The organism is Pandoraea sp. SD6-2 (assembly GCF_000389825.1).
Lineage (GTDB): Bacteria > Pseudomonadota > Gammaproteobacteria > Burkholderiales > Burkholderiaceae > Pandoraea > Pandoraea communis.
Genome location: NZ_KB944424.1, coordinates 115343 through 200798, shown reverse-complemented (window position 1 = coordinate 200798; position 85456 = coordinate 115343). Strand labels below are relative to the sequence as shown.

Genomic DNA, 85456 nt, shown 5'->3' with positions numbered 1-85456 from the left:
GAACTGCGGCTCTCGACAAACAACTCGTGCACGCGGCTGCGTAGTGCTATTCGCGCCATGTCAACCCGTTCCCGACGATGTCTGTATGCGTAAAAGCACGACCGGGGTATGTCGAACAACTCACACAACATTGCTACCGATACGCCGTCGCCGAACTGGTCGATTATTTCGTACGTTCTATCCCTTCCGACATCAGCAGCGCAGTAGCTTTTTTTAAAATGGTCTTCTCCCTCTCGAGGCGTTCAACCCGCGCTTCCAGCTCCTGGATGCGCTGCTGCTCTGGCGTCATTGCAGGACTCTGAGGCGTGATGCCGTGGCGTTCCTGATGCAATTGTTGAACCCAGCGACGCAGAACCGATTCCGCAACGCCGACCGACCGGCTGGCATCGACGTGGCTATAGCTCTGGTCGAGGACCAGCGACGCAGCACTGCGCTTGAACTCAGGGGAAAACGTACGACGTTGCTTGCTCATCAGACACCTCTTCATGGCGAGTATTCTCGCCTAAATTGGTGTCCGGGGAAATTAGACCACTACAGTTCAATCGCGAACTGTTTAAGTTCACATGATCTTCGAGGAAGGTTTTGAAGAGGTCGTGCAGTTTCATTGATGCCCCTCGACCATCAATTTTCTTTGAGCCTCAGCTACTAGCGTTTCCGTTGCATGTTGAGCAACGTCTTCGTTCCGCGCCCTAAGACGGTTGTACAGCCAGTCAAACACCAGAGGATTAGATGCTCGATGCCTGTAAATTGCATCCTGCAGCGCCCGAGAACCCGCGGTGAGTTCGTCGGATGATGCTCCGTTGAGCGCCCTATCCCACAACTTATCAACTTCGCCCTTAAGTGTTGTCAACGTCTCAACGGTATCGCCTTGCTTACGGTGCTCCCGCAGAACGAAAGCAGCAAAAGGCAGCACAGGCAAGTACCAAGTCGAAATAAACTCGTTCAAGGTCAATTCGAGACAAAGGCCCACCAACGTCAAGATCACAACGAGAACAATTGCAGAAGCCAGCAGAGTGCCTGCGTACATCCTACGCACGCGCATGTCATAGGTGACATTGGTGCGCTGGCAAATCAGTCGCCCCACCGCCAACGGCAGACGAGAAATGGCGGGTTCATACCAGTTCAACAGACGTTTTCGCTCTGCATCCTGCAGGGGCTTCGACGCAATAGCACGGATGTCTTCCGCATCGACTTTCCCGCCAGCCACCAGCCGATTCCAATCAAGCATCAGCACCTCGGTGTCGAATTGCTCCTGCACCTTGGCACCGCGCCGGCAGTCATCTCGTTGCTTACGAGCAATAATCCCCACCTCTAACAACAATACCAAAATGGACCCAAACCCAAGGAAGGGGCGAATACCAGGAAACCTCGCCCCGAATATCGCGCCGACTACCGGCAGCAAGAAAGCAATCACAGCAAACGAATTCTGATATCGCTTCGCGCGAGCATAGAAGAGCCGCTGTGCCTGCAGCAGTTCAATCCTTTCCGGCTTATTTTGCTCGGCATCAATCCGATGCGGGGGAACAGCAGCATGGCTTTCAGGCTGTAATGCGCCGCTGCTATGTGTGCGCAGCCGACGTGCTCGTTGGGCGTCATTCATTGATGCGTGCCTCCTTAGCTCGTACAGCCCAGCGTCGCTTTCGTGGTGTGGGGTGGTCTCCCCCGCCGCTCCATATGCCTGACGCAAGCCAATCTTCGAAGTACCACAACCATTGCGCCGTCCAAGCAAGGTACGTTTCAGAAAGTCGCATCTGAGGCGACCACTCCCGCTTCTTCGGGTGCCATAGGCACAGATGAATACCTGGCCCCTCACTGGGATAGATGTGGGGTATCTGTGCACTGCCAGCCAGTGCAGACAGATCCGGCTTCAGCACGTAGATTTTCGGCGCGATAGCGCCCGGCTTCATGCGCAACTCACATTCATACGTCCGACCGAATTCACTAGGCATCAAACGAAACCTATAGTGCAACCCGCGTCCCGATAGGAATGTCAGGTGTGCGCCCTCGAGTTGGAGGTGGCGAAGCTCTAAGGCTCTTTCCGCCAGTGTTGGAATCGAAACAGCCGGATGCGCGCGCATGATGCTAGCCCCCAAAAAAAGTGTGCGAACGAGCTGCGACGCTAATAGGCACGGCTGCCGGAGCCGCAAGCAATATGGTCCGTCCGACCTGTCGGCTCCTTTCCTGCCGACCAGTCTCCATTTGCTGAACAGCCGTGAAGCCTCGGGAACCGAACGCGACTTGAACCGCCTTGAGCAAGACATCCATCCCGCCGTGGTCTTCGATCACATCAAGAATGCGTTTGAGATCGCTCAACAAACGACGATGCCACGCGAAGAATGCAGCTTGTCTCGCCGCATCGTTCATGCTTTCCGCAAGGTTGTCAGTCGGGGCAGACGGATTGGGCAATTCCCACTCCTCAGACCCATCGGGCAACTTATGGCGAACGAAATGCGAAGGCATGCGTTCCACGATGTCAAAAAGCAGTTCCAGCGGGCTAGCATGCGGTAGAGGCGCCTCGACGGCATAAGCTATGGCAGCCAGAGTGGTTAGAAATACCGATGCCGGCGCCAGGTCCTGGTCCTTCGCACTTCCGAAAGCGACGTTACGGTGAAGCTTCAGGAGCTGGACCAGCCGACACAGCAACCTGTCGAAAACCTCCTGTGCATCAGGCAACGGCGCGACATCCGCTCGTCGTGCAGAATCCATAGCTTCGACGGCGAAATCTGTAGTCCGAAAGTTCGGGGAAATTGCAGCAGCAAGATCGAAGTGTTTCGCGTACCCACGTGGATTCGTGGAATTGAAGGCCCTCAACTCACGGTCGGGGATCAAACCGTGGGTTTCCCCATACGGGCCGGAAAGCAGCGGAGCGTCGATCACCGGCGCAATGTCTGCACACATTCCCCCCGCGTATTCCAGAGTGGCACATCGCTCCCAACGATGTAACTGCAGTCCGTGCGCGCTTGCATATCGAGAGAGAGCACCATGCAGATGGTCAAGTAGAAGGGCAGCCCCCCTGCCTCCCTCGTATTTGTATCGCGCGGCCGGAGCAAGGCGTGCGATCAGATCAATATCGAAACCATCTCGTGGCCGGACAATCGTGCCTAGACGACGCGAACCGTGCGAATGAATCTGAACCAACAAACCGTTGAACTCGGGACACTCAGAAAGAAAGTCCCCTGTGCTGTTATAGGAGCGCTCAAGGTCGGCCAACTGCGTCGGCGTGGGTTCGTGCGCCCGGGCAATCGCATCCACCAGATGAAAGAAGCGGGCAGACGATCGTGTCGAAGCACGGCGCTGAGGGACGAGCGTAACTGGTTCGCGGATCATTGCGGTTCCTTTCAAAGTAGTCGCCTCGACGTTGTAGCCGAGACCCCTAATATCTTGTTGAGTCGCCGTCCCAGGGCACGTCGATCAATTTCGATCAGTATACATCATCATTTTGATGATGTGTTGCAATGATTTTCAATCCAATACATTTTGATTTCGAGTATCATCTGCGCATGAATACCTCAGCCATTGTTCAGGGCGAAGCCCTTCTGGCGTTGCCTCAAGCCCAGCGCGAGCGACTCGCTTATATTGACTTCAGGCTTTATTTCTTAGGGGAGCTCCGACGGGCTGACGTTGCGGACCGTTTCGGCACGGGGCCAGCGGCCGCGACCCGTGACATCTCCGAATATCGGCGCATAGCACCCGGCAATCTCGATCTCGACAATTCGGACAAGGTGTACCGCCCAACGGAAGAATTTGTGCCGTTGTTCGATCACTCGCCACAGCGAGTGCTAACGGCCCTGTCCCGCGGATTTGGTGAAGGCATTAGCGAAGAACTGAAGCCCATGGTTCGCTGTGAGTTCCCTATCGCGCTAACAGTGCCTCAGATGTCGATTCTCGCCCCCATCACTCGAGCTATTAATCGCGAAAAAGCCGTGCGCATGACATATACGTCAGTAGAAAGCGGACGTACTGAGCGGGAAATCGTTCCTGTCGCGCTTGTGAACAATGGCAGTCGCTGGCACGTTCGGGCCTACGATCGCCGACGTAGTGCATTTCGTGACTTCGTCCTGACCCGGATGGAGAGTCCGGCTCTCATCGAGAACGGTGAAATAAAGAATGAAGAAAGGGCTGATCAGGACGTTCAGTGGAACCGCATTATCGAGTTGGAACTCGTTCCTCATCCCAAACATCCACGGCACGAGGTCGTGATGATGGATTATGGGATGACTGACGGGACTCTCCGAGTCAAGGTGCGCGCAGCAAACGCTGGATACATGCTGCGTCGCTGGACCATAGATTGCTCGCCAGACCATCGTCTTGAAGGTCTTGAATATGCGTTATGGCTAAGGGATCCGCTTGCGCTCTACGGTGCAAGCAATGCCAATCTAGCTCCGGGATACGTGGATCCTAGGAGCGTTACCGAAACCAAGCCAATCAAGGCTATGTAGCAATACGGCTACTGCGATGCTAATGATTCAACAGTTGGCCCTGCGGCCGTTGGATTCATCAGCGGCGCACATTGATCAAGGGTCTGGTCGCCTACCTACAATCTTCAGCCCAACCCTCGGCATGATTGTTCAAGGCGTATCACGCGTTGCGCACGACGGCTAAGCACCACAGACAATTCCGTTTCGACGTCGTCTCGATGTCACTGCACGATGCTAGTACCACTACGGTGCGACTCAACGATCAGGCGCATAAGATCTCTCTCGATTTTGGTGCGTCGTCAGTAAACAGGCGTTAGATCGCTCGCCGATGTTGACAAGACACACGTATCGCCATGACCGTCGAAACCAAAAAATCAATACGAAAATACACAACCGAAGGCGCAGTCCATCTGTATTCGAGCCAACCGTCGGTGCTCACGCCAGCCGATCTATACACTGTCCGCGATAACGTGTCTGCTCAACACGCACTCGCTCAATGCAACATATACGTTGTCGCCACACGGCAAAGGATACTGATCGATCCATGGGATTTTTCCGTCGATGGGAGCGTGATGTCTGGCCATTTCGTCGTGCAAAGCCCAACCGGCGTGACTGCCCATGTTCCATTTGATTACGCCTTACCCGTGGCCGAATTCACTGATCTATCAGTAGCGCTATCAGGCACACATCTCGCGATATCAACGCGACAAGGAAATATCATCCAAGCCTCGCATATTGTTGTCGCGGGTGCGCATGCGGAGTTCCCGATGGAAGCGCGCGATCTCTGCGTTCTCTACGTGGGCCAGGGCATTGGCAGAACTCAGAAACGAACGGCACTCGACCGGCTCACGCGCCATTCGACACTACAACGGATACTGGCAGAGACCCAGACGTTTCATCCGGATCATGAAATTCTGCTTCTCCTATATAGATTTGAGCATGGGAATGTGTTCGCGAGCAACGGGGGCGATATGACTGTCGACGCAAGCGCAACTCATGAAGAGGATCTTCAGCATCTAAGTCAACTGAGCAACGTCCACTTGGGTCGCGGCTCTATCGTCTCACTGGCAGAAGCCGGATTAATTCGCTACTTTCAGCCGCAATATAACGTGCAGCTAAAATCTGCCGATTTTACGGCGAAGAAAAAAATCACCGTTTTGACGAAAGTCCTGAACCAAGGCATCACAGGACTCATCGTCGAGATCGGGTCCGGCAATCTCAATTCGCGACTTTTTACTCCCAGCGCTCCCCCATTCAACATGGAGACATTACTTAGCCCCGAGGCATTACGAGGTGATCGCCTTGAAACGAACGAGCTGAAACAGCAATGGGCAGAAGAGATTCATGCTATGGCACACACCCACATCGCCAAGTTTCCGCTAACTAGCCCTGACGAGCGGGACACATTTTTGCATGGCACGAAGTGGGTTGGTGAAGAAGAACGCACACCGATCTAAGTTACTGTCTTTCCGGGGAAGAGTACGTTATTGACAAGCGTGGGCAAAGATTATTCCACGTTCTCGCTCAACCCCATGCGGGAATACTCGCCAAGTAGCGTTCAAGGTGTTGCGCAAGAACCTGATTTGTCGCGCAACAACTTGATTGCCCTTCCTTACACAACGGAAGAAACGCAGCACAACAATAAAATATTTTAAATAACAACAACTTAACATCCGCAACAGACAAATTAGGTACCAAGTTTGTGCGTTATAGACACCTAACATGAACTCAAATTCCGGCAGATCTCCGGCCGCTGCCCTGAGCGTCCGAAAGATCTCGATCAAGGCACCGTCGAGGCATATGGGCTTTCCCTCGTATGGCTTTCGATAACCACGATGCGCAGCGGCGTCGCCAGATCATCCGCCGGTTCCTTGACCGCTAACATCTGTCTGGCGACTACCTTGTGCGCCTGTGCGAATTGGCGCGAGGCGCTCCTTCGTTACTTGGCAAAGGTCAGCTGTTTCAGCTTCTTGGAAGCCGTTCCGAACTGACCCAGTTGGTAGACAGCCGCGCCGGCGGGCGAGAACGAAAACACGTCGAAGGGTTCAGCCAACATCTTGTCAAGGTCCGCTTTGGGGGCAACACCCGTCGTAACGTGCGGAGTGAACTTCTCACCGGACGAGTTCGGCGCGAAGGTCGAAACATACGTAATCAAGACTGGATCAATGACAGGATCATCGGGTGTCGTGACGAACGCCGCCGAATCCCCGGTTTCAACCGTGTAAGGCGCCACAGCGGCAAGCAGGTTCGCTTGCAGTTTAAGCAGCGCCGGCGTCGGTTTGGCGAGAATGCCGGCCAAACCGACCTCCCCAGTCGGAATGTAAAAATACTTGAACGCTTCAAGCCGCATAGCCTTCACGTCGGATTGAGCAAGCACCTTGTTGGCAGCCGCATACACTTTGTCGAGATCGGCAGTGCGGACGAAACGCTGAATGACCGTGATATGCGCCCGATGTGTTTCGTCAAGCGCAAAACCTGTCGGAAAAACCTTGCGCAAACGTGCGTTGGTCGCTTCCGCCTTTTTGAGCATTGGTGCATCCGGCTCAAGAAGAATGTCAATCGCGGTTACGCTGTCAGCGCCGGCGGTCTCCCGACTGAACCCAATGCCCGACCACATAATCGTTGTCAGTCCAGCGGCACACACTAAACTGAACAATCGGCGACGACGAAGCATGTTGCTCATCTTGAAACTCCTTGGTTGCTGAATTCTTCTAAGAATTGTCCCTGCATTGCCCTACTCTCTCCGGAGACTGATTTTCTTGAGTCACGCATCGAAGCACGCTCCAGCGCACTGCTGGTGATAACGGCTTCTGACTCGGCCGGCGGGATACTGCCAATGGGGTGATGCAGGCGGCGATGGTGAACCAGTCTACCCACTCGAACGTGACTTTCTCGAGCGGCAGGGTGAGCGCATGTTAGCAGATCCACCGTGCAGCAATGGTGCGCTGCATCCATCGCAGAACTGACCACCGAGTAGAATCTGTTCTAAATATTTCACTCTTCCATTATCGGAGGCGGATGTGCCCGGACTACTTCCCGATGTCGATCACGAGGGACTCCTCGAATATTCGGTCGTGTATACCGATCGATCCGTCAATCACATGTCGCAACGCTTTCAAGGCGTCATGCGCGATATTTCCGATGTCCTGAAAAGGGTTTACAGCGCAAAGTCAGTGGCCATCGTTCCAGGTAGCGGAACTTTCGGCATGGAAGCCGTTGCCCGGCAGTTCGCGACGAACAAGAAATGTCTGGTCATTCGTAATGGCTGGTTCAGCTTCCGCTGGTCGCAGATTTTCGACATGGGCAGCATTCCGTCCGAGTCGATCGTATTGAAAGCGCGTCCGGTCGAACCCGGAAGGCAAGCCGCCTATGCACCGGCACCGATCGAAGAGGTCGTCGCAGCGATCAGGGAACACAAGCCGGATCTGGTCTTTGCCCCGCATGTCGAAACCGCCTCCGGAATGATGTTGCCCGACACCTATTTGCGCGCGGTGGCCGACGCGGTTCACGACGTCGGCGGCATGTTTGTCCTCGATTGCATCGCCTCCGGTACGGTCTGGGTCGACATGCAGGCCTGCGGCATCGATGTCCTGATTAGCGCACCGCAAAAAGGATGGAGTGCGTCACCCTGCTGTGCAATGGTCATGCTCAGCTCGCTCGCACGCGAGAGAATCGAGTCCACGACGAGTACCAGTTTCGCTTGCGATCTCCGTCAATGGCTTCAGATCATGGAGGCCTACGAGAAGGGAGGGTTCGCGTACCACGCCACGATGCCGACAGACAGTCTCACGACATTGCGCGACGTCATGAAGGAAACCGAGGCGTACGGCTTCGACAAAGTGCGGGCGGAACAGCTTGCACTCGGGCAGCGCGTTCGCTCGCTGCTGGCTGGCAAGGGCTTCAAGAGCCTGGCGGCTGAAGGGTTCGAGGCGGCCGGCGTCGTGGTCTGCTACACCGATGACGACGGCATACGCTCCGGAAAGAAATTCGCCGATGTCGGCTTGCAGATCGCGGCCGGCGTTCCGCTTCGCGTCGATGAGCCCGCCGATTTCAAGACCTTCCGCATCGGGTTGTTCGGCCTGGACAAACTGCATGACATCGAAGGCGCAGTGAACCGGCTCTCCAAGGCGCTGAACAGCATTTCGTAATGCGCTTTCCCGGCAAATTGGGGGCATGGCGCGCCCCGGCGGAGCGTGGCGGAGGCCTATTGCAGTCACCCTCGCCACGCCCTCACCCTTGAAAATCATGCGACTCGAGATAGACGAAGCCAAGGCACTCGTTCGGCAAGCGGCTCTGGCTGCCGGTGCGAACGAGCAGACCGCCACATCGCTGGCAAATGCCACCGTTGCCGCAGAACGCTCGGGCCACCGATCGGTGGGATTTGCGCATTTGCCGGATTATCTGGAGGGCTTCACGTCAGGCCGCATTGCCGGTGCTGTTCAGCCCGACATCCACTTTCCGACGCCTGCGACCATTCGCGTCGACGCAAACGCTGGCATTGCCCAACTTGGCTTCGAGGTTGAAGTCCTGTCGGCAGGCATGACCGGTGCAAATTGGTCTCTGGACACCCCCCTCGTTCCAACAAGGCGAACGGTCTCCCGGTGTCGGGCTGTTCATCGTCGCGATCGATCCGGCTGCCCTCGCCCCCGACCTGCCCGACCGGCTCGCGGCTCAGGCCGAGCGCCTGTGCGATAAGGGCATCTACGTTGCTGGCCGCGGCGAGACGCTCGATCACGTCACCCTCTCCTCCTCCGTGCTTTCCGCTATCGAACGCTACGCCCGCGTCCCAATCGGCACGGCCAGATAATTCCCGGCAAATCCTCACAAAAAGCGTCCGTCCCATTTGCGCATCGAATGGCAAGGCAGACAGGGTTACCAGCAAGTTTCAGGCCGGGCCGGCCCCTTTTCGGTAAACTGCCGGTATTCGGGACACATTGCCTCCCGCCGCTTACTTAGTCTCACATGTCGAATACCCACGAAATCCGTCCTGGCCAGTCCGTCGAACTGCTCAAGGAACTGCATATCCTGACGCGCGACGGCAAGATGAATCAGGACAGCCGCCGCAAGCTCAAGCAGGTCTATCACCTGTTCCAGTTCATTGAGCCCCTGCTGCAGGAAGTCAAGACCGAAAGCGGCCGCGTGACGCTGGCGGACCATGGTGCCGGCAAGTCGTATCTCGGCTTCATCCTCTACGATCTGTTCTTCAAGGCACTGGCCGACAACTCGCACATCTTCGGCATCGAAACACGCGAAGAACTGGTCACGTCGTCTCAAGCGCTGGCCGCACGGTTGGGCTTTCCCGGCATGTCGTTCCTGAACCTGTCTGTCGCGGACTCGATTACGTCACCTGCGCTGCCCGAGACGATCGATGTCGTCACGGCCCTGCACGCCTGCAATACCGCCACCGACGACGCCATTCGCTTCGCGCTGGCCAAGAAGGCACGCCATATCGTGCTGGTGCCTTGCTGTCAGGCCGAAGTGGCGGGCGTGCTGCGCAAGCACAAAGGCAAGCTGCTGGCAGGCAATCCGCTGACGGAAATCTGGCGCCATCCCCTGCATACCCGCGAGTTCGGCAGTCAGGTCACCAACGTGCTGCGCTGCCTGCAACTGGAAGCCCACGGCTACCACGTCACCGTCACCGAGTTGGTGGGCTGGGAGCACTCGATGAAGAACGAGCTGATCATCGCGCAGTACAAGAACCTGCCGCGCCGTCGCCCCGCCGAGCGACTCGAAACGGTGCTCGAATCACTCGGACTGGAAGAGCTGCGCGAGCGCTTTTCCACCGCGCCGATGCCTCAGGCGTAAGGCCGCGCGACGCGCCTGCATCGCCAGCGCAGTACAAGAGGCCGCCCTCTCGGGCGGCTTCTTTCATTTCAACGGCCCTGGGAAGCGGCTAGACACGAGATCGCGTCTGGCCAACGAGTCGAATCGCTCTCGTGCCGAGTGAAGCATATGCAACTTGATCTGCTTGACTTGGGCCTGACTCCGCTTGATATGCGCCTCGATTCTCGCCTGCGCCAGACCCACGTCGCGGGTGTGAATGGCGTCAAGAATCGCGGCGTGCTCTTCGTACGTCGCCACCACACGAGGCGCCTTGGTGAAGGCTAGCCGCCGGATGATTCGGATTCGCTCGGTCACGTCGCGATGGACACACGTCATTTCATGGTTGCCGGATGCCCCTTTCAGCCCGCCCGGAAATTGACCTCGACAAAGCCCTCCTGCTTCAACCGAAACAACGCTTGCCGGACGGGCGTCCGTGAAACGCCCTACCGCTCGCAGACTTCGGCTTCGGTGAAACGGTCGCCCGGGACCGGTCGGAAATCGGCGATATCGCACTTGAGTAGCGCGTAGACATCATCAGCGCGCGAGGTACGCGCCCCCTCCGACCGACTCATCGGGATCGCGCCCGTTCGCCGAATGGACGTCGGCATCGCCTTGAGGGGTGCGCCGCCGGCGCGCAGAACCATTGGGATGTCGCATCGTATTCGTTGAATTGGGGCCCCGCAGGCCTTGACCTGCGGGGACTGAAGCCCGCGCTGGGACAATTATGCGCCCAGCGCGGGGAAGCACGATAGGGGATGGTCAGCGACGGACCTCGCGTTGGAATATCTCGAGACTCTGGCGCTTGGCCTCGACAAAACTCGCCTGCGAGAGCGTCTCCACGGTACGCGGGCGGGCGTCACCGTAGTCGAGAATCTCCGCCACCCGTGTCGGGCGCTTGGTAAGTAGCAGGATCTTGTCGGCCAGATACACCGCTTCCTCGAGGTCATGTGAGACCAGCAGCATCGTGGTGCCGGTCTGCATAAAGACTTCCTGGAGCTTTTCGCGGATGAAGAGCGTCATCTCAAAGTCGAGCGCAGAGAAGGGCTCGTCCAGGAACAGCACTTCGGGACGAGGCGCCAGGGCACGCATGATCGACGCGGTCTGTTGCTGGCCGCCCGAGAGTTCGTACGGATACCGGTTGAGGTCGAACTTGACGTCAAACGATGCCACCAGTTCGGCCATCCGTCTGTCTACCTCGGCCTTGCTTTGACCAGCGAGCAGCAGCGGATAGGCAATGTTGTCGATGGTCCGCATCCAAGGAAATAGCGCCTCGCGATAGTTCTGGAAGACGTACCCTATGCGGGTGTCTTTCAGTGACTTGCCGTCAAACAGGATTTCGCCAAAGTCCACCGGGATCAGGCCCGCGATCATATTGATCAACGTGCTCTTGCCGCAGCCGTTCGGACCGAACACCGAGACGATCTTGCCTTTCGGGATGTCGAGGTCGAAGTTCTCGTACAGAGGCCAGCCCGCGAAAAACTTGGTCAGTCCACGAATGGTGATGTGCGTGCCTGGCGGCCCCGGCCGGAAAGGCGTTGCGGGAACGTCCGCATGGCGTGCAGGGGACAGGATGGTGCTCATGATTACCTTCCACTCCAATGGATAATACGGCGCTCGAACATGAGGAACGCTATGTTGAGCAGGTAGCCAAGCGCGCCCGCGGCAAGGATGGCTGCGTACATGGTCTTGACGTTTAGTACCTGCTGGGCATCGATGATGGCGTGGCCCAGGCCGCTCTCCGAACCAATGAACATTTCGGCCACAATGACGATCACCAGCGCCATCGATACGGCGGAGCGCAGACCGACAAAGCTCGGTTGCAAGCTCTCCCATACCAGCACGTCGCGGAAGATGTGCCAGCGTGAGGCACCCATCACCCGCGCGGCCATCACGCGTTGCTTGCGCGCATTCATGACACCGTAGGCGCTGTTGAACACCACGATCAGCAAGGCGCCGAACGCCGCGATGGCCACCTTGTTGATATCGGAGGTACCGAAGATCAGCAGGAAGAGCGGAATCAGCGCCGACGAGGGGGTGGAGCGAAAGAAGTCGATCAGGAACTCGACACTCCGATAGGCCCGTTCATTGCTTCCTAGCAGCACGCCAAGCGGCATGCCGATGGCGGCAGCAATGGCAAACGCCTGAAGCGTGCGGGCGACCGTCACGGCAAAATCCGCGAGCAGCGCACCACCGGCGAGCCCCGATACGAGCGCCGTCACCGTGTCGGCGGGGCTTGGCAGGAGGATCGGCTTGACCAGATGGAGACGCACCACGAGATCCCAGATGAAGAACAGCACCAGTGGGCCGACGGCGGGAAGGAAACGTTCAAAAATGGACGAGCGGGGAGTTGCGTCCCGCGAGGCCGGTGGTGCCCATGGCTGGCTGGAGGTGCCGGGTCCTGGTGGGGCGTTTTGCGCTGGCGCGGTGTTGGAGCGCTCGGACATGATGATCAGGCCTTGTAGAGCAATGTGTTGACGTCCACCTTGCGCGAAAAGATGCCCTTCTCGGCGAACAGATCATAGAACTTCTGAAAATAGGCCACGTCGGCCGGTTTGAACTCCTCGAAGAAGACGTAGTTCGACATCGGCACCTCGGCAGTCAGTGCGCCTTCGATGGCGGTGTACCCCTTGAGGTGCGGGCGTGCTTCGGCCGGGTTCTGGCGAACCAGATCTACACCGCGCTTGTAGGCCGTCATGTAGGTCTTTGCCACATCCTTGTGCTTCGCGAGGACTTCCACAGTCAGACTTGCGGCGCCGCCATGCCATGGCGCCATTGCGTCGCCGAGGATATAGCGGGCGACAACGCCCGCCTCCAGTGTGCGCGTGGCGCCGTTGAGGCGGCCGATGGTGCCGGTCGGCTCAAGTGAATAGACACCGTCGATCTGCCCCGCAGCGAGCGCTGCAACGTGTTGGCCGATAGGCAACTCGGTGACGTTCATCTTGCCCGCGCCTGCGCGCTCGAGCATCGTCTTGGCCAGGACCACGTTTTGCACGCCGGGGCCACACGCCACACGCTTGCCCTTGAGTTCGGCCACAGACTTGATGGGGCTGTCTTTGGCGACGATGAATTCATCCAGCACGAACTTTGCGTTGGTGGGGTTCGTGCAGAATATCTTCAGAAGCCCGGGTTGGGCGATATCGCCTATCGCGAGCGCTGCCGAGGCCGTGCCGTTGGCGCTGCCGTCGCAGCGACCGGCGAGGATCGCTTCGATCACCTGTTGTGGGCTCGCAAACTTGAGAGGTTCGACCGTAACACCGGCATCCTTGAAGTATCCCTTATCGAGGGCTGCAAAAAATGGCAGGCCGGAAGCGACGGGCCAGTAGCCGATGCGCAGTTTGGGCGTGCCTTGCGCACGGACGATGGCGGGGGCAGCCAGCGTGGCAGCGCCTGCAACGCCTGCTTTCAGGACGAGACGGCGAGTCAGATGGGGCATGATTGGTTCCTAGTCTGATAGTGATGGGTATTTGAACAAAGACGTCTGTCAGTCGGTCGTCGATCGCATGTAAGCGCGCCAGCCGCCATAGGCGCTGACATCTGGCGCGTGCGTGAGTGCGTGGCCCTCGCAGACAAAGCCATGGAGCCAACGACCGTCGGCCAGTTCTATGCTGCCAAGCGCCAAGGGCGGTGGCACCCGCGCGAGGAAACCGCCAACGGCGGCCAGCGGTAGCTGCCACACCTCGACCTCGATCGGCTCGCCGGACTCGCCGATGCTCACCCGACGTAAACCGGGCTTAGGCGGGGTAGTGCCAGCCAGGGCGTGGAGCCGATACGTGGGCGCGGTAGTGGTGGTAGCTTCGAGCGTGGCGCCACAGGATGTCAGCTGGCTGTTCAACGGCATGCCAGACAAATGCGCGCCCACCACGACCAGAGGTAGATGGGTCGCGGGCGATGGCGTGAGCGCCGTGATTGGTACGGGGGGCGGCAGTGGACGGCTTGTCGCGCCCTGGGGCAGGCCAGTGGCGTGGTGAAAACGTTGGCCCAGATCGGCAAGCTGCCAGTCGCTACCAGCCTTGCCGATCAGCGTGATGCCGAAAGGCAGGCCGTCCGGCCGCATGCTCGCAGGCACTGACAGTGCGGCATAGTCGAGCAGGTTGACGAAGTTGGTGTAGTAGCCCAGTTCGCGGTTACGAACCACCGGATCGGCCTGCATCGCTTCGATCGTGCAGTGCGTGGGAGTTGTGGGGACAATCAGCAGGTCGATCGCTGCCCACATGACGCTCGCGCACTGGGCCAGCGATTGCAGCTTGTGTTGGGCATCGTAAACGTCGGCAGCGCCATAGCGGCTGCCAGTTGCGAGGATGGAGCGAACCGGCTCGATGACGGCTTCCGGCGATCGGTCGAAGAAGCCACGCACGGCGGCATAGCGCTCGGCTACCAGGGCACTGTCATAGAGCAATGCGGCGGCTTCAGCCAGCGGTGTATAGTCAATTTCGACGGATTGGCCGCCGAGGGCCTGCAGCGCGGCTACTGCGTCGGAGAAGGCGCGGCGCGCAAGATCGTCATCAAAGAACTCGGGGTCCTTCGGCACGCCAAAGCGAAACGCCGCGGGAAAAGGTGTGCGATCGAGAGACAGGGCACGCGAGTACGGATCCTGGATATCATGGCCTGCGGCGACCTCAAGCACGCGCACGGCCGTTGCCACCGTTGTCGCGAGGATCGACACGCAGTCCACGCTCTGCGCGGCCGGGAATACGCCGTGCGCAGAAATCAATCCTTTGCTCGGTTTCAGACCGACGATGTTGTTGAGGCCCGCAGGAACGCGCCCTGAGCCTGCCGTGTCCGTGCCCAGTGCGAAATCGACTTCACCCATGGCGACAGCCCGGGCCGAACCGGAACTCGATCCGCCACTGACATAGGCGGCATTGAATGCGTTTTGCACGACACCATAGGGTGAGCGTGTACCGTTGAGCCCGCAGGCAAGCTGGTCCAGGTTGGTCTTTCCCGTCAGCGTCGCGCCCGCGTTGAGTAGCCGTTCAATTACCGTCGCGTGCTGGTCCGGGATATAGGCGAATGCCGGGCACGCTGCCGTGGTGGCCACGCCGGCGACGTCAATGTTGTCCTTGGCAGCGAAACTCAGGCCGGCCAGGGGCGCGGAATCCGAGGGAGATAGCGCCACGACCGGTGGCTCGAAACGGGAGATCCACGCGGTGTCATGGTCGGGGAGTTCGGGCATTGCGATTTGTGAGTGCATAGTGCTCCGCATAAATCCAAACTTGGATACAAGATAAAAAGCAAAGAGCGTGCCAACATCGCGGCTCAAGATCCAAGCAAGTGGAAAAATGCGACAATATTTTTATAAATCAAATATTTGAATGACAGTTAACAGTCATCGGGGGCCAGTTCGAGTTGCCATGCTCGTTTGTGGCCACGCGCGATTTCGGGGCAAACAGGAAGGGAGCAGCGTGCTTTGCTTTGGTGCATTGCAGCGCTGCGCCCTTTCATGGTGAGGGGCAATGAATGCTGCTTATGAAGGGGCGGGGTTGAGCTCGGGGCTGTAGCTGGGCAGGTAGGACACCTAGGCAAGCGCTTTGTTGGACGCCAGCCGCGCCTTGACCGGCTTGGTGTGATGCAGGCACAGGTTGTCCATCACGAGAATGACCTCGCCTCGTTTTCAAGTACAGCGACTCATGCGGCGATCAATCATGTCCCAGACCATAAGGCCATGGCATCGCCAGCGCCGTACCAGAAGCCACCCTCTCGGGCAGCTTCTTTCATTTCAACGGTCTTGGGAAGCGGCCAGACACGAGATCGCGTCTGGCCAACGAGTCGAATCGCTCTCGTGCCGAGTGAAGCATATGCAACGTGATCTGCTGGACTTCGGCCTGACTCTGCTTGATATGTGCCTCGATTCTCGCCTGCGCCAGACCCACGTCTCGGGTGTGAATGGCGTCAAGAATCGCGGCGTGCTCTTCGTACGTCGCCACCACGCGAGGCGCCTTGGTGAAGTCCAGCCGCCGGATGATGCGGATTCGCTCGGTGACATCGAAATGCATCCTGACCATCTCCAGATTTCCGGTCGCCGCAATCAACCCCGCGTGAAATGCTTCATCGAAGGCCGCGACCTTCGCGGGCTCAGACTCGCGCTGCGCCGGCGCCACACACCATATCTCGCGTAACGGCATCAGCGCATCGACGGCGTCCTCGCTGACCAGACGGACGATGGCCGCCGACTCCATCATGATGCGGATTTCATAAAGGTCTTCGAAGTACTTGAAGTCGAATTCACGCACCTGCCAGCCGCTCTTGAAGTGAACTTCGACATAGCCCTCGCGTTGCAGCCAGAACAACGCCTGCCGAACGGGCGTACGGCTGACCTGCATTCGGGTCGCCACGTCACCCTCGCTGAAGCGGTCTCCCGGCAGCAGACGAAAGTCAAAGATGTCGGCCTTGAGTCTGGCGTAAATCTGGGCGGCCAGCGAACCGGCGCTACTCGCCGGGCCAAGTTCCGGCGAATGCGTGCCGGCCGGTTCGACAACGTCGATAGCGGCAGTCTTCATACCAGCGATACCAGCGGATCTCCCGCACTGATCATCATGCCCGGACGGCAATGGAACGATCCGGCCACGCCGTCATGAGGTGCTGCTATCTGAAATTCCATCTTCATCGCTTCCAGTATTAACAAGGGATCCCCCGCACTGACCTTCTCGCCCTGCTGCGCAAGCAGCTTCCAGACGTTCCCCGTGATATCCGCCGTACGCCTTCTTGTGTACAAGCGTGCGTGGATCGATTCAAGTTTCGTGCCAACGCCCGTGGCCAAAGGCGCCACCTCGGTATTGCGCCGAAAGCGTGCACGACCGGGCGTCGAGCGTGCCATTCCCATGGGGCACGTTTCGCACCAATGCAAGGCCTGCGCACCATTCACAGGCGCCCGCCGATGAAAGTCCCTACCCTCTCAAAGGGTGGCTTGCGTGTCATTCAAATATTCCATATTATTGGAAATATCAAAACAAAAATCTGGAACCTTCGTGCCTGCCGTCTCGCCGCAACCCACCCTCCCTGCCGTGAAGCCCCGGTATTTCGACGCCTGCATTGCATCCCGGCTCGGCATGGCCGACGCGGCACCCGCTCGCATCCTGCTTCTATATGGCTCGCTGCGCGAGCGCTCCTACTCCCGGTTGCTGACCGAGGAAGCGGCGCGACTGCTGGAGCGGATGGGGGCCGAAGTGCGCATCTTCGACCCTCGCGGCCTGCCGATGCCTGATGAAATCGATGGCGACGCGCACCCAAAGGTCAAGGCGCTGCGCGAGTTGTCGCTGTGGTCCGAGGGGCAGGTCTGGTGCAGTCCCGAGCGGCACGGAACGATTTCTGCCGTCATGAAGACGCAGATCGATCATCTTCCTCTCTCGATGGGCGGCATCCGTCCGACGCAAGGCCGCACGCTTGCGGTCATGCAGGTCAGCGGCGGTTCTCAATCCTTCAATTCGGTGAATCAGTTACGTCAGCTTGGCCGATGGATGCGGATGTTCACGATCCCGAACCAGTCATCGGTCGCGAAGGCCTTTCAGGAATTCGACGAGGCCGGCCGGATGAAGCCGTCCGCTTATTACGACCGCGTCGTGGATGTGATGGAAGAGTTGATCAAGTTCACATTGTTGCTGCGCGGGAAGAGCGACTATCTGGTCGACCGCTACAGCGAACGCGCCGAGGCCGATACGCCACTCTACGCCGCGACCGACGACTTGTCCGCCATTGCTATCGGCGCAGCGTCAGACGTGAAATCGCGGCAGACAAACCCGGCGACTCAGCACTTCCGAGACGCCGCCGGATTGCACAGCCCGGGCACGCCCTGACAGCAGTTTTCGGTGAGAAAACCGATCAGCGCATTCATCTTGTCGATGGCCGCCGCGTAGTAGATGTACCGCCCTTCCTGTCGGGACGAGATCAAGCCCGCGTTGGCGAGTTCCTTCAGATGGAAAGACAGGGTGGCGTTAGCAAGCCCGAGCGTCTCGGCGATGTTGCCGACGCTAAGCCCTTCGGGGCCGGTGACAACCAGCAACCGGAACACGGCAAGTCGATTGCCTTGTGCCAATGCGGCTAGGGCCTTGACGGCGTCGGTATCGTTCAGGGTGGTTTGCATGTCGTCGATTGCCCCGTGATCAACACGGACTCGTTATTTCGATATTTCTGGAATCTTTGCGCCATGATACAAGCAGATACCGCCAAGCGCCATGTGCTGTTCCTTTGCACACACAACTCGGCCCGCTCTCTCCTCGCCGAAGCCATTCTCAATGACCTGGGTGCAAACCGGTTCGTCGCCTTCAGCGCGGGCAGCCAGCCGTCCGGTCACCCCAACCCTTATGCACTCGAATTGCTGGCGTCGCGCGGAACAGACGCGTCGGCGCTTCGCAGCAAGTCGTGGGACGAATTCGCGCAGCCCGGTGCACCGCGTATCGATTTCATCTTCACCGTTTGCGACAACGCGGCCGGCGAGACGTGCCCCATCTGGCCCGGCCATCCGGCCAAAGCCCATTGGGGTGTGCCCGACCCTTCGCAAACGCAGGGAACGCCCGACGACATTCGCAAAGCGTTTGTCCAGACCTATCTGCAACTTCGCGCGCGCATCGAGTTGTTTCTGGATCTTCCCTTGGAAAAGCTCGACCCGGTTGCGGCACAGCAGCAACTTCAGGAAATCGGCAACCGGCTTCGCGCCAAGGAGGCATGATGACCCGCTCGCTTCCCGACGCCGATCCGTCAACGGCGAGGTCCGAAAAGGCAGCGATCATGGGCACTTTCGAGCGGTACTTATCCATCTGGGTACTGCTCTGTATGGTCGCCGGGGTGCTCGTCGGACACGTCGCGCCGACCTACATCGGGCTTGTCTCACGGTTCGAAGTCGCTCGCGTCAATATCGTCGTCGCCGTGCTGATATGGGCCATGATCGTCCCGATGCTCGTGAAGATCGATTTCGGCGCCCTGGGCCGTGTCGCCGAACATTGGCGTGGTGTTGGCGTGACCCTTGTGGTGAACTGGCTGGTCAAGCCGTTCTCGATGGCATTGCTGGCGTGGCTGTTCGTGCGCCATTGGTTTGCCGGATGGCTGCCCGCAGCGCAGTTGGACAGCTACATTGCAGGACTGATTCTGCTCGCCGCTGCACCGTGTACGGCGATGGTGTTCGTATGGTCTCAACTGTGCAAGGGCGATGCTTATTTCACGCTCTCGCAAGTCGCGCTGAACGACGCCATCATGGTGGTCGCCTTCGCCCCCATCGTGGCGCTTTTGCTCGGCGTTTCGGCCATCAGCGTGCCGTGGGAAACGCTGCTTGTGTCGGTCGTCGTCTACATCCTCATTCCCGTTGCGATTGCACAAGGCCTGCGCCGCGTACTACTCGGGCGCGGCCAGAGTGCGCTTGCCAGGGCAGCCGCAGCCGCTTCGCCCTACTCCATGGGCGCCTTGCTTGCCACGCTGGTGCTGCTTTTCGCCTTTCAGGCAGATGTGATGATCGAACAGCCTCTCGTCATCGGACTGCTCGCCATTCCTATCGTCGTACAGGTGACGATCAACGCCGGGCTCGCGTACGCGTTGAATCGAAGACTCGGCGTTGCGCATTGTGTGGCCGGACCGTCGAGCCTGATTGCCGCGAGCAACTTCTTCGAATTGGCGGTCGCCACAGCCATCAGCGTCTTCGGCCTGCGCTCGGGCGCCGCACTCGCCACCGTTGTGGGGGTGCTGGTCGAAGTCCCGTTAATGCTCGTCGTTGTCCGTGTCGTCAATCGAACGAAAGGATGGTACGAGGCTAGAGACGTTTCGTAATGACAGAATCCGCTTATTGCGCCAGAATTTCCCGGCCCACCCGGTTTGGCGGGCGAACGCTCGATGGCACCGTCCAACTCAGTTGAAGGCTCAAGAAATGTCACATCCGGTCTTCCTCGAGAGTCCGCCCTGGCCACGCATGCCGGAGGGCCGTAAGGGCGAATTGAAGACGTACTTTTCCGCCGATGGCCCCTCGTTGGAGGCGAACGCCCATATCCCGCTCTTCTGGCGCGCATTATTTGCTGCGGACGATATTCACTTCGCCTACGTCATCGACGATTTCGATCCCGACGACGCGGCGCTGGCGCGCGAAGCGTTTCTGAAAACCGCCACGCAAGCCGAAAGGGACGCGAAATATCCCTATCTGGTGACGACAAAAGCGCTCGCGCTCGCACGCACGACCCGGCGGCGCGATCACCTGATCGAACTCGTCGGCGAACGTTTTCGCCCGATCTATGACGCGTTCGTCGACTACATCTCGACGGCCTACGGCCCCTTCATTCTCGTTCGTACCAGCGGACTGCCCGATGTCACAGACGCCACCGAGAGGTTGGTGACGGAGCTTGAGCAGATCACCGCGCTGGATCACGGCACACGCGTACATGCCGACCTGTCGGAAGAAATCGAGCGTCTGAAACGAGCGGCCGACACCGATACCGTCTGGCGGACTACCGGCATGGGTGCCCCCGGCGCCGAAGTCAATCCGTGGCCCAGCCAATCCCTGGTGGAAGCATTTCCCGCCTGTGCGCCACATGCGCCACGCAATCGATACGCTGTAGCCACATCGCCCGACTCGGAACACCCCGCCGAAGCCCATCGCTATCACGATCCGAACCGGCTCGACAAGGTGCTCGAATGGGTCACGATTTTCGTGTTTGCGGGCGCATTCGTCGGGACATGGGCCGCCACACACGCCATCTGGCAGTCGATGCTCGCGACGGCCATTGCCACGGCGGCGATGGTCTGGCTGCGGGTTCGCGTGCGCCGCGTCGAGTGAGCGCTCGATGCGGCGAGCGTGTGGTCGCAGTGACGCTGGCCGTTCAGCGCATATCAGAGCGTAACCACTTCCAGAATGGCATCGGCGAACGCCTTCGGCGCTTCCTGCGGCAGGTTGTGGCCGACGCCACCACCGATATCGCGATGCAGATACTTCCCGGTGAACTTCTTCGCGTATGCCGCCGGTGCGGGATGCGGCGCGCCATTCGCGTCACCTTCCATCGTGATCGTCGGTACGGAGATGGTCGGCGCGGCAGCCAGACGCTGCTCGAGCGCATCGAAGCGCGACTCGCCTTGCGCCAGCCCCAGACGCCAACGGTAGTTGTGAATCACGATGGCCACGTGATCGGGGTTGTGGAACGCCGCTGCCGAACGCGCATAAGTCGCGTCGTCGAAATGCCACTGCGGCGAAGCAAGCTGCCAGATGAGCTTGTTGAACGCATCGGTGTTGGCCGCGTAGCCTTTCGCGCCACGCTCCGTCGCAAAGTAGTACTGATACCACCATTGCAACTCCGCCGGCGGTGGCAGCGGCTGACGGTTCGCTTCCTGACTGCCGATGAGATAGCCGCTCACGGACACCAACGCCTTTACGCGCTCCGGCCAGATAGCGGCCAGGATGTTCGCCGTTCGCGCGCCCCAGTCGTAGCCGCCAAGAATCGCCTGATCGATCTTCAGCGCGTCCATGAGCGCGATGATGTCGGCGGCCACCACGGCCTGCTGACCGTTACGCGGTGTCGCGGCCGAGAGCAACCGCGTCGTGCCGTAACCGCGCAGATACGGAACGATCACGCGGTAGCCGGCCCCAGCCAGTTGCGGCGCTACGTCGACGTAGCTGTAGATGTCGTACGGCCAGCCGTGCAGCAGAATGACCACCTTGCCGTCCTTCGGCCCGGCCTGCACATACCCGACGTTCAGGTCGCCCGCCTCGATCTGACGAAGGGTTTCGAACGACGTATATCCGCCAACGGACGGCGATGCGGCATGCGCCAGTGGCGGCAGCCCGAGTTCGGCGAGGGTGACACCCGCGAGCGTGGTGCCAAGAAGGCGACGACGGCGAAGATTGACCGGTTCCGACATGACTGTTGTCCTCTGTGAGTGACGTACCGGCGGATGTACCGGGACGTTGTGCCAAGACGCCAGGGGCCAATTCAATGCCGACCGGACGCTTGCCCACCGTTATATCTGCGCGAGCGCCGTCATTGATGTCTGAATGTATCTGTCCCGAGAAGTGACACATACGGATTCAAAAAACCCTCATCCCGAAGGACGGGCAGCCGCCTGCCCTGCGTTGGTTCCCCGTCAACACCCGTCGCGCGCGCTCGCGTTGAGGGCCGCGTGATAGCATTCCGGCTTCTCTCGCGCGACAACCGCTCCTGACGCATGTCTTTCACCGCACGCAAACGCCTATTCGCATGGCTCGGCCTCGCCGCCATGTGGCTTGCGATTTGCATGCCCGCCGTCAGTCAGGTGCTAGCCGCACACCGCGCGGAACAAGCACGAATGCTGAACGCCGCGTTTTGTACGGTCGACGGGATGGCGCCCGCGATGGCGCTTGCCCCGACGACACGCGCGCACGACGGCGAAGGGATGCACGGCGCATCCATGTCTCACGGGTCATACGACAATCGGGGCGACGTTTGCGGCTACTGTTCGCTGCTTGCCAATCACCCGCCGCTCGCCATGCCCGCACTCACCGGCGCGGTATCGTTCGCATGGATTGCCCGAGCGGGGCCGGCCGCCCACACGCGCCCGGCCAACGCTCAACTCGCCTACACGCCGCCTGCGCGCGCGCCACCTGCCGCTTCCTGATCTCGCGTTCAGTCCGATGCCTCGCCGCTACCGGTGACGGCGTCGTTCATTACTCGCGCCGCATGTCCGCCGCACTTCACGATGTCGGCCGGCGCGCGCCGCTGCTGCGAGCCAACGCGCCCCGCAGCGGCGACACGAGACGGAATCGTTGCCCTATGCAGATCCCCTATTCCCAGACGCCCCGGACGCGCGAAGCGCAATCGGCCACCAGCGCCGGGCAGTACCGAACCCTCTGGCGCTGGCATTTCTACGCGGGGCTGTTCGTCATGCCCTGGCTCATGGTGCTCGCAATCACCGGAACCCTCTACGTCTTTCAGCCCCAAATCGAGCCGTGGCTGTATCACGACCGGATGGTCGTGGCAGCGTCCACGTCCCCCCGGCTGAGCGAACAGGCATTGATGGATCGCGCGGCGGCATCGCTGCCCGCCGGCTCGAAGATCAGTTCCGTCGAAGTCAATCGTGACCCGAAGCGCAGTGCCGAATTCATCTTTCGCCTGCCCAATGGCGAACGGGAAAGTGTCTACGTGAACCCGTACACGGGCACGGTGCTTGGCACGCTGAGCGTCGAGCGTCGGCTGATGAAGCAGGCTCGCGCGCTCCACCGATCGCTCATGCTGGGCAAGCCGGGCGAATGGCTCATGGAACTGGCAGGTTGCTGGACGCTGGTTATGCTCGCGACCGGGCTCGCATTGTGGTGGCCACGTGCCGGCGCGACGTGGGCGACTGCATTGCGCCCGCGTCTGCCATTGCGTGGACGCGCGCTGCTGCGCAATCTGCACGGTGTGGCCGGCTTCTGGCTGGCGGCCGGCGGACTCGCCTTCGTGCTGACCGGGCTGCCGTGGTCCGGCTCGTGGGGCGCACAGTTCAAGGCGCTGGCGACGAAAGCCGGCATGGGCTCTCCGGCGGGTGCCTGGGGCGAAGCGCTGGTGCGCTCGCAACTCCCGGCCAAGCCGATGAAGATGGATGACCTGCCCATCGCGCAAATTCCGTGGGCGGTCGGCAATACAACGGTCCCCGTTTCCGCGCTACCGCCTGCGTCGAAAACCTCGTCGGCGCCAGGGATGAACGACATGGCGTCAATGACCGGAATGACGCACGGCGATGCCAACGAACACACCGGGCATGAAGGCCACGAAGGCATGGGCAGCATGGGCATGTCGCCCGCCAGCCTGTACGCCCAAGGGGCGTTGCCGGTCGACGACATCATGGCCATTGCGGCACGGCATGGCGTTCAGAGCGGCTACAGTCTTGTCGTGCCGTCGCGCCCGGACGGCGTCTACACCGTGTCCTACTTCCCGGCAGACCCGCGAGACGAACGGACGTTGCACATCGATCAGTACAGCGGCAAGGTCTTGCAGGACATCGACTACACCGCCTACGGCGCCGTTGCGCAAGCGATCTCGTATGGAACCTCGCTGCACATGGGCAAGTACTTCGGCGTTGCCAATCAATGGCTGTGTGCGTTGATTTCCATGGGATTGTTCGCGATGGCCGCCACTGGCGCCGTCATGTGGTGGATGCGTCGCCCCGCCCGTTCGCTCGGCGCACCGTCTCGCCCGCAAGCACGACCGCCCATGCGCGGATGGACGATCGGCATGTTCGCGCTCGGCGGCCTCTTCCCGCTGATGGGGGCCACGATGGTGCTTGTCTGGGCTGGCGACCGCCTTGTCTTCGGACGCCGCACGCGCGGATAACCCGTGCCGCGCATCCGGGCGTTCATGCCGGTGGGAATGCCGTCGGCCTCACGCCGACATACGCCGCACGCGGTCGAATCAGTTGCGTATTCTCGCGCTGCTCCATTGCATGCGCGATCCAGCCGATGGTGCGGCCCAGTGCAAACAAGCCGAACGCCGCACCTACCGGCAGATTGAGGTGACGCCGCACCGCCACGAGCGCAAAGTCGAGCGACGGACGTTGCCCGACGAGCGCATCGGCGGCGTCGATCATCGTCTGCCAGGCCGGATGCGCAGGCAACACCCGATCAAGCATCGCGCTCGCACGAACATCGCCCGCCGGATACAGGTGGTGTCCGAAGCCCGGCAGCTTTTCGCCGCGAGCGAGCCGCTCGCGCATGCGTGCGGCCACGTCCGTTTCACCGACTTCGTCCCACATCGCCTCATTGCGGGCGGTCGTGCCACCATGACGGCCACCCGTCAGCGCCGACAACCCTGCAATAACCGCCGCACGCAAACTCGCGCCGGTCGACGCGACGCAACGTGCCGTGAAACTCGAAGCGTTCAACTCATGGTCGGCACACAGCACCAGCGCCATGCGGATGAGGTCGGCACCCTCGGCATCTTGCACCTCCCACGCCTGGGCACATTGTTGGTGAATGGGGGCATCGCTGGGTAAGGTGCCCAGCAGACAGGCGGTCATCAGACGCAACAGGGCGGCATTTCCCTGTGCGACGCGTACCGGATCACGCTGCCAGATGGCGGTCGATGCGTCATCGCTCGCCACGGCAAACGTGGGCAACAACGCCTCCTCCGCGCGCCGCGCGCGATAGCGCTCAAGAAGCAGCACCGGCCAATCGCCGAGGTGGCGTTGGCGATCGTCGTCTGCCACGAAGGCCGACGCCTCGTCGCATTGCCACAGCCACGCCGCCGTCGCTTCGACCGACGCCGTTTCGGCCATCGCCAGGGCGTCGCGCCCCCGGTAGTAGCAGCGGCCGTCTTCGATCAACGTAATCGAAGACTCCAACACCGGCATCCCCCAATCCAGTGCCGCCTTGGCCACCTCTTTCGGTTTGCGCCCTCGCGTGCGCTGCGCGGCCAGCCGCTCGACGTCGGCTACCCGATAGCGGCGTTCGCGATGCGTCTTTCCCGGTTCCGCATGCAGCAATCCGCGGCTCACGTAAGCGTAGAGCGTTTGCAGCGACACGCCGAGACGCTCGGCGGCCTGCGTGGCAGTGAAGTAATTCATGGCGTTCGACATGTGTGACCAAGGGGGGATGAACCAACAACTTGATTAAGTTAATCAATATTGACAATAAAATCCATCGGCATAAGCTTCAACGCGCCGGCAGTCTCGCATCGCGACTCAGTGCGATGTCACGTATCGAATCGTTCAAGGACTTCCTATGCACTCCACTGTTTCCGGGCGTGCAGTGCCGCTCGCCGACGCCCCCCATTTCGTCACGTCCTATCTGGACGACATGCGTTTGGCGATCGCTGCACACGCCACCACGTCCCTCGCTGCCCCCGACAACCTGACGATCAGCGGCAGTGGCGCGTTGCCGTGCGCCTTTCCGTATACCGATTTCGCCACGGCAGCCATCGCCAGTGCGACGCTCGCCGTCGCAGGCCTCACGACCGGCACGGCGGGCGATTACGGGCTCGCGGCTCACGCAGCGATACCGGCGGTCAACGTCGACCGGCGACTGGCGTCGTTCTGGTTTCAAACGTCACTGCGTGCGCAGGGATGGTCGTCGCCACCGATGTGGGACCCGATTGCGGGCGACTACCGCACGTCCGATGGCTGGATTCGTCTGCACACCAATGCACCTCATCACCGAGCCGCCGCCCTTGCCGTGCTTGGAGTCGAGGCAGATCGCGACACGGTGGCACGTGAAGTGGCCGGCTGGCAGGCCGATGCCCTGGAGACCGCCGTTGTGGCGCAAGGAGGATGTGCCGCTGCCATGCGCACGATCGCGCAGTGGGACACCCATCCCCAAGGCGAAGCCGTGGCCCGTGAACCCTTATTGCATTGGCAGACGTTCGACGCGGGATCGGCGGCTGGCACACCACGCGACACCGCCGGATGGAAGCCGATGGCGGAACGCCCGCTCAGCGGTATCCGCGTGCTAGATCTCACGCGCATTCTCGCGGGGCCGACGGCAACGCGCTTTCTCGCAGGGTTCGGCGCGCAGGTATTGCGCATCGATCCGCCCGGTTGGGACGAGCCCGGCACCGTGCCGGAAGTGGTGCTCGGCAAGCGCTGCGCGCGTCTCGACCTGAGACAAGCCGACGGCCGCGCGGTGCTCGAAACCCTGCTGCGTGAGGCGGACATCGTCGTTCACGGCTATCGCCCCAATGCGCTCGACTCTCTCGGCCTCGGGGCGGTTCGGCGTCGCGAACTCAATCCGATGCTGATCGATGTCTCGCTCGATGCCTACGGTTGGCAAGGCCCCTGGCAGGCAAGACGCGGTTTCGACAGTCTGGTGCAGATGAGCACCGGGATCGCTGACGCAGGGATGCGGGTAACAGGTATGCCGAGGCCGGTGCCGTTGCCGGGGCAAGGCATCGACTACGCCACGGGGTATCTCATGGCGGCAGCGGCAGTTCATGCCCTGGCGCTTCGCCAGACGCAACACGTCGGCAGCACCGTGCGTGCCTCGCTGGCCCGGACCGCGCGTTTGCTCGTGACGCATCGCACGCCCGACCCCGCGCCCTCGCCGCTCGCTGCGGAAACGCCGGACGATCTGTCCGCCCGCATCGAAGATACGTCGTGGGGACCGGTGCGGCGTGTGGCGACGCCAATGTCGATCGCGGGCACGCCTGTCGACTGGGCCCTACCGGCGATGGCGCTGGGCACGGCCTCGCCGCAGTGGCCTTGATCGCGGCTTACTCGATGACGTGACGCCGCGCTTGCCGCGCGGCGTTGAGCTGACGCTCCGCCTGACTCAGGAGGGCCGAGACGTTGATCGGCTCGCCGGTCGGCACGCCATTCGCATCGAACGTAACCCCGTTGTCCATTGCAATACCGAAGCTCGCCGTCAACGGCAGGACTTCGCCATTCGGCAAGGTCAATGCCGTGGCTTCGATGCGCCCGCGCAGCAGTTCGGCGAATTGCTGCGCGCGCGAGCCGTCGAGCACGCGAGCGAGGATCACGAAGGCATCCGCACCCAACCGCCCGACCACGTCGCCGGGCTGGGACGTATTCAGGCAGACAGCGCCGACGCGGCACAGCACTTCGTCGCCCACGGCGTGCCCCCAGGTCGCGTTGATCTGTGAAAAGTTGTCGACATCGAACTTGATCAACGCCACCCGCCCCGGCGACGGCATCGCACACAGCGCCCGCGCCTGCCGCTCGAACGCCCGCCAGTTCATCAGGCGCGTCAGCGGATCGGTGTCGGTATACATCTCCAGTTCGCCCGCCAGACGTGCATGCTCGCGACGCAACTGCACCAACTCAATGGTGTTCTGCTTCAAGACGCGCAACGTATCGAACACGGCGCGCACCTGCGGGTGGCGCATCGGCATGCCTTCGTCAGGCAAAGGCGCCTTGAGATCGCCTTGGGCAAGCGCATCGACAAAGCGTGTCGCCTCCTCGAACGGTTGCACCACGCCGCGACGAAAATCGCGCCACGCAAAGTACATCAGGAGCACCAGCGCGACCTCGGCCAGTGCGATGACGATAAGCCACTTGAGCGCGCTCGAGCGGCGCGCCTCGACTTGCTGCGCGGCCAAGTTCAGCATGCTGTCACGAAAATCGGTGATCGCACGCATCGTCGGCACATAGTTGCGCGCAAACTCCGCCGTCGTAATCGAGGGCGGCCGAGGCTGACTGGTCAGCGTGCGCACGAGCGCCACGTAATGCAACCCCGTCGCAAAATACTGCGCGTTCAGTGCTTTGAGCGTCTCGGGGCCGAGCTCCGGGGGCGTGACCATCCGCGAGGCGATCATCTCGCGCAGTTGGTCGATGCGGCCGAGCGTTCTCTCGATCGTGCGCTGATCCGCTTCGGTGAGGGTCTCGCCAGTGGTGAGCGTAGCGGTAAAGTCCGAGCCCAGTTGGCCGGCATATTCACGTAAATCCGCTGCCAGACGGGCAAGGATGATGTAGTTCAGCGCACTGGGCGCACCTCGCGAAATCACGTCGATCCGCGACGATGCCACGGGGCTGAAATCCGCGATGACTCGCATCATGCGGTCGACGGCGTCGCGCACGGCTGCGTCGCTGCGCATTTCGCGCGGGCGCTGTACCAACAGATCGACGTTGGCACTGGCTGCGGCGAGATCGAGCCGGGCGCGCTCGACGGCATGCAAACCGCCGGCACATTGATCGCACGCGTCAGAGGAGAGCGCGGAAAGCAACTCCTGCAGACGCGCGTTGGTCGCCTCGCGTGCATTGCGCAGCGCGATGACGGATTCGTTCGGCAGCGGAAGATCGGCGCCCAGCACGGCATTGGCCGGGCCGCGCTCGGCAGACGCTTTCTCCATCGCCTGTAACGTGGCGCGCAGCGCATCCAGCGCAACCGAGGCATCAGCGGCGCCCCGGTAACTTCCCCAGGCCCAGATGAGCAGGCTGCTGCATAGAATAACGACGACCGAGACGACGGAAAGGTTCTGCAACTGCAGGCGGCCGTTGAGCGAGATGGCCGAAAGTAACTTGTGCTTCATTGACAATGGCACCGTCGGCCACACGGTACAGGCTCCTACTGCGACCGCGACGGATGCCACCGTAATGGCAGCACACCGCAGCGCACCACGGACACGTTGTGCCTGGCACAAGGCACATACGCTTTGGCTTCGCTTCGGCGCGGACAGACCGTCCGGGCCAAAGCGGTGCCATTGTCGCACACCGGCTACCCCTTCCGGACCTCGCTCACGGGCTCACAGGTCGATCGCCAACTCGGTGCCCTGCTTGATCGCGCGTTTGGCGTCGAGTTCGGCCGCCACATCTGCCCCGCCAATGACATGCACGCGTGCGCCCGCCGCCTGAAGACCCTCGGCCAATTCCCGCAACGGCTCCTGCCCGGTGCACAAAACAACGTTGTCAACCGGCAACACCATCGGCTTATCGTCGAGGGTGACATGCAGGCCATCGTCGTCGATCCGCCGATACGTCACGCCGGGGATCATTTCCACGCCGCGGTGCTTGAGCGATGTCCGGTGAATCCAGCCCGTGGTCTTGCCCAGCCCGTCGCCCACCTTGGAGGCCTTGCGCTGCATCAGGTACACCTTGCGCGGCGAAGTCTCGGGCACCGGTGCGCGCAGGCCACCCGCATGGGCGTACGCCGGGTCGATACCCCATTCGGCGTAGAACTTCTCGGGCACCAGCGTCGCGCTCTCGCCCGCCTGCGTGAGGAATTCGGCCACATCGAAGCCGATCCCGCCCGCACCGATCACGGCCACGGTTTTTCCCACTGACGCACCATTGCGCAATACATCGATATAGCTGAGCACCTTCGGGTGATCGATGCCGTCGATGGCTGGCGTGCGCGGCACCACACCGGTGGCCAGCACGATATCGTCGTACGCGCCCTCGATCAGCGATGCCACCGAGGCACGCGTATTGAGTCGCACCTTCACCCCCGTCGCTTCCAGTTCGTGACGGAAGTAGCGCAGGGTCTCGACGAACTCTTCCTTGCCCGGAACGCGTTTGGCCATGTTGAACTGACCGCCGATCTCGGTATCGGCCTCGATGAGCGTGACATCATGCCCCCGGCGCGCCGCCATGGTTGCCGCGGCCAGACCGGCCGGACCCGCGCCGACAACGGCCACGCGACGCACGCGTCCTGCCGCCTCGACACGCAGTTCCGTTTCATGACACGCAAGCGGATTGACCAGACAGGACGTGATCTTGCCGCTGAACGTATGGTCGAGGCACGCCTGATTGCAGCCGATGCATGTGTTGATGGCCTCGGCATGCCCGGCGGCGGCCTTGTTCACGAATTCGGGATCGGCCAGCAGCGGACGGGCCATCGACACCATGTCGGCCTCGCCATCGGCAAGAATTCGTTCAGCAACGTCCGGCATGTTGATGCGGTTCGTCGTGATGAGCGGGATGCCGACATGCCCTTTGAGTTTGCCGGTGACCCAGGCGAATGCCGCACGCGGCACGCTGGTCGCAATCGTCGGGATGCGGGCTTCGTGCCAGCCGATACCGGTATTGATGAGCGTTGCGCCAGCGGCCTCGATGGCGCGGGCCAGTTGCACCACCTCGTCGAAGGTGGAGCCGCCTTCGACCAGATCGAGCATCGAGAGCCGGTAGATGATGATGAACTCGCGCCCCACGCGCTGACGCACGCGGCGCACGATCTCCACAGGAAAACGCATGCGGTTCTCGTAACCGCCGCCCCACGTGTCGGTGCGATGGTTGGTTCGGGCCGCGATGAACTCGTTGATGAGATAGCCCTCGGAGCCCATGATCTCGACGCCGTCGTAACCGGCATGCTGCGCCAGCGCGGCACAGTTCACGAAGTCGTCGATGGTTGCCTCGACCTCGGCACTGGTCAATTCGCGCGGTTTGGCGGGCGTAATGGGCGCCTGCAAGGCGCTTGGGGCCACCAGATCGGGATGATAGGCGTAGCGGCCGAAGTGCAGGATCTGCATGGCGATCTTGCCACCAGCGGCATGCACGGCCTGCGTCACCACGCGGTGCTTCTCGGCCTCCTCCTCGGTGCTGAGCTTCGCCCCTCCGGCATAAGGCCGGCCAGCGTCGTTCGGCGCAATACCGCCCGTCACCATCAGCGCCACACCGCCGCGCGCGCGTTCCGCATAAAACGCCGCCATGCGGGCAAAGCCATTGCGCGCTTCTTCAAGCCCAACGTGCATCGAGCCCATCAGCACACGGTTGCGCAACGTCGTAAAACCCAGATTCAGGGGCTGCATCAGGTGGGGATAGCCGCTCATCGTTGTTTCTCTCATCGTTCGGCGCAAGCCGTGGGGTTTCGGGGGACGTTCCGGCAAAGCATAGGACACATCGTTCGCGCGTCTTGGCGTTATGCAACCGGTTGCATAGTTTGTTGGCGATTTTATGCGGGCACCACGAACTATGCAACGGGTTGCATAGTGGAATTAGAGTCCCTAGACTACCGGTCATGCCGCTCGCCCACGCCTTGATGACCTCGCTGCTGGAGAAATCCTCTTCGGGGTATGACCTTGCCCGCCGCTTCGACAAATCGATCGGCTTTTTCTGGCACGCCACGCATCAACAGATCTACCGCGAGCTGGCGCGTATGGAGGCAGCTGGCTGGATCGACTCCATGGCCGCCCCCGATGGGGGACGCACCCGCAAACGTGTTTATCGCGTGCTCGACGCCGGCCGTGACGAACTGCTCGCCTGGGCGGCCACCCCAACGGCGCCCTCCGACCTTCGCGACGACCTCATGGTTCGGCTGCGTGCAGACGCCGCCATCGGGCCGCTCGGTCTGCAACCCGAACTGCGGCGCCGGGCGGCGCTTCACGCGCAAAAGCTTGCGGCCTACCGGGCCATAGAGGCCCGCGATTTTCCGCAGGGCGAAACGCCCACGCGCGACGCCGCGCTGCAACGGCACATCCTCCTGCTGGGGGTGCGCTATGAACAGGGGTGGCTGGACTGGACACGAGACGCGCTGGCCCTGCTGGAACACTGGGACGGCACGGCTGCCGGAGACGGCACACCGGCCCAAAACGCCGTCTGACGGCCGAACGCCCGACACACGTCGCGCATATCGGCCTGACGGTCATTTCGTCCCACTTTTTGTCAACGGACGAGGCATGTGGCGCGTTTAACGAGAGAATCGGCGTACGGCTTACCGGCATGCGTCACCGTCTTTCGCCCCACCCTAGGCATTCATGGTGTTTTCTTCCAAGCTCTCCCGACTTTCCTGGCTGACCGGCCGTGTTCGCACCCTTGCAACGCTGTCCGCGCTGGTCGCCGGTGTCCTCCCGTTTTCCACCGCCCATGCGGGCACCGTGATCGTGCTCGATTCCGGCGCCGCTCAGCTTTCGCTCATCGATCAGGCAACGCACAAGGTTGTTGGCACGATGCCGACGGGCAAAGAGCCACATCACCTGATGATTACGCCCGACAAGCGCTCGCTGATCGTGGCGAACTCGGTGTCGAACAGTCTGATGTTCCTCGATCCCAACACCGGCAAGCTGCAACGTCAGGTCGCCGACATCGAGGACCCCTACCAACTCGGCTTCTCGCCCGATCGCAAATGGTTCGTGACGGCGGCGCTGCGTCTGGACCGGGTCGACGTCTATCGTTACGACGGTGAAAACGTTGTGGTCGCCAAGCGTATTCCGCTGGCCAAAACGCCCAGCCACATGACGTTCTCGTCCGACAGCAAGACGGTATTCGTCACGCTGCAGGATTCAGGCGAACTTGCGGCCATCGACCTCGCGACGCAAACGATCAAATGGCGCATGCCGGTTGGCAAGACCCCTGCGGGTCTGTGGATGACGCCGGGCGACAAGTATCTGCTGGTCGGCATGACCGGCGAAGACGACGTCGCCGTGGTCGACTGGCGCGCGCAGAAGGTCGTCAAGCGTATCCAGACCGGCCGCGGCGCACACAACTTCCGTTCGCTCTCCGATGGCCGTCACATTGCGGTGAGCAACCGCGTCGAGAGCACGATCAGCATTCTGGATTACGAGTCGCTCACCAAGGTGGCCGACATCACCGGTCTGATGCCGGGGCCGGATGACATGGAATTGTCCGCCGACAAGCGCTATCTTTGGGTGACGTTCCGGTTTGCACGGCACGTTGGCGTGATCGACCTGACGACGCGTCAACTGGTCGACCGTATCACCGTCAACCGGTCGCCGCACGGCATCTTCTTTGCCGACCGAGCCCCCATACTCTCGCCGAATCCGGATTGACAAGGCCACCAGATGATTCAGGAAATCCTCAATTTCGTCGACAGCGGTATCTCCGCCGCACAAACGCTCATCTACGTGGATGTGGTGCAGCCGCTGCTGTTCCATTTCGGCCTGATGGGCTATGCCGACGACATCTATGACGCCCTGTACTGGGTGCTCATCGGCGTCGTGCAGATTGGCGTGACGTACGCGCTGCTGCGCCCGCTTGAGGCGCTGCGCCCGGTCGAACGGTGGCAGGACCGCCGTCAGGTTCGCGCCGACGTGATCTACACCTGGATCGCCAAGCTTGGCATCCTGAATCTCCTGTTCTTTGTGGTGTTGCAACCGGTCTTCAGCGCGTTGCAGAGTCAGATGGTGATTCACGGTCTGCCGAGCATCGATCTCGACGGACTGTACCCGGGCGTGACGGATCAGCCGCTGGTGTCGTTCCTGATGTATCTGATCGTGCTCGACTTTGCCGGCTACTGGTATCACCGCTGGCAGCACCGCTTCGGCGTGTGGTGGGAATTGCACGCGGTGCATCACAGCCAGCAGCAGATGTCGCTGTGGTGCGATGACCGCAACCACTTCCTCGACAACATCATGCAGGCCGGGTTCTTCGCCGCCATTGCGCTCTTCATCGGCGTACAGCCCGCGCAGTACGTCGTGCTCGTGGCCGTGAGCAACTTCCTGCAAAGCGTGCAGCACGTCAACGCTCGCCTGCCGTTCGGCCCGGTACTTGAACGCCTGATCGTGAGCCCGAACTTCCACCGCCGCCATCACGCGATCGGCTACGGACACGAAGGCACCCGCTACGGCTGCAACTTCGGTGTGCTGGTCCCATGGTGGGACATCCTGTTCCGCACGGCGTCGTGGGAACGCGCCGTGGAGCCGACCGGCATTCGCGACCAGCTCCCGGCGCCGGAAGGCCGTTCGCGCCGGTATGGCCAGGGCATCGTCGCACAACAAGTGCGCGCATTCGGGCGCATCGCCCGCCGTCTTGCACCTCGCCGTCCGGCGCTTTGACCCCGCCCGGGGCAGCACCGAACCGTGCCGCTCGGCCCTATCCTGCACGCTCGGGCAACACGATGTAACAGGGGGGACGTCCGTCGTCCCCTCTACCCGCCAAGCCCCTTCCAGTCAATAACGTCTCCTTCGATTTTCCGTGTCGCGGCCAACCTTCACATGCGTCTGCACCGCGTCTACACGCCCAAAAACAGGCAACACGCCATAGCTTTCCGCTCCGCTTATACAACGCACGGTCGGCTACGCACCATTGAACTCGCCCGAGTGGCGCGAGTGATGAGAAGTCCTGGGGGCCGGTCTGCTGGTATTCTTCGGCGCTGAACTTAAAAAAATGGGGAGTCGACCGAGGCAATATGGACGACGTCCCGCTGCCCTGCGCATCGCAGCGCACGGCGTCTGAATTCTGCGGATCATGGAGCAACTGCAATCTCACGCTGGCGACGCGCTCGCCGGCCCTCACTTCGCGTGGTACGTCTATGCGCTGCGCGCGTTTCTCGCCGTCGTCGTGCTGGGAGCGTGCGCCTGGGGTGGCATGGCCCTCGCCTATCGCTGCCCGGGCCCGGTGCTTGTCAGGTATCTCGTCGTCGCCCTGTGGGCCGCACTCGGCATCGCGGCGATCGTCGCATTGCTGCGCGTGCAGGCCGGTGTCCCGCTCAGGGGGTGGCCGCTTGGTTTCCTCGTGGCGATGGTGCTTCTGCTCGGCTGGTGGCAGTCGATCAAGCCATCCAACGAACGCGACTGGGCAGCCGATGTCGCCCAATTGCTCGACGCGCAGCAGGACGGCTCGCGCATCACGCTGCACAACGTGCGCAATTTCGAATGGCGCACCGAGACCGACTTCACCCCTCGCTGGGAGACGCGCGAATACGACCTCGACAAGCTCGTGAGTGCCGATCTCGTGTTGTCCTACTGGATGGGCCCCGCGATCGCCCACACGCTGGTGTCGTTCGGTTTTTCGGATGGCAAGCGCGTTGTGTTCTCCATCGAGATTCGCAAGAAGCGAGGCCAGAAGTTCTCGGCGGTCGGCGGCTTCTTCAAGGACTTCGAGGCCACACTGGTCGCCGCCGACGAGCGCGACATTCTGCGCGTGCGTAGCAACGTGCGTGGCGAAACGGTCTATCTGTACCGCATGAATATCCCGCCCAAACAGTTGCGCGAGGTATTTCTCGGTTATCTGGAACGGGCGCGCGAGCTGCACCGCGAACCGGCCTGGTACAACACGCTCACGAGCAATTGCACGACCATTGTGTTCGAACTGGCACGCATCATCTCGCCGGGGCTTCCCCTCGACTACCGCCTGCTGCTGTCCGGCTATTTCGCGGAATATGCCTACGATCAGGGCGGTCTCACACCGGGATTCACCTATGCGCAACTGTATGAGCACGGCAATTTCGTCGCCCGTGCGCTGGCTGCCGGCGACTCGCCCGACTTCTCGACATTGATCCGCCAAGGCGTGCCCGGCGACGATCCGAAGGTGACGCCATGATGCGCCCGGCAATGTGTGCGTCTGCGCAAGGCGCGTGGCAACGCCGAATCCGGCAAGCGGCAATGCTCGCTGCCGCCGTATGGCTGACGGGCCTGTCGGGCTGCGCGATGGTCGAAGTCCGTTCGCTCGGCCCGGAACAGTACATCGCCATGAAGCGCGGCGACATTCTGTCCACGGGCAAGCTCAGTACATCGACCGACGATGTGATTCGTGTCGCGGGCCTCGATGAAACGATCTGCACCAAGCCGTCGCTCGACTGTATCGACGCGCTGGGCCGTGCCAAGGAAATCGACGTCGACCGGCGTTTGGCAGCCATGGCCGAGATGTCGATGCAACTCGCCATTGCGCAAACGCCCGCCGGCGAAAAACAGTGGAACGACGCCCAGTTCGATCTCTGGCTGCGCACGGCCCGCTATGCGTATGCCTACCTCTTCTATGGGGACCAGCCGTCGAGCGAGCGAGCCTTCGAGGACCGTCAGACACAGGTACGCGACTACTACAACTACGCGGTACAGACATTCTCCGTCGCCCTCTTCCGCCGCGTACAGCAAACAGGCAAGGACCAAATCGCCGGATGGACACTGCCGGTCGACGTCAGCAGCGTGCGCTTTGCCAACGAGCGAATCCGGCCGCGCGAGGTCTTGCCTGCGTCCACCCTGTCGTTCGCGGGCCTGCGTAGCCCATATCGGCGTGACGGCTTCGGCGCAGAACTGGTCGCCGTGCTCGACGACAAATCGGCCGCGGACGCCCTGTCTTCGGTCGGCCGCACCCCGGCACCGCGTGGCGACGCGTCGACAGGCCCCGATAACGACAACGTCTATTTGCCTTCTGACGAGCAAAGCAGCGGTGCCCGCAACGAGCGCGAGAGCCGTGCATCGCGTGACTTTCGCCGTGCCGTCGATCCCAATGCGGGACCGGTGTTCAGCGAAATGCCATCGCCGTCGCTCACGCTGCTGCTGCGCTTCGACGGCACCTCGCTCGACGAAGTCCTGACCACGCGCGTCGCCACACTCGTCGTCTATGACCCGTACCGGCAGTCGTCTGTCGAGTTGAACGCTCAAACGGTGCCGCTTGCGGGCAACTTCACCGCTGGGTATGGGCTGTGGCTGGCGCGCTCGGGATTTGCAAAGCAATCGTTACTGACGTTGTTCGGCCGTGAGCGGGGGATTGTGCGTCCGCATATCTACCTGATGCAGCCGTTCGATCCGGGGCGCCGCGTCATTCTGATGCTGCACGGGCTGGCAAGCAGTCCGGAGGCCTGGGTGAATCTGGCCAACGAGATTCAGGGCGACGCCACGCTGCGCGAGCGCTTTCAGATCTGGCAGGTGTACTACCCGACGAACTCGCCGATTCTCGTGAATGCGATGGCGATCCGTAACGCCTTCCTAGCCACGCTGAAGCATTTCGATCCGGACAGCCAGTCTGCCGCGTCGCACGATGCCGTGGTCGTCGGCCACAGCATGGGCGGCGTGATCGCCCGGTTGATGGTGTCGAGCGCAGACGACGAGCTGTGGTCGACGTTCCAGAGCGATTACCACCTCGACGAAGATCAGCTTGAACGAGCCCGAAACCGGCTCGATCCGCTGTTCCAGTTCAAACCCGTGCCGCAATTCGAGCGCGCCATTTTCATCGCCGCGCCGCATCGCGGCACGCCCTTCGCGCGCAACCGGCTGGGACGCTGGATTTCCAACCTCATCAAGCTGCCTGTCACACTACTCTCGGGCCTCGACGACGTGCTGCACTTCGCGACCGGCTCCGAGGACAGCCCATCCGAGGGCGCGACGCGTTACGTGCCGAACAGCGTCGATCAGTTGCGGGATAACGATCCGTATGTGGTCGCGGCCGCCGGGCTGAAGATATCGCCGTCAGTGCAATATCACTCGATCATTGCGCGACGTAACCCCACAGGGCCTCTGGACGAATCGAGCGACGGCGTGGTGCCCTATACGAGCGCTCATTTGGCGGGTGCGCAGTCGGAACGTGTGATCGTCGCGGGGCATAGCGTGCAGGAAACGCCGCAAGCGATTCTCGAGATCCGGCGCATCCTGCATGAAGACGTCGACGAACTCGATCCGATCAAACTGCCCGGCCGTGCGGGACCGTTTCAGGCCATCGCCCGGCCACCCCTGGCTATTCCGGCCAAACCGGGGACACCACAGAAGCCCACGGCCGGGCGCGCGACGCCGCGCTGAACGCTCTCCCCTCGCAAGGCTCGGCTGAAAAAAGCAACCGACGAACGAGCACTGCAAGACTGGGCGTTAACGCGCAAGCTGCTGCTGACACAAGCATCACGGCAAACAGATGCGCAATAGCGAAACGAAGCCGGGTCATGCGACTTCCCCATCGGGAAGGGCGTGCAGCAACGGCTTGGCCAAGTGCACGACTTCATACGCGACAGGATGATTCGTTACGCTCGACGTGACATTCAACAACGACCGCCGGTTCAGGACACGGCGTTGACCTGAATGTAATAAACGCCCCACGGGCAAAGGGTGAACTGCTCCTTGAGCGCCTTGCCCGCGAGCGCCGGAATCTGCGCCGGCTCATAGACTGCCCACAATGGCCCAAGGCCGCCGAGCGGGAGCGGCTTGTCGTCAAGATGCGTCGCAAGCAAGAACCGATACTCCCGAATCTGCCCGAGCGTGGTGGCAACCACATACCCGTCGATGGCACGCAACAGCACCTGTGTCAGCGGATTGCCAGGCACTCCCGCCTGTATGAGCACATCGATCAGACGCGGCCCGCGCAGCGTGTGCGGCCGTGCGTCGTATTCCAGCGTGGGACGGATCGTCTGCGCCGGCATTCGCGCCAGCATGCCGTAATCGAACGCATACGCGGCGTCGAACTGCACCAGTTGTTTATGGAAAAGCTGGTCAAGTGCCGGATCGACGGGCCCGCGATTGTGCTGCCGGATGGCACCGCTGATCGTGACGAGCGGCGTGGTGGCGAGCGATCCCGCAGCACTCGCCGTCTTGGCAAACACCGGCACCGACGCGCCGAGTGCAGCCGCACCGGCGAGGAATTCTCTTTTTTTCATGGATATTGACGAGGGCGATTGGGCTGGCGGACACGTGCGCCGCAGTGTCGCATGAGCGTATCACGACGGCTGCAGACTTCATCACTTGCCTGTCGGCCGCCCGTCTTCATGAATAAAATTAACGTTAATCGCAAATAAGACCATTTTCATTCATGAATCGAAGTCTCTATGATCGTTGTCACTGTTTCATTCATCTGGCGGCAAGCGTCATTAGAGAACATGGCAAAGACACATAACCTGGGATTCCCGCGCGTCGGCGCGAAGCGTGAGTTGAAGTTCGGTCAGGAAGCGTACTGGAAGGGACAAACGTCGCGCGACGAGTTGAAAGCGCTCGGCGCCTCGCTGCGTCTGCGTCACTGGCAGGATCAGGCAGCACTGGATCTGGTCCCGGCCGGCGATTTCGCCTACTACGATCAAGTCCTCGACATGAGCTTCACGCTGGGCAACCTGCCCGAGCGCGTGCAGGGTTTCCATGGCGACGGGCTAGACAACTACTTCCGCGTGGCCCGTGGCCGTTCGGCGCAAAGCGCTGAAGCGCACGCCGGCTGCTGCGGCGGTGTAGCTGCCGGTGAGATGACCAAGTGGTTCGATACCAACTACCACTACATCGTCCCGGAGTTCTCAGCGGCAACAGCCTTTTCGCTCGACGCTTCGCGTCTGGTCGAGCAACTCGCCGAAGCCCGCGCTGCCGGCGTGAAAGCCAAGCCGGTCATCATCGGCCCGGTCACGTATCTGTGGCTCGGCAAGGCCAAGGACGACAGCGACAAGCTCGCCCTCCTGCCGCGTCTGCTGCCGGTCTACGTGAAGCTGCTCGAAACCCTCGCCGCACAGGGCGTGGAATGGGTGCAGATCGACGAGCCGATCCTCGTCACCGAACTCGGCACCGAATGGCAAAAGGCCTTCGAGACGGCCTACGCCGCCCTCGCCGCCGTGCCGGTCAAACGTCTGCTCGCCACATACTTCGGTGAACTGCAAGACAACCTGCTGCTGGCCTGCCATCTGCCGGTCGACGGGCTGCATCTGGATGCCGTCAATGCCCAGACGGAAGTCGCGAAGGTCATCGCCGCACTGCCGGCCGACCGCGTAGTGTCGCTGGGCGTAGTCAACGGCCGCAACATCTGGAAAGCGGATCTGGCCGCGGTGCTCGACTGGCTCGAACCGATTGCCAGGACGCTGGGCGATCGCCTGTGGATTGCACCGTCGTGCTCGCTGCTGCATGTGCCGGTCGATCTGGACAACGAGCAGAAGCTCGACGCCGAAATCAAGTCCTGGCTGGCCTTCGCCAAGCAAAAGCTGGCCGAAGTGAACGTGGTGGCCCGTGCCCTCAACGAAGGGCGTGAGGCGGTCGGCGCCGAGTTGGCGGCCAACGCCGCCGCCATCGCCAGCCGCCGTGCGTCGCCGCGCGTGCACAACCCGGCCGTCAAGGCTGCCGTGGCAAAAATCGAAGCCTCGCTGGGCCGCCGTCAGGCCCCGTACGCGGCGCGTGCCGAGAAGCAAGCCGCTGCACTGAACCTGCCGCGCTACCCGACCACGACAATCGGCTCGTTCCCGCAAACCGCCGAAATCCGCACCGCCCGCAGCCAGTTCAAGGCCGGCGAGCTGGATCAGGCCGGTTACGTCGCCGCCATGCAAGCCGAAATCGCTCGCAGCGTGCGTGAACAGGAAGCGCTGGGGCTGGACGTGCTCGTGCACGGCGAAGCCGAGCGCAACGACATGGTCGAATACTTCGGCGAGCAGCTCGAAGGTTACGCCTTCAGCCAGTTCGGTTGGGTGCAATCGTACGGTTCGCGTTGCGTGAAGCCGCCGATCATGTTCGGCGACATCAGCCGCCCGAAGGCCATGACCGTCGAGTGGATCAAGTACGCGCAGTCGCTGACCCGCAAACCGATGAAAGGTATGCTGACCGGCCCGGTCACGATCCTGAACTGGTCGTTCGTGCGCGACGATCAACCCCGCTCGGTGTCGTGCTTCCAACTCGCGTTGGCGATTCGCGAAGAAGTGCTGGATCTGGAACGTGCCGGTGTGCGGGTCATTCAGATCGACGAAGCGGCCCTGCGCGAAGGGCTGCCGCTGCGCCGCGCCCAATGGCAGACGTATCTGGACTGGGCTGTCGAGTCGTTTCGTATCACCGCGAACGGCGTGCAGGACGACACGCAGATCCATACGCACATGTGCTATTCGGAGTTCAACGACATCATCGCGGCTATCGCCGGCATGGATGCCGACGTGATCACCATCGAAACCTCGCGCTCCGATATGGAATTGCTCGATGCGTTCGACTCGTTCCAGTACCCGAACGAGATCGGACCGGGTGTGTACGACATTCACTCGCCGAACATTCCGACGCAAGCGCACATCGTGTCGCTCATGCAGAAGGCCGCCGAACGCATTCCGGCCAAGCGTCTATGGGTCAACCCGGACTGCGGCCTGAAAACGCGTCAGTGGGCCGAAGTCATCCCGGCGCTGCAGAATATGGTCGCCGCCGCGAAAACGCTGCGCGCCCAGTAAGCCTGCGAGCGGCGCGCGGTGCCGGCAGGTCCGCCGCCAAGTCATCGTGAAAGTGGATGGGCCGGCAATTGCCGGCCCGTTTGCGTTGCGTCGCCTCATTTGGCTTCACATCCCACGCTCAGGCGCCGCCACTGGTGTCAGCCGACGCCCAAATGGCATCAGGCACCTATTTTTCGCGCCACATGAAAAAACTTTGCTAAGTCGTTGATTCACAGCGGCTTTCCATGGCATAGTCGCGCGGGCACACATCGTCGCAAGCTAAGTTTCTCCTAAGTTTCGCGCGCTATCGTGCGCCCGTGCCATCCTCTGTGACTGGCAGGGTATTGGGCGGGCGCCTTTGCGGCCACGCCGGAGAACGTTTGGAAAACCATGCGGATATTGCTCGTAGAAGACGACACCATGATTGGCGAGGCCATGATGCAGGCGCTCAAGGACGCCTCGTATGCAGCCGACTGGTGCCGTGACGGCGACGCCGCACTAGCGGCACTCGCCGCTCACGCCTACGACCTCATGCTGCTCGACCTCGGCCTGCCGGGAAGAGACGGCTGGGAGGTGCTGCGTGCCCACCGCGGTGCTGGCGGGCGCACACCGATCATCGTCGTGACGGCCCGCGATGGGGCCGAAGACATTATTCAGGGTCTCGATCTCGGGGCCGACGACTTCGTCGTCAAGCCTTTTGAAGTCGGTGAACTACTTGCACGCATGCGCGCGGTGATCCGCAGACAGGCGGGCGTGGCGGTACCGGTGCTGACCAATGGCGCGCTCTCGCTCGATCCCGCCACCCATCAGGCGACCTACGGTGAGAACAGTTGCGTGCTCTCGGCGCGCGAATACGCCCTGCTGCATGCGCTGATGCTGCGCCCCGGCACGATCCTCTCGCGCGATGCGCTGGAACATCGTCTGTACGGCTGGGGCGAAGAGATCGAGAGCAATATGATCGACTTCCTGATCCACTCGATTCGCAAGAAGCTCGGCGCGGACGTCATCCGCAATATCCGTGGCGCAGGCTGGCTGGTGCCGAAGGCATGATGCGCTCGCTTCAGTCCCGGCTGGTGGTTACGCTCTCGGCCTGCGCGCTGGGATTGGCCATCGTCGCGGGCTTCGTTTCCTACTGGGCGGCCTTTCGCGAGGCCTACCGCTTTCAGGACGACCAACTGCTGCAACTCGCGGCACTCGTGGATACACGCAATCTGGCCGCCGCCGACAGCGCCATGCACGGCCTGCCGATTCAGGATCACGACTACCGCCTCACGGTTCAGCGCCTGGGCGGCACCTTTCCGGTCACGCTGGCGGACGGCTTTCACACGCTCAGCACAGGCGAGCACACATGGCGCGCGTTCGTGCGCACCATTGCCCCGGAACTTCGCATCGTCGTCGCCCAGCCGACGGAAGGCCGCAACGAGATCGCCCGTAACAGCGGGCTGCGCACCGCACTGCCCTTCGTCGGCTTCGTACCGCTGTTGATCGGCGCCATCGTCGTGACAGTGCGTCGGGCATGGCGGCCGGTGCAGCGGCTTGCCGACGAGATCGACACCCGGCGCGATACCGATTTGCATGCCCTCGATACCCAAGGAGCGCCCACGGAAATCGAACCGTTCATCATATCGATCAACCGTTTGCTGGCCAGACTGGCCAAGGCGCTCGACGAGCAGCGCCGGTTCGTCGCCGACGCGGCCCATGAATTGCGCTCGCCCGTGACAGCATTGGTGATTCAATCCGAGAACCTCGATCGGGCGCTCGCCCCGGCAGACCTGGATACCGAAACACGGAATCGCTTCACCAAGCTCAAGAGCGGCTTGCAACGCACGCGCACGCTGATCGAACAGTTGCTGACCCTCGCCAGAGCGCAGAGCGCGCCGACAGTGGCGGCAACGCCGCTCACGCTGCTGCCCGCCGTGCATGAAGCCCTAGAAGATGTGTTCGTACTGGCCGATCGCAAACAGATCGTGCTCGATCTGGTCGATGCGTCCTCGAGCGTCCCCGGTCGCTCCGGCTTGCGCGTGACGGGATCGAAACGCGATATCGTCACGCTGTTGAGTAATATTGTCGGCAACGCCGTGCGTTATACGCCTGCGGGCGGCACCGTGTCAGTACGCGTGTCGGCCACTGGCGCCGACGTGGCTATCGATGTGATCGACTCGGGCCCAGGGATCGACGCCGACAAGCGCGAGCGAGTGTTCGACGCGTTTTACCGGGCGAGCGAGCAACGCGAATCCCGAGAACATGGCGGCGAAGGCACCGGACTGGGTCTGGCCATCGTCCGGGCGATCGTCGACCGCCTCGGCGGCCAGGTCACCCTGAAGGATGCTAGCCTGACACCGCCACGCGGCCTTCACGTCCGCGTCACGCTGCCCAACCCCGATGCCAGACCTGACACCAGCGCCTGACCGTCCTTCGCCAGATTCATCACTCTTACCCTATTCATCAAGACCGGAAGCCTCGCATTCATGTCCACACGCCCTCAACGTGACGCCGAGTTGGAACCCTGGCCGATCTCTCCCGCCGCCCTGCTGTGGCTGCTTGCCGTGTTCGCCCTGGTTTGGTTTGGCGTATTGAACCTGCGCCATCTGATCCCGAGCGACGAAGGCCGCTACGCCGAGATGGCGCGCGAAATGCTGGCCACAGGCGACTGGGTCACGCCGCGCTACAACGGCTATTTGTACTTCGAGAAACCCCCGCTTCAGACGTGGATGAACGCGCTGACGTTCATGATCTTCGGTCTCGGCGACTGGCAGGCACGCCTGTGGACAGCGCTGACCGGTTTCGGCGGCGTGCTGCTCGTCGGGTACACCGGGCGGCGCGTGTTCGGCGCGCGCGCGGGCTTCTTCGCCGCGTTGACGCTGGCAAGCGCCCCGCTGTGGAGCCTGCTCGGTCATTTCAACGTGCTCGACATGGGCCTGTCGTTCATGATGACGCTCGTGCTGTGCTCGCTGCTGCTCGCACAACGTCCTGGCCTGACCGACACGCAAACCCGCAACTGGATGTGGCTGTGCTGGGCAGCGATGGGCCTGTCGATTCTGAGCAAAGGGCTGATCGGCGTGGTGTTGCCCGGTGCCGTGCTCGTGATCTACACGCTGATTTCGCGCGACTGGGCATTGTGGAAGCGCCTGCACATCGCGAGCGGGCTGATCGTGCTGCTCGCCGTGACGGTGCCGTGGTTCGCTGCCGTGATGGCACGTAACCCGTCGTTCTTCGATTTCTTTTTCATCAACGAACACTTCAACCGCTTCCTGAAACCGGATCATCATCGCCCCGGCGCACTCTGGTATTTCGTGCCGGTGCTGATTGTCGGTTTCCTGCCGTGGCTGTCGATGATCCCGCGCGCCTTTTCTGCCGTGCGTGCCGTCCCCCGTCAGGCCAACGGCTTCCGGCCGGTGCTGATGACCACGGTCTGGGCCGTCTTCATCTTCTGCTTCTTCTCCCTGTCGCACTCGAAGCTCATTTCGTACGTGCTGCCGATCGTGCCTGCCATCGCGCTGCTCATCGGGCTGGGCATTGCGAGCCTCTCGCGCGAGTCGCTGCGCAAGCATCTCATCGTGTCCGCCGTATTGTTCGTCGCGACGATCGTTACCTGCCTGGTCTTCCTGTCGCATCACTCGGATAGCCGTAATCCGGTGGAAGCCTACCGCGCGTTCTCGTACTACCTGTACGCGGCGAGCTTCGTCGGGCTGATCGGCATCGGTATCACCCGCTGGCTGAGCCAGCGCAGCACGAAACAGGCGCTCATCGCGTTTGCAGGCACGTGGCTGGCCTTCACGATGATCGGCGGCACGGGACACGAAGCCTTCGGACGCGCGAGTTCAGGGATCGATCTGGTGCCGGCGGTACGCGCGGAAATGGATCGTCTCGGACCGGACACGCCGTTCTACTCGGTCGGCACGCTCGATCACACGATGCCCTACTACCTGCGTCAGCCCATGACGATGGTGGCGGTGCAGGACGAACTGGAGTTCGGCATCTCGCAAGCGCCCGATAGCTGGATCCCGACGCTCGATAAGTTCGCCGACGTCTGGGTTGCCGCCCCCAAGGCGCTTGCGCTGGTCGATCCGGAAAAGTTCACGGTGCTCGAAACGCTCGGCCTGCCGATGAAGGTCATCGCCCGCGACGACCGTCGCGTCATCATCGAGAAGCCGACGGCCGGACCGTCTCCCGCCGCCAACTGACGCGGCAGCATCCATGAAAAAACGGCTGGTGGCAATGTCTTGCCCTCAGCCGTTTTTCTTTTCCCGTCAGGGACTTGTACGACTTACTTCGACTTCTTCTTGCCGTCTGCCGGCTTGGCCGGACCGACCGAAACACCCGCTTCGGCGGTCAGCATCAGGAAGGTGAAGGTCTCTTCGAGGTACAGACGAACCGTAGTCGCCGTGTGGTCGAGGTAGCCGATCGAGACGTCCTGACCGATATGCATCTCGTAGTCGCCGCCGCGAGTGGAGAGGATGCAGCCACCGTCGATGGCAGGCGCCCAGATGATCTCGCCGCTCACAATGTGCCCGATGTGCTCGAGAATCGGATAGCCCTGGTCGTTCGCCTCGGTCACCGCCGTGTAGGCGTCGGCGCCCAGCAGCACGCTGTACGGACCGTCGACCCCCTCAAGGCGCAATTGCTCCAGTGCCTTGGCAATGACGGTCGGGTAATCGGCGATGTTGGCAGGCAGCGGTAACACCGGATTCGAGGTGCCTTCGCGCACGCCCGTGATGTGCGCCGCCTTGTAGCCATCGAAAATCGCGCGATCTTCTGCATAGGCCAGCTTGATGGCGGCATCCTTGGCGGGTTGCCAGTCGGAGTCGTTGGCGCCGCGTTCGACATCGTCGATCGCCTCACGCGACAGCTCGAACGGCACACGCAGCGCTACGAGCGGCATCACTTCACGCTGACGAGCCCCCACGCCGTCGAACGGCGCGTCGATCGCCTTCTGATGACCGGTGCCAACACCGGCGAGCGCCAGACCACCCGGTCCCTTGACGTCGACCACACGACGGCCGGCAACCGTACGCTTGAACGTGCGGGCCACCTCTTCTTCGATTTGCGCCCACGCGGCGCTCGAAATGGGGGCCAGTTCGCGATGCAGGTTATTCATGCCTGAGAAACTCCTTTAAGCGATCCGATTTGCAGCGAGCCCTCTGCGGGGGCAGCACTGGGTGAGGTGAGAGACGATACCGTGGCATCGACAACCGGCGTGGCCGCCGACGTCGCATCGATCAGGGTCTTGATCGCCGCCGCCCCGGCGGCGGCCACCGGCGCCTCGCGCTCGGCGAGCGCTTCGAGCAGCGGTGCCGACGGCACGAAGAACAGTCCGCCGGTCACGGCGCGGCTGTAGTCGAGCAGACGATCGTAGTTACCGGGCGGACGCCCCACAAACATGTTCTCGAGCATCTGCTCGATCGGTGCCGGGGAGCGGGCATAGCCGATGAAGTAGGTGCCGAACTCGGCCGAACCGGGGCGGCCGAACGGCATGTTGTCACGCAGAATCTTGATTTCCTTGCCGTCTTCCTCGAGCGTGGTCAGCGCGCTGTGCGACCAACTGGGCTTCACGCCCTCGTCGAGTTCGACGTCGGAGAGCTTGGTGCGACCGATGATGCGCTCCTGCGCCTCGACCGGCAACGCGTTCCAGCCCGTCATGTCATGCAGATACTTCTGCACGAGCACGTAGCTGCCGCCTGCAAATTCGGGGTCTTCGTCGCCCATCACGGTGAACTCGAGCGCCTCGTCGCCCTCCGGGTTCTCGGTGCCGTCGACGAAGCCGACCATGCTGCGCATGTCGAAATAGCGGAAGCCATGGACCTCGTCGACGACGCTTACGGCGTCGCCCAGCTTACCCAGCATGAGCGTCGCGAGATCGAAGCACAGATCCATCTGCTCGGCGCGGATGTGCAACAGCAGATCGCCGGGCGTGGCCGGGGCATGTCGCTTGCCCGAGCCGAACTCACGGAACGGATGCAGTTCAGCCGGACGCGGGCCGCCGAACAGGCGATCCCATGCGTTGTCGCTGAAGCCGACTACACACGACAAATTGCCGGACGGCACACGCTTGCCGACCGAGCGGACATAGGCGGCAGCATCGGCGCACCAGTCGCGCACGCGCGCGTGCGCGGCTTCGTCATCCCGCACGGTAGCCACGAGAAAAATAGCGCTTCGGGTAACGGTGCCCGAGACGGGCTGAGGTTCTGGGGGAGACGTCGGACGTTCGGTCATTGCTTTCCTGCGTGGGGCTGAGGTTCTCGACGTCGCTGACCTCAACCTCGGCGGGAACGGCAGGCCATAGGCTATCGGGCGGCGACTTTTGGTGTGTCAACTTTATAACGCAACACGCCGTAATATGCCACTCCCGTCGCCGAACGGGCGAGCAAAGCCTTATACGGTGCGGCTTTGCGGCGAATTTCACCGATTATGGCAATTCCGCCATTTTGGCGTCATTTTGGCGTTGGGCGTGCGCCCCTACCATGGCGGCGTTCCTTCCGATACCAGTACCGCACGGTGGTGCGCGTGCCGGACGGCCTCCTCTCCGTACGCCTGCGATTGCGCCCGAGCGCGTCTGAATCATGTGGATTGTCAACGTTGCGCTCAAGCGGCCATACACGTTCATCGTGATGGCCATTCTGATCCTGCTCGCCACGCCGCTCGCGCTCATGCGCACGCCGGTCGACGTGCTGCCGGAAATCAATATCCCGGTGATCAGCGTCATCTGGACTTACAACGGTCTGTCCGCACAGGACATTGCCGACCGGATGATCTCCGGTAACGAACGCGGGCTGACGACGACCGTCAACAACATCGAGCACATCGAGTCGCAATCGTTGCCGGGCATCGGCATCATCAAGATTTTCCTGCAGCCCACGGCCAACATCCAGACCGCCATCGCTCAGGTCGTTGCGGTCGAACAGGCGCAGGTCAAGCAGATGCCGCCGGGGGCGACGCCGCCGCTCGTCATCAGCTACTCGGCCTCGTCGATCCCGGTGATGCAGCTCGGTCTGTCGAGCCCGAGTCTGTCGGAGCCGGCGCTCAACGACACGGCGCTCAACTTCCTGCGCCCGCAACTGGTCACGATCCCCGGTGCTGCCGTGCCCTATCCGTATGGCGGCAAGACGCGACTGATTTCGGTGGATATCGATACGCGCGCCCTGCTCGCCAAGGGATTGACGGCGCAGGACGTCGTCGCCGCCGTCAACGCCCAGAACCTGATCTTGCCGACCGGTACGGCGAAGATCGGCCCGCGCGAGTACACAGTCGACATGAATGGTTCTCCCCCGACGGTCGAGGGGCTGAACAGCATCCCGGTGCGCACTGTCGGCGGCGCCACCACCTATTTGCGTGAAGTCGCACACGTGCGCACGGGCTTCTCGCCGCAGACCAACATCGTGCGTCAGAACGGCCAGCGCGGCGTGCTGATGTCGATCATGAAGACGGGCGACGCCTCCACGCTGTCTGTGGTCGACTCGCTCAAAGCGATACTGCCCGAGGCACGTGCCGCGCTACCGCCGGATCTGCATATCTCGGCGCTGTTCGATCAGTCGGTCTTCGTGAAGGCCGCCGTGCAAGGCGTGATTCACGAGGCGTTGATCGCTGCTGCGCTCACGGCGGCCATGATTTTGCTGTTCCTCGGCAATTGGCGCAGCACCTGCATCATCGCCATCTCGATTCCGCTCTCGATCCTCTCGTCGCTGCTCGCGCTGCACGCGTTGGGCCAGACGATCAACATCATGACGCTCGGCGGGCTAGCGCTCGCGGTGGGTATTCTGGTCGACGACGCGACCGTAACCATCGAGAACATCGAGCGCCATCTGCACATGGGAACCCCGTTGCACGAGGCGATTCTCGACGGCGCAGGCGAAATCGCCGTCCCCGCACTCGTCTCGACGCTGTGTATCTGTATCGTGTTCGTGCCAATGTTCTTCCTGACGGGCGTGGCGCGTTACCTGTTCGTACCGCTCGCCGAGGCGGTCGTGTTCGCGATGCTGGCGTCGTACATCCTCTCGCGCACGCTGGTGCCCACGCTCGCCATGCTGCTCATGGGCCATGCCCATCAGGCCGACCCGAATGCGAAGCCCGGTGCGTTGCGCCGCATCTACCTGCGCTTCGACGCCGGCTTCGAGCGCATGCGCGCCGCCTACATCGTCGTGCTCTCGATGTTGCTCGTACGCCGGCGCGTCTTCGCCACCGGCTTCCTGGCCTTCTGCGTACTGTCGATGGGGCTGGTGTTCGCCCTGGGCGCAGACTTCTTCCCGACAGTGGACGCGGGCGACATCCGCATGCACATGCGCGCGCCCACCGGAACGCGCATCGAGGAAACGGCGCGTCTGGCCGATGAAGTCGAGAAGGTCGTGCGCGAGGCGGTGCCCGCCAACGAACTCGAGACGATACTCGACAACCTCGGCCTGCCTTACAGCGGCATCAACCTGTCGTACAGCAATGCCGGCACCATCGGCACGCTCGACGGCGAGATTCAAATCGCCCTGAGCCCGGATCATCATCCCAGCGCGAGTTACGTCGACAAACTGCGCGCCGTGCTGCCGCAGCGCTTCCCCGGCGTGGAGTTCTTCTTCCAGCCCGCTGACATCGTCACGCAGATTCTCAACTTTGGCCTGCCTGCCGCTATCGACATCCAGATCAGCGGCAACCAGCAACTGGCGAACTTCGATGTCGCCACGAAGCTGCTCAAACAGGTGCGGCAAGTGCCAGGCACTGTCGACACGCATATCCAGCAACGGGTGAACGCCCCAACGCTGCACCTGAACATGGATCGCACGCGTTTGCAGCAATTGAATCTGAACGCCAACGCGGTCGCCCAGAACGTGCTGATTTCGCTCTCGGGCAGTTCGCAAACGTCGCCGGGCTTCTGGTTCAACAACCAGAACGGCGTGGAGTACAGCCTGTCGGTGCAATCGCCGCAGTACCGCATCAGTTCCATCGACGACCTGCTGCGCCTGCCGGTGGCAGGCACCGCCAACAACGGTCAACCGCAACTGCTTGCCAACTTCGTGAAGGTCGAGCCGAAGCAACAGTTCGCCGTGGTCAGTCACTACAACATCCGCCCGGTGATCGACATCTTCGTGAGCGTGGAAGGCCGGGATCTGGCCAGCGTGGCAGGCGACATCGACAAGCTCGTCGCGCAAGCCCGCAAGGATTTGCCGCGTGGCAGCCAGATCACCGTGCGCGGTCAGGTCAGCACGATGCAAAGCTCCTACCTCGGGCTGGGCGTCGGCGTGGCGATGGCCATCGTGCTGGTCTATCTGCTGATCGTCGTGAACTTCCAGTCGTGGGTCGACCCGCTCATCATTGTGAGCGCCCTGCCCGCCGCACTCGCGGGCATCGTCTGGATGCTCTTCCTCTCCGGTACACGGCTCTCGGTGCCTGCGCTCACGGGGGCCATCATGACGATGGGCGTAGCGACGGCCAACAGCATTCTTGTGGTGGCGTTTGCACGGCAACGTATGGAAGCCGGCATGGCGCCGCTCAAGGCCGCGCTCGAAGCGGGCGCGAGCCGGATTCGTCCGGTGTTGATGACCGCGCTCGCGATGATTATCGGCATGGTGCCAATGGCACTCGGATTGGGCGAAGGCGCCGAGCAGAACGCGCCGCTGGGCCGCGCGGTGATCGGCGGGCTGCTGTTCGCCACGGTCTCGACGCTGTTCTTCGTGCCACTGGTTTTCGCCGGCATCCACACACGGCTCGCGCAGAGACAGGCACGCAGGGCCGAACAGGATGCCACCCGGCGTGAGCGCCCGGCTGGGCATTCGCCGGCCCCCCCCATTCCGAAGGACAACGACGGCGACGGCGGCAATGGCAACGCATGACACGCCGCGACCGGCTTTCCCCCACACCAGATACCAAGTCTTGACGGGTTGAACGACATGACCGAGAAACATCACGCCGAACTGGCCATTCCCGAGCACGATCCCGCCAACGGCCGGCAGTTGCCGCCGCGCCGCGGCGAATTCCGGCGCGCAAAGCTCATGCTGATCGTGGTGGCCGTACTGCTGGTCGCGGGCGCGGCGCGCACGACCCTTTCCAACGCACTCCAACGCCGCGAAGTCGCCAGCGCAACGGCCGAGAACGCCCTGCAGTATGTGAGTGTCGTCATGCCGCAGGTCACCCAAGCGAGCGAAACCCTGCTGCCCGCCACGTTGCGCGGCGCGGTCGAGTCGCCCATCTACGCGCGGGCGACCGGCTATCTGCTGCATCGCTATGTCGACATCGGTGCCCGCGTGAAGCAAGGTCAGTTACTGGCCGATCTCGATACCCCGGAAATCGATCAGGAACTCGCACAGGCCGTTGCGCAGCGCAACCAGATCAGCGCAAGCCTGGGCCTCGCCAAATCGTCGCTCGAACGCTGGCAGCAACTGCGTCAGCGCGACGCCGTCTCTCAGCAAGAACTCGACGAGCGTCAGAGTACCTACACGCAGGGCATCGCCAATCTGGCGGCGGCCGATGCCAATGTCAAACGACTTCAGCAACTCGAATCGTTCAAGCGGATCGTCGCGCCCTTCGACGGCGTGATCACGCAGCGCAATGTCGACGTCGGCGACCTGATCGATGCGGGCAGCGGGAACAGCCGTGCGCTGTTCTCGCTCGCGCAGACGGACCCGCTGCGCGTATACGTTCAGGTGCCGCAGGCTTACGCACAAGGCGTGAACGTGGGGCAGCCCGTCGTGGTGACACAGGCCGAACTGCCCGGCGAGCACTTCCAGGGCAAGATCACGCACGTATCCGGCGCAATCGACGTGGCAACCCGCTCGCTGCAAATCGAAGCCGCCCTGCCGAATCCAGACGACAAGCTGCGCCCGGGCGCCTACGTGCAACTGGCGCTGCCCAGCGCCGTACAGGCGCATCTGAGCGTGCCGTCCAATGCGCTGCTGTTCCGTGCAGAAGGCCCCCGCGTGGCGGTCGTGGACGATCAGGGCGTCGTTCATCTTCATAAGATCGTCATCGCGCAGGATCTCGGACAGGCGCTGGAACTGGCCGATGGGGTGTCGGCAACCGACCGCGTCATCGTCAACCCGAGCGACTCGATCGACGACGGCGACCATGTGCTGGCCAAGGCTCTCGAGATCAAGGGCGGCGCCAAGGCGGGCGGCAAGCCGCAAGGAGCCCAGTCGTGAACACGTCCGTGCGCAACGCGCGTCTCGGCGCAACGCTGCTCGCCGTCACCGCACTGCTCGGGGCCTGCGCCGTCGGCCCGGACTATCGCCGCCCCGAAGTCTCGACCCCGCCCGACTGGAAGACCGACGGATACTGGCGGCTCGCGCAACCGTCGCACGCGTCATTGCAGCCCGATTGGTGGAAGGGGTTCCAGGCGCCCGCGCTCGACGCGCTTGAAACGCAGGCGCTCGCACAGAACCAGACACTTGCTGCTGCCGTAGCGCATTACGATCAGGCGCAAGCGACGCTGTCCGGCATCTCGGCCCAACGGCTTCCGGAAGTCGATGCGTCGTTCGGTCTGGCCCGTCAGCGCATCTCGGCAAACCGTCCGGTCACGAGCTACTCGTCGTCCAGCATGTCCACCGTGCAGAACAACGTGCAGGCCGGCCTCGGCGTGAGCTACGACACCGACCTGTTCGGCCGCATCCGCCGTCAGGTCGAAGGCGCACGCGCCTCTGCCGAACAGGCCGCCGACGATCTGGCCAACGCTCGCCTGGTGCTCACGACACAACTCGCCACCGCCTATTTCCAGTTGTGCGCCCTCGACGCCGAAATCCGGGTGCTCGATGAATCGGTCACGCTGCAACAGAAGGCACTCGACTACGTGAGCGCACAGCATGATCTCGGCGCCGTTTCGGGTCTGGATGTTCTCCAGCAACAATCGGAACTCGACACCACCCGAGTGCAGGCGCGCCTGCTGCATCAACAACGCGACCAATACGAGCATGCGATTGCCGCGCTCGTCGGGATGCCCGCCCCCGCGTTCTCGGTGCCGGCCGGTGCGTTGCCGGGCACGCTGCCGCCGATTCCGCTCGGCGTGCCGAGCGATATCCTGCAACGCCGTCCGGATGTGGCGTCGGCCGAGCGCGGCATGGCGGCCGCGAATGCACAGATCGGGGTGGCCAAGGCCGCATTCTTCCCCAGTCTGACGCTCAACCCCGGCATTGGCTGGCAAAGCACGGAATTCGCCAACTTGCTGTCTGCGCCGAGTCTGCTGTGGACCGTGGGCACGCTCGCGACGCAAGCGATCTTCGATGGCGGACGGCGTCAAGCCGGCGTCGACTTCGCGAGTGCGGGATACCGTGCCGTGGAAGCAAACTACCGGCAGACGGTGCTCACCGCGTTCCAGCAGGTGCAAGACGGCGTAGCCGGTTTGTCGGTGCTCGACGCGGCCGCGCGCGAATCGCATGCGGCGGTCGTCGACGGCCAGCGGCTCCTGAGTCTGGCCAACGACCGCTATTCGGGGGGACTCACGGCGTACCTGAGTGTCATCACGGCGCAGCAAGGGCTGCTGGCGAGCGAGCGGCAGGACGTTCAGATTCGCGGCCAGCAACTCGTCTTGTCGGTCGCACTGGTGAAGGCGCTGGGCGGCGGCTGGCTACCGCCATCGGACACATCCTCTGACTCGTATAATGCGCAAAGATGAGGTGGCGACATGAAAGTACTGATCGTTGAAGACGAACACAAGGTAGTGGACTATCTGCGCGCCGGGCTGACCGAGCAAGGCTGGGTGGTCGACGTAGCGCTCGACGGCGAGGAAGGCACGCATCTGGCGCTGGAGTTCGACTACGACGTGATCGTGCTCGACGTCATGCTGCCCAAGCGTGACGGTTTCGCCGTGCTCGGCTCGCTGCGCGAGCGCAAGTCGACACCCGTCATCATGCTCACGGCCCGCGATCATGTGAACGACCGCGTGCGCGGCCTGCGCGAGGGCGCAGACGACTATCTGACCAAGCCCTTTTCGTTCATTGAGCTCGTGGAGCGTCTGCACGCCCTCGCCCGCCGCACGCGCGTACAGGAATCGACGCTGATTTCGGTCGGCGGCCTGTACGTCGACCTGATCGGCCGCCGGGCCACGCGCGACGGTCAGCGGCTCGACCTCACCGCCAAGGAATTCCAGTTGCTCTCGGTGCTTGCTCGCCGGCAGGGCGACATCCTGTCCAAGACCGCCATCACCGAGCTGGTCTGGGACGTCAATTTCGACAGCCACACGAACGTTGTAGAGACCGCCATCAAGCGGCTGCGCGCCAAGCTCGACGGGCCGTTCCATACCAAGCTGCTGCACACGGTGCGCGGCATGGGCTATGTGCTTGAGGTGCGCGAGGCCTGAGCGCCGCGCGTGAGCGTCGTCATGACACATTCGATCTCACGCCGCCTCGCCGCCATGTTCGCCGTTGTGGCGCTGTCGGTGTTCGCGCTGGTAGGCGCCGCCCTTTACCTGATGCTGCGCGTGCAACTGGAGCGGCATCTGCGCGAATCGCTCGACGACCGCGCGCAGATCGCCCACATCATCGTCTATCACGGCGGCACACCGGAGAAGTGGCAGATCGCTCGCGAAAAGCTCAGCGACATGACGCCGCGCGACGGCACCACAACCTACGCCGTGACAAGCGACGACCCGAAATACACGTTCGGCACGCCGGTGAGCGGCATGTTCGTCAAACGCCTGTCCAACGGCTACGTGCGGTTAACACCCGACAGCGGCGGCGACGACATGCTGACCACACGCGAAATCCTGCCGCCCTATGGCTCGCGGCCGGCCGTCGCCCTGCAGGTTGCCGCCAGCTATTCGCCGAACGAACGCACGCTGCGCGCCTTCGGCCTGGGCCTCGCGGCGCTCTCCGCCCTCGGCAGTCTTGGCGTGCTGCTGCTTAGCTATTCCGTAACGCGTCTGGGCCTGGCGCCACTCACGCGGCTCACACGAGAAGCCTCCGAAATCAGCCCCGACAACCGATCGCAGCGGCTCGATACGCGCTCGTTGCCTGTCGAACTCGACGATCTGACGCACTCGTTCAATGGCGCGCTGGCCCGGCTCGACAGCGCGTATGAGCGGCTGGAGTCGTTCAATGCCGACGTGGCGCACGAGCTGCGTACACCGGTAACCATCCTGATCGGGCAAACGGAGGTGGCGCTCACGCGCGAGCGACCCGTTGAGGATTTGCGCGCGTTACTGCAATCGAATCTGGAAGAGTTGGGCCGCATGCGCACGATCATCAACGACATGCTGTTCCTCTCGCGCGCCGATCAGGGTGAGCGCGCGACAGGGCTCACGGCCGTATCGCTCTCCAGTGAAGCTGTGCACACGCTGGAGTTTCTGGAGATTCCGCTGGAAGAAGCCCATGCGACGGCCCGTCTGCATGGCAGCGCCGTCGCGCACGTGAACAAGGCGCTGTTCGGGCGCGCGCTGGCCAATCTGGTGATGAACGCCGTCGAGCATTGTGCGTCAGGCGCCAATATCGACGTCCGGATCTCGTCCAAAGCGGATGACGCCCGTCAGGTGAACATCGAAGTCACCAACCCCGGCAGGCCAATTTCGCCCGACGTGCTGCGGCACTTGTTCGATCGCTTCTACCGGGCAGAGCCGTCGCGCACGAACAGCCGCGAGAATCATGGATTGGGGCTGGCCATCGTCAAGGCGATTGCCGAAATGCACGGCGGCACCGTCTGGGCCCGCAGCAAAGATGGACTCAACACATTCGGTTTCTCGGTGTCCACCGGCCGGAAAGCCGGCACACCCCCCTTCGATGCCGAACCGTCTCAGAGCCACGACGGCGCAACGGCACCGTCGTCTTCCTTCGTGCGTCAGACGCCCTGACGCCCTTGAGCCCCGACAACTTGCTGAATGGCTTGGGGCGCGAAAACCGTCAGCGCTTCGCGCGCATACGCCGCCGCGACGGTCATCTGTGCAAGACGTGCACGCAGCTCGAGATTCTCACGCTCGAGATCCTGCACTCGCCGCATGGCGTCTGCAGCATCGGTCACGGCATCGGTGGCCGGATTGTGAGCCCCCGGTATCGTGTGGAACAACGTCAAGGCACTCGCCAGATTCTGTTCAAGCTTCTGTGCCCACGCAGACTGGCCGGCTGACAGCAGTGATCCAAGCGACGGGACGGCCGGCACTTCGTACACCGCCCGGGCACGTACGATGGCTTTCTGCACCGTACTGGCACTAGGGCGACGTATGACACCCGCCTGCGCAATGAAGCGCAGGTATGTCTGCGCGCCATAAATGCGGTGTGTGACTTTCCATGCCTCTACGAAAAATGCATCGAGAAAGGCGGGATTGTCGTGAGGATGAGCCGCGTCGGCATCCCGTGCAGCCGCGAGCAAGGCAGCGTAGGTTGCATCGTCGAACTTCAAGGCGGAACGTGCCATCGCGATCTCCGGTTGCTTGCCGTATCCGGCGGGCGGCGCGTGCCGACGCGCCATGACTGGCGACGTCGGCAACGCTGCGGTCAAGGCGACAGCGGACGCATCGTGCGTCAGACAATCCCCTTGTTCAACTCAGGGCTTCGGTGCCGGCGCAGGAACCGGCGGCACCCACTTACGCTTGGCAGCCGGATCCTGCGTGACGGCGATCGCAACTGCCTCGGTGTAGTTCACCGTGACGGAATCGCCGACCTTCACGCCTTCGAGCAACTTCGGATCGCTGACAGCAATGTCGACGGTGCGCGACGGTCCACGCAGCGTCACGACATTTGAATTGCGGTCGATACGCTGGACGGTAGCGACGACTTTCAGGTTTCGTGCGGCGTCGGCCGCCGGGCGCTGTCCCAGTGCGGCACGATCGGCCGCTTCCGTGACAACCCGGCTGCGAATGCCGTCGCCCGGTGCGACGGAAATGGCCACAGAACGCTCATACGCCACAACTACCTTGTCGCCCTTGCGCATCTGATCGAAGTTGCGCACCTCCGGCCCGACCACTAAAGTCACAGGCTTGCCGTGGTCGTCGGCCACTTGAATAGTGCGGTTCTTGGCGTCGACGCCGAGCAGCGTCGTACCGAATTCGACTATGCCACCCTTCACGATCGGCGCCGGTCGCGCCGCATCCTGCGCATGCGCCACCGTACCAAGCGACAACAGTCCGGCAAGAATCATGGCTTGCGTAAGCTTCATGGTGAATCCCTTTGTTATCGACGAATGCGATTCCTGCATCAGGATCGCAATTAGTTAATTATCCAAAGAAACACGTCGGTCCCGACATGGCTCGGTAAAAACCCGAATGTTTCGGGTTGGATAGTAACAAAATATTTCAAATTGCAATGTAATTATGAGTTACATATCAGGCGTCGGCGTCGTCATACACGATTCAAATGCGCCTTGAGAATTTCCTTATGACACCTCTGATTGCCCTATCCATGGGAAAGAAAAGCCGCGTGTCTTGATGTAGATCAACCATTTTCCCGGCTCGACGCTGAAATAGAATCGCCTCATCGCCAAAGGACGACACAAGTTGTTACGAAATTACTCAGGATATTCAAGTAATTCTTAATCCGTTCGGATGAGGCGTATGCAAATCGACGATTTGCATTCCGAATCACTATCCGGCTACCGATGGGACGTGGGTCTGATGGCGTCGGACGCGCCTTCCGGCGCCCTGGATCGGGCGCGCTTGTAGGCTGGACGGCGAGAACGTTATCCTTGTCGCATGAACCGTCGCATTCTTATCGCCCCCGAAGACATCGAACTCACCGCCATGCGCGCGCAGGGTGCCGGTGGTCAGAACGTCAACAAAGTTTCCAGCGCCATCCATCTCCGCTTCGATGTGATGCGCTCGTCGTTGCCTGACGATGTCAAATTCCGCCTGCTCTCCCGGCCGGATCACCGCATCACTCAGGACGGCATCGTCGTCATCAAGGCACAGCAACATCGGTCACAGGAACTCAACCGGGCCGATGCACTTGCGCGCCTGCAAGCGCTGGTCGATGCTGCAGCCGTCCCGCCTCGCCGCCGCGTTCCGACCCGCCCCACCCTCGGCAGCCAGATGCGCCGCCGGGATGCCAAGCAGGGCCGCTCTCGCGTCAAGGCGTCACGAGGGAAGATCTTCTCCGGTCGCGAAGATTAGAGATAAGTACAATTATCTTTTTTTCACAAAAGCTAATTTTCATTAGCTTTTCATGGAAAATTGCCTGGCGAGATGCTAAGATAAAGCATCATTTTCCGATAAAAGCACATCATTATGAGCTTCATGGAATCGCTGGTGGCGGCACGCAAGGAAGCCGCCATGACGCAAGCGGAGCTGGCCGATCGCGCCGGGCTGTCTCGCATGACGGTACAAAAAATGGAGTCCGGCGCACTCGACCCGCGCATGTCGACCGTGCTGGAAACAGCGCGCGCCCTCGGACTCGAGCCCATGCTCGTGCCGGCCAGTTTGCGGCAGGAAGTCGAGTCGTTTCTTCGCTCCGGCGGTAAATACCTCGCGCAACCCAGCGGTGTTTCCGCCCCGCCCTCCATCGTCGAGACGCTCGCCCGCTAAACCGCCCAGGCCCTCGGATCTCTGTCCATGAACATCAAATATCTGCGCGCCTATCTGCACATGCCCGACGGGACGCGTCGCGCCATCGGCTATCTCTCGCAATACGGTGACATTCTCCGCATGTCGTTCGACGAGGATTACATCGCCGATGCCCGGCGTCCGGTGCTCTCGCTGGCCTATCGCGGCGCCAACGAGGCCGCGACACGGGAGATTCTCGCGTCGCCGCAAGATGCTCGTCTGGTGCGCACCGACGGCCGCTGGCCGGTCTATTTCGAGAATCTGCTGCCGGAAGGCCATAACCGCGAACGCCTCGCCGCCGAGCGCCGTTGCAGCCCGGACGACGAGTTCGAGCTGCTCGCCGCGGCCGGTCACGATCTGATGGGCGCGCTCGAAGTCGAACCCGTGCCGGCACGAGAAGGCGTTCCGGACGTTGTCCACCGCTGGCACACGGCCCTTGGTCTCGAAATGGTGGAGCCGGGTTTCGTCGACACACCGGTGGAAGACGCTGCCTCGCTGCCCGGCGTGGTCACCAAGTTCTCCGCCATTCGTGACGGCCGGCGCTATATCGTCAAACGCCAGGGACGCGCGGGCTCGGTCATTCTCAAGCTGCCGACCACACGTCACCCGGATCTGGTCGAAAACGAATTCACGGGCTATCGGCTATGCGAAGCCCTCGATCTGGATTGCGCGAAGGCAGAGATCATCTCGCGACGCGATGCCGACTTGCCTGAGCAGGTGCCGTTCGAACATATCCTCGCCGTCCCCCGCTTCGACCGTCTGCCCAACGGACGCCGCGTGCACATGGAGGAATTCGCACAAGTGCTGCAATACCCACCGCGCAGCAAGTACGGGCGCGGGCTCGATACCGACTACACGACGATGCTGCGAGTGCTCGACCAACTGTCCGGCGAGCCGGTGCGCGACGTGCGCGAGTTCCTGCGCCGCCTGATCGCCTTCATCCTGCTCGGCAATACCGACGCCCACCTCAAGAACTGGGCGCTGACCTATCCCGACGCCCATACGCCGCAATTGGCGCCGGTGTACGACCCGGTGTGCGTCGCCGCCTTCTTCCTCGATGTCCCCGAATCGCACTACGGGGTGAACCGGGCCATCGACAAAACACTGCGCGCCTTCGACTGGAACGCCCTGGAAGGTTTGCTCCGGGGCGCCGGACTCCTTCGCGTCAGCCGGTTGACGACCATCGCACGGGAGACCGTCCGCGAGGCGCAGGCCAAGTGGCCTGCGCTGCTCGGCGAAGCACCGAAAGCCGTGCGCGCCACCGTGCTTGAACGCCTGAACGGCGGTGTCGCCCTCACAGCCTGAATTCCACCCGCACCTGGCGCGCCTCTCCACAGAAAATATTACCCGGATAATATTGAAATTCGAATAACATCCGGGTAATATTCGCCGGTACCGACATGTGCCTATCGCTACCGGAGTCTGCTGTGCTTGCCAATTCCTTTGGATATACCGTCTTTCGCGACATGCGTCGCATCGCGTCGGGCTCGCTCGCCGACGCGGCCATCGCCTATCAGCAGGCGATGATTGCCGACCCGCACGCCTCGGTGCTGATTTTCGACAACCTGACCGGAGACACGCGCGACGTCGATGTGCGCGGCTCGGCCGCCGACATACGGGCGAGATACCCCGCATCGGCCTCAGCCGTCGCTGCATCCGATGTGCCTGCCGTCAAAGGACGAGGCCGCCCCAAGCTAGGCGTCGTGGCGCGTGAAGTCACCTTGTTGCCGCGTCATTGGGATTGGCTGGCCGCGCAGCCTGGCGGCGCATCCGTCGTCTTGCGCAAGCTGGTGGACGAAGCACGCCGCAAGCATGCCGGACGGGATCTGCTGCGCCGCGCACAGGAGCGGGCCTATCACTTCATGTCGACTATTGCAGGTGATCTGCCCGACTTCGAAGAAGCGTCGCGTGCCCTCTTTGCGCAGGATCTCGACGCGCTTGGCGCACGAATTGCCGGTTGGCCCGAAGACGTACGCACGCATTTGCTGCGACTGACCTCCACGGACGATCTGGCCGACGACGCCGCATAAGGCAACGATGGGACCGTTTAAGACCCGCTAAACAGGGGCGCGCGCAGCGCCCCGACTCCCTGATTTCCATGCTCACCGGGCGGACCGCCGCACCGGACGGGCACCGCTTTGCCTGTTGCTTTTGCCGCAGCTTCGCATATGCCCCGTTCACAACCCGACCAAGAACTTCACACCATGACGCAACCCACTTCCGCTCCACCCGCTCCACCCGCGCCGCGCCGCCCGCTCTGGCGCACATGGCTCATGATTGCCGGGCCGATGATGCTGACCAACGCGCTTCAGTCCATTGCGGGCACGGTCGACGGCATATATCTCGGCCATCTCATCGGCACCGACGCTATCGCTGCGGTCTCGGCATTCTTTCCCGTTTTCTTCTTTCTGCTCGCTGTCGTGATCGGGCTGTCTGCTGGCGCGACGGTGATGATCGGGCAGGCATGGGGCGCGCGGGATCTGATCCGGGTGCGGAACATCGCAGGCACGGCCCTCATGATGATGTTCGTGGCAGGTGTCGTCATCAGCGTGCTCGGCGGTCTGTTCGCCGAGCCGCTCATGCGCGGGCTCGGTACACCCGCGAGCGTGTTCGACGCCGCAACCCTTTACGCGCGCTGGATGCTTGTCGGCATGCCGATCGTGTTCCTGCTCTGGCTGACGACATCCATGAGCCGTGGTACGGGCGACGCCGTCTCACCGCTCTTCACCCTGCTGATTGCCACGTTGCTTTCGCTTGGTTTCACGCCGGCGTTCATCTTTGGCTGGGGACCGTTTCCCCGGCTCGGCGTAGCCAGCGCCGCCGCCTCGACACTGCTCGCATTCAGCATTGCGCTGTTGTGGATGGCGGCCTGCTGGCGTCGTCAAGGACACCCGCTCGCGCCCGATCAAGCGTTGTGGCGTGCCGTTCGCTGGAACCCGGCGCTGGCGCGTGGCATTCTGCGCATCGGCGTCCCGGCTGCTATGCAGATGCTTACGATGGCCATCGCCGAGATGGCATTGCTCGGCATGGTCAATCGCCACGGCGCGAACGCCACGGCAGCCTACGGGGCGGTCACGCAAGTGATGAGCTGGTTGCAGCTTCCCGTGATGACGCTTGGCGTCACCGCATCGATTCTGTGTGCACACGCCATCGGCGCGGGCCGCAGCGAACGCGTCGGCGCCATCGTACGTACCGGCTTTCTCTGCAATCTGGGATTGACGGGGAGTCTGATCGTCCTGGTGTGTCTGGCGGCTCCGACGATCATGCGCGGGTTTCTGACCGACCCGGACGTGCTGACGCTTGCCACCCATCTGCTCTATATCGTGGCCTGGAGCACACTGTTCATGGGGATGACAGCGATCATGGTCGGCGCCATGCGCGCGAGCGGAAAGGTATGGATACCCATGCTTCTGGGCGTTGCCGGACTACTGGGCATCGAAGTGCCCGCTGCATGGGGCTTCGAGCGGATCGCCGGACTCACTGGAATCTGGTGGGCGTATCCGCTCGCGTTCCTCGCCATGTGGGCAATGCAGGGCCTGTGTTACCGGGCCTTTCGACGGGCGTCGCGCCGCGCCCAGAGGAACATCGCCATACCGGCGCAGGACAGCAGAACACCGACCCAACCGGTCGACGTCCAGCCGTAGCCTGCGGAAATCGCCACGCCGCCGAGCCAGGCGCCAGCGGCGTTGGCCATATTGAACGCCGAATGATTGAGCGCCGCCGCCAGTGTCTGCGCTTCCCCTGCGACGTCCATCAGTCGAATCTGCAAAGCCGGGCCGATGATGATGATGGTGCCGATGGCAAGCACGTTAATGCCGGCCAGCCACGGGTTCGACGCCGTGAGCGTGAACGCCCCGAGCAGGAACGCCGACCAGATCAGCGTGCCGCCGATAGCCCGCATGAGCGAGGCGGCCGCCACCAGACGCGGCCCCACGATGGTGCCTGCCACCATGCCAACGCCAAACAGCGCAAGGTAGAACGGCACCCAGGCTTCGGGAACACCGGCCACTTGCATAAGCGTCGGCTTGATATAGCTGAACACCGCGAACATGCCACCGAAGCCGATCGCACCGATACCCAACGTAAGCCACACCTGCGAGTTGCGCAGCGCATTCAATTCGCGCAACGGGCTTGCACCGTGAGGTGCCGGGGCATTCGGCACCCAGCGCCACACCATGACAGCCGTGATCGCACCAATGATGCCGACGAGCACAAACGCCGCACGCCAGCCAAGCCACTGACCAAGACCCGCGGCCAATGGCACACCGAAAAGCGTGGCGAGCGTCAGACCCAGCATGACCTGCCCCACGGCATGCACGCGGCGATGTGGCGGCACAAGCGACGCCCCGACCAGCGCGGCGACACCGAAATAGGTGCCGTGCGGCAAACCGCTCAGGAAACGCAACACAATCAGTGCAATGTAGCTCGGGGCAAGCGCGCTCGCCAGATTACCAATGGCAAACATCGCCATGAGCGCGATCAGAAAGGCGCGACGCGGCAGACGCACGCCAAGCACGGCGAGCAACGGTGCACCGATCACGACACCCAGTGCATAGGTGCTGATCGCATGGCCAGCTTGCGGAATCGTGATGTTCAGACCATGGGCAACATCGGGTAGCAAACCCATGATGACGAACTCACCCGTTCCGATACCGAAGCCGCCCATGGCAAGCGCCACGAACGAGAGCCAGACGGGAATGGACGACTGAGGCAAGGCTTCGGCAGCCTCAGCAGGCAGGACTTGGGGGGCACTCATCGGAATTCGGAATGACAGCCGGTGCGGGACTGGAGGTATACGCAACGACCAGCGACAAAGGAAAACGGCATCGGGCGCTGCATATTCTGGCGACGTCGATCCATCGAGGCAGCCCCGTTCAAGGATGGCGATTTTACGCCAACCCGATTACTCCTGCAGCGCATGCGCCGCAACGCAACATCATCAAAACCTCACCATTGCGTAAGATTTCACTCGAAACGGCAGTTCGTGCCTTGCGTTGCAATATGTCTGCAACGACAACGCCGGGCGCACCTTTCCAACGCGCCCATAAAAAAAACCGGCCCAAGTAGGTGGGCCGGTAATCTACGGTTGCACTCCGGACGCGGGGACCGGCGGCAACTGTATTGAGGGTCGGTGGTGAACGGCGTCTTTCCTGTGCACTGCTGACAATGGATATCGCCTTCGCATCCGCGCCGTTCCCCGAATTGTCGATCAGTGGTGCGACTTCTTCGTGTCCCATTGACCGGACTTTTCATCCTTTTCGTAGGTCTTCTTCACGGCGGCCCAGGCAACTTTGTGTGCAGTCTCTTCCCGCGATTCATGACCACGACGTTCGCCGGGATCGCGGTACTCATCCCAGGCAGAATTGAACGCCTCGAGGTAAATCTCCTGTGCATGCGCCGGCAAGTGATCCTTGACGCTTGCCGGTAGATCGTGAGTCTGACGATAAGGCATGGTGGTGTCTCCTTGCACACGGCCCGCCCGATGTCAGGTGGGAACCGTTGGTAAAACTTCGGTCATACCGGCGGATTGCGCCAGGCACAGCGCCGCCGGCGTCAGATACGCCCCAAGAGCAAAAGTACCAGCACGATTATCACCACCAGTCCGATGCCACCGGACGGGTAGTAGCCCCATCCGCGACTATGCGGCCACGCGGGTATCGCGCCGATCAACAACAGAATCAAAACAATCAACAAGATGGTGCCAAGCATGACTCTCCTCCCTTGCCGATCCGGCCGCTAATCGTGCGAGCACGCCTGAACGGTCATGATCCGCACATTGCCACTTACAGCGGCAACGTAAGCGGCAGTTCTTCCACTGGAGGGTCCAGTGGTTTGTCAGGCGGGGGAACCGGCGTCGGTTCGTCCTCATCGGGAGGCGGCAACTTCGGCGGCGGTATCCCAGGCGGCTTGCCTGGGTCGTAAGGCTCAGGCAGGTGCGCATACAGGCGAGGAGCCCGCGTCAGCCGGCAGATTTCAATTGGGCTCGGCATGAACGAGGTCTCTCGCGGCTCAATGCCAATACGGGTCGACGGTGTAATACGTATGCACCTGCTCGGCCCAATGCAGGTCGGCCATACTCGGCCAGCAATCTTTGTCGAATCCTGGCGCCTTTCTGAGCGCATCCTTTTCGATGCCCATCATGATGGTCTCCTTCGTCCAGTGACGTCGAGGCGTGAGAACACACGCCCTCGACATGACGAAATCCGAGTTACTTCATTACCTTGATGTCGTCCTTGACGTCGACCACACCGTCAACGCCCTTGACCGTATCCACAATGAGGGTTCGTTGCGCCGACTGCGGTACCGAGCCGGTCAGATGCACCACACCATGACGCGTAGTCACGTGGATCTTGGTCGACGGCACGTCCTTCTTGGCGAGTAGCTCAGCCTTGATCTTGGCGGTAAGCGCCGAATCGTCGATCTTGCGGCCGGCATCGCTCATGACGCCGCTGGCGCTTGCGTTATCGGCGATCTTGATGATCCCGCCCTGATCGAGGGCGTGTGCGGCAAGGCCCGTCGTTGCAAGTGCACCGGCCATGACAAGTTTGAGCAGATTCGATTGTTTCATTGTTGATCTCCCGAGAATTAGCCGTCACATCGGCGGCATTGCCGCCTTGGACATCACCTCTCGCACGCCTCACGTGCGGTGCCCCTGCGACGACCGGGTCATTGGCGACACATCTCCTCGCTGGGAGATGCCCGATCCTGCCTTTTTCGCCAGCCCCCGAAGCGTGTGTCTTTCGACAACACGGGCCGGGTGGTCGGATGTCCCGTACCGCAGTGTTACCCGTCAGATCTTGTGACCTTCCTGACTTTCGCCCGGACGGCTCATCGCCTTATCGCGACGCTCGTGTAACCGGTTGTCCACGCCGCTCACACCGGGGACTTTCGAGACGACCGTCTGCACCACATGCTTCATCCAGCGCTCGGGAACATAACCCGTGAGCAACACCAGTCCCGAAGCCACCGTGACGTCGACATGCGATACCTCGAGGTCGCGTGCTTCGGACAACGCCTCGCGGACATCGTTACGAACCGCGACGTCGGCAGACGACGGGCCACGCGAGCGGGCATGGACGGTGGCGTTTGCCGTCTCTTGCGGCCTGCCCCGCACGCCTGCATTCGCGTGACCTTGCTCGTCGCCATCGCGGCCCCGGCTCCCTGTGGCCCACTCGGCCTCGCCTGACATCGTTTTGCCTTCGGTGTCTCGGGGGTTCCGTACCGTCTCAACCCCTTCCGTGCCTTCCGGCCAATCGACCCGCAAAGACTGCGACGGACGCTCCGGGTCAGAGGCACCAAGCCATGCCGGGTCGCTCTGCTTTTGCGCATGCAACGTCTGTGCACCACGGGTGGCCGACTGCCGGGCTGCATGCTTTTGGGCATCCGCATCGCCTTCCGAGGCGGGCGGCGGCTGCGCGCCAATCGTCTCGGCGTCACCGTCTTCATGCGTCAGTGCGTGCTGCTCGTACTGCTCCCCTGTGTCCGCCGTCTGGTCCTGCGACGACTTCCGCGTTGGGGGGATGCGCTTCGCCATGCCAACCTCCTCGACTGCCGTCCGTGCTGTTGCGACTGGCACCGGTCTTGTTGAAATTGATTGTAGATAGCCGGTTTCATCCGGCGAATCGGCGAAATCTGAAAGATGTGTAGGCGGACGCTGGCAAACGGCACAACGTCGATTCGATGTCGATTCCCACGTTAAGAATTCACATGAAAATCAATGCCTTGCAGTGAATTTCGAAAGCAATCTGCGAGGATGAAACGTGGCATCTGCACGAGGCTTACGTACATATGCCGCCTAATACATCGGACAATTCCTACGAATTACCCATTTAGCACCGTGTCGCGGCACCAATGCGGCGTGTGCTCGCCACCGATGCATTGGCATGCGCCAAAGCCCTCCTCTCAGTCCTCGGAGTGCCTTGGCGGGATGACCCCTTCATGCCATGAAATCGGCGGCCATGTCGGCATCGGTGCGAGCTTCGAGCCGCCCGTCGCGGCACGCCTTGCGAAACACCTCGTAATCGCGCTCGACCTGATCGGCGTAATCCGTCGCGTAACGGGTCAACGCCTCACCCAGACGGACGCCCTTGCCCACGTAACCGACCAGCTCCGCGGCGCACCCGCCGGCTTTGGCGTGGGCACGCGCCAGCACCCACCCGCAAAGGCCCGCATATTCCCGGAAACCGTCGGCCCGGAACAGCTCGAACTGTGCGGATATCTTCATATCGCGTAGTTGGCGTCCGTAAATGCAGCGGCCGAACGGGCCGGAACCCCAGCCGAGAAAGGCGTCGGACGCCGCCTGCATGAGTCGCTGGCCTTCGACCACGCGGCGTCCGTCATGCTTGGGCGTGACGTTCCTGAAGAAACGCGAGACGACCGACCTGGACGCCTCCTTGAATTGCAGAAACAGCGGTTGCTCATGGGTATCCATCATGAGCAACACCAGACACCGTGTGCCGACGCTGCCAACGCCCACGACCTTGAACGCCAGATCCTCCTGCGTATAGTTCGCCAGCATACGGGCGCGATCGGGTGACAGCGAATCCACATAGCTCTTGTACACGGGGGCGAACAGCTTGCGCCAGTCACCCAGCCCGAGCCAGTCGTCCTCCGGACCGAACAGCGTCGTCGCCCCGTGGACGTGGAAGACCGTGGGCGGCGCGTCGCGAATCTGCCAGTGATCGCCGACGTGCTGAGCGAACTTGGGCAACACGTTTTCATGCGTGCGCCCGCTTGCTCGTGCAATGCCGCGTTTGACGCCCTCGCGCACGCGCTCGGTCTGGGCAAGGCCGAGCATGCGCTCGAACGTGACTTGCTCATGCCATAGCGCGATGGTCGGCATGTGAGCGTACTCGTCCAGACGCCGCGCATAGGAGCTCACGGCAGTACGCACCATCTCGACACCCAGGGTGTCGCCAAAGCCGAACTGCCGGGCGGCGAGCACCAGGCTCGCGCATAGACGCTTCAGATCCCACTCCCAGGGGCCGGGTGCGGTCTCGTCGAAATCGTTCAGATCGAAGATCAGCGTGCGCTCCGGCGTGGCGAACCCGCCGAAGTTGGCCAGATGGCAGTCTCCGCAAATCTGCATGGTCAGGCCGGTATTCGGGGTGCCCGCAAGATCGTGCGCCTGCACGATGGCACTGCCCCGGTAGAACGCAAAGGGTGAGGCCAGCATGCGCCCATAGCGCAATGGAACAAGCGCGCCAACGCGCCCATCGCTGCTCGTGCGCAGCAGTTCGATGATGTCCCGATCGGTATTCCCGAGGCGGGCATGACTGCCCCGAGGCGTTTTCTCTCGCAGCTTTCGTCCAACGGCGACACGGGTTTCAAACGGCACCACCGGCACGGGCAGCGTATCGGCATCGAGCGACGGCGTGGAAGCAGAAGACGCAGTGGCACTCACTTTGGACGACGCAGACGCAGGCAACGATTTAGCGGGCATGACCAGCTCCTTGTTCTTGCGATGCAGCAGGTGACACAGACGCCGGTGGACGCTCGCCTGCCGGAGCGCGAGCAGGTGCCGGATACCAGTGTTCCGGAGGGATGGTGAGCGACGAATCCGGTTGCTTTTGGAAGTGCGGCGACATGATCTGAACGCCGTAACGGTTGAAGACGTCCTGAATGTTCTCGTGCAGCGCCGAGAGCGCGGCAAAGTGTGTTGACGGGTCTCGCAACGTGGCGAAGATCTCATACTCGGCGTAGAAGTCCGACAAGGCGCGTTGCAGGACATACGGCGCCGGCTGGGGGGCGACCTGCGGCGTGTGTCCTGCGGCTTCGATCAGCATGGCATGAACCTGCCGCCACGGAGTGTCGTAGCCGATGGTGAGCGTCGTGCTGAGGGCGACGGCTCGCTCGTGGCCCTGCGCCGAGAAATTACGCACCGTCGACGCGACAACCACCGCGTTCGGAATGGTCAGCGACTGCTCCGCCAGATTGACGATCTTCACCGAGAGCGCATCGACGCTCACAACCACACCCGTCGCATCGCCGATCGAAACAAGATCGCCCTTTTTCAGCGCACGACTGTAGATCACGACCATCCCGCTCATCAACTGGTTGACGATACCGCTCGAGCCCAATGTCACCATCAGGCCCAGCAACACGGACAGCCCCTTGAAGACGTCGCTCTGCGCACCCGGCATATAAGGATAGGCAAAGGTGATCGCCAGCCCCCACAACACCACGGAGACCACACGCCGCGTGGCCCCGGCCGTCTCGGGATGCATGCCGGGAATGGTCAGACGCCCGCTCTGCACCGCATCGAACACGTTGTTGATGAGGCTTTGCAGCGCGCGTGTCAGCAGAAAGATGACGATGACCGTCATGACCCCCGGGATGGAAGCGGCAACCCCGATCCCGAAACGGTCGACCAGCGTCCACAGAAAGGCCGATAGCCGCCCAGCCATCGGCTGACTGGCCGGGAACTGCATGAGCACGAAAATCAGGTACAGATAGCCGAAGGCCAGTGCCAGACACACGGCGCCGATCTGAACGATCTGATGGACGAGGTGGACCGCCGAGCCGGTCCAGTCGAAGGTGCGCGCAGTGCGCTGCAAAATGCGTTTCTCGAAGGCGCTTTGCAGGCGCACCTCCAGTCGGGTCCGCATACGGCCGATGCTGATCAGGAGCATCGCAAGCACGACCAGCGCGAGCGCGCTGAGGGCAACACCACGCAGGATGGTCGGCCAATGCAGTTGTTCGCGACGGGCAGCGAAGGCCACTTGCAGGCGTTTTTGAGCGTCCTCGGCGGCAGCGTCGAGCGTGCGCGGGTCGCCCGGCGCGAGGTCGTCTGCAGTCATCGCGAAAAGAATCCGGTCCTGAACGCGGAAGGCCACGCCTGAGACGCTGCCCAGCGAGGCCCGAAGCACGTCGACCGGGGCGTCGAAGGCGCTGGTCGGCAGGCTCTCGAGCACCGACTGCGCCCGCGCCGCACGCACGGCCGGCGTGGCGCCGCCGATGACGCCGCGAAACGTCACGACGGGACGGTCCATGAAGCGCAGCTCGACGCCATCCTGAGCATCGGTGGCAGAAGCGCCACTCTCAGGGGAGACCGCCCCTGACGCGCTACTGCCCCGGCTTGCCGAGTCTGCGCCCCCGGTCGAGGCAGAAGCGGCAGACGTTGCAGCCATCGCCGGAAGCCCCGGCGCCATTGTCATTCCACATACCACCAACACTTGCAACAGCCACATGCGAATGCGCATAGCACAGCTCCAGCGGGCAAATTGACCACCAAGATTGACGCAGTGCGAGGAATTCCGACGGAAATCAGGCAAAATCGAGGGCTGCCGTATTATTCCCCCGCCTGCTCCCTAGTTCGTGCCCTCGATTTCGTGGTCCGAAGGGTCGCCACCGACACGTTGCACGCGAAACGCCACGAGGGCGCCCATCGCCGAGAACGTTCGCCGGAGCGGGTATGGACGGATTATTCACCATGGCATCAGCACTGTCGAGCATTGGCGCGATGTGCGCGGACATCGGCCGATTCCCGGCTCCCGTCGCATTGGGCGCAGCGCGTTGTCGGAAAAATTCCGACACCACCCTCAACTATTGGCCACCCATGCCGATAACCAGTTAAGCGGGACTTTTCGGTTGGTTTTCATATGTCCAGTTCGTACAGTGGTTGGCTTGTTGCGTTATCGCTTGCGGTTGCAGTGCTCGCGTCGTTCACGGCGCTCGACCTTTCGGGTCGCATCTACCTCCTGACTCACCGTGGCATGCGTCACGCGTGGCTTGCCGTGGGCGCTGCCGCCATGGGTATCGGCATTTGGTCCATGCACTTCATCGGCATGCTTGCCTTGTCGCTGTCGCCCTCGTGGTCGCCACTGACATCGACGACCACCATCCCGCTGGGCTATGACCCCGGCATCACGGCAGGCTCTCTCGGCATTGCCATCGCCATTTCCTGGGCGGCGCTCTGGCTGATTGCCGATGAACGCTGCTCCAGGTGGCGGCTGGGCTGTGCCGGCATCACGCTCGGCCTCGGTATCGCTGCCATGCACTACAGCGGCATGGCGGCGATGAAAATGAATCCTGATATCGAATATGATCCGGGACTCTTTGCGGCGTCGATTCTGATCGCGATTGCCGCAGCCACCGCCGCACTGTGGATCGCCCGGACGCTGCGCGACGGCAGTCTGCGCTATGTCTTGGCCAAGCGAGTCGGTGCCGCCGTCGTCATGGGGGGGGCCATCACGGCGATGCACTTCACCGGCATGGCGGCCGCCAACTTTACGCCGGGCGCCATTTGCGGTGCAGCCGGCGGCGTCAGTTCGCCGTGGCTGGTGACGACCATCAGTCTGTTCACCTTCCTGATTCTCGTCACCACGTTGCTCGTCTCGCGCCTCGACGCCCGCACCAGCTTCCTTGCCAACTCCGTGCTGCAACTGAACACGCAGATCGCCCGCATGGCGACTTACGATGCGTTGACCGATCTGCCCAACCGCCGCGCCCTGCACGACGCCGCAGCCCGCATGCTCATCAACTCGCGTCGCGACCAGCGCCGTTTCGCCGTGCTCTTCATGGATCTGGACGGCTTCAAGACTATCAACGATTCGCTCGGCCACAACGTGGGCGACGACGTCCTTCGCGCCTTCGCCAAGCGCCTTCGCAAGAATGTGAACGGCGACGACCTGGTTGCCCGTCTGGGCGGCGACGAGTTCGTCGTGTTGCTCGGGTCTTTGTCGTCACCGGAGGTTGCAGGGCGCGTGGCACAACGTCTGCTCGACGATATGCGCGACGGATTGCGTGTCGGCGACCAATCGCTGCACGTCGTGCCCAGCATTGGCGTGGCCCTCTTCCCGGAAGATGGCGACAGCATCGACATGCTGCTCAAGCATGCCGACACCGCCATGTACGAAGCCAAGCGCGCCGGACGCGGCATCTACCGCTACTTCGAGCCGCGCATGAATGCTGCCGCCCAACGCACCTGGGAAATCCAGCAGGCACTGCACGACGCGCAGAACGAACAATATTTCTCACTGCACTTCCAGCCGAAATACCGCGGCGACACCGAAGCACTGGCTGGCGCCGAAGCGCTGCTGCGTCTGGCGCATCCGACCTTCGGAGACCTGCAACCGGTCGACTTCATACCGGTGGCGGAACGCACCGGCCAGATCGTCCAGATCGGCTATTGGGTCGTGCGCGCCACCTGCCAGCACATCAGGGAATGGGACGCCGCCGGTCTTCCCCCGGTCAAGGTCGCGATCAACCTCTCACCGCGCCAGATGGCGCAGTCGTCGCTGGTGGAGAACATTGTTCAGATCGTGAACGAGGTGGGAATCGCACACGACCGGCTCATGTTCGAAATCACCGAGACGGTGGCAATGTTCGACGCCCAGCACACCATCGACGTGATCCGCGCGTTTCAGGATCACGGCTTCGAAGTGGCGATTGACGATTTCGGCACGGGATATTCGAGTCTCGCGTATTTGCAGCGCTTCCGCGTCAAGCAGTTGAAGATGGACCGATTCTTCACGAACGGGCTCGACACCTGCGGCCACGAAGGCAGCGCCGTCGTGTCGGCGATCATTGCGCTGGCGCACTCGCTCGATATGGACGTGGTGGCCGAGGGCGTCGAGACGGCCTCGCAGCGCGAGGCGCTCAAGACACTCGATTGCGACGAACTGCAAGGTTTCCTGCTTGGCAAACCGCTCACGGGCGATGCGTTCGCCCGGCTGCTTGCGTCATTGCCGGGGGTACCCGACACACCGGCGATGGCCTGAATCGCCTGAGTCACGCGTCCTGTCATCCGTCGCCGCCGCTTCAGCGCCCGGCAGTCTCGGCTGTGGTCTCGACGTCGGCTTCCGGCACGTCTGGCGCAGCGCCCTCGTCAAACGGCTCCCCGGTCGCAAAGGCCGCCGCCCGGGCAAGCCGCTTGCGCATCCCTTCGTTGGCCGCCGGCCCTGCCGTCGGAATGTGACGCTTCGGGTTCAGCCGCACCCCCGTCACCGCGTCGATCACGACCGGTTCGACGACCTCCCCCGTCTCCCGGTCAATCAGCTGAGCCGAAATGCCCTCCGGTGCAAAGTGCCGGTTTCCCCATGCGAGCAGCGCCCACAGCACCGGCCGGAAATCTCTGCCGGCATCGGTGAGCACATATTCGAAGCGTGGCGGCCGGTCGCAATATTGCCGTCGCGCCAGCAACCCTTCTTCGACCAACGCGTTCAACCGGCGGGTCAGCATGTTCGGCGCAATATCGAGGCGTCGCTGAAAATCGTCGAAGCGGGTCGTGCCGTAGCCGGCCTCGCGCAGAATCAGAATGCTCCACCACTCGCCCACGCGCTCAAGGCTGCGGGCGATAGGGCATTGCATGTCGCGGAATGTCTTTCGTTGCATAAGGACTCCTCGCGTTCGGAGAGGGCCGACGCTGCCTATTACCATGCAAGTGAGCATAAGCGCGTCGACACCTGCAAGCAAGCCGGCCAGTGTCGCGGCAGCACGATTTCCCACACATGGCGCAAGCACCCAATCAGTACCCCAATAAAAATCAATGACTTACCGATCAATCATCACGCAAATTATCTGAAGTGAATTCTGCTGCCGACGCCTTAATGCGCGTCGGCGCTCGGCGCTTTGGGAGGTGCAACCCGGCGCATCAGGGGCACCATGAGTGTCACGCAAAGAAAGATCAGACCCAATCCACCATAAATGTCGCCGAACGTGATCGTTTGTGCCTCACGCAGCGTCAACAACCAAAGCTGACGCAGCGCCGCCGTTTGCGCATCGAGGGCATCGAGGCCCGCCGCACTCATGCGCGCCCCAACGCCCGCCAGCCACGCCCCGACCGCCGGACTCCCCTCGCCCATGCGCTCGGCCAGCCGGAAGAAATGCAGATTCGTCCGGTCGTTCAGCACGGTCGTGCACACCGCGATGCCGATGGCACCGCCGAGATTTCGCATCAGATTGAACAGGCCCGACGCCAGACGCAGCCGTGCGGGCGGAAGACTCCCCAACGTCAGCGTGACGATTGGAGCGACGGCGAACTGCTGCGCCGCACCGCGCAATGCCTGCGGCAACATGAGTTGCCAAGTGCCCCAGTCGTGGGTAATCGGTGCGAACTGCCACATCGACAAGGCGAAGCCCCCTAGCCCGAGCATCATCAGTACGCGCAAATCGATGCGATTGGCCAATGCCGCGTAGATCGGGATCGACATCAGTTGGAACACGCCCGTCGAAAAGACGGCCATACCGATCTCGAACGCCGAAAATCCGCGCACTCGTCCGAGAAATAGTGGCGTGAGATAGATCGTCGCGAAGATACCGATGCCGGTCGCGAACGAGAAGAAGCAGCCTAACGCGAAGTTGCGCTCTTTCAGTGCCCGGAGATCCACGATGGGCCTTGCGAACGTGAGACTGCGCCAGAGGAACGCGATCATGCAGAGCCCGGCGAGCCATGCCGTCGTGCGAATCGTGCTGTCGCCGAACCAATCCCAGCGCGGCCCTTCTTCCAGTGTGTACTCGAGGCAGCCGAGACTGACTGCCATGAGAACGATGCCCAGATAGTCCGCACCGCGCAGCAGCGACCAGTCGGCACGGTCGATGCGCACCAGCAGCGGCACCGTGACCGTCACGAAAATGCCCGGCACGAGGTTGACGAAGAACAGCCAGTGCCACGAGTAGTTATCGGTAATCCATCCGCCAATGGTCGGCCCCAGGGTCGGCGCGAGCGACGACAGGCCACCGACCACTGCGGCGGCCAGCACACGTTGCGGCCCGGTGAAAAAGGCGAAGGCCGTCGTGAATACCAGCGGAATCATCGAACCGCCAAGGAATCCCTGCAACGCGCGAAACGCGATCATGCTCTGGATGTTCCACGCCGCACCGCACAGCAGGCTGGCCACAGTAAAGCCCGCCGCAGACGCCGCGAAGATCCAGCGGGTCGACATCACTCGCGAGAGCCAGCCCGAGAGCGGAATCACGATGATCTCGGCAATCAGGTAGCTCGTCTGGACCCACGCCGTTTCATCGGCACCGGCCGACAGCCCGCCACCAATGTCTCTTAGCGACGCCGACACGATCTGAATATCGAGCAATGCGATGAACATGCCGACCACCATCGTCGCGAAGGCGATGACCTTCGCTTGCGTCGACATGGCGTCGGCAGAGTAGCCATCGCCAGGCGCGGGCGGCGCGCCGGTCGTTCGCTCATCGTTGGCGGAATGGGCTGGCCTCGCACCGCCCGCCTCGCCCGCAGGCAGCGGCTGCACCGCCCCCGTTTGCGCGGCGCTCATCGCGCGGCAACCTTTGCCGCCCCGGGCGCGGAAGACGTGTCGCTACCGTCGCCACGCGCATCGACTTCCGCCGTCACCGACAGTCCGGGACGCAACGTGCCCAGGCGGCCATCGGCGGCGTCGAGTTGCACCCGAACCGGCACACGCTGGACGATCTTGGTGAAGTTGCCCGTGGCGTTCTCTGGTGGTAACACGCTGAACTGCGCCCCGGTAGCCGGCGCGAGGCTCGCCACTCGCCCATGAAATACCCGGCCCGGCAATACGTCAGCTTCGATCTTCACCGGCATGCCGGCGCGCAGATGCGCGACCTGCCCTTCCTTGAAGTTCGCATCGACCCACAGACCATGCGCGGGCACGATGGCGAGCAACTGCGTGCCCGCCTGCGCATAAGCCCCGGTCCGCGCACGCCGGTTGCCGACGGTGCCATCCACCGGCGCCCGCAACACCGTGTCTTCGAGGTTGAGCCTGGCAATATCGCGCTCGGCCACTGCCTGTGCCAGCGCGGCTTGCGCCTGCTGCTTCTGCGTGGCGATGATGTCGAGCTGACGCTCTGCCGCCACGGCCCCCGCCTCGGCACGATCGCGGTTCGCTGCGATCTGCTTGTAATCCGCGTCCGCCCTCTGCGCGCTTTGCACCGACACGGCCGACTTGGCGACCAGGTCCTGATAACGCACCTGATCGTCGTGCGCGCGACGCGCATCCGCAGCCACCGCCACCACGCTGGCACGCGCTTGCGCGATGACCGCCGTCTGCAACCGGGCAGTGGCGTCCAGATTGGCCAGCAGCGCCTGCTGCGCTGCGACCGCACCTTCGGCCTTCGCCAGCGCCGCGCGGTAGTCGCGATCGTCGAGACGCACCAGCACATCGCCAGCGTGCACCGACTGATTGTCGGTCACCAGGACTTGCGCGATGTACCCGGGCACCTTCGGCCCGAGCACCGTGACGTCGCCGCCGACGTACGCGTCGTCCGTCGACTCAAGATAGCGCGCTGTCGTCCACCAGTAGGTGCCATAACCCAATGCCGCGAGCGCCACGACGACCAACGCGCCGCGCACGGCAAGGCGTCGCGAAAACGCGCGCTTCTCGGAATGGCCGCCCGTCTGGCTGGCGTTCTGGGCGGGAGTGCTCGGGGATGTCATCGGTCGATCCTTCTTCGCTCTAGGGGGAGTAATGAGACGCGCAACGAGGGGTTGCTTTCATAATGGAAGTGAGTATAGAGTTGCGACTATCAACTTGCAAGTTACCAATTAAATTCCATGAACTCCCCTCTGCTGACGATGCCCGGAATCATCTCCCCGATCCTGCGCCATGCCTTGCTGGCGCTATGTGTCAGCGCCCTGGCGGGCTGCGCCGTCGGCCCCGACTATGTGACGCCGAAGGCCGATTTGCCGGGACATTTCGCGGGCAGCGACTGGTTAGCGCAACGCGACGCCGCGCATCACGCCGCAGTCGGCGACGCCGCCGAGGCCGTGCGACTCGATAAGTGGTGGACAAGCTTTCAAGACCCGGTGCTGACCCGCATCGTCGAGCAGGCATTGGCGCAGAATCTCGATCTGCAGGCTGCGGTAGCGCGCGTGGCGCAAGCCCGGGCGCAGGCCCGCGCGGCGGGAGCGCAGCGATTGCCGTCGCTGACACTGAACGGCAGCGTCACGCGCGAGCATCAATCGCTGGAGAGTCCACTAGGCGCGGTGGCGCGCACGGTACCCGGCTACAACCGCAACTTCACGGACTACGACATTGGGGCAGGAGCGAGTTGGGAGCTGGATCTATTTGGCGGATTACAACGCTCGGCACAGGCAGCGGGCGCTTTGGCGCAAGCCACACAGGCGCAACAGGATGGTGTTCGTGTGAGCATCGTCGCGGAAGCGGCCGATGCGTATTTCCGGGTGCGGGCGGCACAGCGGCGGTTGGCGATCGCCCAGGACCAGATCGAGACCGACGCCCGGCTGATGGAGATCGTCCGTCTGCGCTTCAAGGATGGTCTGGCAACGGCCCGCGAAGTGGCGCAGTCCGAGGCCCTGCTCGCACAGGTACGCACCACATTGCCGCCGCTACGTATCGAGCGCGAGACACAACTCAATCGACTCGATGTGCTGATGGGCGCCGCCCCCGGCACCTATGCGCGCCCCATGAGCGCCACCACGCAGGACGACGATCTGAAAGCCCGGCCGCTGACGATCCCCGCCATCGGCGACGCAAGCGCACCGGCCGATCTGCTGCGTCGCCGCCCCGACGTTATCGCAGCCGAACGGCGACTGGCTGCGTCGAACGAACGCATCGGTGCTTCGCTGGCGGAGTATTACCCCAAGCTGTCGCTGTCAGGCGTGTTGGGCTTCGAAACGCTGGCTGGCGGACGCGTGCCGAGTGTGGCAACGTTCCAGCCGCTGGCCGCGCTGGGATTGCGCTGGCGATTGTTCGACTTCGGCCGGATCGATGCCGAGGTTGCACAGGCACGCGGCGCGAACGCGCAAGCGCTTGCGGAATATCGTCTGTCGATGCTGCGCGCGACGGAGGATGTGGAAAACGCGATCGTCACGCTTGTCGAACTTGAGCAGCAACGCAAGGATCTGGCGAGCGCCGTTGACGCACAGACGCGCGCCCGCGACAGCGCCCAAGAGGCCTACACCGGCGGCGCCGTCAGCCTCTACGAAGTGCTCGACGCGGACCGCCAGCTATTGTCGGTGCGCGAGGCCGACGCGCTCGCGCAGGCCGACAACGCCCGCGCCGCCGTCGCCACCTTCCGCGCATTGGGCGGTGGATGGCAATCGGATAGCCCAGCGTTGGCGCTGACGAGGTGAGAGAGAAGCGCGGTCGACGCGCTGAATTCGTGCGAGGGTCAATACCAGCGTGACGGGGAAGTCCGGCCTTCCGTCCGAACCGCTCACGCTGCGAAATTCAGAACCCTCATGTACGCCGTGGCCGGCGCAACACCGAGGTCGCCGGCATGGCGGCGCTGCTCACGCGACGTTTGCGGCCGGGCGGCGTAGCTCGGCCGGCGACGCCGCCGGGCGCAGGCGGCGCAGGCGGCGCAGCCAGCATTGCCTGATAAGTCGCCGCCAGTGACTCTTGCGCAGCAACTTGCTCCCGCAACCGCGCAATCACGGCATCCTGCAACGACTTGGCCGCACGCATCTCGTGCTGCGCTTCGCTCATCGCCGCCAACCCCGCCTCCGCCTCCTGCAACTGACGTTGCGATTGCTTGCGCTCCTGCTGCAACGATTTGATGGACTCGCGAGCAGCATCAAGCTCAAGCATCAAACGATGCTCGTTCGCCTCCGCTCGCTCCCCAAGTTTGGTGCGCTCCGCATCCCAATTGGCGCGGTGTGCGGCGTGCTCGTCCTGAAGCGCTTGCACTGCGTCTCGGGCCGAAGCCACGGCCTGTCGAGACGCGACGGCATCCGCTTGCGCATCGATCAGCAACGTCTCCGCGCGGCGCGCCTGCGCCTGGGCTTCGTCTCTTGCCTGACGCGCATCGGCGGCCGCCGTTTCCGCCGACGCAATCCGCTCGTGGAGTACGGCGCGCGCCTGCTCCAATGCTTCGCGATCCGCTGCCAACTCGGCCTCACGCGCGTCCAGCACTGCGCGACGACTCGCGGTTTCTTCCGCCAATGCCACACGCCCTTCCTGTAGGGCCAGCCCCCACAAATCGAGCGCCGCACGCGCCACCGGCTCCGGCATCGTCACGCCCTCAGGCAATCCTGCGACCGCATTGGCGCCACCCTGCAAGCGCGCGCCCAATCCGGCGAACCAGCCGTCGAGATACGGGCTGACGGTATTCGGCGACCCTCGGCCCAATTGCTGACGAATGCGCTCGATCGTCGGACGCTGCCCGGCCATCAACAACGCATCGGCCGCCATCCAGACGTCTTGCTCGGAGATCCCGCGCCCACCCTGTCGAGGCAACGCCGAGGGCATGGGGGATTTCGGTGTTTGGGACATAGTCATCGCGAAGCACTCCTGAAGATCGACGGCATTGCCAAATAACCCACGATAATGGAAGATTATCGCGGATTATTTATTAAATACGTTATATTTCTTACATATTACATATGAAATCATATGTCAGGCAGAAAAATTACACCTAACCGCACGCCATCCCCCGATTTGGCGTTTGGCACGGTGACACAAAGCCGCTCTGCCTCTGCGTTGCCGGCGCCTCTGGATCCGGGAGCGCTAGATGCCGATGCGCGTGAAGCCGCGCAAGCGCTCGCCCGGGAAGGCGATTCGGCTAATACGCGCCAAAGTTATCAATCGGCCATGCGCTACTGGATGGGCTGGTATCGGCTGCGTTATGGGCAGGCGCTCGTTACGCCCTTGCCGCCGACTGTCGTCGTGCAGTTCGTCGTCGATCACGCCCAGCACCAAGGCAAACATGGCCTCAGAACCGAGATGCCGGACGCCGTCGATGCCGCGCTGGTCGCGCAAGGTCTCAAAGCTCGCCGGGGGCCGCCCGCACTCGCCACACTGCTCCATCGGCTGAGCGTCATCGCCAAGCTGCATACGTCGCGGGAATTGCCGAATCCGTGTGGCGATCCGGCGGTACGCGAACTGCTCGCGAAAACGCGTCGTGCCTATGCGAAGCGCGGCGTCCGGACGGCGAAAAAAGAAGCGCTGACGCGCGAGCCGTTGCGTGCGCTGCTAGCGACTTGCGACGACTCGCTGCGCGGCAAACGCGATCGGGCGCTGTTGCTGTTTGCCTGGGCCAGCGGAGGCCGCCGACGCTCCGAAGTCGTACGCGCGACGTGCGAGAACGTCCGGCGCACCGGCCCGGAGCATTACGTCTATACACTCAGTTGGTCGAAAACGAACCAGCAAGGCGTCGACCTCCCCGAAAATGAAAAACCGGTCGTGGGCGCTGCGGCCGTGGCGTTGACGGATTGGCTGACGTCGGCGGGCATTGCAACCGGTCCAATCTTCCGTCGAGTGCGACGAGGCGGACACGTCGGCGAGCCTCTTTCCGAGGCCGCAGTGCGCGATATCGTGCGTGAGCGCTGCGCACTCGCCAACCTTGAGGGCGACTTCTCCGCTCACTCGTTACGTGCCGGTTTCGTAACCGAAGCGGCAATTCAACAGGTGCCGTTGGCCGAGACCATGACAATGACGGGACACACGAGCGTGGCGACTGTCATCGGCTACTTCCGGCGGGCGGACATGCTGCGCTCGCGCGCCGCCGATCTGATGGGAGACAACGAGGCTCATATGACCGACGACAGCCCCGTTGAGCCAGTCTGACACCGCACATCTGAAACACTTGACGAGATGCCCCTGTCAATTTCAGGGGCTGCCGACATAAAGATGCATTTAAGTGGTATCTTTTATGCGATCAAGCGTATGCCATAGTGAACATAGTGCTGCTGTGACCTTCGCTCTTCCCCCACCGAACCCCTTCCAAGGTGCAGATCGTCATGCCTAGCTCCACCGCTTCCCGATTTCGCAATCGCGCACTTATCGAGCGACTCGGCTTGCTGACACCGATCGTTCAGGCGCCGATGGCTGGCACATCCACGCCAGCGCTCGCCGCTGCCGTTTCCAACGCTGGCGGCCTCGGCTCGATCGGCGTTGCGGCGATGAATGCCGAGGCGGCACGCAAGTCGATCCACGACACGCGCGCCCTGACCCGTAAGCCGTTCAACGTCAACGTGTTCTGTCACGCGCCCGCCAAGCTCGACACCACGCGCGACGCTGCCTGGCTCGCCTACCTCGCGCCGGAGTTCGCCCGCTTCGACGCCAAGCCGCCCGCCACGTTGAGCGAGATCTACACGAGCTTCGTCGCCGAAGACGCTATGTTCGCCATGCTGCTCGAAGAGCGCCCGGCGGTCGTCAGTTTCCATTTCGGGCTGCCGTCGCAGGAGAAGATCGACGCGCTGCACGCGGCCGGGATCACGCTGTTCGCTTCGGCGACGAACCTCGCGGAAGCCCGTGCCATCGAGGCAGCCGGTGTCGACGCCATCGTGGCGCAGGGTTACGAGGCCGGCGGCCACCGTGGCCGCTTCGAAGATCTGGGCGACCGCGTGCCGACCGACGACGAGCAACTGGGCACGCTGGCGCTCGTGCGCCTGATCGTCACCCACACGTCGGTGCCGGTCGTCGCCGCAGGCGGCATCATGGACGGCGCAGGCATTGCGGCAGTTCTGGCTCTGGGTGCGCAGGCCGCGCAACTTGGCACAGCCTTTGTCGCCTGCCCGGAATCCTCGGCCGATGCGGCGTATCGAGAGCGGTTGACCGGCGCGCATCCGCCGCGTACCGCGCTGATTCGCGCGATCTCGGGACGTCCGGCACGCGGGTTCGTGAACCGTCTGTATGCGCTGGAGCAAACGGCCGGGCGCCCCGACCTGCCCGCCTATCCCGTGACGTATGACGCGGGCAAGGCCATCAACGCCGCCGCCAAGGCCAAGGGCAACAACGAATACGCCGCGCAATGGGCCGGTCAGGCCGCGCCGCTTGCCCGCGCCATGCCTGCCGCCGAACTCGTGGGCGTGCTGCGTGCAGAACTGCATGAGACGTTAGACGCGCTGCGCGATCTGGCCGCTACGTTCTGATCGAGGCGCCGTCCATGACATCGACAACTCACATCACCCGGCGTCTCGGTATGTCCACGCCGATCATTCAGGCGCCGATGGCCGTGGCATCGACGCCCGCACTGGTCGCGGCGGTATCCAACGCAGGTGGCCTCGGGTCACTTGCCGTCGGCAATATGGATGCCGAGGCAGCACGCGAAGTCATTCGCCAGACGCGCGTACTGACGGACCGCCCCTTCAACGTGAACGTCTTCACCCACGTACCGCCGCAGGCCGATGCCGCCCGCGACGCGGCGTGGCTCGAGTACCTCGCGCCGGCGTTCGCTCGCTTCGATGCCAAGCCACCTGCCTCGTTGCGCGAAATCTATCTGAGCTTCGTTGAAGATGTGGCGATGTACGAGATGTTTCTCGAAACGCGCCCGGCGGTCGTCAGTTTTCATTTCGGGCTGCCATCACAAGCATGGATCGACGCACTGAAGGCCGTCGGCATCGTGTTGTTCGCGTCCGCGACCAACGAGGCGGAAGCCACTGCCATCGAGGCGGCCGGCATCGACGCGATCGTGGCGCAGGGCTGGGAAGCCGGCGGACATCGCGGGCGCTTCAACGACGAAGGCGATCGTCAGCCGAGCGAGGATGAACAACTGGGCACCTTCGCACTGGTGCGGCGGCTGGTCGCCCGCACCTCGCTGCCGGTCATCGCGGCGGGCGGCATCATGGACGGCGCGGGCATTGCGGCAGTCCTGGCCCTGGGCGCGCAGGCCGCGCAAATGGGCACCGCCTTCGTGCCATGTCCGGAGTCTGGCGCCGACGCCGCCTACCGCGAAGCGCTACTGAGCGGACAACCGCCGCGCACCGCGCTCATTCGCGCGATTTCCGGACGTCCGGCACGCGGTCTGGCAAATCACTTCTGGGCATTGGAGCAAGTGCCCGGCCGCCCTGCCATCCCCGACTATCCGATGACGTACGACGCCGGCAAGTCGCTCAACGCCGCCGCGAAGGCGCACAAGGAAAGTGGCTATGCGGCGCAATGGGCCGGTCAGGCGGCACCGCTTGCCCGCAGCCTCCCGGCGGCGCAATTGATCGACGTTCTCTCACGAGAGACCCGTGAGGCCATCGCCGCCGCAACTGCCTTCGCGCAGTGACCGCGCTGCAACACGGGCGATGCGCCGCCTGCCGATGGTGAAAGGCGAGACTCATGGCCGCAACGTGGTCGACGTGAGTCGCTGACCTCGCCCAAGATTGCCTCTCGGAAAACACAACGGGCAGCCATACAGGCTGCCCGTTGCCGTTAACGCGCCTTGACGCGAGATCAGTGACTGCCGCCCAGATAGGCTGCGCGCACCTTGTCGTCGTTGCGCAGGCTGCCGGCCGGCCCGTGTACGGAAATGTTGCCGTTCTCCAGCACGTAACCATAATCGGCGACTGCCAGCGCGGCCGCGGCAAACTGCTCCACGAGCAGCATCGTCACGCCTTCCGATTTCAGATTGCCGATGATGCGAAAGACTTCGTCGACCAGAATCGGCGCCAGCCCCATCGATGGCTCGTCGAGCAGCACGATGTCCGGGCGGAGCATGATCGCACGGGCCATCGCGAGCATTTGCTGTTCGCCGCCCGAGAGCGTGCCCGCCAACTGATTGCGCCGCTCCTTGAGACGCGGGAAGAGATCCAGCGCGCGCTCCAGATCGGCGGCCACATCGCCGCGCGGGCGGCTGCCCGTCAGGCGAGGGAAAGCGCCGAGCCGAAGGTTGTCCGTGACCGACATGGTGGCGAACACGCGCCGGCCTTCGGGGGAATGCGCCAGCCCCAGCTTGGCGATGCGATGCGAGTCGAGCCCGTCGATACGCTTCTCGCCCAGCGTGATTTCACCGGCGGTCGGCTTGATCATGCCCGACACCGCACGCATGGTCGTCGTCTTGCCTGCGCCGTTCGATCCGATGAGCGTGACGACCTGGCCGCTCGGCACATCGATGTCGATGCCGTGCAGCACCTGCACTTTGCCGTAGCCGGCTTGCAGATTACGAATGGAAAGCATAGTGGTTCCGTTTATCCGTCGTGGCCGCGGTGCGCACGCCGGGGCTTCCCCCGCCGTGCGCCCCGTGCGCGAATGTCGTCAGTGCGTCGTCGTGGCGCCGCCCAGATACGCCTCGATCACCTTCGGATCGGCCTGAATCTGCGCCGGCAGCCCCTCGGCGATCTTCTGTCCGAAATCAAGCACCGATACCGTCTGGCATGTGCTCATCACCACGTCCATGTGGTGTTCGATCAGAATGACCGTGATGCCGTGATCCCGAATCTTGCGAATGATTGCGAGCAATTCACGAATGTCGGGAGCCGTGAGACCGGCGGCCGGTTCGTCGAGCAACAGCAGACGCGGGTCGAGCGCCAGCGCTCGGGCAATTTCCAGCAAACGCTGTTTGCCGTACGGCAGGTTGCGCGCCTCTTCGTCGGCGAGCGACGACAGACCCACGAAGTCGAGCAGCCGCATCGCACGCGCACGCGCGCCGTCCTCTTCCCGCTTGTAACGCGGCAGACGCAGCGAGACATCGACCAGCGTCGAGCCGAACGTGTGATGCAGACCCACCAGCACGTTTTCGAGCGCCGTCATCTCCCCGAAAAGCTGCACGTTCTGGAAGGTGCGCGCCACGCCGGAAAGCGCAATGTCCGACGACGTCCTGCCGGCGAGCGACTGTCCGGCAAACTCGATGCTGCCGGCCGTCGGCACGTAGATGCCCGTCAGCACGTTCATCATCGTGCTCTTGCCCGAGCCGTTCGGGCCAATCAGCCCGTGAATCGTGCCGCGCTTGACGGTCAGATCCACCTGATTGAGCGCCTTCAGGCCATCGAACTGCATAAGCAACTGTCGCACCTTGAGCAGCTCGTCCGGGCCACTGCCTGCGGCCGCCAGCACCGGATCGGTATCGCTTGCGGCGGCCTCGTCGACCTGCGTGGCCGAGACGGTCAGCGTGCGGCGGCGATGCAGAACGCGCGAGCGCAGGAAGCCGACGATGCCGTCCGGCAGGTAGTACACGACGAACAAGATCATCAGACCGAAGATCGTCAGACGCCAGTCCGTGATGCTGTCGCGCCACCAGGTCACGCCTGCGAGTGCAATCGTGCCGACGATCGGCACGGCCGCCTTGGCAAGCGAGGTGCGTCCGCGTGCAATGGCGCTCACCGCCACGACCGTGGTCACCGCTGCGATGATCGTGGCGACGATGCGGAAGATACTGATGTCGTCGAGCAACTGCGGCAGCAACACGATGATCGCCGCGCCCAGCAGCGAACCGCTGCGCGTCTTGCGTCCGCCCATGATGACGGCCAGCAGGAACAGAATCGTCAGCTCGAAGTTGTACGTGTTCGGCGAGATGTACTGCTCGGAATACGCATAGAGACTGCCCGCGAGACCGGCAAAACCGGCGCTGATCACGAACGCATACACCTTGTAGCGATACACCGAAACGCCCATACAGTCCGACGCCACCGGTGAATCGCGCAGCGCTTCGAAGGCGCGCCCGAGGTGCGACTTCAGAATCCGGTGCGCCACGAGCATGCTCAACAGCAGCAAGACGGCGACGAGCCAGTAGTACTCGACCTCGTCGATCGGATGACCGCCGATGACCGGCTTCGTGAGCTTGATGCCGAGTGGCCCCGCCGTGAGGAAGTCCATCTCGTTGATGAGAATCTGGATGATGGTGCCGAAAGCCAGCGTCACCATGGCCAGATACGGACCGATCACGCGCAGCGCGGGTAGCGCGAGAACTGCGCCGAACGCCGCCGTGACGAGAATCGCGGCGGGAAGCGCCAGCCAGAGCGACAGCCCCAGCTTGGCGAAGAACACCCCCGCCACGTAGGCGCCGATGCCGAACAGGCCTGCGTGACCGAGCGACACCTGTCCGGTGTAACCCACGACGATGTCCAGCCCGAAGAGCAGGATCGCG

Annotated in this window: 70 protein-coding genes and 3 pseudogenes (1 of these 73 only partly in view); 38 read left to right on the top strand and 35 right to left on the bottom strand. The window is 62.5% G+C overall.

Annotation, left to right across the window (positions count from 1 at the left end; translation table 11 throughout):
- From C266_RS28005 to C266_RS03545, 3 genes and pseudogenes are all read right to left on the bottom strand, one after another.
- Positions 1-472: pseudogene (locus tag C266_RS28005) on the bottom strand (transposase); the annotation flags it as partial.
- A 129-nt stretch (positions 473-601) separates the two neighbouring features.
- On the bottom strand, positions 602-1600 hold the full coding sequence (locus C266_RS03550) for an S-4TM family putative pore-forming effector (RefSeq protein WP_010807924.1): 999 nt from the start codon (positions 1598-1600) through the stop codon (positions 602-604).
- A gap of 482 nt (positions 1601-2082) precedes the next feature.
- A complete protein-coding gene (locus tag C266_RS03545; RefSeq protein WP_246831133.1) occupies positions 2083-3342 on the bottom strand; it encodes a nucleotidyltransferase in 1260 nt (419 codons plus the stop codon).
- A 158-nt stretch (positions 3343-3500) separates the two neighbouring features.
- On the opposite strand from C266_RS03545, the gene C266_RS03540 reads away from it, so the two are divergent.
- Together C266_RS03540 and C266_RS27235 are read left to right on the top strand one after the other, a co-directional pair.
- On the top strand, positions 3501-4439 hold the full coding sequence (locus tag C266_RS03540; protein WP_036661257.1) for a WYL domain-containing protein: 939 nt from the start codon (positions 3501-3503) through the stop codon (positions 4437-4439).
- A gap of 332 nt (positions 4440-4771) precedes the next feature.
- Entirely contained in the window at positions 4772-5875 is a 1104-nt protein-coding gene (locus C266_RS27235; protein WP_036661255.1) for a hypothetical protein, read from the top strand.
- 482 nt (positions 5876-6357) lie between these two features.
- Here C266_RS27235 and C266_RS03530 read toward each other — a convergent pair whose 3' ends face one another.
- Positions 6358-7101: a 2'-5' RNA ligase family protein gene (locus tag C266_RS03530; RefSeq protein WP_010807920.1), complete on the bottom strand. Its 744-nt coding sequence runs from the start codon at positions 7099-7101 to the stop codon at positions 6358-6360.
- A gap of 337 nt (positions 7102-7438) precedes the next feature.
- Here C266_RS03530 and C266_RS03525 point away from each other — a divergent pair, with 337 nt between their 5' ends.
- From C266_RS03525 to C266_RS03515, 4 genes and pseudogenes are all read left to right on the top strand, one after another.
- Positions 7439-8566, top strand: a complete 1128-nt coding sequence (locus C266_RS03525) for an aminotransferase class V-fold PLP-dependent enzyme (protein WP_010807919.1) — start codon at positions 7439-7441, stop codon at positions 8564-8566.
- Between the two features lie 25 nt (positions 8567-8591).
- Positions 8592-8867: pseudogene (locus C266_RS28335) on the top strand (hypothetical protein); the annotation flags it as partial.
- Between the two features lie 97 nt (positions 8868-8964).
- Positions 8965-9225 carry a hypothetical protein gene (locus C266_RS28000; protein ID WP_010807918.1) on the top strand — a complete coding sequence of 87 codons (261 nt, stop codon included), beginning with the start codon at positions 8965-8967 and terminating at the stop codon, positions 9223-9225.
- Between the two features lie 155 nt (positions 9226-9380).
- On the top strand, positions 9381-10223 hold the full coding sequence (locus tag C266_RS03515; protein ID WP_010807917.1) for an SAM-dependent methyltransferase: 843 nt from the start codon (positions 9381-9383) through the stop codon (positions 10221-10223).
- 63 nt (positions 10224-10286) lie between these two features.
- Here the strand turns inward: C266_RS03515 and C266_RS26550 are convergent.
- From C266_RS26550 to C266_RS03480, 7 genes and pseudogenes are all read right to left on the bottom strand, one after another.
- A pseudogene (locus C266_RS26550) lies at positions 10287-10813 on the bottom strand (GntR family transcriptional regulator).
- A 187-nt stretch (positions 10814-11000) separates the two neighbouring features.
- Complete coding sequence (locus C266_RS03505; protein ID WP_010807914.1) at positions 11001-11822, bottom strand: ABC transporter ATP-binding protein; 822 nt, start codon at positions 11820-11822, stop codon at positions 11001-11003.
- Between the two features lie 2 nt (positions 11823-11824).
- Positions 11825-12685, bottom strand: coding sequence for an ABC transporter permease (locus tag C266_RS03500; protein WP_036661252.1), 861 nt, complete (start codon positions 12683-12685; stop codon positions 11825-11827).
- A 5-nt stretch (positions 12686-12690) separates the two neighbouring features.
- The gene (locus tag C266_RS03495) at positions 12691-13674 is read right to left on the bottom strand and encodes an ABC transporter substrate-binding protein (RefSeq protein WP_010807912.1); all 984 of its coding nucleotides are present in this window, start codon (positions 13672-13674) and stop codon (positions 12691-12693) included.
- A 48-nt stretch (positions 13675-13722) separates the two neighbouring features.
- Positions 13723-15432 carry an allophanate hydrolase gene (atzF, locus tag C266_RS03490; protein ID WP_246831132.1) on the bottom strand — a complete coding sequence of 570 codons (1710 nt, stop codon included), beginning with the start codon at positions 15430-15432 and terminating at the stop codon, positions 13723-13725.
- A gap of 520 nt (positions 15433-15952) precedes the next feature.
- Positions 15953-16738, bottom strand: coding sequence for a GntR family transcriptional regulator (locus tag C266_RS03485; protein ID WP_010807910.1), 786 nt, complete (start codon positions 16736-16738; stop codon positions 15953-15955).
- Positions 16735-17055 carry an acetyl-CoA carboxylase biotin carboxyl carrier protein subunit gene (locus C266_RS03480; protein WP_210399990.1) on the bottom strand — a complete coding sequence of 107 codons (321 nt, stop codon included), beginning with the start codon at positions 17053-17055 and terminating at the stop codon, positions 16735-16737. The genes C266_RS03485 and C266_RS03480 overlap by 4 nt, the downstream gene beginning before the upstream one ends.
- A gap of 232 nt (positions 17056-17287) precedes the next feature.
- Between C266_RS03480 and arsH the strand changes: the two genes are divergently transcribed.
- Entirely contained in the window at positions 17288-18031 is a 744-nt protein-coding gene (gene arsH, locus C266_RS03475; protein ID WP_246831135.1) for an arsenical resistance protein ArsH, read from the top strand.
- On the opposite strand, the gene C266_RS03470 is transcribed toward arsH, so the two are convergent.
- Positions 17983-18306 (bottom strand): metalloregulator ArsR/SmtB family transcription factor, encoded by a 324-nt coding sequence (locus C266_RS03470; RefSeq protein WP_174979722.1) that lies wholly within the window; start codon positions 18304-18306, stop codon positions 17983-17985. The two genes, arsH and C266_RS03470, sit on opposite strands and share 49 nt — an antisense overlap.
- A gap of 75 nt (positions 18307-18381) precedes the next feature.
- Between C266_RS03470 and C266_RS03465 the strand changes: the two genes are divergently transcribed.
- From C266_RS03465 to C266_RS03455, 3 genes are all read left to right on the top strand, one after another.
- Complete coding sequence (locus C266_RS03465) at positions 18382-18903, top strand: arsenate reductase ArsC (protein WP_010807906.1); 522 nt, start codon at positions 18382-18384, stop codon at positions 18901-18903.
- A complete protein-coding gene (gene arsB / locus C266_RS03460; RefSeq protein ID WP_010807905.1) occupies positions 18903-19991 on the top strand; it encodes an ACR3 family arsenite efflux transporter in 1089 nt (362 codons plus the stop codon). The genes C266_RS03465 and arsB overlap by 1 nt, the downstream gene beginning before the upstream one ends.
- A gap of 97 nt (positions 19992-20088) precedes the next feature.
- Positions 20089-20988 carry a hypothetical protein gene (locus tag C266_RS03455; protein WP_144265694.1) on the top strand — a complete coding sequence of 300 codons (900 nt, stop codon included), beginning with the start codon at positions 20089-20091 and terminating at the stop codon, positions 20986-20988.
- 53 nt (positions 20989-21041) lie between these two features.
- Here C266_RS03455 and C266_RS03450 read toward each other — a convergent pair whose 3' ends face one another.
- A complete protein-coding gene (locus C266_RS03450) occupies positions 21042-22064 on the bottom strand; it encodes an alpha/beta fold hydrolase (protein ID WP_010807903.1) in 1023 nt (340 codons plus the stop codon).
- A 303-nt stretch (positions 22065-22367) separates the two neighbouring features.
- Here C266_RS03450 and C266_RS03445 point away from each other — a divergent pair, with 303 nt between their 5' ends.
- Together C266_RS03445 and C266_RS03440 are read left to right on the top strand one after the other, a co-directional pair.
- Positions 22368-22796: a DUF2946 family protein gene (locus C266_RS03445; RefSeq protein ID WP_010807902.1), complete on the top strand. Its 429-nt coding sequence runs from the start codon at positions 22368-22370 to the stop codon at positions 22794-22796.
- 155 nt (positions 22797-22951) lie between these two features.
- Entirely contained in the window at positions 22952-24490 is a 1539-nt protein-coding gene (locus tag C266_RS03440; RefSeq protein ID WP_010807901.1) for a PepSY domain-containing protein, read from the top strand.
- A gap of 22 nt (positions 24491-24512) precedes the next feature.
- On the opposite strand, the gene C266_RS03435 is transcribed toward C266_RS03440, so the two are convergent.
- Positions 24513-25718, bottom strand: coding sequence for a citrate synthase family protein (locus C266_RS03435; protein ID WP_010807900.1), 1206 nt, complete (start codon positions 25716-25718; stop codon positions 24513-24515).
- 232 nt (positions 25719-25950) lie between these two features.
- Between C266_RS03435 and C266_RS03430 the strand changes: the two genes are divergently transcribed.
- A complete protein-coding gene (locus tag C266_RS03430) occupies positions 25951-27351 on the top strand; it encodes a CoA transferase (protein ID WP_081636141.1) in 1401 nt (466 codons plus the stop codon).
- A gap of 7 nt (positions 27352-27358) precedes the next feature.
- Here C266_RS03430 and C266_RS03425 read toward each other — a convergent pair whose 3' ends face one another.
- Together C266_RS03425 and C266_RS03420 are read right to left on the bottom strand one after the other, a co-directional pair.
- Positions 27359-29134, bottom strand: a complete 1776-nt coding sequence (locus C266_RS03425) for a diguanylate cyclase (RefSeq protein ID WP_051126116.1) — start codon at positions 29132-29134, stop codon at positions 27359-27361.
- A gap of 213 nt (positions 29135-29347) precedes the next feature.
- A complete protein-coding gene (locus C266_RS03420) occupies positions 29348-31369 on the bottom strand; it encodes an NADPH-dependent 2,4-dienoyl-CoA reductase (protein ID WP_010807897.1) in 2022 nt (673 codons plus the stop codon).
- 188 nt (positions 31370-31557) lie between these two features.
- Here C266_RS03420 and C266_RS03415 point away from each other — a divergent pair, with 188 nt between their 5' ends.
- The 5 genes from C266_RS03415 (at position 31558) to C266_RS03395 (ending at position 38008) form a co-directional block, all read left to right on the top strand.
- On the top strand, positions 31558-32139 hold the full coding sequence (locus tag C266_RS03415) for a PadR family transcriptional regulator (protein ID WP_010807896.1): 582 nt from the start codon (positions 31558-31560) through the stop codon (positions 32137-32139).
- Positions 32140-32293: 154 nt separating this feature from the next.
- On the top strand, positions 32294-33325 hold the full coding sequence (locus C266_RS03410) for a beta-propeller fold lactonase family protein (RefSeq protein ID WP_010807895.1): 1032 nt from the start codon (positions 32294-32296) through the stop codon (positions 33323-33325).
- Between the two features lie 12 nt (positions 33326-33337).
- Positions 33338-34330, top strand: coding sequence for a sterol desaturase family protein (locus tag C266_RS03405; RefSeq protein ID WP_010807894.1), 993 nt, complete (start codon positions 33338-33340; stop codon positions 34328-34330).
- A 412-nt stretch (positions 34331-34742) separates the two neighbouring features.
- The gene (locus C266_RS03400; RefSeq protein WP_010807893.1) at positions 34743-35816 is read left to right on the top strand and encodes a DUF4105 domain-containing protein; all 1074 of its coding nucleotides are present in this window, start codon (positions 34743-34745) and stop codon (positions 35814-35816) included.
- Positions 35813-38008, top strand: a complete 2196-nt coding sequence (locus C266_RS03395; protein ID WP_246831131.1) for a triacylglycerol lipase — start codon at positions 35813-35815, stop codon at positions 38006-38008. The genes C266_RS03400 and C266_RS03395 overlap by 4 nt, the downstream gene beginning before the upstream one ends.
- A 251-nt stretch (positions 38009-38259) precedes the next feature.
- Here the strand turns inward: C266_RS03395 and C266_RS03390 are convergent, their stop codons facing one another.
- Positions 38260-38853 carry a hypothetical protein gene (locus tag C266_RS03390; protein ID WP_010807891.1) on the bottom strand — a complete coding sequence of 198 codons (594 nt, stop codon included), beginning with the start codon at positions 38851-38853 and terminating at the stop codon, positions 38260-38262.
- 219 nt (positions 38854-39072) lie between these two features.
- On the opposite strand from C266_RS03390, the gene metE reads away from it, so the two are divergent.
- The 4 genes from metE (at position 39073) to C266_RS03370 (ending at position 45524) form a co-directional block, all read left to right on the top strand.
- Positions 39073-41361, top strand: coding sequence for a 5-methyltetrahydropteroyltriglutamate--homocysteine S-methyltransferase (gene metE / locus C266_RS03385; RefSeq protein WP_010807890.1), 2289 nt, complete (start codon positions 39073-39075; stop codon positions 41359-41361).
- Between the two features lie 369 nt (positions 41362-41730).
- The gene (locus C266_RS03380) at positions 41731-42390 is read left to right on the top strand and encodes a response regulator transcription factor (RefSeq protein WP_010807889.1); all 660 of its coding nucleotides are present in this window, start codon (positions 41731-41733) and stop codon (positions 42388-42390) included.
- The gene (locus tag C266_RS03375) at positions 42387-43748 is read left to right on the top strand and encodes a HAMP domain-containing sensor histidine kinase (RefSeq protein WP_010807888.1); all 1362 of its coding nucleotides are present in this window, start codon (positions 42387-42389) and stop codon (positions 43746-43748) included. Before C266_RS03380 ends, C266_RS03375 begins: the two co-directional genes overlap by 4 nt.
- Positions 43749-43808: 60 nt before the next feature.
- The gene (locus tag C266_RS03370) at positions 43809-45524 is read left to right on the top strand and encodes a glycosyltransferase family 39 protein (RefSeq protein WP_010807887.1); all 1716 of its coding nucleotides are present in this window, start codon (positions 43809-43811) and stop codon (positions 45522-45524) included.
- An 83-nt stretch (positions 45525-45607) separates the two neighbouring features.
- On the opposite strand, the gene C266_RS03365 is transcribed toward C266_RS03370, so the two are convergent.
- Together C266_RS03365 and C266_RS03360 are read right to left on the bottom strand one after the other, a co-directional pair.
- Positions 45608-46438, bottom strand: coding sequence for a family 1 encapsulin nanocompartment shell protein (locus C266_RS03365; protein ID WP_010807886.1), 831 nt, complete (start codon positions 46436-46438; stop codon positions 45608-45610).
- Positions 46435-47553: a Dyp-type peroxidase gene (locus C266_RS03360; RefSeq protein ID WP_010807885.1), complete on the bottom strand. Its 1119-nt coding sequence runs from the start codon at positions 47551-47553 to the stop codon at positions 46435-46437. Before C266_RS03360 ends, C266_RS03365 begins: the two co-directional genes overlap by 4 nt.
- A gap of 347 nt (positions 47554-47900) precedes the next feature.
- On the opposite strand from C266_RS03360, the gene C266_RS03355 reads away from it, so the two are divergent.
- The 5 genes from C266_RS03355 to C266_RS03335 are packed head-to-tail and all read left to right on the top strand — an operon-like array spanning position 47901 to position 56092.
- Entirely contained in the window at positions 47901-51152 is a 3252-nt protein-coding gene (locus C266_RS03355; protein ID WP_010807884.1) for an efflux RND transporter permease subunit, read from the top strand.
- Positions 51153-51209: 57 nt separating this feature from the next.
- Complete coding sequence (locus tag C266_RS03350) at positions 51210-52457, top strand: efflux RND transporter periplasmic adaptor subunit (protein ID WP_010807883.1); 1248 nt, start codon at positions 51210-51212, stop codon at positions 52455-52457.
- The gene (locus tag C266_RS03345; RefSeq protein WP_010807882.1) at positions 52454-53923 is read left to right on the top strand and encodes an efflux transporter outer membrane subunit; all 1470 of its coding nucleotides are present in this window, start codon (positions 52454-52456) and stop codon (positions 53921-53923) included. Before C266_RS03350 ends, C266_RS03345 begins: the two co-directional genes overlap by 4 nt.
- A gap of 9 nt (positions 53924-53932) precedes the next feature.
- On the top strand, positions 53933-54607 hold the full coding sequence (locus C266_RS03340; protein ID WP_010807881.1) for a heavy metal response regulator transcription factor: 675 nt from the start codon (positions 53933-53935) through the stop codon (positions 54605-54607).
- A 21-nt stretch (positions 54608-54628) separates the two neighbouring features.
- Positions 54629-56092, top strand: a complete 1464-nt coding sequence (locus C266_RS03335) for a heavy metal sensor histidine kinase (RefSeq protein ID WP_010807880.1) — start codon at positions 54629-54631, stop codon at positions 56090-56092.
- Here the strand turns inward: C266_RS03335 and C266_RS03330 are convergent.
- Both C266_RS03330 and C266_RS03325 read right to left on the bottom strand, forming a co-directional pair.
- Positions 56080-56652, bottom strand: coding sequence for a hypothetical protein (locus C266_RS03330; RefSeq protein WP_144265693.1), 573 nt, complete (start codon positions 56650-56652; stop codon positions 56080-56082). The genes C266_RS03335 and C266_RS03330 overlap by 13 nt on opposite strands.
- A 129-nt stretch (positions 56653-56781) precedes the next feature.
- Positions 56782-57393, bottom strand: a complete 612-nt coding sequence (locus C266_RS03325) for a copper-binding protein (RefSeq protein ID WP_144265692.1) — start codon at positions 57391-57393, stop codon at positions 56782-56784.
- A 532-nt stretch (positions 57394-57925) separates the two neighbouring features.
- Here C266_RS03325 and arfB point away from each other — a divergent pair.
- The 5 genes from arfB to C266_RS03300 all read left to right on the top strand — a co-directional run bounded on the left by arfB (position 57926) and on the right by C266_RS03300 (position 62415).
- Positions 57926-58342 (top strand): alternative ribosome rescue aminoacyl-tRNA hydrolase ArfB, encoded by a 417-nt coding sequence (arfB, locus tag C266_RS03320; RefSeq protein WP_010807877.1) that lies wholly within the window; start codon positions 57926-57928, stop codon positions 58340-58342.
- 114 nt (positions 58343-58456) lie between these two features.
- Positions 58457-58753 (top strand): helix-turn-helix transcriptional regulator, encoded by a 297-nt coding sequence (locus C266_RS03315; protein ID WP_010807876.1) that lies wholly within the window; start codon positions 58457-58459, stop codon positions 58751-58753.
- Positions 58754-58774: 21 nt separating this feature from the next.
- Positions 58775-60076: a type II toxin-antitoxin system HipA family toxin gene (locus tag C266_RS03310; protein ID WP_036661244.1), complete on the top strand. Its 1302-nt coding sequence runs from the start codon at positions 58775-58777 to the stop codon at positions 60074-60076.
- 95 nt (positions 60077-60171) lie between these two features.
- On the top strand, positions 60172-60801 hold the full coding sequence (locus C266_RS03305; protein WP_036661242.1) for a DUF2239 family protein: 630 nt from the start codon (positions 60172-60174) through the stop codon (positions 60799-60801).
- A 174-nt stretch (positions 60802-60975) separates the two neighbouring features.
- Complete coding sequence (locus C266_RS03300; RefSeq protein WP_081636138.1) at positions 60976-62415, top strand: MATE family efflux transporter; 1440 nt, start codon at positions 60976-60978, stop codon at positions 62413-62415.
- On the opposite strand, the gene C266_RS03295 is transcribed toward C266_RS03300, so the two are convergent.
- Complete coding sequence (locus tag C266_RS03295; RefSeq protein WP_010807872.1) at positions 62313-63527, bottom strand: MFS transporter; 1215 nt, start codon at positions 63525-63527, stop codon at positions 62313-62315. The two genes, C266_RS03300 and C266_RS03295, sit on opposite strands and share 103 nt — an antisense overlap.
- Positions 63528-63538: 11 nt before the next feature.
- Between C266_RS03295 and C266_RS27230 the strand changes: the two genes are divergently transcribed.
- A complete protein-coding gene (locus tag C266_RS27230; RefSeq protein ID WP_144265691.1) occupies positions 63539-63838 on the top strand; it encodes a hypothetical protein in 300 nt (99 codons plus the stop codon).
- A 142-nt stretch (positions 63839-63980) separates the two neighbouring features.
- On the opposite strand, the gene C266_RS03290 is transcribed toward C266_RS27230, so the two are convergent.
- From C266_RS03290 to C266_RS03265, 7 genes are all read right to left on the bottom strand, one after another.
- Positions 63981-64223 carry a ChaB family protein gene (locus C266_RS03290; protein ID WP_010807871.1) on the bottom strand — a complete coding sequence of 81 codons (243 nt, stop codon included), beginning with the start codon at positions 64221-64223 and terminating at the stop codon, positions 63981-63983.
- 101 nt (positions 64224-64324) lie between these two features.
- Positions 64325-64480, bottom strand: coding sequence for a DUF3309 family protein (locus C266_RS26545; protein WP_010807870.1), 156 nt, complete (start codon positions 64478-64480; stop codon positions 64325-64327).
- A gap of 300 nt (positions 64481-64780) precedes the next feature.
- On the bottom strand, positions 64781-64912 hold the full coding sequence (locus C266_RS28235; protein WP_010807869.1) for a hypothetical protein: 132 nt from the start codon (positions 64910-64912) through the stop codon (positions 64781-64783).
- A gap of 67 nt (positions 64913-64979) precedes the next feature.
- On the bottom strand, positions 64980-65339 hold the full coding sequence (locus C266_RS03280) for a BON domain-containing protein (protein ID WP_010807868.1): 360 nt from the start codon (positions 65337-65339) through the stop codon (positions 64980-64982).
- Positions 65340-65561: 222 nt separating this feature from the next.
- Positions 65562-66305 (bottom strand): BON domain-containing protein, encoded by a 744-nt coding sequence (locus C266_RS03275; protein WP_010807867.1) that lies wholly within the window; start codon positions 66303-66305, stop codon positions 65562-65564.
- 402 nt (positions 66306-66707) lie between these two features.
- On the bottom strand, positions 66708-68213 hold the full coding sequence (locus tag C266_RS03270) for a DUF2252 domain-containing protein (protein ID WP_010807866.1): 1506 nt from the start codon (positions 68211-68213) through the stop codon (positions 66708-66710).
- Positions 68203-69762 (bottom strand): mechanosensitive ion channel family protein, encoded by a 1560-nt coding sequence (locus C266_RS03265; RefSeq protein WP_010807865.1) that lies wholly within the window; start codon positions 69760-69762, stop codon positions 68203-68205. Before C266_RS03265 ends, C266_RS03270 begins: the two co-directional genes overlap by 11 nt.
- Positions 69763-70371: 609 nt before the next feature.
- On the opposite strand from C266_RS03265, the gene C266_RS03260 reads away from it, so the two are divergent.
- Positions 70372-72492 (top strand): bifunctional diguanylate cyclase/phosphodiesterase, encoded by a 2121-nt coding sequence (locus C266_RS03260; RefSeq protein WP_010807864.1) that lies wholly within the window; start codon positions 70372-70374, stop codon positions 72490-72492.
- Positions 72493-72532: 40 nt separating this feature from the next.
- On the opposite strand, the gene C266_RS03255 is transcribed toward C266_RS03260, so the two are convergent.
- The 3 genes from C266_RS03255 to C266_RS03245 form a co-directional block, all read right to left on the bottom strand.
- The gene (locus C266_RS03255) at positions 72533-73105 is read right to left on the bottom strand and encodes a helix-turn-helix domain-containing protein (protein WP_010807863.1); all 573 of its coding nucleotides are present in this window, start codon (positions 73103-73105) and stop codon (positions 72533-72535) included.
- Between the two features lie 212 nt (positions 73106-73317).
- Positions 73318-74862: a DHA2 family efflux MFS transporter permease subunit gene (locus C266_RS03250; RefSeq protein ID WP_036661336.1), complete on the bottom strand. Its 1545-nt coding sequence runs from the start codon at positions 74860-74862 to the stop codon at positions 73318-73320.
- 134 nt (positions 74863-74996) lie between these two features.
- Positions 74997-76139, bottom strand: a complete 1143-nt coding sequence (locus tag C266_RS03245; RefSeq protein WP_010807861.1) for an HlyD family secretion protein — start codon at positions 76137-76139, stop codon at positions 74997-74999.
- Between the two features lie 117 nt (positions 76140-76256).
- Between C266_RS03245 and C266_RS03240 the strand changes: the two genes are divergently transcribed.
- Positions 76257-77798: an efflux transporter outer membrane subunit gene (locus C266_RS03240; RefSeq protein WP_010807860.1), complete on the top strand. Its 1542-nt coding sequence runs from the start codon at positions 76257-76259 to the stop codon at positions 77796-77798.
- Between the two features lie 106 nt (positions 77799-77904).
- Here the strand turns inward: C266_RS03240 and C266_RS03235 are convergent, their stop codons facing one another.
- Positions 77905-78945, bottom strand: coding sequence for a DNA-binding protein (locus tag C266_RS03235; RefSeq protein ID WP_081636136.1), 1041 nt, complete (start codon positions 78943-78945; stop codon positions 77905-77907).
- 114 nt (positions 78946-79059) lie between these two features.
- Between C266_RS03235 and C266_RS03230 the strand changes: the two genes are divergently transcribed.
- The 3 genes from C266_RS03230 to C266_RS03220 all read left to right on the top strand — a co-directional run bounded on the left by C266_RS03230 (position 79060) and on the right by C266_RS03220 (position 82660).
- Positions 79060-80232: a site-specific integrase gene (locus tag C266_RS03230; RefSeq protein ID WP_081636135.1), complete on the top strand. Its 1173-nt coding sequence runs from the start codon at positions 79060-79062 to the stop codon at positions 80230-80232.
- 173 nt (positions 80233-80405) lie between these two features.
- A complete protein-coding gene (locus C266_RS03225; protein ID WP_036661328.1) occupies positions 80406-81539 on the top strand; it encodes a nitronate monooxygenase family protein in 1134 nt (377 codons plus the stop codon).
- Between the two features lie 14 nt (positions 81540-81553).
- A complete protein-coding gene (locus C266_RS03220; RefSeq protein WP_051126114.1) occupies positions 81554-82660 on the top strand; it encodes a nitronate monooxygenase family protein in 1107 nt (368 codons plus the stop codon).
- A 167-nt stretch (positions 82661-82827) separates the two neighbouring features.
- On the opposite strand, the gene C266_RS03215 is transcribed toward C266_RS03220, so the two are convergent.
- Both C266_RS03215 and C266_RS03210 read right to left on the bottom strand, forming a co-directional pair.
- Entirely contained in the window at positions 82828-83550 is a 723-nt protein-coding gene (locus C266_RS03215; RefSeq protein WP_010807855.1) for an ABC transporter ATP-binding protein, read from the bottom strand.
- Positions 83551-83628: 78 nt separating this feature from the next.
- On the bottom strand, positions 83629-85456 hold the 3' portion of the coding sequence (locus tag C266_RS03210; protein WP_051126121.1) for an ATP-binding cassette domain-containing protein. 53 nt of this gene lie beyond the right edge of the window; only the last 1828 of its 1881 coding nucleotides appear in the window; the start codon falls outside the window, past its right edge — the gene reads right to left on this strand; its stop codon occupies positions 83629-83631.

Coding starts and splice junctions, on each gene's coding strand:
- C266_RS03445 (WP_010807902.1), top strand. CDS start 22,368: ATGTCTTTCACCGCACGCAAACGCCTATTCGCATGGCTCGGCCTCGCC.
- C266_RS03480 (WP_210399990.1), bottom strand. CDS start 17,055: ATGGCACGCTCGACGCCCGGTCGTGCACGCTTTCGGCGCAATACCGAG.
- C266_RS03375 (WP_010807888.1), top strand. CDS start 42,387: ATGATGCGCTCGCTTCAGTCCCGGCTGGTGGTTACGCTCTCGGCCTGC.
- C266_RS03405 (WP_010807894.1), top strand. CDS start 33,338: ATGATTCAGGAAATCCTCAATTTCGTCGACAGCGGTATCTCCGCCGCA.
- C266_RS26545 (WP_010807870.1), bottom strand. CDS start 64,480: ATGCTTGGCACCATCTTGTTGATTGTTTTGATTCTGTTGTTGATCGGC.
- metE (WP_010807890.1), top strand. CDS start 39,073: ATGGCAAAGACACATAACCTGGGATTCCCGCGCGTCGGCGCGAAGCGT.
- C266_RS03340 (WP_010807881.1), top strand. CDS start 53,933: ATGAAAGTACTGATCGTTGAAGACGAACACAAGGTAGTGGACTATCTG.
- C266_RS03215 (WP_010807855.1), bottom strand. CDS start 83,550: ATGCTTTCCATTCGTAATCTGCAAGCCGGCTACGGCAAAGTGCAGGTG.
- C266_RS03270 (WP_010807866.1), bottom strand. CDS start 68,213: ATGCCCGCTAAATCGTTGCCTGCGTCTGCGTCGTCCAAAGTGAGTGCC.
- C266_RS27235 (WP_036661255.1), top strand. CDS start 4,772: ATGACCGTCGAAACCAAAAAATCAATACGAAAATACACAACCGAAGGC.
- C266_RS03495 (WP_010807912.1), bottom strand. CDS start 13,674: ATGCCCCATCTGACTCGCCGTCTCGTCCTGAAAGCAGGCGTTGCAGGC.
- C266_RS03530 (WP_010807920.1), bottom strand. CDS start 7,101: ATGAGCAACATGCTTCGTCGTCGCCGATTGTTCAGTTTAGTGTGTGCC.
- arfB (WP_010807877.1), top strand. CDS start 57,926: ATGAACCGTCGCATTCTTATCGCCCCCGAAGACATCGAACTCACCGCC.
- C266_RS27230 (WP_144265691.1), top strand. CDS start 63,539: ATGACAGCCGGTGCGGGACTGGAGGTATACGCAACGACCAGCGACAAA.
- C266_RS03410 (WP_010807895.1), top strand. CDS start 32,294: ATGGTGTTTTCTTCCAAGCTCTCCCGACTTTCCTGGCTGACCGGCCGT.
- C266_RS03245 (WP_010807861.1), bottom strand. CDS start 76,139: ATGACATCCCCGAGCACTCCCGCCCAGAACGCCAGCCAGACGGGCGGC.
- C266_RS03300 (WP_081636138.1), top strand. CDS start 60,976: ATGACGCAACCCACTTCCGCTCCACCCGCTCCACCCGCGCCGCGCCGC.
- C266_RS03220 (WP_051126114.1), top strand. CDS start 81,554: ATGACATCGACAACTCACATCACCCGGCGTCTCGGTATGTCCACGCCG.
- C266_RS03275 (WP_010807867.1), bottom strand. CDS start 66,305: ATGGCGAAGCGCATCCCCCCAACGCGGAAGTCGTCGCAGGACCAGACG.
- C266_RS03350 (WP_010807883.1), top strand. CDS start 51,210: ATGACCGAGAAACATCACGCCGAACTGGCCATTCCCGAGCACGATCCC.
- C266_RS28235 (WP_010807869.1), bottom strand. CDS start 64,912: ATGATGGGCATCGAAAAGGATGCGCTCAGAAAGGCGCCAGGATTCGAC.
- C266_RS03505 (WP_010807914.1), bottom strand. CDS start 11,822: ATGAGCACCATCCTGTCCCCTGCACGCCATGCGGACGTTCCCGCAACG.
- C266_RS03260 (WP_010807864.1), top strand. CDS start 70,372: ATGTCCAGTTCGTACAGTGGTTGGCTTGTTGCGTTATCGCTTGCGGTT.
- C266_RS03380 (WP_010807889.1), top strand. CDS start 41,731: ATGCGGATATTGCTCGTAGAAGACGACACCATGATTGGCGAGGCCATG.
- C266_RS03415 (WP_010807896.1), top strand. CDS start 31,558: ATGCCGCTCGCCCACGCCTTGATGACCTCGCTGCTGGAGAAATCCTCT.
- C266_RS03235 (WP_081636136.1), bottom strand. CDS start 78,945: ATGACTATGTCCCAAACACCGAAATCCCCCATGCCCTCGGCGTTGCCT.
- C266_RS03365 (WP_010807886.1), bottom strand. CDS start 46,438: ATGAATAACCTGCATCGCGAACTGGCCCCCATTTCGAGCGCCGCGTGG.
- C266_RS03515 (WP_010807917.1), top strand. CDS start 9,381: ATGTCGAATACCCACGAAATCCGTCCTGGCCAGTCCGTCGAACTGCTC.
- C266_RS03280 (WP_010807868.1), bottom strand. CDS start 65,339: ATGAAACAATCGAATCTGCTCAAACTTGTCATGGCCGGTGCACTTGCA.
- C266_RS03390 (WP_010807891.1), bottom strand. CDS start 38,853: ATGAAAAAAAGAGAATTCCTCGCCGGTGCGGCTGCACTCGGCGCGTCG.
- C266_RS03240 (WP_010807860.1), top strand. CDS start 76,257: ATGAACTCCCCTCTGCTGACGATGCCCGGAATCATCTCCCCGATCCTG.
- C266_RS03550 (WP_010807924.1), bottom strand. CDS start 1,600: ATGAATGACGCCCAACGAGCACGTCGGCTGCGCACACATAGCAGCGGC.
- C266_RS03425 (WP_051126116.1), bottom strand. CDS start 29,134: ATGAAGCACAAGTTACTTTCGGCCATCTCGCTCAACGGCCGCCTGCAG.
- arsH (WP_246831135.1), top strand. CDS start 17,288: ATGGCCGACGCGGCACCCGCTCGCATCCTGCTTCTATATGGCTCGCTG.
- C266_RS03230 (WP_081636135.1), top strand. CDS start 79,060: ATGTCAGGCAGAAAAATTACACCTAACCGCACGCCATCCCCCGATTTG.
- C266_RS03485 (WP_010807910.1), bottom strand. CDS start 16,738: ATGAAGACTGCCGCTATCGACGTTGTCGAACCGGCCGGCACGCATTCG.
- C266_RS03370 (WP_010807887.1), top strand. CDS start 43,809: ATGTCCACACGCCCTCAACGTGACGCCGAGTTGGAACCCTGGCCGATC.
- C266_RS03400 (WP_010807893.1), top strand. CDS start 34,743: ATGGAGCAACTGCAATCTCACGCTGGCGACGCGCTCGCCGGCCCTCAC.
- C266_RS03305 (WP_036661242.1), top strand. CDS start 60,172: ATGTGCCTATCGCTACCGGAGTCTGCTGTGCTTGCCAATTCCTTTGGA.
- C266_RS03430 (WP_081636141.1), top strand. CDS start 25,951: ATGCGTTTGGCGATCGCTGCACACGCCACCACGTCCCTCGCTGCCCCC.
- C266_RS03440 (WP_010807901.1), top strand. CDS start 22,952: ATGCAGATCCCCTATTCCCAGACGCCCCGGACGCGCGAAGCGCAATCG.
- C266_RS03435 (WP_010807900.1), bottom strand. CDS start 25,718: ATGAATTACTTCACTGCCACGCAGGCCGCCGAGCGTCTCGGCGTGTCG.
- C266_RS03295 (WP_010807872.1), bottom strand. CDS start 63,527: ATGAGTGCCCCCCAAGTCCTGCCTGCTGAGGCTGCCGAAGCCTTGCCT.
- C266_RS03450 (WP_010807903.1), bottom strand. CDS start 22,064: ATGTCGGAACCGGTCAATCTTCGCCGTCGTCGCCTTCTTGGCACCACG.
- C266_RS03250 (WP_036661336.1), bottom strand. CDS start 74,862: ATGTCGACGCAAGCGAAGGTCATCGCCTTCGCGACGATGGTGGTCGGC.
- C266_RS03265 (WP_010807865.1), bottom strand. CDS start 69,762: ATGGACCGTCCCGTCGTGACGTTTCGCGGCGTCATCGGCGGCGCCACG.
- C266_RS03500 (WP_036661252.1), bottom strand. CDS start 12,685: ATGTCCGAGCGCTCCAACACCGCGCCAGCGCAAAACGCCCCACCAGGA.
- C266_RS03360 (WP_010807885.1), bottom strand. CDS start 47,553: ATGACCGAACGTCCGACGTCTCCCCCAGAACCTCAGCCCGTCTCGGGC.
- C266_RS03225 (WP_036661328.1), top strand. CDS start 80,406: ATGCCTAGCTCCACCGCTTCCCGATTTCGCAATCGCGCACTTATCGAG.
- C266_RS03540 (WP_036661257.1), top strand. CDS start 3,501: ATGAATACCTCAGCCATTGTTCAGGGCGAAGCCCTTCTGGCGTTGCCT.
- C266_RS03335 (WP_010807880.1), top strand. CDS start 54,629: ATGACACATTCGATCTCACGCCGCCTCGCCGCCATGTTCGCCGTTGTG.
- arsB (WP_010807905.1), top strand. CDS start 18,903: ATGACCCGCTCGCTTCCCGACGCCGATCCGTCAACGGCGAGGTCCGAA.
- C266_RS03455 (WP_144265694.1), top strand. CDS start 20,089: ATGTCACATCCGGTCTTCCTCGAGAGTCCGCCCTGGCCACGCATGCCG.
- C266_RS03325 (WP_144265692.1), bottom strand. CDS start 57,393: ATGAAGCTTACGCAAGCCATGATTCTTGCCGGACTGTTGTCGCTTGGT.
- C266_RS03420 (WP_010807897.1), bottom strand. CDS start 31,369: ATGAGCGGCTATCCCCACCTGATGCAGCCCCTGAATCTGGGTTTTACG.
- C266_RS03395 (WP_246831131.1), top strand. CDS start 35,813: ATGATGCGCCCGGCAATGTGTGCGTCTGCGCAAGGCGCGTGGCAACGC.
- C266_RS03315 (WP_010807876.1), top strand. CDS start 58,457: ATGAGCTTCATGGAATCGCTGGTGGCGGCACGCAAGGAAGCCGCCATG.
- C266_RS03330 (WP_144265693.1), bottom strand. CDS start 56,652: ATGGCACGTTCCGCCTTGAAGTTCGACGATGCAACCTACGCTGCCTTG.
- C266_RS03465 (WP_010807906.1), top strand. CDS start 18,382: ATGATACAAGCAGATACCGCCAAGCGCCATGTGCTGTTCCTTTGCACA.
- C266_RS03255 (WP_010807863.1), bottom strand. CDS start 73,105: ATGCAACGAAAGACATTCCGCGACATGCAATGCCCTATCGCCCGCAGC.
- atzF (WP_246831132.1), bottom strand. CDS start 15,432: ATGCACTCACAAATCGCAATGCCCGAACTCCCCGACCATGACACCGCG.
- C266_RS03290 (WP_010807871.1), bottom strand. CDS start 64,223: ATGCCTTATCGTCAGACTCACGATCTACCGGCAAGCGTCAAGGATCAC.
- C266_RS03355 (WP_010807884.1), top strand. CDS start 47,901: ATGTGGATTGTCAACGTTGCGCTCAAGCGGCCATACACGTTCATCGTG.